General features: G+C 66.9%; 72 protein-coding genes and 5 pseudogenes. 41 read left to right on the top strand and 36 right to left on the bottom strand.

Features of this window, described 5'->3' with window-relative positions:
- A partial coding sequence (locus AC6A67_RS02695) for a hypothetical protein (protein WP_498035002.1) occupies nucleotides 1-209 on the top strand: 209 nt, incomplete at its 5' end.
- A 512-nt stretch (nucleotides 210-721) separates the two neighbouring features.
- Nucleotides 722-2,812, top strand: a complete 2,091-nt coding sequence (locus AC6A67_RS02690) for a peptidoglycan DD-metalloendopeptidase family protein (protein ID WP_498035001.1) — start codon at nucleotides 722-724, stop codon at nucleotides 2,810-2,812.
- An 84-nt stretch (nucleotides 2,813-2,896) separates the two neighbouring features.
- On the opposite strand, the gene gluQRS is transcribed toward AC6A67_RS02690, so the two are convergent.
- Nucleotides 2,897-3,799 (bottom strand): tRNA glutamyl-Q(34) synthetase GluQRS, encoded by a 903-nt coding sequence (gluQRS, locus tag AC6A67_RS02685; RefSeq protein WP_498035000.1) that lies wholly within the window; start codon nucleotides 3,797-3,799, stop codon nucleotides 2,897-2,899.
- Between the two features lie 267 nt (nucleotides 3,800-4,066).
- On the opposite strand from gluQRS, the pseudogene AC6A67_RS02680 reads away from it, so the two are divergent.
- Together AC6A67_RS02680 and AC6A67_RS02675 are read left to right on the top strand one after the other, a co-directional pair.
- A pseudogene (locus AC6A67_RS02680) lies at nucleotides 4,067-4,693 on the top strand (DNA-3-methyladenine glycosylase family protein); the annotation flags it as partial.
- Between the two features lie 978 nt (nucleotides 4,694-5,671).
- Entirely contained in the window at nucleotides 5,672-6,376 is a 705-nt protein-coding gene (locus AC6A67_RS02675; RefSeq protein ID WP_498034998.1) for an alpha/beta hydrolase, read from the top strand.
- Nucleotides 6,377-6,385: 9 nt separating this feature from the next.
- Here AC6A67_RS02675 and AC6A67_RS02670 read toward each other — a convergent pair whose 3' ends face one another.
- The 5 genes from AC6A67_RS02670 to AC6A67_RS02650 form a co-directional block, all read right to left on the bottom strand.
- The gene (locus tag AC6A67_RS02670; RefSeq protein WP_498034997.1) at nucleotides 6,386-7,225 is read right to left on the bottom strand and encodes an HpcH/HpaI aldolase family protein; all 840 of its coding nucleotides are present in this window, start codon (nucleotides 7,223-7,225) and stop codon (nucleotides 6,386-6,388) included.
- A gap of 175 nt (nucleotides 7,226-7,400) precedes the next feature.
- Nucleotides 7,401-8,027, bottom strand: a complete 627-nt coding sequence (locus AC6A67_RS02665) for an HAD-IA family hydrolase (RefSeq protein WP_498034996.1) — start codon at nucleotides 8,025-8,027, stop codon at nucleotides 7,401-7,403.
- Between the two features lie 272 nt (nucleotides 8,028-8,299).
- Complete coding sequence (locus AC6A67_RS02660; RefSeq protein ID WP_498034994.1) at nucleotides 8,300-8,539, bottom strand: hypothetical protein; 240 nt, start codon at nucleotides 8,537-8,539, stop codon at nucleotides 8,300-8,302.
- A 259-nt stretch (nucleotides 8,540-8,798) separates the two neighbouring features.
- Nucleotides 8,799-9,689 carry an acid phosphatase gene (locus AC6A67_RS02655; RefSeq protein WP_498034992.1) on the bottom strand — a complete coding sequence of 297 codons (891 nt, stop codon included), beginning with the start codon at nucleotides 9,687-9,689 and terminating at the stop codon, nucleotides 8,799-8,801.
- Nucleotides 9,690-9,747: 58 nt separating this feature from the next.
- Nucleotides 9,748-11,295, bottom strand: a complete 1,548-nt coding sequence (locus tag AC6A67_RS02650) for a YifB family Mg chelatase-like AAA ATPase (RefSeq protein ID WP_498034990.1) — start codon at nucleotides 11,293-11,295, stop codon at nucleotides 9,748-9,750.
- 1,073 nt (nucleotides 11,296-12,368) lie between these two features.
- Here AC6A67_RS02650 and AC6A67_RS02645 point away from each other — a divergent pair.
- Both AC6A67_RS02645 and AC6A67_RS02640 read left to right on the top strand, forming a co-directional pair.
- The gene (locus tag AC6A67_RS02645) at nucleotides 12,369-13,151 is read left to right on the top strand and encodes an SDR family NAD(P)-dependent oxidoreductase (protein WP_498034988.1); all 783 of its coding nucleotides are present in this window, start codon (nucleotides 12,369-12,371) and stop codon (nucleotides 13,149-13,151) included.
- A 207-nt stretch (nucleotides 13,152-13,358) separates the two neighbouring features.
- Complete coding sequence (locus AC6A67_RS02640) at nucleotides 13,359-14,084, top strand: type 1 glutamine amidotransferase (protein WP_498034987.1); 726 nt, start codon at nucleotides 13,359-13,361, stop codon at nucleotides 14,082-14,084.
- Nucleotides 14,085-14,282: 198 nt separating this feature from the next.
- Here AC6A67_RS02640 and AC6A67_RS02635 read toward each other — a convergent pair whose 3' ends face one another.
- The gene (locus AC6A67_RS02635) at nucleotides 14,283-15,212 is read right to left on the bottom strand and encodes an SMP-30/gluconolactonase/LRE family protein (protein WP_498034986.1); all 930 of its coding nucleotides are present in this window, start codon (nucleotides 15,210-15,212) and stop codon (nucleotides 14,283-14,285) included.
- A 445-nt stretch (nucleotides 15,213-15,657) separates the two neighbouring features.
- Between AC6A67_RS02635 and ahcY the strand changes: the two genes are divergently transcribed.
- The 7 genes from ahcY to trxA all read left to right on the top strand — a co-directional run bounded on the left by ahcY (nucleotide 15,658) and on the right by trxA (nucleotide 30,471).
- Nucleotides 15,658-17,067, top strand: a complete 1,410-nt coding sequence (ahcY, locus tag AC6A67_RS02630; protein WP_498034985.1) for an adenosylhomocysteinase — start codon at nucleotides 15,658-15,660, stop codon at nucleotides 17,065-17,067.
- Nucleotides 17,068-17,283: 216 nt separating this feature from the next.
- Nucleotides 17,284-19,878: a sensor histidine kinase gene (locus AC6A67_RS02625; RefSeq protein ID WP_498034983.1), complete on the top strand. Its 2,595-nt coding sequence runs from the start codon at nucleotides 17,284-17,286 to the stop codon at nucleotides 19,876-19,878.
- Between the two features lie 392 nt (nucleotides 19,879-20,270).
- Nucleotides 20,271-21,857 carry a tRNA (adenosine(37)-N6)-threonylcarbamoyltransferase complex ATPase subunit type 1 TsaE gene (gene tsaE / locus AC6A67_RS02620; RefSeq protein WP_498035004.1) on the top strand — a complete coding sequence of 529 codons (1,587 nt, stop codon included), beginning with the start codon at nucleotides 20,271-20,273 and terminating at the stop codon, nucleotides 21,855-21,857.
- A 237-nt stretch (nucleotides 21,858-22,094) separates the two neighbouring features.
- Nucleotides 22,095-22,844 carry a nucleotidyltransferase family protein gene (locus AC6A67_RS02615; RefSeq protein WP_498034982.1) on the top strand — a complete coding sequence of 250 codons (750 nt, stop codon included), beginning with the start codon at nucleotides 22,095-22,097 and terminating at the stop codon, nucleotides 22,842-22,844.
- 156 nt (nucleotides 22,845-23,000) lie between these two features.
- Nucleotides 23,001-26,333, top strand: coding sequence for a double-strand break repair protein AddB (gene addB, locus AC6A67_RS02610; RefSeq protein ID WP_498034980.1), 3,333 nt, complete (start codon nucleotides 23,001-23,003; stop codon nucleotides 26,331-26,333).
- Nucleotides 26,330-29,872: a double-strand break repair helicase AddA gene (addA, locus tag AC6A67_RS02605; RefSeq protein ID WP_498034979.1), complete on the top strand. Its 3,543-nt coding sequence runs from the start codon at nucleotides 26,330-26,332 to the stop codon at nucleotides 29,870-29,872. The genes addB and addA overlap by 4 nt, the downstream gene beginning before the upstream one ends.
- 275 nt (nucleotides 29,873-30,147) lie before the next feature.
- The gene (gene trxA, locus AC6A67_RS02600) at nucleotides 30,148-30,471 is read left to right on the top strand and encodes a thioredoxin (RefSeq protein ID WP_498034978.1); all 324 of its coding nucleotides are present in this window, start codon (nucleotides 30,148-30,150) and stop codon (nucleotides 30,469-30,471) included.
- A 265-nt stretch (nucleotides 30,472-30,736) separates the two neighbouring features.
- Here trxA and AC6A67_RS02595 read toward each other — a convergent pair whose 3' ends face one another.
- The 8 genes from AC6A67_RS02595 to fabA all read right to left on the bottom strand — a co-directional run bounded on the left by AC6A67_RS02595 (nucleotide 30,737) and on the right by fabA (nucleotide 40,332).
- A complete protein-coding gene (locus AC6A67_RS02595; protein ID WP_498034976.1) occupies nucleotides 30,737-32,089 on the bottom strand; it encodes a bifunctional folylpolyglutamate synthase/dihydrofolate synthase in 1,353 nt (450 codons plus the stop codon).
- A 9-nt stretch (nucleotides 32,090-32,098) separates the two neighbouring features.
- Nucleotides 32,099-33,007 (bottom strand): acetyl-CoA carboxylase, carboxyltransferase subunit beta, encoded by a 909-nt coding sequence (gene accD, locus AC6A67_RS02590; RefSeq protein WP_498034975.1) that lies wholly within the window; start codon nucleotides 33,005-33,007, stop codon nucleotides 32,099-32,101.
- Nucleotides 33,008-33,257: 250 nt separating this feature from the next.
- On the bottom strand, nucleotides 33,258-34,112 hold the full coding sequence (gene trpA, locus AC6A67_RS02585) for a tryptophan synthase subunit alpha (protein ID WP_498034974.1): 855 nt from the start codon (nucleotides 34,110-34,112) through the stop codon (nucleotides 33,258-33,260).
- Entirely contained in the window at nucleotides 34,109-35,422 is a 1,314-nt protein-coding gene (trpB, locus tag AC6A67_RS02580; RefSeq protein ID WP_498034973.1) for a tryptophan synthase subunit beta, read from the bottom strand. Before trpB ends, trpA begins: the two co-directional genes overlap by 4 nt.
- Before the next feature lie 19 nt (nucleotides 35,423-35,441).
- Entirely contained in the window at nucleotides 35,442-36,158 is a 717-nt protein-coding gene (locus AC6A67_RS02575) for a phosphoribosylanthranilate isomerase (protein ID WP_498034972.1), read from the bottom strand.
- Between the two features lie 1,091 nt (nucleotides 36,159-37,249).
- Nucleotides 37,250-38,071, bottom strand: a complete 822-nt coding sequence (gene fabI, locus AC6A67_RS02570) for an enoyl-ACP reductase FabI (protein ID WP_498034971.1) — start codon at nucleotides 38,069-38,071, stop codon at nucleotides 37,250-37,252.
- A gap of 223 nt (nucleotides 38,072-38,294) precedes the next feature.
- A complete protein-coding gene (fabB, locus tag AC6A67_RS02565) occupies nucleotides 38,295-39,518 on the bottom strand; it encodes a beta-ketoacyl-ACP synthase I (RefSeq protein ID WP_498034970.1) in 1,224 nt (407 codons plus the stop codon).
- Between the two features lie 289 nt (nucleotides 39,519-39,807).
- The gene (gene fabA, locus AC6A67_RS02560; RefSeq protein ID WP_498034968.1) at nucleotides 39,808-40,332 is read right to left on the bottom strand and encodes a 3-hydroxyacyl-[acyl-carrier-protein] dehydratase FabA; all 525 of its coding nucleotides are present in this window, start codon (nucleotides 40,330-40,332) and stop codon (nucleotides 39,808-39,810) included.
- A gap of 579 nt (nucleotides 40,333-40,911) precedes the next feature.
- Between fabA and irrA the strand changes: the two genes are divergently transcribed.
- Nucleotides 40,912-41,394 (top strand): iron response transcriptional regulator IrrA, encoded by a 483-nt coding sequence (gene irrA / locus AC6A67_RS02555; protein ID WP_498034967.1) that lies wholly within the window; start codon nucleotides 40,912-40,914, stop codon nucleotides 41,392-41,394.
- A gap of 203 nt (nucleotides 41,395-41,597) precedes the next feature.
- Here the strand turns inward: irrA and AC6A67_RS02550 are convergent, their stop codons facing one another.
- Entirely contained in the window at nucleotides 41,598-42,143 is a 546-nt protein-coding gene (locus AC6A67_RS02550; RefSeq protein WP_498034965.1) for an SH3 domain-containing protein, read from the bottom strand.
- Between the two features lie 267 nt (nucleotides 42,144-42,410).
- Here AC6A67_RS02550 and AC6A67_RS02545 point away from each other — a divergent pair, with 267 nt between their 5' ends.
- The 3 genes from AC6A67_RS02545 (at nucleotide 42,411) to AC6A67_RS02535 (ending at nucleotide 45,741) form a co-directional block, all read left to right on the top strand.
- Nucleotides 42,411-43,406, top strand: coding sequence for a 2-hydroxyacid dehydrogenase (locus AC6A67_RS02545; protein WP_498034964.1), 996 nt, complete (start codon nucleotides 42,411-42,413; stop codon nucleotides 43,404-43,406).
- A gap of 314 nt (nucleotides 43,407-43,720) precedes the next feature.
- Complete coding sequence (locus AC6A67_RS02540) at nucleotides 43,721-44,593, top strand: YiiX/YebB-like N1pC/P60 family cysteine hydrolase (RefSeq protein WP_498034963.1); 873 nt, start codon at nucleotides 43,721-43,723, stop codon at nucleotides 44,591-44,593.
- A 401-nt stretch (nucleotides 44,594-44,994) separates the two neighbouring features.
- Nucleotides 44,995-45,741: a sulfate transporter family protein gene (locus AC6A67_RS02535; protein ID WP_498034962.1), complete on the top strand. Its 747-nt coding sequence runs from the start codon at nucleotides 44,995-44,997 to the stop codon at nucleotides 45,739-45,741.
- Nucleotides 45,742-45,827: 86 nt separating this feature from the next.
- Here the strand turns inward: AC6A67_RS02535 and AC6A67_RS02530 are convergent, their stop codons facing one another.
- Nucleotides 45,828-46,862, bottom strand: a complete 1,035-nt coding sequence (locus tag AC6A67_RS02530) for a complex I NDUFA9 subunit family protein (RefSeq protein WP_498034961.1) — start codon at nucleotides 46,860-46,862, stop codon at nucleotides 45,828-45,830.
- A gap of 395 nt (nucleotides 46,863-47,257) precedes the next feature.
- Here AC6A67_RS02530 and proB point away from each other — a divergent pair, with 395 nt between their 5' ends.
- A complete protein-coding gene (gene proB, locus AC6A67_RS02525; RefSeq protein ID WP_498034960.1) occupies nucleotides 47,258-48,403 on the top strand; it encodes a glutamate 5-kinase in 1,146 nt (381 codons plus the stop codon).
- A 303-nt stretch (nucleotides 48,404-48,706) separates the two neighbouring features.
- Entirely contained in the window at nucleotides 48,707-49,948 is a 1,242-nt protein-coding gene (locus tag AC6A67_RS02520) for a glutamate-5-semialdehyde dehydrogenase (protein ID WP_498035003.1), read from the top strand.
- Between the two features lie 78 nt (nucleotides 49,949-50,026).
- Here the strand turns inward: AC6A67_RS02520 and AC6A67_RS02515 are convergent, their stop codons facing one another.
- On the bottom strand, nucleotides 50,027-50,314 hold the full coding sequence (locus AC6A67_RS02515; RefSeq protein WP_498034959.1) for a hypothetical protein: 288 nt from the start codon (nucleotides 50,312-50,314) through the stop codon (nucleotides 50,027-50,029).
- Nucleotides 50,315-50,395: 81 nt separating this feature from the next.
- Between AC6A67_RS02515 and AC6A67_RS02510 the strand changes: the two genes are divergently transcribed.
- The 6 genes from AC6A67_RS02510 to AC6A67_RS02485 all read left to right on the top strand — a co-directional run bounded on the left by AC6A67_RS02510 (nucleotide 50,396) and on the right by AC6A67_RS02485 (nucleotide 56,304).
- Entirely contained in the window at nucleotides 50,396-51,052 is a 657-nt protein-coding gene (locus AC6A67_RS02510; RefSeq protein WP_498034958.1) for a nicotinate-nucleotide adenylyltransferase, read from the top strand.
- A gap of 118 nt (nucleotides 51,053-51,170) precedes the next feature.
- Entirely contained in the window at nucleotides 51,171-51,608 is a 438-nt protein-coding gene (gene rsfS, locus AC6A67_RS02505; RefSeq protein ID WP_498034957.1) for a ribosome silencing factor, read from the top strand.
- 114 nt (nucleotides 51,609-51,722) lie between these two features.
- Nucleotides 51,723-52,202, top strand: coding sequence for a 23S rRNA (pseudouridine(1915)-N(3))-methyltransferase RlmH (gene rlmH / locus AC6A67_RS02500; RefSeq protein WP_498034956.1), 480 nt, complete (start codon nucleotides 51,723-51,725; stop codon nucleotides 52,200-52,202).
- Between the two features lie 350 nt (nucleotides 52,203-52,552).
- Nucleotides 52,553-53,854, top strand: a complete 1,302-nt coding sequence (locus AC6A67_RS02495) for a murein hydrolase activator EnvC family protein (protein WP_498034955.1) — start codon at nucleotides 52,553-52,555, stop codon at nucleotides 53,852-53,854.
- Nucleotides 53,854-55,431 (top strand): S41 family peptidase, encoded by a 1,578-nt coding sequence (locus AC6A67_RS02490; protein WP_498034954.1) that lies wholly within the window; start codon nucleotides 53,854-53,856, stop codon nucleotides 55,429-55,431. The genes AC6A67_RS02495 and AC6A67_RS02490 overlap by 1 nt, the downstream gene beginning before the upstream one ends.
- A gap of 351 nt (nucleotides 55,432-55,782) precedes the next feature.
- Nucleotides 55,783-56,304 (top strand): RNA pyrophosphohydrolase, encoded by a 522-nt coding sequence (locus AC6A67_RS02485; protein ID WP_498034953.1) that lies wholly within the window; start codon nucleotides 55,783-55,785, stop codon nucleotides 56,302-56,304.
- A gap of 186 nt (nucleotides 56,305-56,490) precedes the next feature.
- Here AC6A67_RS02485 and AC6A67_RS02480 read toward each other — a convergent pair whose 3' ends face one another.
- The 12 genes from AC6A67_RS02480 to AC6A67_RS02425 form a co-directional block, all read right to left on the bottom strand.
- Complete coding sequence (locus AC6A67_RS02480; protein WP_498034952.1) at nucleotides 56,491-57,438, bottom strand: DMT family transporter; 948 nt, start codon at nucleotides 57,436-57,438, stop codon at nucleotides 56,491-56,493.
- 292 nt (nucleotides 57,439-57,730) lie between these two features.
- Nucleotides 57,731-59,602, bottom strand: a complete 1,872-nt coding sequence (locus AC6A67_RS02475) for a glycosyltransferase (protein WP_498034950.1) — start codon at nucleotides 59,600-59,602, stop codon at nucleotides 57,731-57,733.
- 159 nt (nucleotides 59,603-59,761) lie between these two features.
- Nucleotides 59,762-60,739, bottom strand: coding sequence for an alpha/beta fold hydrolase (locus tag AC6A67_RS02470; protein ID WP_498034949.1), 978 nt, complete (start codon nucleotides 60,737-60,739; stop codon nucleotides 59,762-59,764).
- A gap of 190 nt (nucleotides 60,740-60,929) precedes the next feature.
- A complete protein-coding gene (locus tag AC6A67_RS02465) occupies nucleotides 60,930-62,312 on the bottom strand; it encodes a serine hydrolase domain-containing protein (protein ID WP_498034948.1) in 1,383 nt (460 codons plus the stop codon).
- A gap of 190 nt (nucleotides 62,313-62,502) precedes the next feature.
- Nucleotides 62,503-63,165, bottom strand: coding sequence for a GNAT family N-acetyltransferase (locus AC6A67_RS02460; RefSeq protein WP_498034947.1), 663 nt, complete (start codon nucleotides 63,163-63,165; stop codon nucleotides 62,503-62,505).
- Nucleotides 63,166-63,416: 251 nt separating this feature from the next.
- Entirely contained in the window at nucleotides 63,417-63,698 is a 282-nt protein-coding gene (locus AC6A67_RS02455; RefSeq protein WP_498034945.1) for a hypothetical protein, read from the bottom strand.
- 50 nt (nucleotides 63,699-63,748) lie between these two features.
- Nucleotides 63,749-64,771, bottom strand: coding sequence for a WD40 repeat domain-containing protein (locus AC6A67_RS02450; protein ID WP_498034943.1), 1,023 nt, complete (start codon nucleotides 64,769-64,771; stop codon nucleotides 63,749-63,751).
- 126 nt (nucleotides 64,772-64,897) lie between these two features.
- Entirely contained in the window at nucleotides 64,898-65,860 is a 963-nt protein-coding gene (locus AC6A67_RS02445; protein WP_498034942.1) for a CobW family GTP-binding protein, read from the bottom strand.
- 382 nt (nucleotides 65,861-66,242) lie between these two features.
- Complete coding sequence (locus AC6A67_RS02440; protein ID WP_498034941.1) at nucleotides 66,243-67,118, bottom strand: metal ABC transporter permease; 876 nt, start codon at nucleotides 67,116-67,118, stop codon at nucleotides 66,243-66,245.
- 168 nt (nucleotides 67,119-67,286) lie between these two features.
- Nucleotides 67,287-68,045, bottom strand: a complete 759-nt coding sequence (aztA, locus tag AC6A67_RS02435; RefSeq protein WP_498034940.1) for a zinc ABC transporter ATP-binding protein AztA — start codon at nucleotides 68,043-68,045, stop codon at nucleotides 67,287-67,289.
- 495 nt (nucleotides 68,046-68,540) lie between these two features.
- A complete protein-coding gene (locus AC6A67_RS02430) occupies nucleotides 68,541-70,136 on the bottom strand; it encodes an OpgD/OpgG family glucan biosynthesis protein (RefSeq protein WP_498034939.1) in 1,596 nt (531 codons plus the stop codon).
- A gap of 374 nt (nucleotides 70,137-70,510) precedes the next feature.
- Entirely contained in the window at nucleotides 70,511-71,518 is a 1,008-nt protein-coding gene (locus AC6A67_RS02425) for a tellurite resistance TerB family protein (protein ID WP_498034937.1), read from the bottom strand.
- A 256-nt stretch (nucleotides 71,519-71,774) separates the two neighbouring features.
- Between AC6A67_RS02425 and AC6A67_RS02420 the strand changes: the two genes are divergently transcribed.
- Together AC6A67_RS02420 and AC6A67_RS02415 are read left to right on the top strand one after the other, a co-directional pair.
- Entirely contained in the window at nucleotides 71,775-72,269 is a 495-nt protein-coding gene (locus AC6A67_RS02420) for a hypothetical protein (protein WP_498034935.1), read from the top strand.
- A 377-nt stretch (nucleotides 72,270-72,646) separates the two neighbouring features.
- Nucleotides 72,647-73,882, top strand: coding sequence for an ABC transporter substrate-binding protein (locus AC6A67_RS02415; protein ID WP_498034934.1), 1,236 nt, complete (start codon nucleotides 72,647-72,649; stop codon nucleotides 73,880-73,882).
- A gap of 608 nt (nucleotides 73,883-74,490) precedes the next feature.
- On the opposite strand, the gene AC6A67_RS02410 is transcribed toward AC6A67_RS02415, so the two are convergent.
- Together AC6A67_RS02410 and AC6A67_RS02405 are read right to left on the bottom strand one after the other, a co-directional pair.
- The gene (locus tag AC6A67_RS02410; protein WP_498034933.1) at nucleotides 74,491-76,218 is read right to left on the bottom strand and encodes an AMP-binding protein; all 1,728 of its coding nucleotides are present in this window, start codon (nucleotides 76,216-76,218) and stop codon (nucleotides 74,491-74,493) included.
- A 271-nt stretch (nucleotides 76,219-76,489) separates the two neighbouring features.
- Nucleotides 76,490-79,876: an acetyl-CoA carboxylase family protein gene (locus tag AC6A67_RS02405; protein WP_498034931.1), complete on the bottom strand. Its 3,387-nt coding sequence runs from the start codon at nucleotides 79,874-79,876 to the stop codon at nucleotides 76,490-76,492.
- A gap of 263 nt (nucleotides 79,877-80,139) precedes the next feature.
- Here AC6A67_RS02405 and AC6A67_RS02400 point away from each other — a divergent pair, with 263 nt between their 5' ends.
- The 6 genes from AC6A67_RS02400 to AC6A67_RS02375 all read left to right on the top strand — a co-directional run bounded on the left by AC6A67_RS02400 (nucleotide 80,140) and on the right by AC6A67_RS02375 (nucleotide 89,053).
- On the top strand, nucleotides 80,140-80,655 hold the full coding sequence (locus tag AC6A67_RS02400; protein WP_498034930.1) for a MarR family winged helix-turn-helix transcriptional regulator: 516 nt from the start codon (nucleotides 80,140-80,142) through the stop codon (nucleotides 80,653-80,655).
- Between the two features lie 650 nt (nucleotides 80,656-81,305).
- Entirely contained in the window at nucleotides 81,306-82,931 is a 1,626-nt protein-coding gene (locus AC6A67_RS02395; RefSeq protein ID WP_498034929.1) for an AMP-binding protein, read from the top strand.
- A 145-nt stretch (nucleotides 82,932-83,076) separates the two neighbouring features.
- Nucleotides 83,077-84,525 (top strand): aminotransferase-like domain-containing protein, encoded by a 1,449-nt coding sequence (locus AC6A67_RS02390; protein ID WP_498034927.1) that lies wholly within the window; start codon nucleotides 83,077-83,079, stop codon nucleotides 84,523-84,525.
- Nucleotides 84,526-84,819: 294 nt separating this feature from the next.
- Entirely contained in the window at nucleotides 84,820-85,266 is a 447-nt protein-coding gene (locus AC6A67_RS02385) for a DUF983 domain-containing protein (RefSeq protein WP_498034926.1), read from the top strand.
- Nucleotides 85,267-85,772: 506 nt separating this feature from the next.
- Nucleotides 85,773-86,873: a glycosyltransferase family 4 protein gene (locus AC6A67_RS02380; RefSeq protein WP_498034925.1), complete on the top strand. Its 1,101-nt coding sequence runs from the start codon at nucleotides 85,773-85,775 to the stop codon at nucleotides 86,871-86,873.
- Nucleotides 86,861-89,053, top strand: coding sequence for an amylo-alpha-1,6-glucosidase (locus AC6A67_RS02375; RefSeq protein WP_498034924.1), 2,193 nt, complete (start codon nucleotides 86,861-86,863; stop codon nucleotides 89,051-89,053). Before AC6A67_RS02380 ends, AC6A67_RS02375 begins: the two co-directional genes overlap by 13 nt.
- A gap of 90 nt (nucleotides 89,054-89,143) precedes the next feature.
- Here the strand turns inward: AC6A67_RS02375 and AC6A67_RS02370 are convergent, their stop codons facing one another.
- Both AC6A67_RS02370 and AC6A67_RS02365 read right to left on the bottom strand, forming a co-directional pair.
- Nucleotides 89,144-90,625, bottom strand: a complete 1,482-nt coding sequence (locus tag AC6A67_RS02370; RefSeq protein WP_498034923.1) for an MFS transporter — start codon at nucleotides 90,623-90,625, stop codon at nucleotides 89,144-89,146.
- A gap of 332 nt (nucleotides 90,626-90,957) precedes the next feature.
- A complete protein-coding gene (locus AC6A67_RS02365; RefSeq protein ID WP_498034922.1) occupies nucleotides 90,958-92,430 on the bottom strand; it encodes a coniferyl aldehyde dehydrogenase in 1,473 nt (490 codons plus the stop codon).
- A 348-nt stretch (nucleotides 92,431-92,778) separates the two neighbouring features.
- Between AC6A67_RS02365 and AC6A67_RS02360 the strand changes: the two genes are divergently transcribed.
- From AC6A67_RS02360 to AC6A67_RS02345, 4 genes are all read left to right on the top strand, one after another.
- Nucleotides 92,779-93,036 carry a hypothetical protein gene (locus tag AC6A67_RS02360; RefSeq protein WP_498034921.1) on the top strand — a complete coding sequence of 86 codons (258 nt, stop codon included), beginning with the start codon at nucleotides 92,779-92,781 and terminating at the stop codon, nucleotides 93,034-93,036.
- Between the two features lie 221 nt (nucleotides 93,037-93,257).
- The gene (locus AC6A67_RS02355; protein ID WP_498034920.1) at nucleotides 93,258-93,800 is read left to right on the top strand and encodes a lipocalin family protein; all 543 of its coding nucleotides are present in this window, start codon (nucleotides 93,258-93,260) and stop codon (nucleotides 93,798-93,800) included.
- 493 nt (nucleotides 93,801-94,293) lie between these two features.
- Nucleotides 94,294-95,307: a sensor histidine kinase gene (locus AC6A67_RS02350; protein ID WP_498034919.1), complete on the top strand. Its 1,014-nt coding sequence runs from the start codon at nucleotides 94,294-94,296 to the stop codon at nucleotides 95,305-95,307.
- Between the two features lie 13 nt (nucleotides 95,308-95,320).
- Nucleotides 95,321-96,097: a LytR/AlgR family response regulator transcription factor gene (locus AC6A67_RS02345; protein ID WP_498034918.1), complete on the top strand. Its 777-nt coding sequence runs from the start codon at nucleotides 95,321-95,323 to the stop codon at nucleotides 96,095-96,097.
- Between the two features lie 32 nt (nucleotides 96,098-96,129).
- On the opposite strand, the gene AC6A67_RS02340 is transcribed toward AC6A67_RS02345, so the two are convergent.
- Nucleotides 96,130-97,164: a zinc-dependent alcohol dehydrogenase family protein gene (locus AC6A67_RS02340; protein WP_498034917.1), complete on the bottom strand. Its 1,035-nt coding sequence runs from the start codon at nucleotides 97,162-97,164 to the stop codon at nucleotides 96,130-96,132.
- 205 nt (nucleotides 97,165-97,369) lie between these two features.
- Between AC6A67_RS02340 and AC6A67_RS02335 the strand changes: the two are divergent.
- Nucleotides 97,370-97,759 (top strand): annotated as a pseudogene (locus tag AC6A67_RS02335) (DDE-type integrase/transposase/recombinase); the annotation flags it as partial.
- On the opposite strand, the pseudogene AC6A67_RS02330 reads toward AC6A67_RS02335, so the two are convergent.
- Nucleotides 97,716-97,892, bottom strand: a pseudogene (locus tag AC6A67_RS02330) (integrase core domain-containing protein). The pseudogenes AC6A67_RS02335 and AC6A67_RS02330 overlap by 44 nt on opposite strands.
- Here AC6A67_RS02330 and AC6A67_RS02325 point away from each other — a divergent pair.
- The 3 genes and pseudogenes from AC6A67_RS02325 to AC6A67_RS02315 form a co-directional block, all read left to right on the top strand.
- A complete protein-coding gene (locus AC6A67_RS02325; RefSeq protein WP_498035006.1) occupies nucleotides 97,821-98,006 on the top strand; it encodes a hypothetical protein in 186 nt (61 codons plus the stop codon). The pseudogene AC6A67_RS02330 and the gene AC6A67_RS02325 sit on opposite strands and share 72 nt — an antisense overlap.
- 13 nt (nucleotides 98,007-98,019) lie before the next feature.
- Nucleotides 98,020-98,292 (top strand): annotated as a pseudogene (locus AC6A67_RS02320) (integrase core domain-containing protein); the annotation flags it as partial.
- Nucleotides 98,293-98,332: 40 nt separating this feature from the next.
- A pseudogene (locus tag AC6A67_RS02315) lies at nucleotides 98,333-98,719 on the top strand (transposase); the annotation flags it as partial.

The raw sequence follows: 98,719 nt of genomic DNA, 5'->3' as shown, positions 1-98,719 counted from the left end.
TCCACATTCAAACAGCAAAACCAGATCACCCCGACAACCCGCCGGGTCAATCCGCCTGTCCTGCTGGAGATGGGCAGTGGGGCGAACCGTTCATGTCCGCCGCCGATGAGTGGCTTATAGGGGACAGGCCGTTCGGATGTCAACGCGGCCTGTCGCAAAAAGTTCAATTTGCGGACTTCCTGGCGCGCACTGCATCAATGTGCACGTGACATGTGCAGCGTCATCTCATTGTGATTCATGTTTTTATCGCAGTGGCGTGACGCAAGTCGGTCTGTGGACGGCGCTCTGCGCCATGCGCGCGTCTTCGATGCGCCGGCTTTGGCGCTTGCTTCCAGGCCGGTTCGCTCTATCGCTCGTTGGGGGTCTGGCGCTCGTGCCGTGGTCCCGCGATAAGACGGTCGTCGCCGCGCCTCACTGCAGCCACGTTCCTGCGGCCTATCCTGCTGCGCGCTTTGCGCCTTGCGACGCGGGTCGTCTGCAATCCCCAGGCCTCTCCCGGCCCTTCCTGCGGCGAGTTTCCCATGGGGTGTGGACGTAACCATTCGCAGTAGCTGCGGCTTCAGGTTGCGGCTAGACAGATGCGTTGGTCGATCGCCTGGGCGCAGGATTGGTTGTATGCGCATGCGCAGGCGGAGGGACATTCGCCTGTTTCGCGATGCGGCCGCAGTATATGATTGTGCGGCGCATCATCGTGCATTTGAGAAGGACGACTGACACAGGCATGGCGTGGGACAAATCTGACATACCGGTTTCTCACGCGCCTACCCGCCGTCGCTCCGACAGGGCGCCCGCCGCGCCAGACATTGGCAATGATCCGCCGCTCAATCCTGGCGGTCTGTCGGCGCCACGCGTCGACCGGCGCGCGGTGAGCCCGCGCTGGTTTTCGGGCGCCGTGTTGACCGGTGTATGTGGTGTGGCGCTGATTGGCTCCGCCATTTACGTCTCGCTGGAGAGCGACGCCTCTGTGTTGCGCGTGCCCGAAATGGTCAACGCCAGCCATCGCGCCTCGACTCACACAGGTGACGCGCCGATGGTATCGACCCATCGCGCTGATCGGCTGGTGCGCTTTGAGATTTCCCCCGGCGCCCGCCAAAGCTTCAAATCGCCGGTGACGCTGCGCGCGGGCGCCATGGAAGTGATCAAGGTCCGCAATTTCGTGCGTGTCGCCAGCCCGCTGTCCATGAGCGTCGGCCAGTATGCCAGCGACATCCCGGCGTTTAACCCATTGCAAATGTTTACTGATGGCGGCGCCGCCGAGCCTGAGCGCGAGGCACAGCCCGAGCTCGATGTCTCGGACGCCGAAGTGTCGCTGGTCAAAACGGCGCTTAACGGTGGCGAGGCCTTTGCCTCGGCGGGGCTGACGGAAGCCGAAGCCGCCGCCCAGGTGCAGCAGTTGCGCCAGAATGAGCGGTCGCGGCCCGCCGCTGGCGCCCCTGCCCTGCCGCTGCCGCCACAATTGCTGCTGTCACGCAGCCTCAAACAGATCGAGACGCCAGAAGGGGCGGATGGCGCAGGCTTTGGCCAGGCTGGCGACAGCGCATTTTCGCGGATCGAAGTCCACGTTATTCCGGAAAACCTGACGGTGCTCGCCAAGGCGACGCCTGAAGCGGCCCAGTCCTCGGAAGAGGAGCTGGTCACCCTCAAACGCGATGAGAACATCGAGGGGGTTTTGCGCGCCAAAGGCGCCGACGACGCCCAGATCCGCGCCATCATGCGGGCGCTGGCCGCCAAAATCCGGTTGGGGTCGATTACCCAGGGTGTGCGGCTGCGGATTCTGGTGGCTCCCGTGCCGGTCACCGCCCAGCAGCCAGGTGGCGGCCGCCGCCAGATTGTTCGGGTGATGGTCATCAACTCCGGCAAGGTCGAGGCCATTGCCGCCCTCGATGACCGGGGTGAGTTTGTCGCTATCGAGCCAGAGCAGGAGGCGACCCCGGCGTCCCGTGGCCGCGTCGCCCGCAATGACCCGGATGACGATGATGAGGACGACGGCGATAGCGGCGCGCCCCGCCTCTATAGCAGCCTGTACGAGACCGGGCTGAAGAACGGCCTGTCACGCGAGATGGTCGCCGAGCTGGTGCGGATCTTCGCCTATGACTTTGACCTGGCGCGACACATCAAGCCCACCGACCGGCTGGATGTGTTCATGTCCGAGGATGAGGAAGGCGGAGCGCCTGAGCTGCTGTATGCCTCACTCACCATTGATGGCGAAACGCGCACTGTCTATCGCTACCAGAGCCCGGATGGAACCATCGAGTTCTTCGATCGCGATGGCAAATCGCTGAAGAAATTCCTGCTCCGCAAGCCGATCACCGATGGCATCCTCCGTTCCGGCTTCGGTATGCGCAACCATCCGATCCTCGGCTATTCTAAGATGCACACGGGCGTGGACTGGGCCAATAAGGTGGGCACACCCATTCTGGCGGCTGGCGACGGCGTCGTCAGCAAGGCTGGCTGGCATTCCGGCTACGGGCGACACACCGAGTTGCAGCATACCAATGGTTATGTAACCACCTATTCGCACCAGTCGGCCTTCGCCAAGGGCATCAAGCCTGGGGCGCGGGTGCGGCAGGGCCAAGTCATCGGCTATCTCGGCAGTTCTGGCCTGTCGACGGGTCCGCATCTGCACTATGAGGTGCTGATCAATGGCCGGTTCGTGAATCCAATGCGCATCAAGGTGCCCCGCGGCGGCGAGCTGGAGGGCGTGGCGATGGCCGAGTTCCGCCGGAACCGTCAGCAGGTGGATGATTTGCTCGAAAAGGCTGATGGGCCGCGCGTCGCCACCGCAGGTGGCGGCGCAGTCCAGGCGCAGTAACGGGCGTCGCAGCAATTGGTGACGCAGCCCTGACGCCGCGAGCGCCCGGCGGCGCAGCGTTCAAGGGCGAACCGCAGGCCCCGATCAGGGACCTGCGAAACCGAGCATGGCGCGCATGGCTGCGGCGCTAACCCCTTCTTCCCGCCATTGCCGCAATGGTTTTGACCCAAGGCTTTTGGCCAGCTTGTCGCCTGCGGCATCCAGCAACAGCTGGTGATGCAGATAGGCTGGCGCCGGCAAGCCCCACAGGCTCTGCAGCAGCCGGTGCACGGCGGTCGCCGCCTCCAGATCACGACCCCGCACCACATGGGTGACGCCTTGCAACGCGTCATCGACGACCACGGAGACGTGATAGCTGGTCGGCGTTTCCTTGCGCGCCACCACCACATCGCCCCACTGCGCTGGCGCGACGCTGACCGTGTCGATCGTCAGCGCAGGCGACAGGCGACGCATGCTGAGCGGTTCCCCAATGCGGGCGAGCGCCGCCGCCATGTCGAGGCGCAAGGCATGCGCCTCACCCGCAGCCATGCGCGCCGCCACCTCCGCCTCTGGCAGTCGCCGGCAGGTTCCCGGATAGAGCACGGCGCCATCGGGGTCGCGCGCCCCGTCGCCCCGTAGCCTGGCGGCGGCGGCGATCTGCGCTCGCGAGCAAAAGCACGGGTAGGTCAGGCCATCCGCGGTGAGCCGCGCGATATGGCTGTGATAATCGTCGAAATGGGCGCTCTGGCGTCGCATGGCGCAGTCAAAGGCGACGCCGAGCCATGCCAGATCCTCCAGCGCCGCCGCTTCATACTCAGGCCGGCAGCGGGTGACGTCGATATCCTCCATGCGCAGCAGCAAGCGGCCATTGAGACGGCGGGCGCAGTCGGCGTTCAGCAAGGCGGAATAGGCATGACCGGCGTGCAAATAGCCGTTGGGGCTGGGCGCAAAACGCAGCGTTGCAATGGGCAATGTCTGGTCGCTCAACGCGCTGCTTTCGACGTTCATCGCCACTCCTGCGGCGGGAGATGATGGACCGGCCCTGGCTCACCACATGCGCGCCGGGGCGCGTTGCTGAGGCCTGCGCAATTTCCGCATAAACCTTGCGACGTCACGAGACCATAGCTCCCGGCGCTCCCTGATCGCAAAGGCGCCGACGCACGCATCACAAGCGCCGCGTGGCGCTTCTCCAGCTTGCGCCACCTTCGTGGGGCGGGCCACACTGCCGAAGCGGCGCCACGGCGCGACGGCGAAACCTGACCTGGGGAGCGCGGCATGTTGCTGATTGATTCTGAGGCAGCGCTTGAAGCCCATCTGCAGGAGTTGCTGCGGCTTGATCCCGTGTTGGCGGACATTCACGCCGCTGGGGTCAAGCCCCCGCTGCGCAAACGCGACGGGGGCTTCGCCGGCCTGGTTGGCATCATCATGGCCCAGCAATTGTCGGTGGCCAGCGCCGCCGCCATCAATCGCCGCCTGCACGCCGCGTTCGCCCCGCTGACGCCCGAGGCCATCCTCGCCGCCACGCCCGAAGCGCTTTCTGCGGCCGGCCTGTCGCAGCCGAAGATCCGCACAACGCGCGCCATCGCCGCCGCCTGCGCCAGCGGCGCGCTTGATCTGCACGGTCTTGGGCGCCTGAGCGGCGCTGACGCCCACGCCAGTCTCGCAGCCGTCAGCGGCGTCGGTCCGTGGACCGCCGACATCTATCTGCTGTTTTGCCTCGGCCACCCGGATGTGTTTCCTGCGGGCGATCTCGCCCTGCAGGAGGCGGCGCGGCAGGCCTTGGGGCTCGAACAGCGTCCCGATGCTGCGCTGATGCAGAGGCTCGCCGAACGCTGGCGGCCACACCGGGGCGTGGCGGCCCTGTTGCTGTGGGCGTTTTACGCAGCGTTTCGCCAACGAGAGGGCGTCATTGGCGCCCCTGGGCGCCGCCAAACCACGCCAGCTGCTGACTGGCGACCGCCCCGCCGCGCCAGCCTCGCCGCCTGTGAGCAAGGCGCTGACTCCACAAAGCAGCTGACGCTCCCCGATCTGATTGAAGGCGTGCATGCCTCCGACCCAATGATCCGCGCGGCGGCGCTCAGCGCAATGCGTGGGGCTGGGCCGCTGGACGCCGCAACCATGCGCCTGCTCGCTTTGCGGCTCGATATTGAAAGCGCCGACTCGCTGCGGCGCCAGGCTATCGCGGCGCTGGTCAGCCGGGCTGGCGATCTGGACGCAGCGCGAACGCTGATCAGGCCCTTGACGCGGCTGGCGGAGGCGCTGCAGGCGCCGACCGCGACGCGGATCGCGGCCATACGTGGCCTGCGGCGGCTGGCGCAAACCCACCCCGGCGTCGCGCCAGCGCTGCGGCGGCGTGTTGTCGCAGCTGATGTGCCCGCGCCGGCCCGGTTGGCCGCCGCATGGCAGGCGCTGAGTGTTGCCGTCAAAGCGGAGTGACCAGCGAGAATGAAGGACGCGCCGCCATTGCGGCGCTGGCGCGGGCCATTCAGATCGTCGCAGCAATGCGCCGTGAGACGGCGCTGGCGCGTCGCGCCGCGTCTTACCCACCTGCACTCGCCGTCATCGCAGCGCCGCAAGTCGGCGCAAATATTGCTTCCAGATTTGTGAAGGCCTGCGCACGGCGTCCAGTCCGGCACGTACAGCTCAGGCGCCCTGCGGGCGAAGCATCGCCTGTTTCCGCACGTCGGAGCCTGGCCATTCGCCGCCGCCATGCGTTGACCACCAGGCGCGCGGGCGGCGGCCCCGGTTGCCCGGTCAGCCCACGCGCATCCGGCCTTGCGTCGTCGGCATGAGCCAAAGGGCCCTCGGGAAGCAGTCGATGCATCCCGGCGGGATTTGGCTCAGCTGTCGGCGTCGCGAACAAAGACGAAGGAGGTCCTTATGCGGATTGACGACGTGCCAGCGAATTGCCTGCGCCTGATGCCGGAGAATGGCCACGCCGACCGGCTGGTGGTGCTGCTGCATGGCGTCGCCTCCGACGCCAGCCAGCTGTTCCGGCTGGCGCGTGACTGGCGCCGCCTGCTGCCAGATGTGGGCTTCATTGCCCCCAATGCGCCGCAGCCTTGCCCTGAACCATTGGGGTCGCGCCAGTGGTTTCCGCTGCCGTCGTTTGATCCTGTGGTGCGCCGCGATGGCGTCGCTGCGGCGGGGCCAGCGCTGGATGACTGGCTCGGTCAGCAGCTCGAAGCCCACCATCTGGCGGAACGTGACGTGGCCCTGGTCGGCTTCAGCCAGGGGGCGCTGATGGCGCTGGATGTCGGCCTGCGGCGACGGCGGCGCCTGGCAGCCATCGTCAGCTTCTCCGGCATCCTGGTCGACGCCGACCAGCCCGAGGCGGCGCGCCTGCCGCAGAGCATCGTCAGTCGCCCGCCGGTGCTGCTGGTGCATGGCGCCGATGATACGGTGATCCCGGCTGAGGCGCTGACACTGACCGCCAGGGTATTGTCGGCGGCGGGCGTGCCGCATCAGACCCAGGTGTTGCAGGGCGTCGGCCATACGCCGGGGGCCAGGGGGGTAGTCGCCGCAGGCCGCTTTCTGGCCCGCGCTTTCGGCCTGCCCGAGCGTCCGGTCCGGCGCTCGGCCTGAGCCGACGCCTCAGTAGCCGCCAGCGCCAGCGCAGGCGGTTACGCCGCGCGCCACGGCCACAGCATTGTCTGCGGCAGCGCGCAACAGGGCGCCGTCACCGGAAATCGCCACAAAGGCAAAGCCCATCCCGGCAAGTTCCCGCGCGCGCTCCGCCGTCACCGCATAGACGCAAGGCGTCTTGCCGACGGCGCGGCAGCGCGCCGCCACATGCGCCAGAGCCTCATTGACCTCAGCGGCCATCGGATCCATGCGGGCGCCGCCCGACAGGGCGATCGACAGATCGGCGGGGCCGACAAACACGCCGTCGACGCCATCGACAGCGAGGATATCATCGAGAATGGCCAGCGCCTCGCGCGTCTCGACCATGGCGAAGGCCGGCAGCAACCGGTTGGCATTGGCCAGATAGCCGGCGCTGTCGAGCAGGCTGGCATGGCGCGATTCGCCCGGCCCCCAGCTGCGGCCGCCGACAGGTGGAAATTTGCAGCATGCGGCGAGCTGGCGCGCGTCGTCGACCGAATTGATCATCGGCGCGATGATCGCCGCAAGGCCGGCGTCGAGCAGCCGCGAAGCGGTGGCGAACGCCCCAACCGGGATGCGCGCCACCGCCGGCTTGCCCGCCGCCATCACCAGCGGCGCCGCCTGAACCACTGCAGCGAAATCAATGGCGCCGTGCTGCATGTCAAAAGTTATGGCGTCGAAATCCGACCGGGCCAGTATGCTGGCGATCTGCGGCTCGCCCATGCCGACCCACGCTGACAGCACTGGCGCGTCGCCAGACAGCCGGGTGACGAACTGCTCGTAGATCGATGGCTGGGCGGGGGCTTGCTGCGGCGCTGTCGGCTGGGTCATGGGGTGCTCCCACGGCGGCGCCGGATGGCGCATGTCGCCCGAATGATTGAAGTTGTCGGGCGGCCCGCCAAACTGGCGCGCCGCCCGATGATGCAGACGCCTGACGGGCTTCGGCCAGAAGCCGTCAGCGCCCTTGTGCCTATGCGCCCTTGCGGCGCCGTTGTATCCGAGGCGCCTAGCGCAGCGGGAAGCCGACGGCGGCCTCGAGCTCGTCGAGGGCCACGGCGGGATCGATCACCTTGATGGTGGTCATGCCGAGGGCGCGGGCTGGCTTGAGATTGATGCCGAGGTCGTCGAGATAGACGCAGCGGGCCGGATCGACGCCAAGTTTGTCGGTCATCATGGTGTAAATGCGCGGGTCGGGCTTGCGCAGGCCGATGACGGCGCTCTCAATCACTTCATTGAACAGGGCCATCACCTCGGCCTTGTAGATCGACTTCGGATTGTCGACGGCGCTAACCACCAGATTGTTGGTGATGCAGCCAGTCTTCATTCGCGCCGAGATACGGCGCAGGGCCTCGACCATCTCGGGGCGCAGGTCGCCGCCGAGCAGCTCGAACATGTCGCGGCCCGGCACCTCATGCCCCAGGGCCTTGCTCTCGTCGGCGAACAGCCGGTCGAAGGCGTCATTGTCGATCTCGTTGCGCTCGACCTTGGCCCAGGCGTTATCGAGATGATTGGTGGCGTTGACCGTACGCAGGAAATCCTTGGGCAGGCCGCGCTCGGCCTCATAGCGGTTAAAGGCTTCAAACGGGCTCGACGAGATCACGCCGCCAAAATCCCAAATCACTGCTTCGATCACGCTCGTCTCCTCCAGGCCTTGCGCCAGCTTGCATTGCGCAGGGTTGTAAACGGCAAACTGGCCTGGCGAAAGTGCGCCGGAAGCATGGCGGCGGCGCCTGACGGCGATGGCCGGTCGCGCTTGCCAGCGCCAGCGGGACCGGCAAGGCGCCAAACGCCGACCAACGGCAGCGTTGCGCTATGCCCGGCCGACAACCGCGCCAGCCGGGTTGCGGCGAGAACACCACGTCGCCGTCCCGGCGACGCGTTGTGCATGGCGCCGCCGGCTGGTCGTCAGCTGATGGGCTGGGTGCGAATGTAGATCTGCCGCCGCTGGTCCGGGGTCGGATTCTTGTAGGCGACGCATTCGGCGAAATAGAAACTGTCCGGACGCAGGCTGGATGGGTCAGCGCAGATGCGGGCCAGCTCCTGCTGGCGGTTCTGCGTGGACTGGCAGGCGCCGAGCGCTGCGCAAACGGCGGTGAGCGCAGCGAGCCTGAGCACGGCTGGCCGAAGTGCGATCTTGGTCTTCATACGTCCCCCCGGCCTCTGTCGGCGCCTGGCGCGCCCTGGCCATGGGCGAAAAACTAGAGCCAGGCCACGATGGGCGCAACGCGAAATACGCAGCGTCCCGTGGCATCTGTCGCGACCCGGACCGGCGCCGGCGGCGGCGCGAGGCGCCAAAGGACCGCCCGCGCTTTCCTGTTCCGATCAGCGTTGGCGTTGAATTTGCTGGTGGCGGACAGAACCCGCCGCCAGATCAGCCGCGCTACTGGTCCAACCTGTCCCGGCCTCAGCCGCCGCTGGCCACGGCGTTGTCGAGCGTACAATCCGGCGCATCGGCGCCCTTGGCCCGCGCAGCGGCGATTTCCTTTTTCGCCTCCTGCAACTGCGCCATGAACACTGGATTGGCGTGCAGCTGGGCGACCACCGCCGCGCCGACCATCCGGCCGGCGTTGACGTCGCTCTGCCAGTGGTAGCCGCAGATCACCCGGCTCTGGCCATAGTCATAGCCCCGCCGGATGATGGCGTTGGCCTCCTGCGGCGCTGCTTCCGCGAGGATCAACGCCCAGGCCCAGCCGAAGGCTGCGTGGCCCGACGGATAGGAGCCATCCTTGCGCAGGGGCTCCTCATCATCCGCATAGCAGGTGCCCGTGTCATTTGCGGCGACATAGGGCCGTTGCCGCATATATTTGCTCTTGGCCTTATAGGTGGCGAGGCCCGCGTCGGTGAGCGTGCGACGTAGCAACATATTGAGATGCGGCGTCGTGCTCTGGCTGATCCTGACGCCGATGGCGCAAGAGAAGGCGTCGACCACGGCGGGGGTGCGATAAATGGCGTCGCGCGCCGCCACGCGGTAGCGCGCGGTGTCCTTCAGCTTCTGCGCCTCAGCGCGGATCGCTTCGTCGACCGTGGCGGTGGCCGAGCCTGGCTCTGGCGCCGGACCAAGCAGGGCGAGCGAATCCACCAGCTGCTCACGCGGCAGATAGCCGGGCAACACGCCGGGCCGCAGCTCTTTCAGCTCAGCCGGATTGGTGGTGGGCGCCGCCGCGCGGCCAGCCAATCCAGCCGGGATCGCCGCTCCTGCCGCAGGGGCGGAAGCCGCTTTGCCGGCCTCCTGCGCGCTCGCGCCCGCCGCCATCAGGCACAATGCGCCCGCCAGCCAGAAACCTGTCTTACCCATGGCGTCCTCCACGATATGCGCCAGCCTGTTGCGACCAGGCGTTTCGGTCACAGCACTATCAGGCAGCGCGAGACGCCCGATCAATAGCCATGCGAAACGCCAGGGCTTCCCCCACATGCGGGCGCCCCACCTGTGCCTCGCCTTCCAGGTCAGCGAGGGTGCGGGCGACACGCAGCACGCGATGCCAGGCGCGCGCCGACAATTGCATACTGTCCGCTGCGATACGCAACAGGCCGAGGCCCTCAGCGTCCGGCGTCGCCACCTCCGGCAACAGGTTCGCCGGACACGAAGCATTGAGCGCCTCAGCGACCCCAAGCGCGGCATAGCGCCGACGCTGCCGCGCCCTTGCGCTGGCGACACGCTTGCCGACCGTGGCGGAGCTCTCACCATCTGGCGCGCCAGCCATCGCCTGCATCAGATCAGAGGCTTTCACTGGCGGGGTCTCGATCACCAGATCAATGCGATCGAGCAAGGGGCCTGACAGCCGCGCCTGATATTGCGCCATGCAGCGCTCATTGGGCGCGCGCTTGCAGGCATAGCCGGGTTCGCTGCCCCGCCCGCACCGGCACGGGTTCATCGCCGCCACCAGCTGGAACCTGGCCGGATAGGTGACGCGGTGATTGGCGCGCGCCACCATCACCTCACCGCTTTCCAGCGGCTGACGGAGGCTGTCGAGCGCCTGCGGCGAGTACTCCGGCAACTCATCCAGAAACAGCACGCCATGATGCGCCAGGGAGATTTCGCCCGGGCGCGCTGTGACGCCGCCGCCGACCAGCGCCGCCATCGAGGCGGAATGGTGCGGCGCCCGAAACGGCCTGCGACTGCTCAGCGCCCCTGCCCCCAACAGCCCGGCCACTGAATGCACCATGGAAATCTCAAGCAGCTCTTTCGGCTGCAACGGCGGCAGCAGCGAAGGCAGGCGCTGCGCCAGCATGGACTTGCCAGCGCCTGGCGGGCCGCTCATCAGCAGATTGTGCCCGCCAGCCGCCGCCACTTCCAGCGCCCGCCGCCCCAGCTGCTGCCCCCGCACATCGCGCAGATCCGGCAAGGCGTCATCAGCCTGCCGCATGGCGGCGACGGGGCGACGCATCGGCTGCGCGCCCTGAAAATGGGTGACGATGCGCACCAGCGACTCCGGCGCGAGAATGTCGAGGTCCTCACCCGCCCACGCCGCCTCCCCCCCACAGGCGGCGGGACAGATCAGTCCATGGCCCCGCGCCGAAGCGGTGATCGCGGCCGGCAGCACCCCCGACACCCGCCGGATCGCCCCATCCAGCGCCAGCTCCCCCAACACCGTGAAACCGTCGATTGCATCCGATGGAATAGCGCCGATCGCCGCCATGACCGCCAGCGCAATCGGCAAATCGTAATGCGCCCCCTCCTTGGGCATGTCCGCCGGCGCCAAATTGACGACGATGCGCTTCGCCGGCAGCGCCAGCCCCACCGCCAGCAGCGCCGCCCGCACCCGCTCACGCGATTCCGTCACCGCCTTGTCACCCAGCCCGACCACGGCAAAGGCCACCATCCCACTCGACAGTTGCACCTGCACCTCGACCGGCCGCGCTTCGATCCCCGAAAAGGCGACCGTGGAAACCTGCGTGACCATGCACACACCTTTCAGTCGCGCCTGATCGTTATTCCATGCTGTTTGAAATGAAAAAGCAATACAATTGAATATTGATTTTGCCGATTACATATATTATTTTCTAGACAATGCTAGCCCATTACATTTCGCCGAATTATTTCGGCAATTTGTTATTACATTTTGCTTTCTATGACGGCTTTAAAGCGTTTGGCGACGCAAGACGAGGCATTTGCTTGACCTGAATCCTAGCCAGGACGAGACGCCGCCCTGCTATCCCACGTCGCACGCCCGCGTTGCACGGCCTCGAGGCTTCAGCGCGCTACCTGATCATCGACTCGCATGAGCAAGCGCAGCGCCGACGCGACACTTCACGTTTGACATGTCATGCGCAAAAGCATGGGCGCCGGGCGCGCTTTATGGCGTCGCCCGATGTGCATGACTCATGGCGCGCCGGCCGCGTCCGGGAAGCGCTTGTGCTGTGCAGGCCGCGGATCCGTCAGCATCTTCGCAGCCCTGGTATTGAAGCGTTCGGTTCAAACGGCATCGATTGATCGATCAGAGTTCCCTCCCTGCGTGGAGAGGGGGGCGTCCCGCAGACGCCGGAGGTGAAGACCTTATTCGCAATGCGGTTGTTATCCGGCCGCCAGCTGGGCGCCGCCTACGCCGTTTTCCCTCAGCGCCACGCCCGCCCTCGACACATCAGGCCTGCGACGTGTCGCCGCGCGCGCCGCGATCCCGATCACTGATCCAGCGCTATGGAACAATGATCTCACATGCCCCGCTGCGCCGCCGCGCCGCAGTCAGCAGTCCGTCGGGCAGCCACATCGAACTGCACACAAATCCCCGCCCATGAATCCCACCTGCCAAACGCTTGACCAACACGTGCGACGGGCAATATGGCTAGTGGCAAGTTTCGGTCCGGCGGAGTCGTCGTTGTGGTCGGAGTGGTCTGGCGCATGTCCGGACCGTTTCCAGCCTAGGGCGTGCGCGCCGCTCGCCAGAACATTCATCGGTCTTGCGGCCACGCCGTCGGGACCGGGCGTCATGCGTGGCCAGTCGTTCATGTGCTGGCCGCCGTTTGGGAGGTATTTGCCTTGAAGCTCGATTCATCCGTTTCCGCAGTTGTCACCGGCGGCGCTTCTGGTCTTGGCGCTGCAACCGCCCGCGCGCTTGCCGCGCAGGGCGTCAAGGTCGCCATCTTCGACTTCAACGAAGAGAAGGGCGAAGAGATCGCCAAGGAACTCGGCGGCGTGTTCTGCAAGGTCGACGTCACCAATGAAGAGATGGTCGACGCCGGCTTCGCCAAGGCCCGCGCCGCGCACGGCCAGGAGCGTATCCTGGTGAACTGCGCCGGCACCGGCAACGCCATCAAGACCGCTGGCCGCGACAAGAAGACCGGCGAAGCCACCCACTTCCCGCTCGACGCCTTCAACCGCATCATCCAGATCAACCTGGTCGGCACCTTCCGCTGCATCGCCAAGTCGGCGCAGGGCATGCTGTCGCTCGACCCGCTGGAGCACGGCGAGCGCGGCGCGATCGTCAACACCGCTTCGGTGGCGGCTGAAGACGGCCAGATGGGCCAGGTGGCTTACTCGGCCTCGAAGGCTGGCGTCGTCGGCATGACCCTGCCGATCGCCCGTGACCTGATGAGCGAAGGCATCCGTTGCAACACCATCCTGCCGGGCATCTTCAACACCCCGCTGCTGCAGGGCGCTCCTGAGAACGTCAAGGCCGCCCTGTCGGCTTCGGTGCCGTTCCCGAAGCGTCTCGGCAACCCGGAAGAGTACGCGCAGCTGGCCGTGACCATGATCACCAACGGCTACTTCAATGGCGAAGACGTCCGTCTGGACGGCGCCATCCGTATGGCTCCGCGCTGATAGACGCTGCATCATTGCAGTAAGGGAAGGCCGGCGCTCGCGCGCCGGCCTTTTCATTTGCATTGCGCAAATTGTCGCCATCGCCAGGCGGCTGTTGATCATCGCAGGCGCAATATGCCATGCCGCTGGCCTGTTTTTCGCCGCAGCGCCGCTTCAGTGCGCAGGCGCTTCTCGCGCCGCTCGCCGGCCAAGATGGATCAGACGGCCATGCGCCTGCATATACTCGAACTCGACGACCTTGGCCCGGACGCCGGGGAGCGCGGCGTGCGCTTCCGCGATCTGTTCATCGCCTGGCTCAAGCCGGCGCTGCCTGAGGCCGAATTCAGCGCCACGCTGGTCCCGGCCGGCGAGCCCCTGCCCGCCCCAACCGATTACGACGCGTTCATTCTCACCGGCTCCCGCGCCGGGGTGTATGAGGATCTGCCGTGGATGCCGCCCCTCGCCGCCTTCCTGCGTGAGGCGGCGCGCCTGCGCATTCCCGTCGGCGGCGTGTGTTTCGGCCACCAGATCATGGCCCACGCCCATGGCGGCGCCGTCGCCCAATATGCAGGCGGCTGGAACCTGGGCCGGGCCACCCACACGGTAGCCCCAGATGCGCGCGAGCTGTTTGCAGGACGCGCCGAGCTCAACGCCCTGTCGTTTCACCAGGACCAGGTGATGACGCCGCCGCCGTCGTCCGAGGTGATCATCGCCTGCCGACGCTCGCCGCATGGCGGGCTACGCTATGATTTCCCGCAAATGTCGGTGCAGTTCCACCCGGAGTTCCAGCCGGATACGGTTCGCGCCCTGCTCGAGCAGACGCGAGACAGCGCCATCGCCCCACAGCTCAAACTGGATGCTTGCGCGTCGCTGGCTGCGGGCGGCCTCGACAACGACATTGTCGCGCGCGCCTTCGCGCAATTCTATCGCGACGCTCTGGCCGCCAAAAGCTGACCTTCGCACAGGTTTGCAAAGGCGGCGACAGCGCGCAAGTCAGCATTGAGCGGCGCACCGCCGCCCGACCCGCTCCGCGAGGGTGCAAGCGCGGAGCGGCCCAATTGATGGGGGAGCAACGATGCTCAGGCCCCCCGGCATGGTCAGGCGCATTTATGGCTTGACCATCTCTCGCCGGGGGCTCGCAGCGCAGAAGCCTCAGGCGTTGTAATTCAGCTTCAGGCCCGGACGCGGCCAGCGGCATTTGTACAATTTGCCAGTGGCGGAGGCGGTGATCCAGGCGTCGCGCATGTCGGCGCCGCCGAAGCAGATATTGGTGGTGATGGTGTCTGGCACCGGCACATGCTCATGGCTGTTGTCGGCGGGGTTGAAGATGGTGACGCCGCCATTGGCGATAGTCGCCGCGCACACGCGGCCGTCGGCCTCCACCGCCAGCGAGTCGAGCAGCTGATAGCCAGGCAGCGGACCCATCACCGCCGGCTGGGCGGCGAAGCGGTCGGCGCCCCCCGCGATCTGGCCTGGTCCGGCGATCTGGAAATTCCAGACACGTGAGGTGCGGGTCTCGGCCACATGCACGATCGCGCCGTCTGGCGACAGGCCCACGCCATTCGGCGTCATCAGGCCGCTGCGCGCCTTGACGATCATCGAGCCGTCAGCCTTTGCATAATAAAGGTGGCCAATGTCGATGCGCTCATCATCGGCCTTGCCCAGATCGGTGAACCAGAAGCCGCCCTCAGCGTCGAACACCAGATCGTTGGGCCCGCGCAGACGGCGGCCGCCGCCCTCGGTGTAGAGCGTGCTCACCGCGCCCGTGTGAAGGTCGACCCGCTGGATGCAGCCGCCCTGATAATCCGCCGGATAGCCATGCGGCGCGAGGCTGCCATCGGCGCGCGCCACCCAGTTGAACCCGCCATTGTTGGTGACATACATGGCGCCGTCTGGCCCGATGGCGGCGCCATTGGGACCGCCGCCCAGTTCCGCGACCACGCTCACGCTGCCGTCAGGCGCGACACGGGTCAGCGTCTTGCGCCGAATTTCCACGAGAATGACCGAGCCATCGGCCATGGCCACCGGCCCCTCGGGAAACTCCAGACCTTCGGCGACGAGTTCTAGCTCCACCTTGCTCACAGGCATTTACTCCCAGAATGTCCGGACTGTTGGCGCCGGTTTCGCCAAGGTTGGCGCAAATCCGCGCCCGCGTCAGCACCCTATGACGCAAGGCAGCCATTCCGCAGGCAATCGGAGGCGCCGCGCGGGCCGCAGCCGCGTCGTAAATCGCCTAAGCCAGCCCGGCGGCGCTCCGCCCTCGACGGGCGAGCCGTCCTGAATATTCCGCCAGGGCGAGGCGCAGCGGCCGACGCCAAGCCGACATAAAGATTTCTTTATATCTTTATTGCGCTATGACGCTGGCGATGCTAGACAGCGCCGGTCATGCGGCGATATCCGTGCGCCGGCCCGACGCGGCCCCTGGGGCGCCGGAATGAATGGCTGTCACAGACGCCGCGCATCATCCAGCCCATCGCCCGTCAGGTCACCGGACCAGCCGCGCCACACATTCTGCAGCAGGAATCCCATGTCCCAGCCTACCCACGACTACATCGTCAAGGACATCACCCTGGCCGACTGGGGCCGCAAGGAAATCGCCATCGCCGAGAGCGAAATGCCAGGCCTGATGGCGACCCGTGAGGAATATGGCGCGTCGCAGCCGCTGAAGGGCGCGCGCATCGCCGGCTCGCTGCACATGACCATTCAGACCGCCGTGCTGATCGAGACGCTGAAGGCGCTCGGCGCTGACGTGCGCTGGGTGTCGTGCAACATCTATTCGACCCAGGATCACGCCGCCGCGGCCATCGCCGCCGCCGGCACGCCGGTGTTCGCCATCAAGGGCGAGTCGCTCACCGACTACTGGGACTACACCCTGAAGCTGTTCGAGTGGCACGACGGCGGCATGCCGAACATGATCCTCGACGACGGCGGCGACGCCACCCTGCTGATCCACCTCGGCGTGCGCGCTGAGGGCGGCGACGTCGCCTTCCTCGACCAGGCTGGTTCGGAAGAAGAGGAAATCCTCTTCGCCCTGATCAAGAAGATCCTCGCCACCAAGCCCAAGGGCTGGTTCGGCGAAGTGGCGAAGTCGATCAAGGGCGTTTCGGAAGAGACCACCACGGGCGTGCATCGCCTGTACCAGATGGAGAAGGACGGCAAGCTGCTGTTCCCGGCCATCAACGTCAATGACAGCGTCACCAAGTCGAAGTTCGACAACCTCTATGGTTGCCGCGAGTCGCTGGTCGACGGCATCCGTCGCGGCACCGACGTGATGATGTCGGGCAAGGTGGCGTTCGTCGCTGGCTTCGGCGACGTGGGCAAGGGCTCAGCCGCTTCGCTGCGCCAGGCTGGCGCCCGTGTCATCGTCTCGGAAGTCGATCCGATCTGCGCCCTGCAGGCGGCGATGGAAGGCTACGAGGTCACGACCATCGAAGACGCCCTGCCGCGCGCCGACATCTATGTCACCGCCACCGGCAACAAGGACATCATCACCGTTGATCACATGCGGCTGATGAAAGATCGGGCAATCGTCTGCAACATTGGCCACTTCGACAATGAGATCCAGATCGCTGGCCTGAAGAACCTGAAGTGGCACAACATCAAGCCGCAGGTTGACGAGATCGAGTTCCCTGACGGTCACCGCATCATCCTGCTGTCGGAAGGCCGCCTGGTGAATCTCGGCAACGCCACCGGCCACCCGTCCTTCGTCATGTCGGCGTCGTTCACCAATCAGACGCTGGCGCAGATCGAACTGTTCACCCGCGAGGGCCAGTACGACAGGAAGGTCTACACCCTGCCCAAGCATCTCGATGAGAAGGTGGCCCGTCTGCACCTCGCCAAGATCGGGGTGAAGCTGACCCAGCTCAGCCCCGAGCAGGCCGCGTACATCGGCGTCACCGTCGAGGGCCCCTACAAGGCCGACCACTACCGTTACTGAGACCACGCGGAACAGGGGGCGCGCTGCGGCCATCGCCCCTGTTTCCGGCCGCAGGCTCAACAAATACGCACATTCCGGCGGGATAACTCCCGCCGGTTTTTTATTGTCCGGCGCCGCAGGTACACTCGCGCTGATTCGGAGCGTGCGGCCTGCGGGTCGTTTCCGGCCTCGCGACCACACGACTGCGGCGGGCCCGCCGCCATGGAGACGGACGGGATGACCGGCCCGCGCCTGTTCAGGCACCTCAGCCACCTTCCTGGCTCCGCAATGCGCCGCGCCGGCCGCAGCGGCGCCTCCGTGCGCGCCATGCTGACCCGGCTGGCGCCGTCCTGGGCGCGCGCAGGTCTCACCAGCATCGCGGCGCTGGCCGGCGCCGCCACCCCCAGCTTTGCTGAGACCGCCGCCACGCCTGCCCTCGCCGATGCGCTGGGCGACCCCGCGCGGCTTGGCTTGATGGTTGTGGTGGTCGGCCTTGGCCTGTGCCTCGCCGCCACTGCCTGGCTACATCACGCCATGCGCGCCCGCTGGCGCAAGGACATGCGGGCCATGGAGCATGAGTTGCGCCATGCCCGGCTGCTGCACGCCCAGGCCGACGTGTTTCTGGCCAGCGAACCACAGGCGCTGATCACCTGGCCTGGCCCGGATGGCGCGCCGATCATCGACAGCGATGGTGCGTTCGCCGGCGTTGAGCAGCCCGAAAGGCTGCTGGCCTTCGGCGCCTGGCTGCGTCCCTCCGACGCCCAGGCCATGGACAAGGCGCTGGGCCGGCTGCGCGATGTCGGCGAGCCGCTGTCGCTGGTGGTGCGCACCCACAGCGAGCGCTTTATCGCCGCCGAAGGCCGCATTATCGCCGGGGCGCCGTCGCTGCGGCTGCGCGAGATCACCGGCGAGCGCGCCGGTAAGGCGCGGCTGGAGGACCAGCTGGCGGCGACCGGCGGCGAGCTCGGCGCCGTGCGCGACATGCTCGATGAAATCCCGCAGCCGGTGTGGGTGCGGGACCGCGATGAGCGCATCGTCTGGGCCAACGCCGCTTATGTGCGCGCCGTGGAGGCCGCTGACCTCGCCGCCGTGACGCGCGACGGGCTGGAACTGCTCGACCAGACCACCCTCGCCGACGCCCGTCGCCAGCGCGCCCTCGGCGCGCCGTGGCAGACCCGCGCCCCGGCGGTGATCGCCGGCGACCGCCGCATTATGGAGGTGGTCGAGACGCCTGGCGGCTTTGGCAGCGCTGGCATCGCCACCGACGTGTCAGAGCTGGCCCGGCTGCGCGATGACTTCACCCGGCAGATGGAGGCGCACGCCCGCACCCTCGACCAGCTTTCGACGGCGGTGGCCATCTTCGACGGCGCCCGCAAGCTGATCTTCCATAACGCCGCCTATCGTCTGCTGTGGACGCTGGACCAGGACTGGCTCGACACGGCGCCAGGCGACGGCGACATCCTCGAGCGGCTGCGCAGCTGGCGGCGCCTGCCGGAAGAGGCCGATTTCCGCCAGTGGAAGGCCAATGTGCTCTCCGGCTACACGGCGGTGGAGCCGCAGGAGCACTGGTGGCACCTGCCCGATGGCCGCATCATCCGCGTGGTGGTCAATCCTAATCCGCAGGGCGGCGTCACCTATCTGTATGACGATGTCACCGAGCGTTTCCAGCTCGAGTCCCGCTACAATGGCCTGCTGCGTGTTCAGGGCGAAACCCTCGACACCCTGCGCGAGGGCGTCGCCGTGTTCGGCCCCGATGGCCGCCTGCGCCTGTCGAACCCCGCCTTCGCCGAGCTGTGGGGCATCAGCGCCGAGGTGGTGGCCACCGAGCCGCATATTGACGAGGTGATGGCCCGGGCCAGCAAGATCGCCGGCGACGCCGACAACTGGACCATGCTGCGCGACGCCATTGTCGGCCTGCACGACGACCGCCGTGGCGGCGCCTGCCGGATGGAGAGCCAGGCTGGCGCGACCGCCGACGCCGGCGTGGTCATCGATTGCAATATGGCGCCGCTGCCCGATGGCTCAACCCTGCTGACCTTCACCAATGTCACGGATTCGGTCGGCATTGAGCGGGCGCTGACCGAACGCAATGAGGCGCTGCTCAAGGCCTCGCAATTGCGCGATGATTTCGTGCACCACGTCTCCTACGAGCTGCGTTCGCCGCTGACCAATATCATTGGCTTCGTTGAGATGCTGGCCGGCGGCATGGGCGGTCCGCTCAATGAGCGCCAGCGCGAATACGCCGACCACATCATGCAATCGTCGACGGCGCTCAACGCCATCATCGACGACATTCTCGACCTCGCCTCCATCGACAATGGCGAGCTGGAGCTGGCGCCCCAGCCGATCGACGTGGCGGCCACCATCGCCGCCGCCTCGCGCGGCGTCGAGGACCGGCTGGCCGAGGCCTCCATCGCCCTGCACGTCGACATCGCCCCGGATGTCAGCGCTCTGACCGCCGATCCCAAGCGGGTGCGCCAGGTGCTGTTCAACCTGCTGTCCAACGCCATCCGCTTCTCCAGCCGCAACACCAATGTCTGGCTGAAGGTGCGCGACAGCGACGGCCATGTGCGTTTCGACGTCATCGATGAAGGCCAGGGCATCCCCGCGGCGATCATCGACCGGGTGTTCGACCGTTTCGAGAGCCACGCGCCAGACGCCCGCCGTCGCGGCGTCGGCCTGGGGCTGGCGATGGTCCGCGCCTTCGTCGAATTGCACGGCGGCCGGGTGGAGATCGCCTCGACGCCAGGCGTCGGCACCCATGTCAGCTGCTTTTTCCCGGCGGCGCCTGGCGAGGCGCCAACGCAAGGCGACGACGCCAGGGCGGTGTGAAGCCGCGGTGTGCGGCCTGGCCGCGACCCATCGGGACGCGCGCAGAAAAAGATGCTGCGGCAATGGCTTGGCGTGCTATCTGTGGGCGGCGCGCGCCCCGGCTAGCTAAATTGGGCAGGCGCATTGGCCCAGACGCATGTCTGGCGCGATGTCGAACAGACCAATGTCGTCAGGCGCTGGCGCTGGCCTCGGGAAGGAAGTGGAAACCTTCGCCGCAGTAACTTGCCATTGTCGTCCTGCGCACGTGTCCCCGGCCATGCCGCGAGGGCCTGCCCCGTAACCTGTCAGAGAATCCCGGATTGTCCGTGTCGACCAGCCCAGTCCCGAACCCGGCGCAGGCCAACGTCTCCGCAGACGCCCCCGTCGCTGCCGCCGCGCCGCTCCAGTCGGTCATCCATTCGGCGCAGCCGCCGCAGCGCGGCGACCGGCGTCAGCGCGCCGCCCACGTCGCGGCGCCGCCCTATGTCATCACCTGGACCGTCGACCTGCCCGATGAACCCGCCACGGCGCATCTGGCGCTGATCCTGTCGGAGACCCTGAAACAGGGCGACATGATCACCCTGTCTGGCGATCTGGGGTCGGGCAAATCCACCCTCGCCCGCGCTTTGCTGCGCATCCTGGCCGGCGATCCCGACATGGAGGCGCCGAGCCCGACCTTCACTTTGGTGCAGCAATACGACACGCCGTTTGGCGAGGTGGCGCACGCGGACCTCTATCGCCTCGGCGGCCCGGATGATCTCATTGAGCTCGGCTGGGAGGAGATGACCCGCAACGCGCTGACCATCGTCGAATGGCCGGATCGCGGCGGCGAGTTGTTGCCGCCGGATCGCCTCGACGTGGAGTTGCAGCTCGATCCCGGCGGCGACATCAACCGCCGCGTCGCGGTGCTGACTGGCCATGGCAAATGGGCTGGCCGCCTCGCCATGACCCGGGCGATCCGCACGGTGTTCCGCAAGGCTGGCTGGGACAAAGCGCGGCGCAGCTTCCTGCAGGGCGACGCCTCCAGCCGTTCCTATGAGCGCCTGATCCGCCCCAATGGCCAGACGGCGATCCTGATGGTGTCGCCGCGCCAGCCCGATGGCCCGCCCATTCGCCGTGGCAAGCCCTACAGCGCCATCGCCCATCTGGCTGAATCGGTCCACGCCTTTGTGGCCATCGCCAATGGCCTGCGCTCCTTGTCGATCAGCGCACCAGCCATTCTCGGCCGCGACCTCGACGCCGGCGTACTGCTGGTCGAGGATCTCGGCGGCGAGGGCGTAGCCAATGCGCATGGCCCCATCCCTGAGCGCTATGAGGAAGCGGTGCGGCTGCTGGCGCGGCTGCACGCCGTGCAATTGCCGCACACCTTGCCGGTCAGCGATGGCGTCGATCACGTCATCCCGGCCTATGACATGGAGGCGCTGCAGATCGAGGTTGATCTGCTGCTCGACTGGTATGCCCCGGCCACGGTGCGCAACCTGCCGGCGCTGGCGCGGTCGCAGTTTACCAGCGCCTGGATCGACGTGCTGCGCCCGGTGATCGCCGGGCCGCAGACCTGGACCCTGCGCGATTACCATTCGCCCAATCTGCTGTGGCTGCCCGATCGCCAGGGCTTGCAGCGGGTCGGCGTCATCGATTTCCAGGACGCGGTGCTTGGCCACCCGGCCTATGACGTGGCCTCGCTGCTGCAGGATGCGCGCATCACCGTGCCGCCGCAGCTCGAGCTGCAATTGCTGCGCGCCTATGCCAGCGCTCGCGCGGGTGATCCCGGCTTCGACATGGCGGATTTCGCCGCAGCTTACGCCGTGCTCGGCGCCCAGCGCGCCACCAAGATCCTCGGCATTTTCACCCGCCTCGACCGCCGCGACGGCAAGCCGCAATATCTGGCGCACATGCCGCGCATCAAGCGCTATCTGCAGCGCAATCTGGCGCATCCCGCCCTCGCGCCGGTGAAAAAATGGTATGAGACCTATCTGATCCACGTGCTGGAGGGCGACTGAGCTCCCGGCGCGAGGATGCGGGCGTCGCGCGATCCAGAGACAGACGCGGAACAGGCCGCTGGCCCTGCGGCCGCCTGACATGGCGCGCGGCGGGCGGCTTCACATGGGCGTCGCACAGCCCTGTCAGCAGCTGTCTCTGACCCGGCCCCCCGGACGATCGCCCTGCGACGGTCTCCGCACCGTAACCGTCGGGCCAACAGCATTCAGCCAGGCATGGAACAGGCGCTGCGAGCACAGATGACCACGAACCCCACCTCCACCGACAAGGCCCCCATCACCCGCGCCATGGTGCTGGCGGCGGGCCTGGGCAAGCGCATGCGCCCCATCACCACCACCACGCCGAAGCCGCTGGTCAGCGTCGGCGGCGAGGCGATGATCGACCGCCTGCTCGACCGCTTCGCCGAAGCTGGCGTCACCGACGCGGTGGTCAATGTTCATTATCTGGCCGACCTGATCGAGACGCATCTGGAGCGCCGCCGTTGTGGTCCGCGCATCGCCATTTCCGATGAGCGCGGCAAGTTGCTGGAGACCGGCGGCGGCGTGGTCAAGGCGCTGCCCCTGCTCGGCGACGCCCCGTTCCTGCTCGGCAATTCCGACAGCATGTGGATCGAGGGTCCCGCCTCCAACATCCGTCGCCTGACCCAATTCTGGGACCCGGCGCGCATGGATGTGCTGTTGCTGCTGGCGGCGAGCGCCTCCAGCACCGGCTATGAGGGCCAGGGCGACTTCAGCATGGACAAGCAGGGCCGCCTGGCCCGCCGCAGGGAGCGCGAGGTCGTGCCCTTCGTCTACGCCGGCGTCGCCATCCTCAAGCCAGAGCTGTTCGCTGGCAGCCCGGACGGTTCGTTCTCGCTCAATGCGATTTTCGATGCGGCGCTCGCCAATGAGCGCCTGTTCGGCTGGCGGCTCGACGGCCATTGGCTGCATGTCGGCACGCCCGAAGGCCTGCGCGAGGCCGAAGAGGTCATCGCCCGCAGCCATCGCTGAGCTGGCGGACCCGCCTGCGCCCCATCGCACGCTACGTCGGCGTAATCGCCACAGGCAAAGCGCAGCGCCGCCCGGACCTGCCCATAAGCCGATGCCCCACGCGCGTCGGCTTATGCTATCACATGATTGTATCTGGCGTTTCAGGGGGAGACGGCCTTGGCGAATGGCGCGGTTGGCGATCTGTTCACGCGTGTCGCGCAGCCGCGCGTCTGCACTATCGCGCCGGGCGCGCCATTTCTCTCCACTTTGGCCGATAGCCTGCTGTCGGGTGAGCTGATCCCTGGCTTCGCCCCACGCAATGAACCGCTCGGCCTCGCCACGGCGACGATTTTCCTGCCGACCCGCCGCGCAGCCCGCGCCTTGCAGGACATTCTGATGAAGCGCTCCGGCGTCGGCGCGCTGCTGTTGCCACGCATCGTGCCGCTTGGCGATGTCGACGACGATTTCGACGCCTCCCCCGAGGATGAGGTGATCGCAGGTGAGCCTGGCGCCGATCCTGACCTCGACCCCGCCAGCCTGCCGCCGCCGATCCCGCTGATCGAGCGCCGGCTGATCCTCACCCGCCTGGTGCTGGGCTGGGCGCGCCAGGTCGACAAGGCGCTGATGCGCCTGTCCGAGAACGAGCCCTTGCTCGCACCCGCCTCCCCGGCAGATGCGCTGGCGCTGGCCGGGGACCTCGAAAAGCTGATGGACCAGCTGGCGACCCAGGGCGTCGACTGGGACGAGCTGGCCAATGTGGTGGCGGCGCGTCACAGCGCCTGGTTCGGCGTCACCCTCGAGTTTCTGCGCATTGTTCGCGACGCCTGGCCGGCGATCCTCGCCGAGCGCGGCGCCTCAGACCCGGTGATGCGTCGCTACGCCATGCTGCTGGCCGAGGCGGAGCGGCTCAACCGCCAGCCGCCGCAGGGCCCGATGATCGTCGCCGGCTCCACCGGCTCGACCCCGACCACGGCGCGGCTGATCTCGGCGATCTGCCGCCTGCCGCGCGGCGTCGCGGTGCTGCCGGGGCTCGACCTCGACCTCGACGACGCCAGCTTCGATCTGGTCAGCGGTGTGGCGCCGGAGGGGCTGTCGCCCGCCGCCGCCCGCGAGATCGAGAACGCTTACACCCACCCGCAGGCGATGATGGCGCGGCTGCTGCAGGTGATCGGCGTCACCCGCCAGGATTTGATCCCGCTCGGCGCGCCGCCAGTAACGTCGCGCGCCCGCAACCGGCTGCTCACCGAGGCGCTGCGCCCGGCCAGCACCACGGAGCTGTGGGCTGAGCCAGATCGCCGCCCGAGCCCCGCGACCGTAGCGGACGCCCTTGCCGGTCTCGCCATTGTCGAGGCTGGCGACGAGCGCGAGGAGGCGCTGGCCGCCGCCATCGCCATCCGTGAGATGCTCGAGGTGCCCGAGGCCACCGTGGCGCTGATCACCCCGGACCGCGACCTCGCCGAGCGGGTCTGCGCCGACCTCAAGCGCTGGGGCATTGAGGCCGACGATTCCGCCGGCAGCCCGCTGGCCCGCGCCAGCGCCGGGCGCTTCGCCCGCCTGGCCGCGGAGGCGGCGGCGTCGCGCTGCGGCCCGCGCCAGCTGGTGGCGCTGCTCGCCCATCCCCTGCTCACCCTCGGATGGTCGCGGCCCATGGCCCGGCGCGTGGCGGCGGCGCTGGAGATCGGCCTGCTGCGCGGCCCTGAGCCGCCGCCTGGCTTGGGCGGCCTGCGCGATATCCTGGAGGCCCGCCGCGATGAAGCCCGCGCGAAATACGCGCCGCGTCCCCTGCGGCGGCTGCGCGAGCGCGACTGGGAGCGCATCGCCGACATGCTCGACCGGCTCGAGCTGGCGCTGGCCCCGCTCAACGCCGCGTCGATCACCGGCGATCTGGTGGCCATGGCCGTGGCGCATCGCGAGACCGTGCTGCGCCTCGCCGAGCCGGAGCGCGATCCGGTGGGCGGGCTCGACGACGCCGCGACGCAAGCCGCCGCAGCGACCACAGCCGCGCGCGATGGTCTCGCCGCCTGCGCCGATGGCGCGGCGCTGCTGCAATTGTTCGATGACATTGCGGCGGCGGAAGCGTGCACGCTGCCCGGCCAGCTGGAGGATTATCCGGCCCTGTTCAGCGGCCTCGCCAGCGGCCGCATGGTGCGCAGCGAGGGCGACGGTCGTGGGCGCGGCGCCCATCGGCGGGTGCGCATCTTCGGTCTGCTTGAGGCGCGCCTGATCGAATCGGACCGGGTGGTGCTCGGTGGCCTCGATGAGGCGGTGTGGCCGCCGGCCACCCGCACCGACGCATTCCTCAACCGTCCGATGGCGGCGGCGCTCGGCCTGCAACCGCCGGAGCGGCGCATCGGCCAGACGGCGCACGATTTTGTGTCGGCCATGGGCGCCCATGATGTCGTCATCACCCGCGCCGCCAAGCGCGGCGGCGCCCCCACCGTGCCATCGCGCTTCCTGCAGCGCATCAAGGCTTTGGCGACCACGCCGGAGCAGCGCGCCGGCGTCGTCGCCAGCGAGGGGGATGACGACAATCCCTGGGCCGCAGCTCTGGCGCGCGGTCAGCGCTTCCTCGATCTGGCGGCGCATCTGGAGGCGCCGCCGCGCGTCGCGCCGATCGGTCGCCCGGCCCCGGTGGCGCCGCTGGAGCTGGTTCCGACCTCGCTGTCGGTCACCGAGGTCGAGACCCTCGTGCGTGATCCTTACGCGGTCTACGCCAAACATGTGCTGGGGCTTGATGCGCTTGATGAGCTGGCCGTGCCGCCAGGCGCCTCCGATCGTGGCTCGATCATCCATGAGGCGATTGGCAATTTCGCCCAGCAATATCCCGAGGCGTTGCCCGCCGATCCGCAAGCCGAAGTGCTGGATCTTGGCGTCGTGGCCTTCGCCAGCCTCGCCGCTTATCCGGATGTCCGCGCCCAATGGTGGCCGCGCTTCACCCGCATCGCGGCGGAGTACGCCGCCTGGGAGCGCCAGCGCCGCCCGGCCATCGCGCGGGTGCTGGCGGAAGTCGGCGGCAGGCTGGAGATTCCGCTGGGCAATGGCGAACGCTTCGTGTTGCGTGGCCGCGCCGACCGCATCGAGCTTGGCCGCGACGGGGCGATGACCATTGTCGATTTCAAGACCGGCCAGCCGCCGTCGGCCAAAGAAGTGTTCGCCGGCTTTGCGCCGCAGCTCACCCTTGAGGCGCATATGCTGCGCCAGGGCGCGTTTGGCGACGTCGCCGCCAATCCCTTCGCGCCGGTCAGCCTGAGCTATGTGCAACTGACCGGCGGCGAACCGGCGCTGGCGGACAAGCCTGTGAAGCCAGGCAAGGACGAGACCCGCACGGTGGACGACATCATTCGCAGCCACGCCGAGGGCTTTGTGAAACTGATCGGCCGTTATCGCGCCGGCGGCGCCGCCTGGCCGGCCCGCCCTTACGCCAAATATGCCCGGCGCTACAATGATTACGACCATCTCGCCCGGGTGCGCGAGTGGACCCGCGTCGGCGGCGGGGAGGACGAGGCATGAGCGACGCCAATCTGCCGCCCGCGCCGCCTGACGCCGCGCCCGATCCGGCCAGTCGCGCCACCGAGGCGCAGCGCCTCGCCGCCGATCCATATCTGTCGGCCTTCGTCTCGGCCAACGCCGGCTCGGGCAAGACCAAGGTGCTGGTCGACCGGGTGTTGCGGCTGCTGCTGGAGGGCGCAGCGCCAGGCCGCATCCTGTGCCTGACCTATACCAAGGCCGCCGCCGCCCATATGGCGGTGAAGGTGTTCGACCGCCTCGCCAGCTGGGTCGGTCTGGACGATCAGGCTCTGGCCGCAGAGCTGGTGAAGCTCGATGGCCAGCGCCCAACCCGCCCAAGGCTCGACGCGGCGCGCCGACTGTTCGCCCGCGCCGTCGAGACCCCTGGCGGGCTCAAGATCGAGACCATTCACGCCTTTTGCGAGCGGGTGCTGCATCTGGCGCCGTTCGAGGCCAATGTGCCGGCGCGCTTCGAGGTGCTGGACGAAGCGGCCAGCGAAGAGATCTACACCCACGCCCGCCGACATGTGCTGACGGCGGCGGCGCGGGGCGATGACCCACGGCTCGCCGATGCGCTGACCGTCGTCAGCCTTGCGGCGGCGGGCGATGCCTTCGATGCGGCGCTGCGGGCCGCCATGCGCCACGCCAAGAGCTTCCGCGATGAGGTGGAGGCGGCGGGCGGCCATGCCAGCGTCATGCAGGCGCTGGCCCGCGCTCTGGGCCTGCAGCCTGGCGATACCCCTGACAGCATCACCCACGCCATGCTGCATGGCGGCTTCGGCCCGGAGACATGGCCGGACCTGATCACCGCTTTGTCTGCAGGCTCGAAGAATGACATCAAGCTGGCCGACAGCCTGCGCGCCGCCAGCGCCGCCAGCGCCGCCAGTGACGATGCGGAAAGGTTGGGGCATTACCTCAGCGTGTTCTTCGTCGGCTCCGGGGCGCCGCGGGCGGACAAGGGCTTTCCCACCGCGAAAATCGATCCAGCGCTGGGCGAGCAGCTGCGCGACGAGCGCGACCGCCTCGCCGCCCTCGCCGACAGGCGGCGCGCGGTGCGGGTGCTGGAGCGGACCGACGCCCTGCTGACGCTGGCCGAAGCCATCGGCGCCCGCGTCGACGTCATCAAGAACGCGCGCGGCGCGCTGGATTTTGACGATCTGATCGGCAAGACCCGCGCCCTGCTGCTGCGCTCCGACGCCGCCAGCTGGATCCTGCACAAGCTCGACGCCGGCATTGACCATGTGCTGGTCGACGAGGCGCAGGACACCAATCCGGCGCAATGGGACATCCTGCGCGCCCTCACCAGCGAGTTTAGCGCCGGCGACGACGGCGGCGCCCGTCTGCGCCGCACGGTGTTCGCCGTCGGCGACCCCAAACAGTCGATCTATGGCTTTCAGGGCGCCGAGCCGCGCGCCTTCGCCGACAGCGAGCGCTATTATCGTCGGGCGCTGGCCGACGCCGGCGCCCGCTTCGAAAGCGTGCCGCTCAACGTGTCGTTCCGCTCGGCCCCGGCGGTGCTGGCCGCCGTCGACCTGGTGTTTGGCGTGCCGGAGAATTTCGCCGGCCTGTCGTTTGACGATGACGGGGCCCGCGCCGGCACCGTGCATGAGACCAGCCGCATCGGCCAGTTGGGACGCGTCGAGACCTGGGAGCCGGTGATCGCCGATGATGAGGCGGAGCCGGAGGCGTGGGACGCGCCCGTTGACGCCCCCGACCCCACCTCGCCCGCCGTGGCGCTCGCCGCCCGCATCGCAGACGCCATCGCAAGATTGACGCGCGAGGGCGACGAATATGGCCGCCGCACCCCGCCAGGCGAGGTGCTGGTGCTGGTGCGCAAGCGAGGAGCGCTGTTTGACGCCATCATCCGGGCGCTCAAGGCCCACAACCTCAAGGTGGCTGGCGCCGACCGCCTGACCCTCGGCGACCACATCGCCGTGCAGGATTTGCTGGCCGCCGGGCGCTCGGCCCTGTTGCCGGAAGATGACCTGACGCTGGCGGCGTTTCTGAAATCGCCGCTCGTCGGGCTCGACGACGATGATTTGCTGGCCATCGCGGCGGCGCGCGGCGAGACGCCGCTGCATGTGGCTTTGGCCGGGCTGGCCGACAGCAATGCGGCGGCGGCCCGGGGGCTGGCGCGGCTGCGCGCCGTCCGCGATCTCGCCGCCCGGCATGGCGCCTTCGGCTTCTACGCCGCGCTGCTCGGGGCGATGGGGGGCCGCACCGCGCTCGTGGCGCGGCTGAGCGCCGAAGCCGGCGACGCCATCGACGAATTTCTGGCGCTGGCGCTCGCCCATGAGCGTCAGGCGACGCCGTCGCTGGCTGGCTTTATCGCCCGCTTTGGCGATGCGTCGCACGATGTGAAGCGCGACATGGACGCCGCAAGAGGCGAAATCCGCGTCATGACCGTGCATGGGGCCAAGGGGCTGGAGGCGGACGTGGTGTTCCTCGCCGACAGCTGCCGGTTTGTGCCCAAGGCGCCGCTGGTGTTGCCGCTGCGGGTTGTCGCCAACGGCCGGCTGATCGCCGTGCCGGTATGGCTCCCCGCCGCCGGCGGCCGGCCCGCCGTGCTGCAGGAGGCGGCGGCCGAAGAGGCCCGGCGCGAGCGCCAAGAACACAATCGCCTGCTCTATGTGGCGCTGACCCGGGCGCGGGAGCGGCTGGTCATCGCCCCTTATTATGCCCGCAACCAGCGCAATCTGCCGCCGGAATGCTGGTATGGCATGGTCGATGCGGCGTTTGGAGCCGCAAGCGCGGTCGAAACCCATGTCGACGCCGCCAGCGGCGGCGCCACACGGGTGCTGGCTGCCGGCAGGCCCGGCGCCCATGTCGCGGCGCCCGAGCCGCAGCGAGACCTCGCCCCGGCGCCTGGCTGGCTATGGGCCGACGCGGCGCGCGAGGCCGCGCCGCTGGCGCCGATCACCCCGTCGAGGGCCGGCCCAGACGCCACGCCAACAAGCGAGACCGCGGCGGGCATGGCGACCGCCGCCCGCCGCGAGGCGGCGCGCTTCGCTGGCGCGCTGATGCATACGTTGCTGGAGCATCTGCCCGGCGTTGCCGCCGCCGACCGCCAGCGGCTCGCCATGCGTTATGTCGAGCGCAAGGCCGGGGCGGTGGCGCCGACCGATGCATGCTTCCTCGACGAGGCCCAGCGGCGGCGACTTGTCGATGGCGCCATCAATTTGGTCAACGCGCCGCAACTGGCCCCGCTATTCGCGCCTGGCGCCGTGGCCGAGGCGCCGGTGTCGGGCCAGCTTGAACTGCCCGGCCGCGGCCTTACGCCGGTGCTTGGTCAGATCGACCGGTTGGCGCTCACCGACGACACCGTGTGGCTGGCTGACTTTAAGCTGGCGACGCTGGCCGAGACGGACGCCCCGCCTGTGGCCTATGTCACCCAGCTGGCGCTCTATGGCGCGGTGTTGCAGAAGATCTGGCCAGGGCGGCGGGTGCGACCTTTGCTGGCCTATGCCGATGGCCCGCGCATTCTTGAGCTGTCGCCGGAGCAATGTGCGGCGGCGCTCGCCGCGCTGGCGCTGGCGCGCTGAGCGTGGCTTATACCAGGATGCGAAGATGCTGACGCATCCGCATCCTGAAATGCTCAGGCGCCGCACGGGCTTATCCAGAACCCGATGAGTCACGCTCATCGAGTTCTGGTATTAGGCCCGCCAGCGCCTGCAAGATCATGTGCGCCAGATGGATGGCGGCCATGCGCGCGCGGCGGCGGCCCTTGACCCTCGGGGGGCGCCTACCTAGCTTCCCTGTCAAAGACGCTTTCAGAGACACTGGCGAGTCGGTGACCCCGCTCGCGGAAAGGCATGCCATGGCGACCGCAAAAGTAACTGACGCAAGCTTCGAGACCGACGTGCTGAAGTCGACCGTGCCGGTCGTCGTTGATTTCTGGGCGGAATGGTGCGGCCCGTGCCGGATGATCGCCCCGGCGCTGGAAGAGATTTCCAACGAGCTCGGCGACTCCGTCCGCGTGGTCAAGGTCAATATCGACGAGAACCCCGGCATCGCCGCCCAGCTCGGCATCCGCTCAATCCCGACCCTGATGGTGTTCAAGGACGGCAAGCTGGCCTCGCAGAAGGTCGGCGCCGCCCCCAAGGGCGACCTGTCGCGCTGGATCCAGGGCTCCGTCGCCTGATCTTGCCCGCATTGGGCACAATGCAAAAAGCCGCCCCGGTTTGGGCGGCTTTCTTGTGGAATGATGTGCCCAACGGCGTCGCCAGCCAACAGACGCAAATCTGCGCAAGCTTCTGAACAATAACGCACATACCAGACAAGGCCACGCAGGCGCAGCCACCTTGGCACGGGGCGGCTCCACCGGCGCTTCATGCAAGACATGACCGCCGCGCCGCAGGTTAAAGCACTCTGTCAGCTGGCTGCGTCAGTGAATTGATATAACAAATTTATTCTGGCGGCGTGCCATTGGCGGCCAGCACTTCACCGGCGAGATAGAGCGAGCCTGCGATCAGGATGCGCGGCGGACGCGCCCATGGCCGGCGATTGATCAGGGCGAGCGCGGCTTCGACGCTGCTGGCGGTCTCCGCCCGCATGCCGACAGCCAGCGCCAGCTGCGCCACTTCAGCCGGCGGGCGCGCCGCGGCCTGGCCGGGGATCGGCACGGCGATGACGTCGCGGGTCAGGCCAGCGAAGGGGGCCAGGAACCCAGCGCTGTCCTTGGTCCGCAACATGCCGACGATCAGCACCAGCGGGGCCGGGCTTCGCTCTTCCAGATCGGCGAGCATGGCGGCGACCGCTTTGCCGCCGTCGGGGTTATGGCCGCCGTCGAGCCACAGCTCCGCCCCCTGCGGCGCCAGCTGGACCAGCACGCCCTCGCGCAGCCGCTGCATCCGCGCCGGCCATTGGGCGCTGAGCAGGCCGCGTTCGATCGCCGCCTCGCTCAACCCCTGCAGGCCGGCGGCGCGCAGGGCGGCGATGGCCGTGCCGGCGTTGACGTGCTGGTGGCGGCCGCCGAGGCGCGGCAGCGGCAGATCGAGCAGACCGTCAACGTCTTCATAGATCAGCCGGCCGTTTTCCTCGCGCGCCTGAAAATCCTGGCCGCCGACAAAAGGCCGCGCGCCAACCCGCAGCGCCTCATCCTCCAGCTGGCGGCTGGTGTCGCGCGATTGCGGCGCGATCACCGCCGCGCAGCCACGCTTGAACACGCCGGCCTTCTCACGGGCGATGGCCAGCACGTCGTTGCCGAGGAACTCCGCGTGGTCCTGCGACACCGGCGTGACCACGGCGGCGACCGGCGCGTCGATCACATTGGTGGCGTCGAAGCGGCCGCCCAGGCCGACTTCCAGCAGCAGCACATCCGCCGGATGATCGGCGAACAGCTTCAGCGCCGTAGCGGTGGTGATCTCAAACACGGTGATCGGCGCGCCGGCGTTGGCGACTTCGCAGGCGCGCAGCGCCTCCACCAGATCAGCTTCGGCGACGAACTGTCCGGGCGCGCCCTTGCGCCCCAGCCGGATGCGTTCGTGGAAACGCACCAGATGCGGCGAAGTGTAGACGTGAACCGACAGGCCCGCCGCCTCCAGGATCGCCCGCATGAAGGCGATGGTCGAGCCCTTGCCATTGGTGCCCGCCACGTGGATCACCGGCGGCAACCTCTTCTGTGGCGATCCGAGCCTGACGAGCAGTTGGTCGATGCGGTCCAGCGACAGATCGATGGCTTTGGGATGCAGGCCGAGAAAGCGCGCAATCAGCACGTCCGACGATTCTGACGGCGTCAGCCCTGGCCCAGCCTGCCCCATGGCCATGTCTTAACCGGCGACAGCTGCGTCAGGCGCGTCGGCGCGGGCGATGGCGTCGCCATTGTCGCGCGCCGGCTGCTTCATCAGCAGGCGGCACAGCCGGGCGATGGTGGCCTTCAGCTCATGGCGGTGCACCACCATATCGACCATGCCATGCTCCTTGAGATATTCGGCGCGCTGGAAGCCCGGCGGCAGTTTCTCACGGATGGTCTGCTCGATGACGCGCGGGCCGGCGAAGCCGATCAGCGCGCCGGGTTCGGCGATATGGATGTCGCCGAGCATGGCGTAAGAGGCGGTGACGCCGCCGGTGGTCGGGTTGGTCAGCACGACGATATAGGGCAGGCCGGCGTCACGCATGTGGCGCACCGCCACCGTGGTGCGCGGCATCTGCATCAGCGAGAACATGCCTTCCTGCATGCGCGCGCCGCCGGAAGCGGCGAACAGGATGCACGGGGTGTGACGCGCCACGGCGGTCTCCAGCGCGGTGACCACTGCCTCGCCGGCGGCCATGCCGAGCGAACCGCCCATGAAGTCGAAATCCTGTACGGCGATAACCGTCTCGGCGCCTTCCACGGCGCCGACGCCGACGCGCACCGCGTCGACGGCGCCGGTCTTTGCCTTGGCGTCGCGCAGGCGGTCGACGTATTTCTTCTCGTCGCGGAACTTCAGCGGGTCGAGCGGGACTTCGGCGAAGCTGATCTCTTCCCAGCTCTCATTGTCGAACATCGAGCGGAGACGGGCGGCGGCCGACATGCGCATATGGAAGTCGGAGCCGGGGATCACGAACTGATTGGCTTCCACTTCCTTGTGGAACACCATCTGCCCGGTCTCCGGGCACTTGATCCAGAGGTTCTCGGGAACCTCGCGCTTGAACAGCGTCTTGATCTTCGGCCGGACGACGTCGGAAATCCAGTTCATAAACCCATGACCCTTTGCGACGCGCCGCACAAAGGCCAAAGGCCCTGGGACGCTTCCATGCCCCCCGCGTGCGGGAGACCCTGATATAATGGCCCCAATAAGGGGAGCAATGGCGCCTTTTCAAGGCGAAGCCGGCGCCATGAGCTGAGATCGGGCGATCCACCATGATCGCCGTGGTCGGCGCCAGCCCGTTTCGCCGGGTTCGCTCCCCTTAGCGGCCCCAGCGCCTACAAGGCCAGCTCTGACCCGGTCAGCGCTTGCGGCGAACGCCCTCGGCCAGCTCGCGCACCAGCGAAAGCACCGCCTCATGCGTTGCGGCGGTGGCGCGGTCTTGCGCGTCCAGCGTGCCCTTGATCCGTTCGATCAGCGCGGTGCCCACCACCACCCCGTCTGCGCCGGTCGCAGCCACCGCAGCGGCGTGATCCGCGTTCTTGACGCCGAAGCCGACGGCGACGGGCAAAGTGGTGTGCTGCTTGATGCGATCGATCGCCGTCGCCACCTGGCCGAAGTCAGGCGTCGCCGTTCCGGTGATGCCGTTGATCGAGACGTAATAGACGAAGCCAGCGGTATTGGCGAGAACCACCGGCAGGCGGCGGTCATCGGTGGTCGGCGTCGCGAGGCGGATGAAGGCCAGGCCCGCCTGCAGCGCCGGCAGGCACAGCTCATCATCTTCCTCTGGCGGCAGATCGACGACGATCATGCCGTCGACGCCTGCGGCCCTGGCGTCAGCAAGGAAGCGGTCAACGCCATAAATATAGATCGGGTTGTAATAGCCCATCAGGATGATCGGCGTGGCCTGATCGCCCTCACGGAAGCGCCGCACCAGCTCCAGGGTGCGGACCAGGGTCTGGCCGGCCTTGAGGGCGCGCAGACCGGCGGCCTGGATGGCCGGGCCATCCGCCACCGGATCGGTGAACGGCATGCCGATCTCAATGACGTCGACGCCCGCCTGCGGCAAAGCGCAGATCACGCCCACCGAGGTTTCAAAGTCCGGATCGCCAGCGGTGAGGAAGGTCACCAGTGCGGCGCGGCCGTCGGCGCGGCACGCGGCGAAACGCGCGTCGATACGGGCGACGCCCTGCACAATGCTATCAGAGGCGCTCATGCCCTGGCTCCGCCCTTGCCGTCGAGATTGGGGCCAAGCATCTCGGCCACCTGGGGTACGTCCTTGTCGCCGCGCCCTGACAGGCTGACAACCATGATGTGATCCTGCGGCATCTGCGGCGCCAGCTCGATGACGCGCGCGATGGCGTGCGCCGGCTCCAGCGCCGGGATAATGCCCTCGAGCCGGGTCAGCAGCTGGAACGCGGCCAGCGCCTCATCGTCGGTGGCGCTGAGATAGGTGACGCGCCCAACATCGTGCAGCCAGGCGTGCTCCGGCCCGATGCCCGGATAGTCGAGGCCGGCCGAGATCGAATGCGCCTCGGTGATCTGGCCGTCGTCATCCATCAGCAGATAAGTGCGGTTGCCGTGCAGCACGCCCGGGCGGCCGCCCGCGATCGACGCGGCGTGCATGCCGGACGAGATGCCGTGCCCGGCCGCCTCAACGCCATAGATCGCCACCTCCGGATCGTCGAGGAAGGGGTGGAACAGGCCCATGGCGTTGGAGCCGCCGCCAATGCATGCAATGAGGCTGTCGGGCAGCCGGCCTTCCGCCGCCAGCACCTGCTGCTTCGCCTCCATGCCGATGATCGACTGGAAGTCACGCACCATGGCCGGATAGGGATGCATGCCGGCGACGGTGCCGATGCAGTAGAAGGTGGTGTCGACGTTGGTGACCCAGTCACGCATGGCGTCGTTCATCGCGTCCTTGAGCGTGCGCGAGCCCGACTGCACCGGCACGACCGTGGCGCCCAGCATGCGCATACGGAACACATTGGGCATCTGCCGCTCGACGTCGACCGCGCCCATATAGACGACGCATTCGAGGCCAAAGCGGGCGCACAGCGTGGCGGTGGCGACGCCGTGCTGGCCAGCGCCGGTCTCCGCGATGATGCGCTTCTTGCCCATGCGACGGGCCAGCATGATCTGGCCCAGCACATTGTTCACCTTGTGCGAGCCGGTGTGGTTCAGCTCTTCCCGCTTCAGGTAGATCTTGGCGCCGCCATCGCCGCCAGCCAGGCGCGATGCCTCGCGCAGATGGTCGGTGAGCCGCTCGGCGTAATACAGCGGGCTGGGACGACCGACATAGGTGGCCAGATGCTGCTGCATCTCGGCGTGGAAGGCCGGGTCGGCCTTGGCCGCCTCCCAGGCGGCTTCGAGCTCGTGCACCAGCGGCATCAGCGTTTCAGCCACAAACTGCCCGCCATGAATGCCGAACCGGCCGCGGGCGTCAGGGCCACTGCGGAAGGAATTGGGCCGCTGCGCCGCATCAGACGACGCGCCAGCCGAGGGGGTATTCAGGTGAGCGCTCACGAAACCAGTTCCTTCAAGCTCACGCGCGGCGGGCCGCGCGGACAAACGCCTCGACAAGCGCCGGATTCTTGACGCCTGGCGCACTCTCTACTCCCGAGGAGACGTCGACGCCAGCCAAAGACGTCTGGCCGGCAAGCCCGTCCAGCGCCAAAGCGACATTCTCCGCGTCCAGCCCGCCCGATAGCAGGAACGGCGGCAAGCGGCCATCGCGCGCCAGCCCCCAGTCGAAAGCCACGCCATTGCCGCCGGGGCGGGTGGCGTCTTTCGGCGGCCGCGCGTCGAGCAGCATCAGGTCGGCGGCGTCATAGGTCAGCGCCCGCTCGATGTCGTCTGGCCCGGAGACGCCAATCGCCTTGATCAGGCCAATGTCGAGCCTGTTCGCGATTGCGGCGACGCGCTCAGGTGTTTCCGAACCGTGCAACTGGATCCAGTCGGGCGCAACCTCCGACACAATGCGGTCGATGAGGGCGTCGTCGGCGTCAACCGTCAGCACCACGCTCTGGGTCTTTGGGGCGCCTGCCGCCTGTCGGGCGCGCACATGCGCCGCAAGCCGCGCCGCATCAGCAAGCGCGACATGGCGCGGGCTACGGGGAAAGTGCACGAAGCCGACCATAGCGGCGCCGGCGTCCAACGCCGCATCGAGGGTCGCAAGGTCACTCAGACCACAGATCTTGATCAGCACGACGCCGCGCTCCCCACGAAGGCTGGCGGGACGCTGCACAGGTCGCGCCAGCATGTGATGAATGTCCTGGGAGAACCGCAGTTCGCATGACCGGGCGGCAATGTCCACCGTTGGCGCACCGCCTGACGGCGGCGACGATGGATTGCCAGAAGTACGACAAACTGTCGCAGTCTGGCGTTGCGAACACGTCATCGCTTGACTGCGACCGTGGCGCCCGCCGGCCACAGGCAAATGATATAACAAATAGTTTCCAGAGGGTTACCGCCCCCCTCCCCAATTGGCGCCATACCGCAGTTGCTTCAAGCCCACGGCGCAGCCACGTGCCGCGCTCACAAACGCATCACCATTCGGCATTTTTTGTAAAAAATTTCGTTGCACGCGGCGCCAATCCGACGCTAGTCTCCGACCCACACAAGAAAAAAGGGCCGCGCAACAAAGCGCCGCCCTCAAGTCTAGGGAGGAAACGCCCACAGAGGGCATGCAGCAAGTGCTGCAAGTTCACTGATAGGGCGCGTCGCAAATTGACGCAAGATTTTCATGGCAGCCTGGCTGCCATTTTTTGTGCTGTGTGCGCCAAAACACACCACTTAACGCACGAACGTCCCCACGCGAGGGCGCCTCGATGTGGCTGATCTGGCGTCAAAAATCCTCCGCTGCCTCCCAAACTGCCGCAATGCCCCCACTCCCGTTCTGGGCCAAGCGTAAGCCTGGCCTCGCCAAGGCGGGGTGTTGACCCGCTCTGCAGGCTGCGACGCGCGGCCAGCATCAGAGCGCCAGCGCCTGTTTGGCGACGACAATCAGCCATGTCACGGCCAGGCTGAGCCTGCCCAAAAAACCGGCGCCCCCCCGTATGGCTCGCAAACGACATGCAAGTGCGGGCTAATGCCAGAATCCGATGGGCGTGACACATCGGGTTCTGGGTAAGCCCGTTTGGCGACTGAGCATTTCAGGATGCGGATGCGTCAGCATCTGCGCATCCCGGTATAAAAAGCGAAAAAGCAGCCCGGGGGCTGCTTTTCAGACTGGGATCGTCCTGGAGGTCGCCCGGTCGGCCCTGGGCGCTTGAACGGAGCGGCGCTTGCTTGCCGCTGTTGCTGCGGACTCTTACCAGGCGCTCGTTCCGGACCGGCGAGCCCGCCGCCAGATCAGGTGTCTTCGGCCTTGGCCTGTGCGTCTTCCTGGGCCTTCAGTTCGGCGGTGCGCGGCATGGCGATGATGTTATAGCCGCTGTCGACATAATGGATTTCGCCGGTGACGCCGGACGACCAGTCGGACAGCAGATAAAGCGCCGACTTGCCGATCTCCTCGATCGACACCGTGCGGCGCAGCGGCGCATGGGCCTTCTGATAATTGTACATGAGCCGCGCGTCATTGACGCCGGCGCCAGCCAGGGTGCGCACCGGGCCTGCCGAGATGGCGTTGACCCGCACCTGGTCGGAACCGAAGTCCGAGGCCAGATAACGCACGCTCTGCTCCAGCGCCGCCTTTGCCACGCCCATCACATTATAGTTGGGCATGACGCGATCAGCCATGAAGCTCAGCGTCAGCATGGCGCCGCCATTGGGCATCATCGCCGCCGCACGCTTCGCCACCTCGGTGAACGAGAAGCAGGAGATCACCATGGTGCGCGAAAAATTGGCGCGGGTGGTGTCCGCGTAACGGCCCTTCAGCTCGTTCTTGTCGGAGAAGGCGATGGCGTGGACGAGGAAATCGATCGTTCCCCACTTGTCCTTCAGCGCCGCGAACACGGCGTCGACGCTGTCAATATCCTCGACGTCGCACGGCAGCAGCACCTCCGCCCCCAGCGATTCCGCCAGCGGCGCCACACGCTTGCGCAGCGAATCGCCCTGATAGGTAAACGCGAGTTCGGCGCCTTCCGCTGCGAGCGCCTGGGCGATGCCCCATGCGATCGAGTGGTTATTGGCAACGCCCATGATGAGGCCGCGCTTGCCCGCCATCAACGCCATGTGTGGTCCTCTCCACGCCGCCGCCCGGGGCGGCGCGCTTCATCTTTGCCCGGCGCAGGCATGAGGCCGCGCGTGGCCGTTAAACTGGTGACCAGCTGACTGTGCGTCAGCCAGCGCTGGCGATCGCGCCCGGGCTCACGGCGCCGCAGCGGCGAATGCAGGGAGATGTGGCTGCATGCAGTGGGGGCGAGGCGCAGCAGCGCGGCCCCCGCCGCCCCGTCACTCAGGCGTCAATATGCTTCAGCACCAGCGTGGCGTTGGTGCCGCCGAAGCCGAAGGAATTGGTCAGCACCGTTTCCAGCTGGGCGTTGTCGATACGCTTGCGGACGATCGGCATGTCGGCGAACGCCGGGTCCAGCTCCTCGATATGGGCGCTCTCGCAGATGAAATTGTTCTGCATCATCAGGAGCGAATAAATCGTTTCCTGAACGCCGGTGGCGCCCAGCGAGTGGCCGGTGAGCGACTTGGTCGCCGAGATCGGCGGACATTTGTCGCCGGCGCCGAACACCTCCCGGATCGCCTCGATTTCCTTGTCGTCGCCGACCGGCGTCGAGGTGGCGTGCGGGTTGATGTAAGAGATCGGGTTCTTCACCGTCGACAGCGCCTGGCGCATGCAGCGAATGGCGCCCTCGCCCGACGGAGCGACCATGTCATAGCCATCCGACGTCGCGCCATAGCCGACGACTTCGGCATAGATTTTGGCGCCGCGCGCTTTGGCGTGCTCCAGCTCTTCCAGCACCAGCACGCCGGCGCCGCCAGCGATGACGAAGCCGTCGCGGTTCTTGTCATAGGCGCGCGAGGCGGTGGACGGCCGGTCGTTGTACTTGCTCGACATGGCGCCCATGGCGTCGAACAGCACCGACAGGCTCCAGTCCAGCTCTTCGCAACCACCGGCGAAAATCACGTCCTGCTTGCCCCAGGCGATCTGCTCATAGGCGTTGCCGGTGCAATGCACCGAGGTGGCGCAGGCCGAGGAGATCGAATAATTGACGCCGCGAATCTTGAACCAGGTCGCCAGCGTCGCCGAGGCGGTGGACGACATGGCCTTCGGCACGGCGAACGGGCCGACACGCTTCGGACCCTTGGTCCGGGTGATGTCGGCGGCCTCAACGATGGTGCGGGCAGATGGACCGCCAGAGCCCATGATGATGCCGACGCGTTCGTTGGAGATCTCTTCAGGGCTGAAGCCGGCGTCGGCGATAGCCTCTTCCATGGCGACGTGGTTCCACGCCGCGCCTTCACCGAGGAAGCGCATGGCGCGACGGTCAACCAGGGTCTCCGGCGCCAGGGTCGGACGACCGTAAACCTGGCTGCGGAAGCCGAGCTTCGCGTGTTCCTCGGCAAATGAGATGCCGGAGCGGGCCTCGAGAAGTGACTGCGTCACCTCCGGGATATTGTTGCCAATGGACGAGACAATGCCCATCCCGGTCACAACGACTCGCCTCATCAGCGACTGTTCCTCTATTACGGACCGCAGCATCGGTGGCGCGCCGCCACGTCAGCTGGCCTGCATCAAAACCCCGGAAACACAGGGCGGATCAAACATTCCGCCCTGCACGAACGCCTGTGAGGAGGCGTGACGTCCAGAACGTCGCCGCCGCAAGCGACGACAACCTGCGCAGCATATCGTGCTTTTCCAGGACGGACGCAATGGCGGGCGCATTGTTCAGCGCGGGCGCAACGCCCACCGCAAGGCGCTGACGCCGCTGCGCCGGGCCTGGAAAGCCGGCAGGGGATCAGGCGGTCGACAGGCCGACGCGCAGATCCTTCGCCTCATAAATCTTCTCGCCATCGGCCTTCAGCCAGCCGTCGGCGGTGCCGAGCACCAGCCGACCGCGCATCACCCGCTTGAAGTCGATGCCATATTCGAGAAGCTTGACGCCCGGACGCACCATGCCCTTGAACTTCACCTCGCCGGTCGACAAGGCCATGCCGCGCCCTGGCTCGCCGAGCCAGCCAAGGAAAAAGCCGGTGATCTGCCACATGCCGTCGAGACCGAGGCAGCCAGGCATGATCGGGTTGCCCTGGAAATGGCACGGGAAATACCAGTCGTCCGGGCTGACGTCATAGGCCGCCCGCACATAACCCTTGCCGTATTCGCCGCCCGTCTCGGAAATGTCGGTAATACGATGAACCATCAGCATCGGCGGCAGCGGCAGCTGGGCGTTGCCCGGCCCAAACAGTTCACCGCGTGCGCATGCGAGCAGTTCTTCGTAATTGTAGCTGGATTGACGCGTGGCGCCGTGAGCAGTGTCGGTCATCGTCCAAACAAATCGCGGGTGGACCCTTACGGATCGCACATCGTGGGTGCGCGACAAGCGCGCAGGAACTGGACCGCGACCGGAGCGCCTGTCGCCCCCCGCCATCCGCTTCGGCTTGTAACACGATTGCCATGCGCGCCGAAAGCCTGGCCGCCGCGCCGCCGTCATGGCGCGATTTGCCCTGGGCGGCGCCCCCAGAAGGCGCGCCTTTTACCTGCTCCAGAGTGCTTACCGATCCAACGAGATCGTCTGATCGACGAGAATGCGCTCCCTGCATGAAAATGGGGGCATGAGCCGATCCGGCGTGATCGGCGCATGCTCCAGGGCCAGATCCTCAGGGCGGCCAGCCTGCACAGGGCGCGCGACCATCCGATGACAAAGGCGGGGTTACGCCGAAAAGACCGCCATGCGGCTCGCTTGACCGCTCTTGCCGCCGCTTTGCCGCCGCCCTTGCCGCTAATCTTGCCGCCGATGTCGCACCTAGTTGCGAACGTTTCGCAAAGGGTTGCAGCCAGCGGCGCCATTGCCTATGCTAAGGGAAGGTTTCGTGGGAAGACGGGTTCTGGGAAGACGGGTTCAATGACTGATGGCGACGCCCTTCGCGGCGGTGAACTGGCGGCTGCGGGTGAGACGGACGGCCTGAAGGGCTGCCCGGTGCACGCGCTCCGTTCCGAGCTGCGGCGTGCTGGCCTGCGCCCCACCCGCCAGCGCGTGTCGCTGGGCTGGCTGTTGTTCGCCAAGGGCGACCGGCACGTCACGGCGGAAATGCTGTATGACGAGGCGAGCAAGGCGCGCGTGCCGGTGTCGCTGGCCACCGTCTACAACACCCTGCACCAGTTCACCGAGGCCGGCCTGCTGCGCGAAGTCGCGGTCGACGGTTCGCGCACCTATTTCGACACCAATGTCGGCGACCACCACCACTTCTTCGTCGAGGGCGAAGAGCGGCTGCTGGATATCCCGGGGTCGTCGATCAACATCTCCAACCTGCCGGATGCGCCAGAGGGCATGGAGATCGCCCGCGTCGACGTTGTGGTCCGCTTGCGGCCGCGCCGCGCCTCATAAGCGCTGCGCTCCTATGGAACCCTGCGAGGCCGCCTCTTTTGGGCGGCCTTTTGTTTGCCCGACGTGTCCCGAGAATGGTTTGCCAGAACGCGCCAGGCGCAGCTGGGACGTCGCTGTCCTGATGCTGCGCGAACCTTGCGCTTGGCTGATCTCGCAGCTGATCCAGCCGTTCGGCTTCCCGCCTGTTTCACGGCCCGCGGGCGTCAGTCGACGACCTCGCCAGGATAGACCCCCCACAGCCGCTCCTGACGCACAAATCCCTTGCGTTTCGCCACTTCGACCTCGCACCAGACCTTGTCGCATTTCTCGACGCGCAGCACGACGTGCGGCTCAAGCTGCGCCGCCAGCGCTGCCGTCTCCGCGGCCTCACGATACATCGGCACCAGCACGCCGCTCTTCTCCCAGGGGGCGACCAGCGCCGTGCGCTTGCCGGACAGCAGCGAGTGCAGCACCCAGCCCTCGACCCCTTCGGAATCACGCACGCGCCGCCAGGTCTCGAATTCAGCGGTGATCTCCACCGGCAGGCCGACGCGGTGATAGACCCAGACCGTCGCCTGATCCTTGTTGGGCCCCCGGCGCAGATTGACGCGGTCGGTCTTCAGCGAAACGTAGCGTGGCAATGGCAGCCCGGTGACCGTGCCTTTGGGGCCGGCTTCGGCCACGGCTGGCGCCGGCAGCGCGACGGCCGCGAAACTCGCCGCCAGCAACAGCGCCGAAACGCCCCAGCGCCGTGCCAGCCCCGTCGCCATCACGGCGACGCCGCAACGGTCCCGCCTGGTTGCACGCGGCGCGCGCAGCACAGCCCCTGCCATCACTCAAGCCCCTTTATCGTCGGCGCGCCGCCGGTCGGCGATGCTCCTGTCCACGCCTCACGGCGGCTGGCGCTGGCCGCGTCAGACATTTGGATGCGTTGTCTTTCTGCCTCCGTCTGTTACAGAGTCGGGAGGCGCAGACCCTGTTCTGTGTCGCCTGATCCTGCTTAACGCTGGGTGAAAAAGCTCCCGTCTGGACGCGTCATGACCAAAAAGAAGCCACTCGTCGTCGTCACCCGCCGTCTGCCCGACGCCATCGAAACCCGCATGGCGGAGCTGTTCGACGTGCGGCTGAACCACGACGACACGCCCATGCGGCCAGCCGAGCTGATCGAGGCGGTGAAAACCGCCGATGTGCTGGTGCCGACCATCACGGACGTCATCGATTCCGCCATCCTTGCCCAGGCAGGCCCACAGCTGAAGCTGATCGCCAATTACGGCGCTGGCGTCGACCACATCGACGTCCAGCAGGCGCTGGCGCGCGGCGTCACCGTGACCAACACGCCGGGCGTGCTGACCGAAGACACCGCCGACATGACCATGGCGCTGATCCTCGCCGTGGCCCGCCGCATCGCCGAAGGCGCCAAGGTGGTGCCAGACGATGAGTGGGAAGGCTGGTCGCCGACGTGGATGCTGGGTCGCCGCATCACCGGCAAGCGCCTTGGCATCGTCGGCATGGGCCGCATCGGCCAGGCGCTGGCCCGCCGCGCCCGCGCCTTCGGCCTGTCGATCCATTATCACAACCGCCGACGTGTGGCCGAGGCGACCGAGAATGCGCTGGAGGCGACCTATTGGGAGTCGCTCGACCAGATGCTGGCCCGCATGGACATCATCTCGGTCAATTGCCCGCACACGCCCGCGACCTATCATCTGTTGTCGGCCCGCCGCCTCAAGCTGATCCGCCCCTCCGCCATCATCGTCAACACGGCGCGCGGCGAAATCATCGACGAGACCGCCCTCGCCCGCATGCTGGAGGCCAATGAGCTGTCCGGCGCCGGCCTCGACGTGTTCGAATCGGAGCCCTCGGTGAACCCGCGCCTGCTCAAGCTGGCCCGGGCCAACAAGGTGGTGCTGCTGCCGCACCTCGGCTCGGCGACCATCGAGGGCCGCCATGACATGGGCGAGAAGGTGATTCTCAACATCCGCGTGTTCATGGATGGCCACCGCCCGCCGGACCGTATCCTGCCCAGCATGCTGTGACGCAACCGGCCCGCTGATTGAGGCCCACACGACCGTCAGTCGGCGCCGACGCCGCGCTGCGGCGATGGGCCGGCTGCGCCTGCCTGCGACCACAGCATGCAACGGCTTGCACGGGCGGCGCCCTTGGCCGGTCGGTTGCGCTCCTGCCGTTCTCTTGCCGGTCGCCTGCGAGGCGCGCCGCCGTCTTGAGGCGTGACGCCGCTTGCCGCCTGAAGCGATTGGCGTAGACTCCCCCAGGGCTGAGAGTGATGGGAGGACGCACCGTTTTCCGGCTCCGTTTCATCGATCGCTTACTGACCTGGCTCGGCGGGCGCATGGCTGATTTTCTGATGCAGCCCGTACGCGGCTACCAGCCTTCAGCTCCGCCTGACCCGGATGCGCTGGCGCGCACCCTGCAGCCTGGCGACGTGCTGCTGGTCGAAGGCGCGACTCGCATCGCCTCGATCATCAAATATCTGACCCAGTCGAGCTGGTCCCACGCCGCGCTCTATGTCGGTCCATTGCCGGTCGCGGGTTGCAGCCCGTCGTTTCTGTCAGCTGATGCGCCCGACGACGCTGGCGCGACGCGCCGTTCGGGTCAGAGCGACGCCCAGGCGGCCTTGGCCAACGATGTGCATGTGCTGGTCGAGGCCGATGTGAAGCGCGGCGTCGCCACGGCGCCGCTGTCCAAATATGCCGGCGCCAGCGTGCGCATCTGCCGGCCGGTGGCGTTGACCCCGGATGATCGCGACGCGCTGCTCGCCTACGCCTGTTCGCGCATCGGCCACCGATATGACATGCGCAATGTGATTGATCTCGGCCGCTATCTACTCCCCTTGCCGGCCCCGGCGCGGTTCCGCCGCCGAATGATCGCGCTGGGGTCAGGCGAGCCGACCCGCGCCATCTGCTCGACCTTGATCGCCCAGGCCTTCGAGCTGGTGCGCTATCCGGTTTTGCCGCGGCTGGAGGTGGCGACGCGCAAGTCCATGTCGCGCTTCAGCCGGGCCGAGATCCTGCACATCCGCCACCACAGCCTGTACGCGCCGCGCGACTTCGACATCTCGCCCTATTTCGCCATCATCAAGCCGACCATCGAAAGCAGCTTTGACTACAAGCAGCTGGTGTGGAGCCAGCCCGCGGCGCAGGATGACGATGGCGAACATAGGGCGCAGGCCAGCGAGGGGACGAGCGCCGGCTTGTTGAACTAGCGCGCCCCGCCCACTCCGGGCCACGACCAGCGAGGGTCGCTGCGGGACCCCAGGGGGCGTGAACCCGAGGCCTGGGCCGGAGGCCTCCACGCGGTCGTTCGCAAGCTCCACTGTCGCCGGTCGAAACGCAGCACGCCCGTCGCGCCAGTCTGCGCGACGCCCTTAACGCTTTATGCGGGTTAGATGTGCGAGTGAGGGCATCCGCCATCATGCGGCGCCAGCATTTTGCATTTTTGCCCCTGGCGCGGCAGCGCGCGCAAGCAATCTGTCCGTCGCGCCATGACATTGCCGCGCGACGCCCCATATACCGCATACGCCGCCCGCGACGCCCATCAAGGCGACGCGGGCGCCCGTTGTTTGCGACGTCGCCTCAACTGGCGCTGCGCCTCCATGGACCCCGTATGAACCGACCCCACTCCATCGGCCCGCTCCATCTGATCGACGCCGCCGTGCGCGCCTTTCGCCAGGTGCTGTCGGCGCCGTTTCGCAGCATGCTGCTGCGTTCGGTCGGCCTGACCATCCTGGTGCTCGGCCTGATCTGGTTCGGGCTGACGCGGCTGCTGAACTATTACCTTGAAGGCCACAGCCTCAGCGCCTCCTGGCCCATTCTCGACAGCCTGGCCTTCTTCGTCGTCGGCGCCGGCCTGTTGATTGGCCTCGCCTTTCTGATCCCGCCGGTGTCGGCGCTGGTCTCCGGTTATTTCCTCGACGATGCGGCCGAGCTGGTCGAGATGACCAATTACCCGTCCGATCCGCCGGGAACGCCGCTGTCATTCGCCCGTTCGATCGTCTACGGCCTGCGCTTCGCCGGACTGTCGCTGGTGGTCAATCTGTTCGCGCTGTTGCTGTTTTTTATTCCCGGCGTGAATCTGGCTGCGTTTTTCATCGCCAATGGCTATCTGCTCGGCCGCGAATATTTCGAGATGGCGGCGGGGCGCTTCCGGACCATGCCCGAGGCCGGCGCCATGCGGCTGCGCAACCGCGCAACCGTGTTCGGCGCCGGGCTGATCACCGCCTGCCTCGTGGCGGTTCCGGTGCTCAACCTGCTGACGCCGCTGTTCGGCATCGCCCTGATGGTGCACGTTCACAAACGCGTGGAGCGCGCCGAACGCGCCCGGCTCGGAGCCGACGCCGGCAATCCCGCCTGAGCGTTCAGCGACAAAAAAGCCGCCCGATGCAGGCGGCTTTTTTCATTGCGATGTTCTGATGCCCGAGGTTCTGAAGCGAAGCGCCGTCAGGCCTCGACGCTCTTTGCACCCGAGCCCACCTGCGGCGGAACTTCAAACTGGCCTTTCTTGCGGAAGCGCCACAGATAGGTCGGCACGATGGCGTCATAGCCCGACGGCGTCACGCCAAGACCTGCAAGCGTGCGGCCCTCGGCCTCGGCTTCAGGTGAGATGATGCTGTCATGGCGCAGCAGCTCCACCTGGTCACGGGTCAGGCGCAGGCTGGCAGGCAGCAGACCCAGCGACAGGGTGTGGGCGATCTCGAGGCCCAGCGCCTGCAAACGGGCGAGGCCGAACGGCAACCCGACCACCACACGGCGACGCTTGATCACCGACAGGGTGTAATCCACCGCCTCGCGCATGCTTAGCGCCTCGGGGCCCGCCAACTCATAGGTCACGCCAGCCGCGCCCGCGCCGCCCACGGCGCTCGCCACCGCATCGGCGACATCGCCGACGAACACCGGTTGCACCCTGGTGTCGGCGCCGACGATCGGCAGCACCGGCAGGAAGGTGGCCAATTGCGCGAAACGGTTGAAGAACTGATCTTCCGGCCCGAACACCACGGACGGGCGCAGGATCACCGCGCCAGGGAAGGCGTCGCGCACCGCGATCTCGGCATTGGCCTTGGAGCGGGCGTAAGCGCTCTCCGAATCAGCCGACACGCCGAGCGCCGAGATGTGCACCAGCCGCTCAACGCCAGCAGCCGCCGCGGCTTCCGCAACAGCGCGCGCCCCGAAGCCATGCACGGCGTCGAAGCGCTGGCGGCCGCTCTGGTGCATGACGCCGACCAGATTGACCACCACATCAGCGCCGGCAATGGCGCGGGCAATGGACGGGCGGTTGCGCAGATTGGCCTGAACGGCGTGAATCTGGCCGACGCCGCCCAAAGGCTGCAGGTGAAAAGCCAGATCCGGGCGGCGCACGGCGACGCGGATGCGATAGCCCTCGCGCGCCAGCGCCCGCACCACGTGACGGCCAATGAAACCGGAGCCGCCGAAAACGGTGACGAGCACGTCGGATGGCTGACGCATGCTGCTGGACATAAACCTCTCCCGCCGAAACTTGCTGCTGCCCGACGGACCGCGACCGGACGTCTGACAGGACATCTGTTCCTGCCTCCTTCAGCGTCGCGCCGCAAGCCCCCGCCGCCTCTGTCAAGGCAAACTGATCGCTGACGTGGCGATATGTTGCGCCCGTTATCCGCCAGCCAGCGCATCCCGACAAGGGCGCCATGACCGCTCAGAGCCATCGCTGGCGTCGCTGGCCATCGTCCCTCACCACGTAGCGCCGCGTGGAATTCATTCCAGACATGCCGGATTATGCTGTATAGAGCCGCCTGCCCGCGCCCGCAGACGCTGGCGCCGCCATTTACCGCATCAGGGCCCCGGCCCTGGCGCTGTCACTTCATCGCGCGCTGCGGCGCCAGGCTCGCCCATCCATGACCGAGACACCTGCCCTCGACCAGTTCCGACGCATCGTTGTGAAGGTCGGCTCATCGCTATTGGTAGACCGCGAACGCAGCGCCGTGCGCCAGCAATGGCTGTCGGCGCTGGCCGACGATCTGGCCGCCCTGCACAGGGCGGGCAAGGACGTGCTGGTGGTGTCCTCCGGTTCGATCTCGCTCGGCCGGGCTGTGCTCAACCTGCCGCTCGGGCCGCTGCGGCTGGAGGAGAGCCAGGCCGCCGCGTCGGTCGGGCAGATCGCTCTGGCCCGCACCTGGTCCGAGGCGCTGGGCGCGCGCGGCGTCACCGCCGGCCAGGTGCTGGTGACCCTGTGGGACACCGAAGAGCGGCGCCGTTATCTCAACGCCCGCGCCACCGTCGGCAAGCTGCTGGAATGGCGCGCCATCCCGGTGATCAATGAGAATGACACCGTGGCGACGAGCGAGATTCGCTATGGCGACAATGATCGCCTCGCCGCCCGCGTCGCCACCATGGCGGACGCCGATCTGCTGATCCTGTTGTCAGACATCGACGGGCTGTACACCGCCCCGCCTGGCTCTGACCCGGACGCGAAGCACATTCCTGTGGTGCCGCGCATCACCGCCGAGATCGAGGCGATGGCCGGCGGCGCCGCCAGCCAGTTCTCGCGCGGCGGCATGCGCACCAAGATCGAGGCCGGCAAGATCGCCACTGCCGGCGGCGCCCATATGATCATCGCCTCGGGCCTCGTCGACCACCCGATCCGCCGCATCATCGAGGGCGGCCCGGCGACCTGGTTCCTGTCGCGCTCGACCCCGGCGCGGGCCCGCAAGAAGTGGATCAGCGGCCTGCTGGAGACCAGCGGCGCGGTGATCATCGACGATGGCGCGGTGGCGGCGCTGCGCCGTGGCAAAAGCCTGCTGCCGGCTGGCGTTACGGGGGTTGAAGGCGACTTCCTGCGCGGCGATCCGGTGCAGGTGCGTACCGCCGATGGCGTGGTGGTGGCGCGTGGGCTGGTCAATTTCGACGCCGACGACGCCCGCGCCGTGGCCGGCCACGCCAGCAGCGAGGTGGTGGAGCTGGTGGGCTATGCCGGTCGCGCCGAGATGATCCATCGCGACGTCATGGTGGTGGTCAGCGCCCCTAAGGACGAGACGGGCTGAGCGCCACCCGGCCTCGCCCCTCGTCCTGGCTACCCTCGACCTGGCTGCCCTCGTCCTGGCTCCCCTTGTCCTGGCTACCCTCGTCCTGGCGCCCCTTGCGCTAACGCAGCCCCTGCGGCTAATAATGATGGCCGTAATTAAAAGCTCCCTGGCGAAAGCCGCCAAATGTCTGGGCCGATGTGGCCCAGGCCTCATATGCAGGAAAGCAGTGTCATGACGACCGCAGCAGACATCGACCGGACCATCCGCGCAGCCGAGGCTGTCCGTGGCCCTGCGACGCCAGCTGCCGATCTGCCGCAATTGATGGCCGACATGGGCGTGCGCGCTGTCGCCGCCCGGCGCGCCCTGGCGCTGGCCAGCGCCGAAACCCGCGCCGCGGCGCTGCACGCCGCCGCCGCCGCCATTCGCGAGGCTGCCCCCGCCATTCTCGCAGCCAATGTCGAGGACATCGCCGAGGCGCGCGCCAATGGCCAGACCGAAGCCTATATCGACCGGCTGGCGCTCGATGAGGCGCGGGTCAACGCCATCGCCAGCGGCGTCGACGCGATCGCCGCGCTGCCCGATCCGGTCGGCAAGGTGCTGGCGACGTTTGAGCGGCCCAACGGTCTGGTGATCGAGCGCGTGTCGACGCCGCTTGGCGTCATCGGCATCATTTTTGAGAGCCGGCCCAATGTCACCGCCGACGCCGCCGCCTTGAGCCTCAAGGCCGGCAACGCCGTGATCCTGCGCTCGGGCTCAGACAGTTTCCGCTCGGCCAGCGCCATTGCCAGCGCCATGTCAAAGGGTCTCGCCAGCGCCGGCGTACCTGCCGATGCGGTGCAGCTGGTGCCGACCCGTGATCGCGCCGCCGTCGGCGAGATGCTGCGCGGCCTCGGCGGCGCCATTGACGTGATCGTGCCGCGCGGCGGCAAAAGCCTCGTTGAGCGGGTGCAAAACGAGGCCCGCGTGCCGGTGTTCGCTCACCTCGAAGGCCTGGTGCATGTCTATGTCGACGGCGAGGCGGCGCTGGAGACGGCGCGCACCGTGCTGCTCAACTCCAAAATGCGCCGCACCTCGATCTGTGGCGCGGCGGAGACCCTGCTGGTTGACCGCGCCGCCGCCGACCGGCTGCTGCAACCGCTGGTGAGCATGCTGCTCGACGCCGGTTGCGAAGTGCGCGGCGACGCCGACATCAAGGCGGTCGACCCCCGCGTCACCGACGTCAGCGACGCCGACTGGAGCACGGAATATCTCGAGGCGATCATTTCGGCGCGGCTGGTGGATGGGCTCGATGGCGCGCTGGCGCATATCAACGCTTTCTCCTCCCAGCACACCGACTGCATCATCACGGAGAACAAGGCGCGGGCCGAGCGCTTCCTCAATGAGGTCGATTCGGCCATCGTGCTGCACAATGCCTCGACCCAGTTCGCTGATGGCGGCGAGTTTGGCTTCGGCGGCGAGATCGGCATCGCCACCGGCCGCATGCACGCGCGCGGCCCTGTCGGGGCCGAGCAGCTGACCTCGTTCAAATACAAGGTGCGTGGCGCCGGCCAAACCCGCCCCTGACCAGACCCGCCCCTGACCAGACCTTGCAGTAGCCGTGTCGTTAGCCTGTCTGGCCAGCGACACGGCGCGGCCACAGCGTCAGTGCGCTGGCCGTGCGGTCTCCACCGGGCCGGGTTCGAAGGCGCCGGCCCCCGTTTCTGCCGACGCCACAGGACCGCCGTTCGCATTCGCCGCCGAGCCTGCGTTGATCAGCCCAAGAATGTCCTCTGGCGTCTCGCGGGCCCGCAACATGTCGGGATGATGGGTCGCGCCTGTCGTCAAATAAATGGTTGAGCCGCCCTGGGCCGAAGGGCGCAGCATCAGGATGCATGACGCATTCAGCACAATACGGCTATGATCGGCCGGATCTGTCAGATGGATGAACATGACCACCTCCCTGCATTGGCCTTCTTCCCACAAGAATAACATGCAAAGCGCGGATTTTGTTCAATATTTCAGGGCGACGCCATGATCGCGCGCTGGCGCTTGCCGCCGCTCGCCGACGGCGCCCGTATCGGCCTGTATGGCGGCTCGTTCAATCCGCCCCACGCCGCCCATCGCCTGGTGGCGTTGCAGGCGCTGAAGCGGCTCGGGCTTGATCAGGTCTGGTGGCTGGTGACGCCGGGAAATCCACTTAAGTCCCGCGATGGCCTGCCCGATGTTGCCAAACGGCTGGCGCTGACCCGCGCCATGGCGCGGCATCCGCGTTTTCATGTCACCGGCTTTGAGGCTGATATTGGCGCCCGATACAGTCAGCAGACCATCGCGTATCTGCAGAAACGCTTCCCGCGCGTGCATTTCGTCTGGATCATCGGCGGCGACAGCCTCACCAGTCTGCACCGCTGGCGCAACTGGCGCCAATTGATGCGACATGTGCCGGTGGCGGTGATCGACCGGCCCGGCGACACGCTCAGGGCCACGGCCGCGCCAGCCGCGCGGCGTTTCGCAGCCGCCAGGGTCCCCGAGGCGCAGGCCCACAGCCTCGCCTCACGCCGCGCCCCGGCATGGACCTTACTGCACGGGCCCCGCTCGACACTGTCATCAACCGCATTGCGCAAGGCCGGGACCGACAAGGCGGCGGACGGCGAGGCAGCGGAAGGCAAGGCGCCCTCGCCTACGACCTGAGCGGGCGCTTTGGCGCAAACGCGACGCCGCCGCGCGTTGAATGGCGGGGTGGATGCGACTATGTTGCCGAAAGGCGATGGACCCATCGCGTTTACCAGAAGGCGCCCCGCGCACACATATGCCCAATCGTACACCGGACACCGAACAGCAGATTCCTGGCGCCGTCGCCGAAGACGTCGCCCCAGATATGGCGGCGGATTTGGCCGCCGATGTCTCGCTCGCCAATCTTGTCGCCGTGGCCATGCAGTCGCTGGATGAGATGAAGGCCGAGGACATCGTCGAGCTGGATTTGCGCGGCAAGACCTCACTTGCGGACGCCATGATCATCGCCTCGGGTCGGTCGAATCGCCATGTCGGCTCCATCGCCGAGAAGCTGATTGAGAACCTGCACGCCGCTGGCGTGCGTGGAATCAAGGATGAGGGCTTCCCCACCTGCGACTGGGTGCTGGTCGACGCTGGCGATCTGATCATCCACGTGTTCCGCCCCGAAGTGCGTTCCTTCTACAATCTGGAGAAGATGTGGAGCGCGGCCCCTGGCGCCGACAAGGCGGGCTAAAGCCGGGTTCGCCATCGCCGGGCTGGGCCTTGCTCCAGCTTTCCATGGGCTGGGCGCATCGAGAACCATCAGGCGCATGTGTCTGATGGCGATGCGCGTGTCGCGGACCCGAGCGTGAAACTCACCCTGATCGCCATTGGCAAGATGAAGGCTGGCCCCGAGCGGGAACTGGCCGATCGCTATTTGCAGCGCGCCATCGCCCAGGGGCGCGGCCTTGGCGTCACCCAAATGCAGGTGGTGGAGCTGGCCGAAAGCCGCGCCAGCGACGCCAGCCGCCGCAAGGCCGAGGAAGCCCAGGCGATTCTGTCGCGCGCGGCGGGCGCGGCGCTGTTCGTCTTCGATGAACGCGGACCGGCGTTGAACAGCGAAGCGGTGGCGGCGCGCTTTGACGCCCTGCGCGAGAGCGGCGCCGAGCATCTGTGCCTGGTGATCGGCGGCGCCGATGGCCTCGACCAGAGCGTGCGCGACCAGGCGAAACTGGTGCTGTCGTTCGGGGCCATGACGCTGCCGCATCAATTGGTGCGGGTGATCGCGCTTGAGCAGATCTACCGCATCATGACCATTATTGACGGCCACCCCTATCACCGCAGCTGATCTGGGCCGCAAAGGCGGAGCGTCTCAGGCGATTTTGCCCTTGCGCGCAAAATAAACCGCATAACGCGCGCTCTGCCCCAGCCTCGCCCGATTACGGGCGCATGACAATGGCTGGTGCGGCGGATGATTGGCGTGGGCAGCGTGGATAAGCTTCGTTTTGCAAAGGCGGCGTTTACCGCCCTCCCCTATAGTGACAGCCTGATTGTCCCCGCCCGACAGAGCTGATCCGCTATATGCTCCGCCCCATGGTCATGGCCCAACCTGTTGCTCGCCGACGCGCCCATTGGCGTGGTCTTTGGCGCGCCGGGGTATGCGTGGGCGTGCTGGGCGCCCTGCTGGGCATGAGCGCCATGGCGCCGTTACAGGCCCAGCCGGCGCCGTCGGCGGCGCAGCGGGAGAAGGATGCCCGCGAGGCCGAGCTAAAGGCTATCGAATCGCGCCTGCATTCCAATGAAGAATCCCGTATCCGGCTTGAAGCGGAGATCGCCGCCATCAAGCTCGACCGCGCCCGGCTGAATGGCGCCCTGCTGAACACCACCAGCAAGGTGCAGGCGACGGAAGAACGCATCGCCGGGCTCGAAGCACGCCTCGCCACGCTCAATGACAGCGCTGACGCCATCCGCCGCTCGTTCCAGAGCCGCCAGGATGTCATCGTCGAAGTGATGGCGGCGCTGCAGCGCATCGGTCGGCGCCCGCCGCCCGCCGTGCTCGCCAGTCCCGACGATCTGCTGGCCGCCGTGCGCACGTCTATTTTGCTCGGCGCCGTGGTGCCGGAATTGCGGGCGGAAACCCGCGCGCTCGCCACTGACCTCGCCGAACTTGTGCGGCTTGGCGACGCCATTAAGGCCGACAAGCAGCGCCTGTTCGCCGAAATGGAGGCGATCGTTGAAGAGCGCCGCAGGCTGACGGCGCTGATCGAGGCGCGCCAGGCGCGACTGGCCGGCGCCGAACAGGAGACCACCGACCAGGCCGAACAGGCGGCGGGGCTGGCGAAGCAGGCCACCGATCTGAAAAGCCTGATCGCCAGGCTGGAGGCGGAGCTTGGAGCGGCGCAGCGCAATAGCGAGGCGGCGCGCAAGGCCGAGGCCGAGCTGAAGAACGCCAAGGAGCAACTGGCGGCCCTCGCCTTCAAGGACCCGGCGCGGCTGGAGCCGAAGATCGCCTTCGTCGACGCGCGCGGCCAGCTGCCGATGCCTGTCGGCGGCCGTGAACTGGTCAGCTTTGGCGCGACGGATGCAGCGGGGGCGAAATCCCAGGGCATAACCATCGCCAGCCAGCCGGGCGCCGTGGTTTCGGCGCCTTCCGATGGTTGGGTGTCTTTTGCTGGGCCGTTCCGTTCCTTTGGGCAACTCTTGATCATAAATGCCGGCGGTGGGTACTATGTGCTGCTTGCAGGCATGGAACGTATCAACGTCAGTCTTGGGCAGTTTGTTCTCGCTGGTGAGCCCGTGGCCGTCATGGGCAAGGGGTCAGACCGGGGCGTCGGCAAGCCTGAACAGGCTGCTGGCGACAGCGCCGCCGCCGGGCGTCCGGATGCGGCGTCGGGTCCGGCCCTTTATGTGGAATTCCGAAAGGATGGCGGGGCGATTGACCCCACGCCCTGGTGGGCAAAATCCCCCGGCGCGTCTCAAGGCGAAAAGGTTCGCGGATAATGCGGAAGATTTCGATTCTGGTGTGTGGCGTGGCATTGGGCGTCGGCATGTCGCTGGCGGCGACGCAGACCCGGCTGATGTCCACCACCAGCGCCACCGCCGCCTCGCCGGACATCTATCGGCAGCTCAATCTGTTCGGCGATGTGTTTGAAAAAGTCCGCAGCGACTACGTTGAAAAGCCTGCCGAAGGTAAAATGATCGAGGCGGCGATCAACGGCATGCTGACATCGCTTGATCCGCACTCCAGCTATATGGACGCCAAGGCGTTCAAGGACATGCAGGTGGAGACGCGCGGCCAGTTCGGCGGCCTCGGCATCGAGGTGACGCAGGAGGACGGCCAGATCAAGGTGGTGACGCCGATCGACGACACCCCGGCCGCCCGCGCCGGCATCCTCACCAATGATCTGATCACCAAGATTGATGGTGAGGCGGTTCAGGGCATGGCCCTCAACCAGGCCGTGGACAAGATGCGCGGTCCGGTCAACACCAAGGTGACGCTGACCATCCAGCGCCCGGGCCGCAAGGAGCCGCTGCAGGTCACGCTGACCCGCGAGATGATTTCGATTCGCTCGGTGCGCTCCCGTGTCGAGGGCGACATCGCCTACATCCGCCTGACCCAGTTCATCGAGCACTCGTTTGATGACGTGAAGGCGGCGATCGAGAAGACCGCCAAGGAAATCGGCGCCGACAAGATCAAGGGCTATGTGCTCGATCTGCGCAATAATCGCGGCGGCCTGCTCGACCAGGCGGTCTATGTCTCCGACGCCTTCCTCAACCGTGGGGAGATCGTCTCGACCCGTGGCCGTAACGCCGACGAGACCCAGCGCTTCACCGCCCGTTCCGGCGATCTGACCAATGGCAAGCCCATAGTGGTGCTGATCAATGGCGGCTCGGCCTCGGCGGCTGAGATCGTCGCTGGCGCGCTGCAGGATCACAAGCGCGCGACGCTGATCGGCACCCGCTCGTTCGGCAAGGGCTCGGTGCAGACCATTATCCCGCTTGGGGCCAATGGCGCGCTGCGTCTGACCACGGCGCGCTATTACACGCCATCGGGCCGCTCCATCCAGGCCAAGGGCATCGACCCCGACATGGTGGTGCTGCAGGACATCCCGGACGAGCTCAAGGGCAAGGACGAGACCAAGGGAGAGGCCGGCCTGCGCGGCCACCTGACCGGCGAACGCCGCGACCGCACCCAGCCCGACGTCAGCAAGGCTGTGGACAAGGATCAGGAAAAGCCCGCGACCGACAAGGGCGCCGACAAGGGCGCGGCCGATACGGGCGCGACGGACAAATCGGCTTCGGAGAAGACGCCTGCTGACAAGGCGACCAGGAACCAGCCGACAAAGGACCAGGCGGGCAAGGACCAGGCGGGCAAGGACATGGCCGGCAAGGACAAGGCTGGCGCTGACAAGGCGGCCAAGGACAAGCCGGCAGAAGAGCAGTCGGGCTCGTCGGCCTACATCCCGCCGGACCCGGCCAAGGACAAGCAGCTTCAGGCGGCGTTTGAGCTGCTGCGCACTGGCAAGGTCACCGCCAGCGCCCCGGCGCCGGCTGAGGCGGCCAAGGCGAAAAACTGAACCGCGTCACCTAAGGCGCCTGTGAAGCCTGACGCCGTCACCCCATGACGCGTCAGGCTTTGCTTGTTCAGCGTCCACGCCCCTGAAGCCGCCCGCCGTAACGTGGCTTTGCCCCTGGCGGCATTGGCGACCCCGGCGCCCTGTCTCAAGGTCCAGCCGGTTCCGCGCAGCTGACGGCCACGCGGCGCCGCGATCCAGTAGCTCTGGCGCGGATGCTGCGGCTTGTGCCCCCGCGGCGATCGCCATTCACCTGTCGCGCCTATACCGGCCATTGCCAGATCGCCGTCCGCTCCTGCATAACAACAGTGTGGGGAAACCCCGAACTGGCGAAGTTTCCTGCAGAGCGGACAGATGCGCGACGACCACAAGCGATTCCTCGACCTTCCTTACCGGCTGTGTGTCGGCGTGATGCTGCTCAACGACAGGAACGAGGTGTTTGTCGGCAAGCGCCGCGCCGAGTCGGGGCCCGAGCATGTCAATGGCGGCTACGCCTGGCAGATGCCCCAGGGCGGCATCGACGCCGGAGAGGATCCCTACCCCGCCGCGCTGCGCGAGCTCTATGAGGAAACCAGCGTCAGCTCCGTGACATTGGTGGCGGAAGCCCCGGACTGGTACAGCTACGACCTCCCCCAGGAGATTCTCAAGCGCTCGTGGCGCGGTCGCTATCGTGGTCAGAAGCAGAAATGGTTCGCCCTGCGCTTCACCGGCGACGAGGCCGAGATCAATGTCCGGCGCCCGGCGGGCGGTCACAAGGCCGAGTTCAGCGACTGGCGCTGGGCGCCGATGGCCAGCCTGCCCGAGCTGATCATTCCCTTCAAGCGCCCGGTCTATGAGCAGGTGGTCGCGGCCTTCGCCGATCTGCCGCAGAACTGAGGTTGGCTGGCTGAGACGCCGGGCGCTGCCAGGCGCGAAGCTGCCGATGCATCTGCGACCTCAACTGATCAGTCGCCACAAGTGCTTGACCAGCCCGCACTGAGCCAGGCACGTCGGGTCGTGGAATGAGACCGCGCGCAGCAAACAGGCAATGATCGCTTCTACCTTGGCGCGACGATCGCCGGCTCAGGCGCCGCCTGATCCGGCGCGCCAGCGGCGCAGCATGGCGAACAGCCGCCCGTCGATGATCGCCAGCCCGAAAGCCACCAGCGCCATGCCGGCAAAGGCTGTCGGCGGCAGCCGTTCGCCGAGCACGATCGCCCCCAGCGCCACGGCCCAGCCGGGAATCAACAGATTGACCAGCATCAGATTGGTGGCCCCGGCCTCCGCCAACAATCGGTAGAACAGAATATAGGGCAGCGCCGTGCCGATGACGCCGAGCGCCAGCACGGCGCCAAAGGCGCTCAGCTGCGGCATTGGCAGGCTCCAGGGCTGATCGACGACCAGCGCCACCGGAATGATCACGCAGGCCACCATCAATTGCTGGCCGAACGCCGCGGCGATTGGCGCGACGTTCATGGAGCCGAACACCCGGCCATAGACGCCGGACGCCGCATAGCTCAGCGTCGCCGAGGCGCAGATCAGCTGGGCCATGGCGGTCTTGTCCATGCCGCCGAGCACGCCTGGGCCGACCACGAGGGCGACGCCCAGAATGCCCGCGATGACGCCAGTGAACTTCTGCCGCGTCAGTTTCTCATCGGCGGTCAGAAAATGCGCCAGCACAGCCGTGATCAGCGGCGTCGGCGCGTTGAGGATGGCGGCAAGCGCTGACGGGATCTGGGTCTGCGCCCAGGCCACCATCATCCAGGGCACGAGGTTATTCAGCGCCCCCATGATGAAAAACGCGCGCCACACCGTGAACGAACGCGGCAGCCGCGTGCGCGTGGCGTAAAGTATCGCGCCCAGCGCCAGCGCGCCGACGCCGACCCGGCAGGCGACGATGGAGAAGGGCGCGATGCCGCCGCGCAGGGCGATCTTGATGAACATGAAGCCGCCGCCCCATAACATCGACAGCACGAGCAGCATCAGCCAGTGACGGCCGGTCATCCGGGTATTGATGGCGGGTGCGGTCATGTGTGGGGAAGCCTGGCCTCAGCGAAACGGCGGCGGGCAAATCACGGGGCGCCGCCTCGCCCGCGCGCCGCCGGACTATAGAGGGCTTCCCGTGAGGTTCCCACATCCCGAACGCTGCAATTCAGCTCTCACAGCACATTATCGTCTGTCACCTGCTGCGGTAGATAGGGCGCACTTCGTGGCGGCACATGAGCCGCGCCGCCTGTCCGGGAACCTGGCTCACGCAATAACGGGCGCCAAACCAATTATGCACGCGGCTCACCAGCACGTGGTCGACCACCGCCCGGTGCACTCATGGCAATGCGAAATGGACGCCGTGCTGACTGAGGTTCGGATTGTAGAATGGATCGCGCCCCCGAAACTGCGGGTTTCCCGCGTAGAGCGTCTCCCGATCAGCGTTCAGGCGCGCCAGTTTGACAGGATCATCCAGATCATCGCCCCGAGTGATGGATTCATAGTGGAGTAGCCGGACGGCTGGTGTGACAACGTTAAAGTATCCCGCCCTGGACAGCCGCATACAGAGATCGACATCATTGTAAGCCACAGGCATGTGCTCGTTGAAACCCGAAATTTCGTCGAATTTGTTTCGCGAAATCATCAGGCAGGCGCCAGTCACGGCAAGCCAATTGTATTCGAGCACATTGCGCAGAAAATAGCCTGGGTTGGCGGGATTGGCATATTGGAATGCGTGCACCGGACCATTGCCAATATTGATCACCCCCACATGCTGTACAAGCCCATTGCCTGGATAAAGCAGCTTGGCGCCAACGGCGCCCACATGCGCCAGCTGGGCGAAGCCGGCCATGCGTTCCAGCCAGTCCGGCGTCACCACCTCGGTGTCGTCATTGAGGAACAGCAGCAATTCGCCTTGCGCCGCCCGCACGCCGATATTGTTGATCTCAGAGTAGTTGAACGGCGCATCATGACGGATCACCGTCGCCCCGAGCGCCTGTTGGTCAGCGAAAATAGCGAGCGTCGCGGCGTCGTCTGAGCCATTGTCGATCAGCACCAGCTCATAATGCGCCCATGTGCTCCTGGCGCGGATGCTGGCGAGGCAATTGCTCAGTACCGCGCCATTATTTTTGCTGGGAATTATGATCGAGATGAGCGGCGCGCCCTGCACATGCGGGCGCACCCGGAAGTATCCTTTGGCTTCGTCGATCGGCTCCAGTTCGCCGCTGACGCCGCGCCTCGCGAGCGCGTCGATGCGGGCGCGACGCCCGGCGTCGATGGCGTAGGGTTTGGCTGCGGCGTCGCCCGCAGCAGAGCCAGGGTTAATCCGCCAATGGTAGAGCACGCGCGGAATATGCACGATGCGCTCGGCCTTCTCGGCGATGCGCAACACCAGATCCCAATCCTGGCTGCCGTCATAATCCCGGCGCAGCAGGCCCGTCTGCGCCAGCAATGACCGGCGCACGCAACTGACGTGGCCCGTATACATGATGCTCATCAGCGCATCGGGCGACCAGTCCGGCTTGAAGAATGGTTCGACATACCGCCCCTCCGGCGACAGCTTGTCCTCATCACTGTACAGATAGTCGGCGCCCGTTTCGGCGATAGCCTTGGCCAGTTCATACAGGCAATCGACGCTAAGCGCGTCGTCGTGATCGAGGAACACGATATAGTCGCCGCGCGCCTCAACGATGGCCCGGTTGGTGGCCTCCGAGATGCCGCCATTTTCGGCCGTGCGCAACACCTTGACCCGTGGGTCGTCAATCGCATCGAGCGCCTTCTGCGTTTCCTCCGCCGTGCTGGCGTCATCGGCGAGGATCAGTTGCCAGCGCGGATACCATTGGTCCTGCACCGACCGCAGCATCGCCTGCAGCAGCTCCGGCGGCGTATTCCAGGTCGGGGTGACGATGGAGAAGCTGACGTCCATGCCCGGCTGGGCGAGACGCGCCTCAAGATCGGCGGGTCTGGCAGGCGGCGTATATCTGTAAGGTCGCCTCCAGCCGTCTATGCGCCGTGCGGCCCCGGAGGCGAGCAACGGCGCAAGGCGGCCACGCAGCCAGCGCCGGATCGCGGGCGGAAGCAGTCGCCTGAACAGTCTGCGCGACAGACGACGCTGAGCGGCGATCGTCAGGCCCTCATCCCCAGGGCCGACGCCCGCCTTGCCGTCCGCAGTACAGGCAGTGCAATGATGCTCGGCGGCGGCATTTTTCAATGGTTGGACCTGAAAGCTAAGACGCTAAAAGCTGTAATAGCTCTAATCCTAACATCGAATCGGCGCCGGAAACATGTGGCGCTTGTGGACAGGCGCCAAGGCGAGAGCCGACAGCCCCCTGAGCTGAAGCTGCCCCCGACAACTGCCTCCGCCCCGCCATCACCCCCGCAGACTGTCAAGGAATGGCAGCAGCGCTGCGTTCACCGCCTCGGGCTTCTCCTGCTGCACCCAATGCCCGGCGCCTTCGATCACCACATGGCCACGCAGATCGGGGACATAGGTCGCCAATTGCTTCTCTCCGGAGCCGGGGAAGGCGCGAACCGGGTCGTTTTCTCCGGTGATGAACAGGGCCGGAATGCGAATACCGGCGTCTAGCCACGGCGCGCTCTGCTCCCAATTGCGATCAATGTTGCGGTACCAGTGAATCGGCCGGCGGAAGCCGCCGCTGGCGAAGGCGTCGACGAAGGGCTGCAGTTCAGCCTCGGTCATCCAGGCCGGCAGTGGCCGCGGACTGTGCAATTGCAGCAGCCGCCCGTCAGCGTCAGCCCACATCAACCAGCGGTCGGCGACAAGGTCCTTGCCGGCGATGCCGCCAAGGAAGGCCAGCATGGAGCGGCGGACATCCTGCTCCAGTTCGGCTTCGGCCCGCCCCTCATCGGTAAACGCCACCCAATAGAAATCGCCCAAGCCCCGCGCGGCGCTGATGGCGCGGTAGACCTCGGTCGGTCGCTTGCCCGGGCGGCGCGGCTGGAACGGCACGCTCATGGCGCAGACGCCGCGGAACAGGTCGGGGCGGAACATCGCCGTGTGCCACACCACGCTGGCGCCCCAGTCGTGACCCACGAGGATTGCATCCTTCTCGCCCATCGCCTCGACGATACCCACCACGTCGCCGGTCAGATGGAAGATCGAATAGGCGTCCAGATCGTCAGGGCCGCCGGTGGCGCCATAACCGCGCATATCTGGCGCGACGACGCGAAAACCCGCAGCGGCGATGGCCGGAATCTGGTGGCGCCACGACCAGGCCAGCTCGGGGAAACCATGACACAGCACCACGAGCGGGCCGCTGTCGCCGGCGACCAGCGCCGAAAAGGCGAGGCCATTGGCCTCAATGATTGTGCGCTTGATCCCGGTCACGACACCCCTCCCCCCTGAACCGCCAGATCTCTGTCGCCTGGCTCATATGGCGCTGCAGCGACGCCCTGCGCCGCCGCGCTTCTGGTTTGTAGCGCCGCCGCCGCCCCGATCGCAATGCGCGGCGGGCCAACCCTGGCAAGGCGCGACGCCCGCAGGCGTCGCCCATCAGCAAGGCCCTGGGCCCAACCGACTATTTTTGCTGCTTGAGATGCTCCGCCATGGCCGCATAGGCCGGCAGGGTGATGGGGTCATTGAACACATTGCCCGCCACCGGGTGCGAGGCGAAGCGCACGATCACCATTTTCGCCGCCGGATCGACATAGATCGACTGGCCATGGATGCCGCGCGCCATGAACGCCTGATTGGCGTTGCCGGTGACCCACCACATGTCGCGATACGACCAGCCCGGCAGGGTCTTGTAACCCGCCGGCACGAAGGCCGCCTTGTCGCCGCCCTTGCGGATATCGGCCACCACGCTGGCCGGGATAATCTGCCGGTCGCCGAGCTTGCCGTCGTTGCGCATCAATTCACCGAAGCGGGCCATGTCGCGCAGCGTGGCGTTGAAGCCGCCGCCGCCGGATTCATCGCCCGCCGGATCGATGAGGAAATAGGCGTCGCTCTCGGCGCCCATCGGCCCCCAGATCTTCTCCTGCAGCAATTCCGACAAATTGCGGTCGCTGGCGCGGCGGACAATCCAGGTCAGCACCTCGGCGTTGGAGGTCTTGTAGGCGAAATCCGCCCCGTGCGGCCCCTGCTTCTTCAGGTTCTGCAGGAACTCGCTGAAATTGTCCGGTCCCGCATAGCCTGGCGGGCGCGGCGTCAGCCCGCCGGCCCGGACATAGTCCCAGATGCTGGATTTCGGATCCTGATAGTTCTCGGTGTAGTCGACGCCGATGCGCATATCCATCACGTCGCGCACGGTGGCGTCGCCATAGGCGGAATCCTTCAACTCCGGCACATATTTGGTGACCGGGGCCTGGGGATCGAGCTTGCCCTCGGCGGCAAGCATGGCGGCCAGCGTGCCGACGATCGATTTGGTCACCGACATCGACTGGTGCGGCCGACCCGGCGCCGCCGCGCCCATATATTGCTCATAGATCACCTTGCCGTCGTGCATCACCAGGATGCTGTCGGCATAGGTATTGGTCAGCATGTCCTTCCAGGACATCTCCTTGCCGTCCATGGCGCGGAACGGCAGGGCGTCCAGCGCCGCTGTCCTGAGGTCGACGGCCAGCGGCGACGGCTGCGCTGCGTGCGGCACATTGCGCGTCGGCAGCAATTCGCGCATGTGATTGAACGACCAGCGGATCTGCGGGAATTTGTGCATGGAGCCGTCGACCATGCGAATGATCTTGTCCTTGGGCGGCGGCGAGCCTTCCATCCAGCCCATCTTCACAGGATCGGTGGCGACAGGGTCGGGCAAGGCGGGGGCGGTCTTGGCGGACTGGGCGAACGCCGCGCCCGCCGTCAGACTGGCGGCAAGACAAACCGTTACGGCGATGGCGCTCACCGTGCCGGCAAGGCCGCGCGTCACGCGCCGGCTGCCCGCGCCATGCGATTCCCAAATGCCCATGCGCTGTCTCCTTCCCTGCGTCCGCTCACTGCGGCCTGCCCCATCTTTGCGATGGTCGCGCACGCATCCTGACCGCGCCCAGGGGTGAAGGCCAGCGCTTTCTGCGTGAGGCGACCGCCTCAACCACGCCGGCTGCAGCGAAACGACAGTGATAATCGGGATGACATCAGGGCCTAAAGGAACCCGCGCCTCAGCGCGCCAGCGGCGCCTTCTGGCCACCGGCGGCGTCGAAATTGTCAGGGGCCAGCCATGCCTCAAGGCAAGCGCGCCGCGCCGGCCAGTCGGCGTCCAGCATGGCGAACCAGGCGGTGTCGCGATTGCGGCCCTTGCGCACCATGTGCTGGCGGAACAGGCCCTCGGCGACAAAGCCGAAGCGCGCCGCGGCCTTGCGCGAGGCAATATTCTCAGCGTCACATTTCCATTCGACCCGGCGATAGCCCAGGTCGAACAGCAGCCTCAATAGCAGATAAACCGCCTCGGTGGCGGCGGGCGTGCGCTGCAGCAAGGGCGAAAACGCCACATAGCCAATTTCGGCGACCCCATCCGCCGGCCTGATGTTCATGATGGCGAGGAAGCCGGTGACCTGCTGGCGTGCCCGATCGCGCACCGCCCAACTCAGCGCATCCGGGCCAGCTGGCGCGCTGGAAAGCACGTCCCGCCATCCGGCGGCGTCACGCGGCGGTTCAGGCGGCAGATAGGTCCAGTTGGCTTCGGCGCCGGCGAAAGCGGCGGCGAGATCCGCGAGGTGACGCTGCGCGTCGAGCGGCTCAAGTTGCGCCCAGTGACCATCGATGCCGTCCCAGGCCGGCCGGGGTGGCGGGCGCCACGCGCCCATGGATTGCGCCATGTTCATCCGCCTCACCTCGTCTCCGACCGGCTGGCAGCTCCGGCGCCGCCGTCGGCTGCGGCGCGCCGCGCTCACGCAGCGCAAGGACCCTGCCTGCAAACCGGCGATACGATGCGAGCCGGGCCAGCGCCGGTCAAGGCGATGAAACAGCCGCTGGCGATCGATCCAGCATCTGTCAGGAGCGTAACGCTCTTTCGCGAGGCGCTGCGGCGACAAACGGCGCCATCAGGCTGTCGCACGCCATGTGGGGCTGGCGCTCAGGCCGGATCGGGCGCCGCCATTGCGGCGCGCACATCCTGCTCGGTGACCTCGGCCATGGCTTTGGCCAGTTTCACCGCCCGGGTGCGGGCGCTAGGCTGCATCACCAGAATGACCGTTTCGACGCCAGGGCAGCCTGGATCGCGGCAGATGATCTCATTCACCGAGAAATGCGCCTCGGGCAGGCCAGTCCGCCCGCCCGCCGCCAGGGCGCCAGACGCATTATCGCGCACGCCATCGCCAGCATGCGCGGCGGCCGCCCAGGCCCGGATGCGCTCCATAACGCCTCTGTCCGCAGCAGGTTTCCTGCCGAACCAGCCGCCCGCCATGGTTACAGCGGCAGGGTCAGCAGGCCGCCGACGCCTTCGCTCGTGCCGAAGGTCAGCAATTTGCCTTTGGCGTCCCAGGCCATGGCCGTCACCGGCCCGCCGTCGCCAGGCATGCGCGCCATCAGCTCGGAATTATCGGTCATCCGCACCAGCATCACGGCGCCATCGTCATAGCCAATGGCGAGGATAGGGGCGCGCGGATGGTAGCTCACCTGGCTCACCTTGGCCGGACGCACGCCACACTCACGCGGGGCCTTGCCCATTGGCCCATCCTTGGCCTCGAACGGCCAGATAATGGCGGCGTCGGCGCCCGAGGTGGCCATCCACAGGCCATCTGGCGACCAGGCCAGCGAGCGCGGCTTGGCCGGATAGCCGGACATGCGCATGTCCTTCTTGTCGGCCAGCCGCCAGCCATGCAGCATGTTCTCCTGCATCGAGGTGATGAAGAAACGGCCATCCGGCGAGAAGCAGGCGTCGAGGTGCGAGCCCTTCCAGAACAGGCTCTCCGGCGCCGCATCCGTATTGGGAAACCACAGGCTGGCGCCATTGTAATGGGCGAGGCCCAGCCGGTAGCCCTTGGGCGCAAAGGCGACGCCACGCACGCTGGACGGCGCCTCGATACGGCGGACATTGCCCTTGGCGTCGCGCGCCGCCACCTGCTTGCCGAAGCTCCAGGCGATGGCGCCATTGCTGCTCGCCACCGCGTCGATCCAGCGGCCGTTCTCACTGGCGATGTCCTGGGTGTCGCCATTGGCGAAGGTCGCCACCACCCGGCCATCGTCGCCGCCGGTGATCAGGCTGTCGCCAGCAGCGGCGGCGACCAGCGCCGCGCCGCCCGGATGCGCCGCCACGCGCCGCTCGGCCTCGCCTTCCACCAGCAGCACATCGCCGTCGCCCAGGGCCAGCGCCGCCGTCGCGCCCATAAAGCCGGCGCCGGTGACATGGGCGCCTGCCTCAAACAGGCGGGTATGCTGCAGGAGCGAGGTGACGGCCCCGGTCGGGGCGGCGGAAGAAGCGCTGGACATCTGGTTCACCGAAGCTGAATGGGCGGCGCGCCGCAACGCGACGCCGCAGCATGATCTGACAGGGCGGGATTGGGAAGCTGCGCGGACAATCTGCCCCGATGGTTCATACGCATCGGGGCATCGCCATCAGGCGGCGCAGGCGAGAAACGCCTTCTCGATCGCCGCACGGTCGAGGTCACGACCGATCATCACGATTTTCGAGGTGCGCTTCTCATCGGCGCGCCAGTCGCGCTGCAGATCGCCGTCGAGCATCATGTGCACGCCCTGGAAGACGAAGCGCTTCGGCTCGCCCGGAAATGCGAGGATGCCCTTGGAGCGCAGCAGATTGCCGCCCTCGCGCTGGGCGTAATCATTGAGCCAGGGCAGGAACTTGTCCGGATTGACCTCGCCATCGATGGTGAAGGACACCGACTGGATGTCATCATTGTGGTGATGGTGATGGCCTTCCTCGAGGAAGTCCGGCTCAAGATCGAGAATGCGGTCGAGGTCGAAGGCGTTGCGCCCCAAAACCTCATCGATGGCGACATTGGCGTTCTGGGTGCGGTGCAGCCTGGCGTAGCGGTTGATGGCGCGGATGCGCTTCTCCACCTCGGCCAGCTCGTCCTCTGTCACCAGATCGGTCTTGTTGAGGATCAGCACGTCGGCGAAGGCGATCTGGTTGTGCGCCTCCGGCGCATCCTGGAGGCGCTGGGTCAGCCATTTGGCGTCGACCACCGTCACGACCGCATCAAGCCGGGTGCGGTCCTGCACGTCCTGGTCCATGAAGAAGGTCTGGGCCACGGGGGCAGGATCGGCGAGGCCCGTGGTCTCGACGATGATGCCGTCAAAACCGCCCTTGCGCTTCATCAGGCCGTCGATGATGCGGATCAGGTCGCCGCGCACCGTGCAGCAGACGCAGCCATTGTTCATCTCGAACACTTCTTCGTCGGCGCCGATCACCAGCTCATTGTCGATGCCGACCTCGCCGAACTCATTGACCACCACGGCGAATTTCTTGCCGTGCTGCTCGCTGAGGATGCGGTTGAGCAAGGTGGTCTTGCCGGCGCCGAGATAGCCGGTGAGCACGGTGACGGGGATCTTGTCGGACATGTGGGGCTCCGAACGCTGGAGCATTCTCGCAAGAAGCAGGAAGGCTTCCGAAACGAAAATGCGTCATGACAGATGGTCGAAGCATCCGCAGCGAACCGACGTTCGCTGAAAATGCTCCGGAGCATGAGCGAGGCGACTGTGATCGCTCATGCTGAAGAAAACTGGCGCGCCGCCTGATACGCCCGCAGGGGCCTGACAGCTGGCAGCCGGTCGTTGTTGGCTGCAAGATATATTGGTCGAAATGGCCCGAGGGGAAGCCCCCGTAGCCGCTTCCAGTTATCAAACCAGGCCGCGAAGATGCTGACGCATCCGCGACCTGAAAGGCTCCGTCGCCGCACAGGCGTGCCCGGCGCCCGATGCGCCCTGAGCATCGGGCGCGGCGTCAGGCCTCGAGATGGCGGCCCGGAAGCGCGCGCCAGGCCACGCCGCCCACAGCGCCTAACAGCAGCGACAGCAGATAGATCACCCCGGCCACCAGAATGATCGCCGGGCCGGCTGGCAGGCCGTAATGATAGGACAGCGCAAGGCCGAGCCAGCCTGACAGCGCGGCGATCAGCGCCGCGCCCAGCGCCATGCCAGTGATCTGCCGCGCCCAGAAGCGCGCCGCCACCGCCGGCAGCACGACGATGCCCACGGCCAGCAAGGTGCCGAGCGCATGGAAACCGGCCACCAGATTGAGCACCAGCAGCACCAGAAACGCCAGATGCGTCGGTGCCCCGACCCGGCTGACCGAGCGCAGGAAGCCAGGATCGACACACTCCATCACCAGCGGCCGCCACAGCGCGGCCAGCGCCAGCAGCGTCACCGTGGCGACGCCGCCGAGCAGCAGCATGGTGGCGTCGTCGAGCGCCAGCACCGAGCCGAACAGCACATGCAGGAGATCGACATTGGAGCCGCGCAACGAGACGATGGTGACGCCCAGCGCCAGCGACAGCAGATAGAACGCCGCCATCGAGGCGTCCTCGCGCAATTGCGTCAGCCGCGCCACGAGGCCTGCCAGCAGCGCCACGACGAAACCGGCGGCGAGGCCGCCGATAGTCATCGCAGGCAATGACAGGCCGTAGAGCAGATAGCCGATGGCGGCGCCGGGCAAAATGGCGTGGGCCATGGCGTCGCCGGTCAGGCTCATGCGCCGCAGCATCAGGAATACGCCGATAGGCGCGCCCGACAGCGCCAAAGCCAGCGCGCCGACAAGCGCCCGCCGCAGGAAGTCAAACTCAACAAAGGGGGCGATCAGCCAGGCGTAAAGGGCTTGCATGGAGTGTCTTGGGTCCCGGAGCGAATGCCTGCAGCCACGGAGGCTGAGACATCATCATTCGCTCAAATCATCGAAGGTGAGGTCAGGTCGCGTCGGCGTTGCGGCTGATGTTTGCATTTGCGGCCCGTCGCAGCGCCGGGCCGGCCATTGCGCATCCAGGCAGGCGCCTCAGGCGGCGCGGCTGCAGGCGGCGGCGTGCGGATCGGCGGCTTCGACCATGCGCCGGCACAGCGCCAGATTGTCGGGGGTGAGCACCGTGGCGGTGGGGCCATGGCCGATCAGTTCGCGCGCCAGCAACAGCGTCTCCGGAAACGCCGCCCGCACCAGATCGAGATCGTGCAAGGCGGCGAGCACGGTGCGGCCTTCGTCGCGCCAGCGTTGCACCAGGGCGGTCAGATCGGCGATGGTGGCCGCGTCGAGCGCATTGAAAGGCTCGTCAAGCAGGATCAGCTGCGCATCCTGCAGCAGCAGGCGGGCGAACAGGGCGCGCTGCAATTGCCCGCCCGAGAGATAGCCGATCGGCCGGCGCTCGAAGCCGGTGAGGCCGACCGCCTCCAGGGCGGCGGCGATGCGGCTGGCGTAGCTTCGGCCAATCCGCCCGAACAGGCCGCAGCGCTCCCACAGCCCCATGGCCACCAGATCGTAGACGGTCAGCGGGAAGCTGCTGTCCAGCGCCGCCGCCTGGGGCAGATAGGCCACGTCGCGGGCAGGCGCGCCGCGATGGATCGCGCCCTCCAGCGGCCGGATCAGACCTGCGGCGGCCTTGAGCAAGGTCGATTTGCCTGCGCCATTGGGGCCGACGACGGCGGTCAGCGCGCCGCGCTTTACGGCCAGATGCAGATGATGCACCGCCGGGTGGCGATCATAGCCAAGCGTCACATTGGTGAAGGTCAGGATCGGATCCTGGGCGAGGCGCGTCGTGCTCATGCCCACAACACTCCGGCGATGGCGGCCCACAGCATGGCGATAATACCCGTGGCGATGGCCAGCCGCCCGCCCAGCGAGGCGCGCATTAGGGAGAAGCCCGGCGTCTGCGGCTGCAAGGTGGCACGCTCCGTAGGGCCTGCGTGGGTGTGAGCGTGGGTATGGGCATGCGCATGACTGTGGCCGTGATCGTCATGACCGTGCTGTTCATGTGCGTGGCCATGTCCCGCATGATCATGATGGGCGTGGCCAGCCTCTCCACGGCTATCGCGCGTCGTGGCCCCGTCCGCCTGCCTGTCGCCTGTCACCGCCGTCACGCCCGCACTCCGCGCCCTGCCAGCAACGCCGACTGGCGCAGCCTCATTGGCAGGCCGCAATATAGCGCCTTGAATGCAACGTTCCAATATTACATTTCAGGCGCCGGTCCCTCCATGGCGACAAAAAGGGCGGCGCCGGTGGCCCCGCCCTCCCCTCACCGCCAGCGCACTGACACGACGATCAGCCCTGCTGCGGGAAATATTGGTACAGCCAGGTTTCCGACAGCACCCTGTCGCCGAGGCGCAGGTAACAGCGCATCTCCACCGGCTCGGCGCCTTCGACCTTGAAATCGAACTGGGCGCGCCACTGGCCTGGCACGTCATTGGGCACGGCTTCAGCGAATACATACGAGAAGGCGCCACGCGAGGCGCTCAGCACCACCTCCGGCTTCTCGCCAAATTTCAGATCCTTGAGCGGGCCGCCGAGGAATTCGAGCATGAATTTGCGCACGCCCTGGGGTCGCGGCTGGCCCGGTACGCCACCCCTGCCGAGGCGGGTGGCGATGCAGCGCGCCAGATTGTCCGGGAAGAAGGGGTCGCCATTCACCCAGTGCAGCTTGTAGCGGATGTCATGCACCTGCCCCGGCGCCGTCGCCGCAGCGGGCGTCCACATGGCGACGATATTGTCGTGGATCTCGTCATCGGTGGGCAATTCGATCAGCTGAACCGTGCCCTTGCCCCACGCGCCGACGGGCTCGACCCAGGCGCTGGGGCGGCGCTCATAATGCACGCCGTCGAGATAATGATCGACGTCACGATCGCGCTGCATCAGGCCGAAGCCGCGCGGATTATCATCAGCGAAGGCGGAGGCGGTGATGAAGGGCGGATTATTGAGCGGCCGCCAGATGCGCTCGCCCGCCCCGGTCCACATGGCGAGGCCATCGGAATCATGCACCTCGGGACGCCAGTCGATCATGGTCGTCTTGGCCTTCTCCGAGAACCAGTACATCGAGGTCAGCGGCGCGAGGCCGAAGCGATACACCGCCTGGCGCACATGCACCTGCGCCGTGATGTCCATCATCACGTCCTCGGCGCCGCGCGTCATCTCGAAGCGATAGGCGCCGGTGACCGATGGGCCCTCAAGCAGCGCATAGACCACCACGGTCGGCCCGTCATTTGCAGGCGTCTCGAACCAGAACTCGGTGAAATCGGGGAATTCCTCGCCCTTGCCAGGGGCGGCGCTGTCGATGGCGAGGCCACGCGCTGACAGGCCATATTGGTACAGCCCGCCGATGGCGCGGAAATAGGAGGCTCCAAGGAAAGCCACCCAGTCATTGCTGCGCCACGGCTTCTTCTGCTGGTCGCCGAAGCGGCTCTCCTGGAAGCGGAAGCCGGCGAAGCCTGAATTTTCCTTCAGCTTGCGCGCAACGGAATCCGCCGGCATGTCGAAATAGCGCGGCTCATAAATGATCTCGCGCGCCTTGCCGTCGGCGACGACCCGCATGCGCACCGGGCGCTGGAAAAAGCGGCCAAGGTGGAAAAAGGTCACCGGATACGCGCCGGGGCCATCGGCGAACAACGCGTCATCGGCCCGGAATTTGATCTTGCCATGCGCGTCATAATCGATGGCGTCGAGCACCGCCGGATCTGGCGAGGCCGGCGCCTTGTATGGTTTGGCGGCAAGCGCTTTTGCCCGCGCCTTCAGCGCCTCAAACGAGAACGGCGCGGCGGGGCCGAGCTTGAGCCCGGCGTCGGCCAGCGCCTGCGATGAGAAACCCGCTGCGGCGAGACCGGCGGTGGCGGCGGAGGCGGTCAGAAATGAGCGGCGATCAAGCATGGGCGGGGCGTTGCTCCGGACAGCAAACTGACAATTGGCGACGTCGATCGGTTGACCGGCGCACGCATATGTTGGGGTGGACGGTCTTTGCGTCATCTTCGTGGCCGCAGGCGGCGTCGACAAGTGATAACCGACGCAAGTGCGCGCCTGGCCAACTGTTGAGCGCAGCGCAGGCGGAGCGCCCGGCGGCAGGCCTGTCCCGGCGACGACGGGAAACAGACCTGGCATGGGCCGGCAAGCGCGCCGCGCGCCGACAGATGAGCGTCGGCATGAGCTTGAGCGTCGGCATGAGCTGCAGCGCGCCTCCCCAGCCTAGGGAGGCGCGCCACCGCGATGGCGGCGCGCGGCGGAGATCGCCGTATGTCGAAGACGGGTCAGGCGCGGGCGCTAAGGGCGGCGGCGTCAAGATGAGCGACAAGACCGTCCTCGAGCCCGAGGCCCTGGCGCAGGTCGCGCAGAAACGCCTGTTCCGCCGGGGTGTCCGGATCAATGGCGATGCGGGCCGCTTCATAGATTTGCGCCGCATGCTCCGGACCGGTCGCCAGATCGGCGAGTTGGGCGGCGGTCAGCGGGTTGGCGAAAGCCGCATCGAGGAATTGCGCCTCCTCCTGGGGCAACACCGAGCCCAGCGCGCCGGTGATGCGCGTCCGCTCGGCGGCGTCGACCTGGCCGTCGGCGGCGGCGGCGGCGATCATCGCCTGCACCAGCGCCAGCGATTCTTCATTGGATTGCTGGTCGGCGGCGAATGCGCTGCCTCCAGGGGCCGGCGCCGGCACGCTCGCCTGGGTTTCAGCCGGGGCCGCGCCGCGCTGCCACTCCTGCATGGCCTTATAGGCGAGGCCGCCAACCAACGCGGCGCCGCCGAGTTTGGCGGCGCTGCCAGACACCCTGCTCCCGGTCTTGTTCAGCATCAGGCCGGCGAGGCCTGCAAGCACCGCCGCGCCCTGCGGCGTTTTGGCAAAATCCATCGCCTGCTTGAGCAGGCCGCCGGCCTGGGGACCGGCCATACGGGTGAGCGCGTCCTGCAAGGAATTGCCTGCGCCGCTTTCTGCGCCGCCCCTTGGCCCCACGCCCGCGCCGCCAGCCTCGCCAGGCGCTGGAGCGCCGCCACGCCCGCCGCCCAGGATGCCGCCAAGCAGATCTCCGAGACCGCCGCCCAAGCCGCCGCCACCAGATTGCCCAGCGCCAGACTGGCCTGCGCCGCCCTGCTGGCCGCCCCCGAGCACCTGGCCGAGCAGGTCTCCGAGCCCGCCGAAGCCGCCAGGCCCTGCTCCACCCCCTGTCGCGCTTCCTGCCCCAGCGCCCGGCTGACCGCCCTGGCTGCGTGGGTCAATGGCGGAAGCGCCGATCAGCGCGTCGAGAATTTTTTTGGCGTCAAACATGCACTGCGCTCCCTTGTCCGCGGCTCCGCCAAACACTGCGGCGGATGCGGTTTGGCGGCCAGATCTGAAAGGCCCCGGCCTCACGGCGGGAAGACAACGACAATAGGGGGCCAGCGGTTCCGCCAGCGCGCCAACCAGAGTGCGACAGCCTCGCGCCGCCACGGGCGCCAGCATCGCCCCAGCGCGGCGTTGAGCGGCGATTGTTGCGTCAGAAACCGCCATGGGGCAAGACATCCCGCCATGACATGGAGTAACCGTGAAGCCCATCGCAATTGACGGCACGCTCGACGAGGTGCAGATCACCCGGCCCGCCGCTGGACGCCGCCCGGCGCACTACGCCGCGCTCGACATCATCGACGCTGAGGGCGTCACCATTCCGCTGCGCAATCTGCGGGCAGAACCCGCGGTGGCGCAGCGGCTGAATTTTGGCGCCGCCGGCCGGTTCTATATCTACAGCGTCGCCGGCTTTCGTGGTGTGCACGGCTTCCGCCCGGTGCGCGGCGCGCCGGTGTTCGCCTTTCCGCGCCTGCCGGCTTACGCCTGCCTCGCCATCGCCCTGGTCAATCTGGCGGTGATCGTCTGGCGCACCCATAGCGGCGAGGCGCTGCCGCTGTTTGCGCTGCTGCCCTTCATGCTCGCCTGCATCCTTTACGCCTGGCTGCGCCGCACCGAAGCTGAGGCCCGCCTCGCCGTGGAAAACGACACAAAGCCGGTGATTATCCCAGGTCAACCCTCGCCAGAGCACGACTGACAGAGGCTGGAAAAACGGCAATTGCCCAGCGACGCCAGATGCATGGCAGATCTGGGCGCCATGCGTGCACTGCAGGTTACATCAATACGTTGACATTTTCCGTCCCCTCATGGAAACTGCGTGGTGTGGCGCATGCGTTAAGCTATGATCAATCGGTTGGGACGCCCGTGAGCGTCTGACAGATTGGCGGCGCGCCGTGCGTTAGAGCCGCATGCCGGACGACTGGCGGGGCGCCCTGACAGGCGCGGCGGCTGAGATCATGCACGGCGCCGGCTGCAGCGTCGGCCAGGGGCATCAGCGCGCGCAAGGCGTAGCGCCAGCACAGGACACTATCGGGCGACGCATGCAACAGTCATGCGCGCCGTGGGAGGGGCGACATGAAGACAGTCATCCGCGGCGCCGTTGCGGGCGCATTGGCGGCGACCGCGTTTACGGCGATGGCCGGCGCGGCCCAGGCCCAGCAGGGCCCAGTCAAGATCGGCGTGCTCAATGACCGCGCATCGGTCTATTCCACCATTACTGGCGAGGGCTCGGCCGTGGCCGCGCGCATGGCGGTTGAGGATTTCGGCGGCGAGCTGTTCGGCAAGCCGATCGAGGTCGTGGTCGCCGACCACATGCACAAGCCGGACATCGGCTCGTCGATCGCCCGTCGCTGGTTCGACGTCGACGGCGTCGGCGCCATCTTCGACATCTACTCGTCCGGCGTGGCGCTGGCGGTGCAGAAGCTCGCCGAAGAGAAGGACAAGATCCTTGTCGTCTCCATGGCCTCCAGCCGCGACATTTCCGGCAAGGCCTGCTCGCCGAATGGCATGCAATGGGCCAATGATGGCTACGCTGTCGCCAATCTGACCGTGAAGGGCAGCACGACGCCTGAGCGCAACACCTGGTATTCGCTCACCGTCGACTACGCCGCGGGCCATTCGATCGAGGCCGACGCCAAGAAGCTGATCGAGAAGAACGGCGGCAAGTTCCTCGGCGCCGTGCGCTTCCCGCTCAACTCGGCTGACTTCAGCTCGTTCCTGCTGCAGGCGCAGAATTCCAAGGCGAAGAACATCGCCCACATCGGCGGCGGCGCCGACCTGATCAATGGCATCAAGCAGGCCGACGAGTTTGGCATTGGCGCCGGCGGCCAGCAGTTCGTGCCGTTCTCGCTGACCACCGTCGACGTGCAGGGCCTCGGCAACAAGGCCACCGCCGGCATGCCGGCCGTGCTCAGCTATTATTGGGGCGAGAACGACGGCACGCAGAAATTCGCCGATCGCTTCAAGGCCAAGTTCGGCAAGCTGCCGACTGACCCGCAGGCCAATGTCTACAGCGCCGTCACCCATTATCTGAAGGCCGTCAAGGCCGCCGGCACGACGGAGACCAAGCCGGTGCTGGGCAAGATGAAGGACACGCCGGTCAACGACTTCTTCACCAAGGACGCAAAGATCCGCGCCGACGGCCGCCTGATGCGCGACATGTATTACGCGACCGTGAAGAAGCCGGAAGAGATGAAGAACCCCGACGATCTGCTGGCCCTGGTCAACAAATATCCGGCGGTCGAGGTGTTCATTCCGGCTGAGGAGAGCGAGTGCAAGCTGCTCAACCCGAAGGCTGGCGAAAAGAAATGAGGTGCTGGCGCGGTGGGTCAGGTCTCACCGCGCCGCGCTCCGGCTCACAGGGCGCCACAGCAAGCCGTCGGCCAGTCGGAGACGACCCGCCGGCGACGACTCGCATGGCGGCGTTCGATGGCGTGAGTTCGATGGCGTGAGTTTGATGGATTGCCGGGCCGCACTCCCCCCCCTCTTATGGGTGCAGTCCGGCAAACATGGAAAAGCCGTCCCTCGGGGCGGCTTTTCTTTTGCGCGCAAGCGTTGATGGCGCTGCCCCGAAATGCGCTGACCTTGAGGGCCTCGCCTGGCGCGCCGCGCACCCATGTACGCGTCCTGCTTGGGGAAGATTGCGTTGTGCGGCGCCGGGCCGCGGCGACCTACGGCGAGGCGCGCAGCCGCCATGGGAGGCTCGCCACGGCGCAACCACCCCATGGCGATCACTGCTCATCGGTGCAGAGAGGCGTTGCGTGATCCCTGGCCATGTGTAACCAGGGCTCGTGGAAAAAGCGCCGTGCGACAGGCTCATACCAGAACCGGATGAGTATGACTCATCGGGTTCTGGTTAAGCCCGTGCGGCGCCTGAGCATTTCAGGATGCGGATGCGTCAGCATCTTCGCATCCTGGTATCAGCAGAGGAAGGTCTGCGCCAGCTCTTCCTTCTTGACCTTACCGGTGGCGGTCATCGGCAGCGCCTCGACCACACGCAGTTCTGGCAATTTGTAGACGGCGAGGCGCTCGCGGCAGAAGGCCAGCAGGTCCTCGGCGGTGGTGGCGTCCTTCACCGTGACGAAGCCAATCGGCACCTGTCCCTTCACCGGATCTTCGCGGCCGATCACGCCGCTGCCCGTCACCGAGGGGTGCTGACCGAGCACCGCCTCGATCTCGGTCGGGAACACGCTCATGCCCTTGACCTTGAGCATCTCCTTGCGCCGGCCGAGGAACAGGATGAAGCCGTCCTCGGTGATCATGCCGATGTCGCCGGTGCGCAGCCAGCCATCTACCAGGCCTTCGGCGGTGGCGTCTGGCTTGTTCCAGTAGCTCTTGAGCAGCGACGGCGTGCGCACGCACAACTCGCCCTCCTGGCCCAATGGCATCAGCACGTTGGAGCCGAACTCCAGGATCTTGAAATCGGTCGCGCCCGTCGGCAGCCCACAGAACACCTGGCGCGAATTGAGGTCGAAATTCCCCTCCTGGAAGCCACGGGTGAAGCTGTCGAAGGAGTGGGTTTCGGTCATGCCCCACGCCGCCTCGCGCAGCGTCGTGCCGGTCAGCGCCCGCCAGCGATCGCGGAAGTCGACGTTGAGCTTCTTGACGAAAGACGCGACCAGCGCCTCCTTCAGCGACGACAGATCGTAATTGCTGGCGTCGGGCCGCTCCATGATCTCGACGGCGTTATCGACCACCATGGCGGTGACCGTCGCCTTGTAGCGCTCGGTCTGCGCCAGCCAGGCCTGGGCGTCCCAGCGCGCCATCAGCACGCAGGCCGCGCCCGCGATGATCGGCGCGACCAGCGCCATGTCCTCGCCGGCCATCCAGAAGATCGGCCAGAAATTGATGATGACATCGTCCGGACCAATCTCCGCCGTGATGCTGCAGATGCTGGCGCCGGTCATCACCATGTCGCGCTGGGTGTGGACGCAGCCCTTGGGCATGCCAGTGGTGCCGCCGGTGTAGTTCAGCGCGGCGATGTCATCGAGGCCAACCTCGACCTGCGGCGGCGTTACGGTCTCGGCGCGCACCGCGGTCATGAAGTCGCGCACACCCTCAGGCAGCGCCGGACGCGGCGCGTCGAGGCCCGCTGGCAGCGGGCCAAAGGGCTCCGCCGGCAGATATTCCGACAGTGAGGTGGCGAAGACGTGCTGCAACGAGGTCTGGGCTTGCGCCGCTGCGACCACGGGCAGCAATTCGTCCTGGGCGATCAGCACCCTGGCCGCCGTATCATTGAGCTCGTAAACCAGCTCCGCCTCGCGGAACATCGGGTTCACCGGCACATGGATGGCGCCGAGCTTGAGGATGGCGTGGAAGGCGATGACGAATTGCGGGCAATTGGGCAGGAACACGCCGACGGTGTCGCCCTTGCGCACGCCAAGGCCGTGCAGCATGGCGGCGCACTGGTCGCTGAGGCGGTCCAGCTCGGCCCAGGTGACGACGCCGTCATAATAATACAACGCCGGGCGCTCGGGCATACGGGTGGCCCAGGTGCGCAGATAATGGCTCAGCGTCTGCTCGCCCAGCGGATAGACCTGGGCGCGCGGCACGCCCTGCGGCCAGCGGGCGTCCCACAGCTTGCGCACATGCGCCAGATAGGCGTCTTCATTCTCCAGCCAGGCCGGCCTCGTCTCCTGCGCGTTCATCCCTTACTCCAGCATCTGTTCAGGCTGTCTGCCGCGACCATCTGCGGGTCGCTTCCACCACTACGGCGTGTGCATGTTAGAGCGTTTTACCATCTGACGAACACGTCTGATGTGCGTAATGCGCGACAACAGGCGAAACCGCCCCTGATCGCCCCGCGTCCAAGGCCGGCGCCCGGGCCACCGCGCGGCGCTCGCCTCATGGTGGCGAAGATCGCCCGCCGCAGATTGACGGCGAGCGCTAGCGGTTACGCTGTTCGTCCCTGGAACGGCATCACCAGACGTCGACGCTGGCCCGCTTTTTGCCCGCGCGCGGCGCGATCTTCGGCAGCGAGCGCAGGCCGCGCAACACCCAGCGTCGGGTGTCGACGGGGTCGATGACGTCATCGACCTCCAGGAAAGTCGCCCCAGACAGCGCCTTGTTCTTCTCGTACTCAGCCGCGACCATGCTGTCGAACCAGGCCTTGCGGGCGTCCGCATCCTCAATGGCCAGCAGTTCCTTGCGGTAGGCCAGCTTGACCCCGCCTTCGAGGCCCATGGCGCCGAATTCGCCGGTCGGCCACGCCAGCACGAAGAACGAGGCGTGCGAGCCGCCGCCTGCCATGGCGAGGGCGCCAAGGCCATAGCCCTTGCGCAGCACCACGGTGAAGATCGGCACGCTGGCATTGGCGGCGGCGATGAACATGCGCGAAACGTGGCGCACCTGGGCGGTTTTCTCCACCTCCGGCCCCACCATCATGCCAGGGGTGTCGCACAGCGAGACGATCGGAATATCGAAGGCGTCGCACAGCTGGATGAAGCGCGCCGCCTTGTCGGCGGCGTCGGCGTCGATGGCCCCGCCGAGCACCTGGGAGTTGTTGGCGATGACGCCGACCGGGCGACCCTCAAAGCGGGCGAAGGCGGTGATCATGGCGCGGCCAAAGCCGGCGCGCAGCTCCAGCACCGAGCCGGCATCGGCCAGGGTTTCGAGGACCTGGCGCACGTCATAGGCGCGCAGGCGGTTCTCCGGAATGGCGCCGCGCAGCAGGCGCTGGTCGGCGCAATCCCAGGCGCTGAGGCGGCCCTGGAAATAGGACAGATATTTTTTGGCGGCGGCGACGCCCTCCGCCTCGTCATTGACAACGATATCGATGACGCCATTCGGGGCCTGGACGCTGACCGGGCCGACCTCTTCAGGACGGAACACGCCGAGACCGCCGCCCTCGATCATCGCCGGTCCGCCCATGCCAATATTGGCGCCTTTGGTGGCGATGATCACGTCGCAGGCGCCGGCCACCGCCGCATTGCCGGCGAAGCAGCGGCCATCGACGATGCTCACTGTCGGCACCAGCCCGCTCAGCGCGCCGAAGCGGGTGAACGTGGTGGTGTCGAGGCCGGCCGGCGTCGGCCACTCATCGCCAGGACGACCGCCGCCGCCTTCGGCGAACGCCACCATCGGAAGCTTCCATTTGGCCGACAGCTCCAGCAGCCGGTCTTTCTTGCGGTGGTTGATGACGCCCTGGGTGCCAGCGAACACCGAATAGTCATAGCCCATGACGGCGCAGCGCGCGGCGTCCTCGTCGAACAGCGCGCCGTTGACCGCGCCGAGGCCGGTGACCATGCCGTCGGCCGGGCTCATCTTCAGCAATTCGTCGAAGCTGCGCCGCTGACGCTGGGCGGCGAGCGCCAGGCCGCCATATTCGACGAAGCTGCCCTCATCGACCAGATCGGCGATATTCTCGCGCACGGTGCGCTGGTTGGTCTTGCGACGGCGGGCCACGGCCTCGGGACGGCGCGCGTCATAGAGGATGGCGTGACGCTCCAGCACCTCGGCGAGGTCGGGGCGGATGTAATCGAGGTCAATCTCCTCCGCCGCTTCAGCTGCGCCGCCGCTGACTTGGCCCGGGGTCAGGAACAGCAGCGGATGGCCCTCAAACACCGTGTCGCCGGCGCCCACCAGCACTTGCGCCACCACGCCAGAGCATGCGGCCGAGACCACATGCTCCATCTTCATCGCCTCAAGCACCAGCAAGGGTTGGCCCTCGCGCACCTCATCGCCTGGCTTGACGTCGAGGCTGACGATGGTGCCCTGCAATGGCGAGGAGATAGCCTCCATGCCCTCGGGCGCAACGATGGCGTCGCCGGGCGCCAGTTCCTCATCGGCGACCTCGGGGGCTGCGCCGCCAAACACCGCCAGCGGATCATGCTCCTTCGACGAGCGGATCTTGCGCCCGCCGCCCGCGCGCGCCGGCGGGTGGAACAGATCGCCTGCCAGCGCCACGTCGGGACCGACCAGGCTGGCGATGTTCTGCTCGAGGAAACGGGTGCTGACCGCATTGGCGATGAACTGCGGATGCGCCAGCAGCGCCCGCAGGAACGGCATGTTGGTGGCGACGCCCTCAATGCGGAACTCGCGCAGGGCGCGCAGGGTGCGCCGCACGGCCTCGGCATAGTCGCTGGAGCGGCTGTGGACGATGAGCTTGGCCAGCAGCGAGTCATAGCGCGGGCTGGTGACGTAGCCGACATAGCCGAAGCCATCGACGCGCACGCCCGGACCCGACGGCGGGTCATAGGCCTCGAGCCGGCCGCCAGCGGGACGCGCCTCGCCCTCCGGCGTGATGGTCTCCATATTGATGCGCAGCTGGATGGCGTAGCCGCGCGGCTGCATGCCAGGGGCCAACCCGACCTCGGCGAGGCTGGCGCCGCCGGCGATGGCGATCTGCGCCTCGACCAGGTCAACGCCATAAACCTCTTCGGTGACGGTGTGCTCCACCTGGATGCGCGGGTTCACCTCCATGAAGGCGAAATCGGTGGAATCCGGCGCAGCATCTGCGGGCACGAGGAATTCGAAGGTGCCGAGGCCGAGATAGCCGACATGGGCCGCCAGCCGCTCCGCCGCCGCGCACACCGCCGCGCGCATGGCGGGCGACAGGGTCGGGCTGGGGGCGATCTCGACGATCTTCTGGTTGCGGCGCTGGATGGTGCACTCGCGCTCGCCGAGGTGGACGACCTCGCGGCCGTCGCCGACGATCTGCACCTCGATGTGACGCACGGCGTCCAGATAGCGCTCGACATAGACGCTGTCGTCGCCGAAGGCGCTCTTCGCCTCCGACTGGCAGCGACGGTAGGCCTCTTCCAGATCCTCAAATCGCGATACGGCGCGCATGCCGCGACCACCGCCGCCGGCGATGGCCTTGATCATCACCGCCGCGCCATCGCCATGCTCCGCCTGTTGGGCGCGGAAGAAGTCCTGCACCTCGGCGAGGCTGGCGGCGCCAGTGGTTCCGGCGAGCAGCGGCACGCCCGCCGCCAGCGCCAAAGCGCGAGCTTTCGCCTTGTCGCCAAACTGCTCCAGCAGTTCAGGGCGCGGACCGACGAAGATGATCCCCTCCTCGGCGGCGCGGCGGGCGAAAGCGGCGCTCTCCGCCAGGAAGCCATAGCCAGGATGGATGGCGTCAGCGCCAGCAGCCTTTGCGGCGGCGATCACACTTTCGATATTGAGATAAGCGGCGGCGCCGACGCCCTCGAGCGCCACCGCCTCATCGGCGGCGCGCACATGCAGCGACGCGGCGTCGTCCTGGGCATAGACCGCGATGGCGGCGACGCCGCAGCCGGCAGCCGCCCGGGCAATGCGAATGGCGATTTCACCACGGTTGGCGATGAGGAGCCGCTTGATGCTCATGGTCTTTCCTGTCTGGCGTCCCGGGGCCAGCAAGGCGCTGGCGGCGAGGCGACGGGGCTGCCTTGCTTTAGCCAGAAACTAGGTCGCGAGAGATTTTATGTCAATATATTGATAAAAATGCCCGACCTTGCTGTCGCAAGCCGCCACCCCCCCAATTGGGCCGTCCCCAGTTGCCCCCCCTCTACATGGAGGTGTCCCCGGGCGGTGACGTGACAAGACGCTGTCGTATCGGGCATAGTTTGGCCAGAAAGGATTCCCTGACCATGACCAAGCCGGTGATTGAGGTAGCGGGTGACACGCGCGCCCCTGGTGAGGCGCGCATGCAGCAGATCGCCCCCGACCACGACATCAATAACCGGCTGTTCTTCAGACTATGCCAGGCCGCCAACCAATATGAGCGCACCGCCCATCGCGAGCTCAATATCTCCGCCATCCAGGGCGTGGTGCTGGGGGCGTTGTCGCGCTACATGCCCGAAGGCATCGCTTTCTCCAGTTTCGTCGATTACATCGCCGTCAGCCGGCAAAACCTCGACGCGGTGCTGAAACGCCTGGAAAAGCTGGGTCTGGTGGAGCGCGTGGAGAACCCGCGCGACCGCCGCGTGCGCATGGTCCGCCTCACCCCCGCCGGCGTAAAGGCCTGGGAGACCCTCGGCGACCGCACGGTGGAGTTCTTCCGCCTCGCCGCCCAGGGCGCCTCGCCGGAAGAGAAGATCGCCTTTACCGGCACCCTGGTGAAGCTGACGCGCAATCTGCGCAATCTGCGCATGCCTGACGAATGAGGCGCAGGGCTCCTGTATGCGCCACGAGAGATGGCGCGGTCTGCGTGGTGAGGACGTAACGCCAGTCGCGGGTCACGCACATGGGCGCCAGGCGATCCTGCCAGACTCCCGCGCATCGCGGCGCACGCCGCCTGCGGAGGGGGCGCGGGCCAGGTCCACCGTCGTCACACCCTGCCACCTCCCCCCGCAATGTGGACGCCCATCAACTGCCCCACCCCCCGCAAACCACCCCAGCCGTCATGCCCGTGCTCGTCACGGGCATCCACGCGTTTACCGCCGCCCAATGCCTGGCCCCGGTCGCCGCATCTCGCCTTGGCCGCTGCAGCTTTACCCAACGGCATTTGCCCCACGCCTTCACCGTCATGACAGCAGCCGCGCCTCCTCCGGGCCGTGACCAGCATCGCTCCAGATTTTCCATCAATCTATTGACACAAATTACCTGCGCAGGCAGGTTCGCGGCTGGCTCCACTGCGGCTCCCCCGCGCATGCCCGTGCGCCGCCAAGGCGCATTTTGCTCTGGAGCCATGGTCGCGTCGGTGGTGAGATAGCGCCCCGGCCAGCGCCATGGCGCTGGCGGGCGCGACAACCGCCTCCATGAGCCGCCGAATGCTCGCCAGAAGGATCCGTCAAAACCGACGGAACGAAACGCCATGACCCGTCACGACACCCGCGTGCCTGCCCGCGACGAATGTGTGCTGCGCTACGTCCTCGACCGCCGCGCCAGCGAGCAGGGCGATTATCCGTTCCTGCGCCTCGGCGATGGCGCGGAGGTGAGTTACGCCGCGATGCGCGACGGCGTGCTGCAGGTGGCGGGCGGCCTGGCCAGGCTCGGCGTGCGCCAGGGCGACACCGTCACCGTCTGGCTGCCGAACAGCGTCGAAATGATCCGCGTCTGGTTCGCCATCAACTGGCTCGGCGCCACCTATGTGCCGATCAATGTCGCCTATCGCGGCAATTTGCTGGCGCATGTCATCGCCAACGCCGGCTCGAAGGTGATCATCGCCAGCCCGGATCTGGTGCACCGCCTGGCCGATATCGATCGCGCCGAGTTGACCACCTGCGTTACGGTCGGCGGCGACGTGGAGCCTGGCCTAGCCATCGCCGGGCTCGACATCCTGTCCGGGGCAAGCGCACTGGCTGGCGCGGCGACGGACATTCCCGAGCTGCAGCGGCCCATCGAGCCGTGGGACGTGCAGTCGATCATCTACACCTCGGGCACCACGGGTCCGTCGAAGGGCGTGGTCAGCACCTATGCGCATCTGTTCCACATGAGCGGTCGCCAGGCCTGGCACATGGTGGATGAGACGGACACCTTCCTGGTCTATGGCCCGCTGTTCCATGTCGGCGGCACCTGCCCGGTCACCGCCATGCTCAATCGCGGCGGCACGGTCGGCATGGCTGGCGATTTCGTCACCGACCGCTTCTGGGACCATGTGCGGGCGACCAAAGCCACATTCGTCATCCTGCTCGGCGTCATGACCACCTTCGTCTCCAAGGCGCCGCCATCACCGGACGACCGCAATCACACGCTGAAGAAAGCGGCGATGATCCCGCTCGACGACAATTGGCGCGCCTTCCGCGAGCGCTTCGGCACGGAAATCTGGACCATGTTTAACATGACCGAGATTAATGTGCCGATCAGCTCCGGCCCCTCGCCCGACAAGCCGGGAACCTGCGGCAAGCCCCGCGAGGGCGTCGAGGTGCGGATCGTCGATGACAATGACTGCGAGGTCGGCCCCGACACGGTGGGCGAACTGATCATCCGCACCGACGCGCCCTGGGCGCTGAACTCCGGCTATTTCAAGAACCCCGAGGCCACCGCCCAGGCATGGCGCAATGGCTGGTTCCACACCGGCGACGCCTTCCGCAAGGACGCCGACGGCGACTTCTTCTTTGTCGATCGCAAGAAGGACGCCATCCGCCGGCGCGGCGAGAACATCTCGTCGTTCGAGGTGGAGGTGGAGATTCTCGCCCACCCCCTGGTGCGCGAATGCGCCGTGGTGGCCGTGCCAAATGAAACCTCTGAGGATGATATGCTGGCCATCGTCGCGCCGACGCCAGGCGGGCGCATCGACCCGGTGGAGTTGCTCGAGTTCCTGCGGCCACGGCTCGCCCATTTCATGCTGCCACGCTACATCCGCGTGCTCGACGATCTGCCCAAGACCCCGACCCAGAAGGTGGAGAAACACGTGCTGCGCAGTGCTGGCGTCACCGCCGAAACCTGGGACCGCGAGAAAGCCGGCGTGAAGGTCGCCCGCGAGAAAATTCGCGGCTGAGCAAGGGTTGCGCCAGCCGTCCGGGCGGCTTGCGCCATCGCGCGTGCCCGAACCGGCGCCCTCGGCTGACCGTGGGTCGTCGCCACTTGCTATCTCCATACAATATCCATACATTGCAACACGAATTCCTCCGCTGGACGTGTTGATGAGCGCCCCCCTCCGCCCCCTGCACCACGCCAGCGCCCCCTGGGCGCCGGTGATCGACCGGAGCGCCGGACCGCTCTACCTGGCGATCGCCGACGCCATCGCCGCCGATATCGCTTCGGGGGTGCTGAAGCGCGGCGCACGCCTGCCGCCGCAGCGGGCGCTGGCTGAGGCGCTGGGGGTCGACTTCACCACGGTGAGCCGGGCCTATGCCGAAGCGCGCCGGCGCGGCCTCGTCGCTGGCAAGGTCGGCCAGGGCACCTGGATCACCAATGCGAAGGCTGAGACGACCCCAGCAGGCGACCTCCCGCCGTCGCAGCCTGAACGCAATGGCCTGATCGACATCAGCATGAACCTGCCGCCGCCGGTGATCACGGGCGATCTGGCGCAGCGGTTGTGGCGCAGCATCGCCACGACCGGCCTCGAAGGCGGGGCCGATCTGATGATGCGCTATCAGGAGCCCGGCGGAGCGCGGCGCGACCGCGAGGCCGGCGCCCAATGGCTGACCCCGCGTCTTGGCGCGATTGATCCGGGCAGGCTGCTGGCCTGCCCCGGCGCCCAGAGCGCCCTCCTGGCTGTCTGCGCCACGCTATGCGCGCCGGGCGACGCCATTTGCGCCAGCGCCCTCACTTATCCCGGCCTGATCGCGGTCGCCGCCATGTTGCGCCTCCGCGTCATTCCCATCGCCATGGATGACGAGGGCATGCTGCCGGAGGCGCTCGCGGAGGCGCTCGCCGCGCCCTGCGCCAATACGCGGCCGCGGCTGATCTATTGCAATCCCACCCTGTGCAACCCCACCACCCACACCATGTCGCTGGCCAGGCGCCAGGCCCTGCTCGCCGTCGCCAGCCGTCATGGCGTGATGATCGTCGAGGATGACGCCTACGGCCAGCTGGCGGTGAAGCCGCCGCCCGCGCTGGCGCAACTGGCGCCGGATCAGGTGTGCTATATCGCCGGCATGGCCAAATGCGTGGCGCCGGCCCTGCGCGTCGCCTGGTTGGCCGCGCCAGACATGCGGCTGGTGACCCGGCTCGCCGCAGCCCTTTCCGCCTCGGCGCTGATGGCGTCCCCGCTCACCGTGGCCCTTGCCGCGACCTGGATCCGCAACGGGCTGGCCGATGAGGCGAGCGCCGCCATCCGCAAAGAGACCAGGGCCAGAACCCAGCTGGCGCGCCAGATCCTTCCGTCCGGGCAATATGATTGCGACGACGCGGCGTTTCACCTGTGGCTTCGGGCGCCTGCGGCCTGGTCAGGCGTGGAGCTTGCAGCGCATTTGCGCGCCGCTGGCGTCGCCGCCGTCGCCGCCAAATCCTTCGCGGTCGGCCCCGCCCCGGAGGCGCTGCGGCTCGGCCTCGGCGTCGCCGCCAGCCGCGCCGAACTCGAGCTGCGGCTGCACATCGTCCAGGATCTGCTCGAGCGTGGCCCGGAGGCGCGCCCGGGGTTCTTCTAGAGCCAGCAGCTTGCGTTCTGGTAAGGCGGCGGCGCTGCCTTGGGCGGCGCGGCGCAAGCCAAAAGCAGCGTGACTTGCCCCGGTCAGATTATGCTGGCGCCGCCGCGACAAAGCGGCTCATGCGCGCCGCAACCAGCGCGCGTCGCATTGACAGATGATGCGATCAATATACATACAATTTACATGACCGCGCCCGCACGGGCCGTGGTCGCATGGCCTTGTGCGGTCGCCCCTGGGCGCCTGCAACGGCTATCCGGACGCCGCCCGCCCAGGACGGCGCAGCGAGGGTTCGCGATGTCCAACGACTACTGGCCGCCACTGTCTCCCAGCCGCACCGGCATGCATGGGCATTGCCCGCGTTGCGGCCAGGGCCGGCTGTTCTCGGGTTTCCTGAAGCTGGCCAAGCGCTGCGACGTCTGCGAACTCGACTATAGCTACGCCGACCCGGCCGATGGCCCGGCATTCTTCGCCATCTGCGTCGCCGGCGTTCTCGTCAGCGCCTTCGCTGTCTGGCTCGAAGTGGCCTACACCGCCCCCTATTGGGTCCATCTGGTCACAACCTTGCCGTTGATGATCCTGCTCTGCGTGCTGCCCTTGCGCCCGCTAAAAGGCTGGCTGGTGGCCAGCCAGTATTTCCACAAAGCCGAGGAAGGCCGCCTGCATGGCGCCTCCGGCCACTACCAGCTCAGCCCCGCCCAAGGCGGCAAATGGCGCGAGGGCGAGGAGAAGCGGGACGCCTGAGCGGCGCGTGTCATGCGCGTCATCTAAAGGAATGTGACAGCCTGCCGGCGTATCCTCAGCGCCCGACCAGTCTGCACGCCTGCCGGCCTGGTTCATGGCCTTGCCAACACATGGCGACAGTTGCGCCGTGAGGCGCCACGGTCAGCGGCCCATAATCCCCATGCACTGAGCCCGACCAGCCCGGCGCCAGCCCCTCTTGCGTATCGGCCGGGCGCCGCGACGCCTCTGACCCTGGACGGCGCCCCCCTTCCGGCAACGGACACTGGCGCCCCGCCCGCCCACGATGCATCATGATGCTCAGGCGTTGCGTGCGCAACGATACGCGCCAGTCGTTCCCAGTCGTCAACGCGCCGAACCCTCACCTTTCCCTAAAGTAATTCAAATATCGGAACGAAACGCCGCCTGTCCCGTTAACCATCTGGCGCCTGCCATTCGCCGCAGGATCACCGCGCGACGGGCGCCACGGGTTATCCTCGGCCCGACTGGGCCCAAACTGGTGGCGCCCCATGAAAATCGCACAGATTGCGCCGCTGGCGGAGCGTTGTCCGCCACGGCTGTATGGCGGAACCGAGCGCATCGTCTCCTGGCTCACTGAAGAGCTGGTGAGCCTGGGGCACGACGTCACGCTGTTCGCCAGCGGCGATTCCGTGACCCGCGCCCGCCTGGTCCCATGCAGCGAGGGCGCCCTGCGCCTCAACCCCACCGTGCAGGATCAGTGGCCCTGGACACTGGCGATGATTGACCAGGTGCGAGCTCGCGCCGACGCCTTCGACGTGCTGCATTTTCACGTCGATCTGGTGCAATTTCCGGTGTTCCGCGACATCGCCTACAAGACGCTCACAACGCTGCATGGCCGGCTCGACATCGCTGATCTGGCGCCATTTTACCGGCGCTTCGCCGATTTTCCGCTGGTTTCAATCTCCTGGGACCAGCGCCGGCCCATGCCGCCGGAGGTGCATTGGGCCGCCAATATTCCGCACGGACTGCCGCTCGATCTGCTGACCCCGCAGCCAGCACAGCCGGGGCCGCCAGCGGATTATCTTGCCTTTCTCGGGCGGATTTCGCCGGAGAAGCGGCCCGACCGCGCCATCGAGATCGCCCTGCGCGCCGGCGCGCCGTTGCACATCGCCGCCAAGATCGACAGGGTTGATGAGGACTACTGGCGCGAGGCCATCGCGCCCCTGGTCGAGGCCCATCCGTCGATCGATTTCGTCGGCGAGATCGGCGACGCCCAGAAAGCGGCGTTTCTCAGCGGGGCCCGCGCCCTGCTGTTTCCCATCGACTGGCCAGAACCGTTTGGGCTGGTGATGATTGAGGCCATGGCCTGCGGCACACCCGTAATCGCTTTCCGGCGCGGCTCGGCGCCTGAGGTCATCGAGGATGGCGTCACCGGCTTTCTGGTCGACAACATTGAGCAGGCGGTTGCGGCGGTGGGGCGTGTCGGCGCATTGCGACGGGCCGACGTGCGCGCCGCCTTCGAGCGACGTTTTTCCGCCACGCGCATGGCGCAGGATTATGTCCGCGTTTACGAGAGCCTCGCCATCGCCACGCCGCCGGCCGCGCAGCGGGGTCCGTTGTCACTGGAGGACGCCTCATGTCGCCTGTGAACGCCGCCGCGCAACGCGCCGTGGCGCAAACCGAGCCGGACGCCTGGTCCGTGCAAAGCGATGTCTCGTTGCAGGAACGCAGCCTGATGTCGCTGAAACAGGGCGACGCTTTCGCCGTGCTTGACCATCGCGGCGACGCCAATCCTGGCCCGCAAAGCCCCGAAGGCATCTATTTCCGCGACACCCGCCATCTGTCACAGCTGACGCTGTCGCTGTGCGGACGGCGACCGATGTTGCTGTCCTCGACGCTGCGCGATGACGCCGCCATCCTTGTCTGCGATCTTACCAATCCGGACGCGGCGGCGGGCGATGACGGCGCGCCGCTGGAGGGCGAACGCCTGCATGTGCGTCGCACCAGCTTTCTGTGGCAGGGCGCGAGCCACGAACGCATCCTTGTGCGCAATTTCGACCAGCAACCGCGGGTGGTGACGCTGTCGCTGCGCTTCGCCGCAGATTTCGCCGACCTGTTCGAAGTGCGCGGGGCCCGGCGGCCCCAGCGTGGGCGCATGCATCCGCCTGAAGTCGAGGCTGACGCCGTCACCCTCAGCTACACCGGCCTCGACCGGTTGCGCCGCAGCACGCGGCTGGCGTTTGAACCGGCGCCGGAACGTCTCGACGGCGACCGGGCGGAGTTTCGCTTTTACCTCGGCCCGCGCCAGTCGTGCGCGCTCTACGTCCAGGCGGATTTCACCGCACAGTCCGAGAGCGATGCGCCTACGCGGGGTTACTTCGTCGCCTTGCGCGACTCACGGCGGGCCCAGCGCCAGCGCAGCGCCAACGCAGCCTCGGTTGAAACCTCCAATGACGTGTTCAACGAGGCGCTGCGTCGCTGCGTCGCCGATCTGTACATGCTGACGACGCAGACCGAGGACGGGCCCTATCCTTACGCCGGCATCCCATGGTTCAGCACGGTGTTCGGGCGCGACGCCCTGCTCACCGCCCGCCAGACCCTGTGGCTCAACCCGGAGATCGCCAAAGGCGTATTGCTGCATCTGGCCCGTAATCAGGCCACCGAGGTCGATCCGCACGCCGACGCCGAACCGGGAAAAATCCTGCACGAGGTGCGCTATGGCGAAATGGCGGAACTGCGCGAGGTGCCGTTCCGCCGCTATTACGGCAGCGTCGATTCCACGCCGCTGTTCGTCGCTCTGTGCGGCGCCTATTTCCGGCGTACGGGCGACCTCGACACCGTGCGGCGACTGTGGCCGCACGTGCGGGCGGCGCTCGACTGGATCAGCAATTATGGTGATCGTGACGGCGATGGCTTCGTCGAATATGGCCGACAAAGCGAGGACGGTCTGGCCAACCAGGGCTGGAAAGACAGCTTCGACAGCGTGTTTCACGCCGATGGCGCCCTCGCCAGGGGGCCAATCGCGCTGTGTGAGGTGCAGGCCTATGTCTACTCGGCCTTGCGCTCGGCGGCGCACATGGCGGCGGCGGTGGGCGATGCGGCGCTCAGCGCCGATTGCGCCGCCCGCGCCACGGCGCTGCGCCAGGCCTTCGACACGGCGTTTTTCGATGCGGAGCTGGGCAGCTATGTGCTGGCGCTGGATGGCGACAAGCGCCCCTGTCGGGTGCGCGCCTCAAATGCCGGCCAGGCGTTGGCCTTTGGCATCGCTTACGCCGCCCGCGCGCCAGCGGTGATCAACACGCTGATGTCGCCCGCTTCATTCTGCGGCTGGGGGGTGCGCACGGTCGCAGAGACCGAGGCGCGCTACAATCCGATGAGCTATCACAATGGCTCGGTGTGGCCGCATGACAATGCGCTGATAGCCTATGGCATGCGCCGCTACGGTTATGCAGCCGAAGCTGCGCGCATATTCGAGGGCCTGTTCGCCGCCTCAACCTATATCGACCTGCGCCGGTTGCCCGAGCTGTTCTGCGGCTTCGCCCGACGCCGTCGCCAGGGGCCAACATTCTATCCCGTGGCCTGTTCTCCACAGGCCTGGGCGGCCACCGCGCCATTGTTCATGCTGGAGGCCAGCCTCGGCCTGTCGTTTGACCCCGAAGCCGGGGCTATCGCCTTTCATGAGCCGCTGTTGCCGCCGTTCCTTGAAGAAGTCACCATCCGCAATCTCGGCGTCGGCGAGGCCCGTTGCGATGTGGCGATCTCAGGCAGTCAGTCGATCGTGCATGTGCTGCGCCGCAGCGGTGAGCTCAAGGTGCAGGTCACCGCCTGACGCCACAGCGATGTCTGAACATCGCAGGGCGCGCATGCGTCAGCATCTTCGCGACATGCTACGCGGCGCAAAGCCTGACGCCCCTTCCGGTCAGGCGCGCCGCGCCTTGCGTGGAAACATCAGCGGCAGCGTCATGATGCAGGCGGTCATGGCGATCACCGGATAAAAGGTGGCGAGGCGGAACGCCGCCGAGGGCCCAGTCAGCGCGCCACCGTGCCTCGCCATGACGCCGAAATATAGCAAGCCGGCGATGGCCACGCCGAAGGCGCCGCCCACCTGTTGGGCCGTCGACACCGCGCCCGACGCCGTGCCGGCTTTCTCGGGCGGTACATGCGCCAGCACCACATTCAGCATCAGCGGCATGAACAGGCCCTGGCCGCAGTTCACCACCACAAGGCCGATGGCCAGCCAGGCTGCATTAACGCCAGGCGTCGCCCAGGCGATGAGGATGCACAGCAGATAGCCGACAATGGCGATCAACGCGCCCGTCAGCATCACCGGGCCGATGCCGAAGCGCGGCGCCAGCCGTTCGCAGGCCATGGAGGCGAGGATGAAGGCGACGCCGGCAGGCGCGATGATCAGCGCCGCCTGAAAGGCCGAATAATGCAGGCCCACCTGCAGAAACATGGCCTGGATAAACGGCATCGACACGATGGTGGAGTGCAACAGGAAGGCGACGATGACGCCGCCCGCCACCGGACCATTGGCGAACAGCCGCAGATCGAGCAGCGGATCGCGCCCCGAGGCGGCCCGCGCCAGCTGATAGCGCCCAAACAGCCAGAACAGCGGTATGGCGAGCAACGGCAGGCACAACAGCCAGATCGGCCAGCCCAGCGCCCGTCCCTCCACCAATGGGAACAGCACGAGGCCAAAGGCGGCGGCTGAGATCGCCACGCCGGCGAAGTCCAGCCCCGGCTTGCCTGGGGCGCGGCTTTCCGGAATGACGCGCGGCCCGAGCAGGCAGGCCAAAAGGCCGATCGGAATGCACAGCAGGAACACCCAGCGCCAGGCGAGGCCGTAGATATTGGCGCTGATCAGCAGGCCGCCCACCAATTGCGCCAGGGTGCCGGAGAGCCCCAGCGTCACGCCGAAGGCTGAGAGATTGCGCGCCCGGGCGGCGTCGCTCCCCGACGAGACGCGAATGATCGACAGCACCTGCGGAAACAGCAAGGCCGCCGACAGGCCGGCGGCGACGCGCGCCAGGATCACCATGGTCAGCGACGTCGCCAGCGCGCAGGCCAGCGAGGCCAGGGTGAAGCCGGCCATGCCGATGACGAAGATGCGACGCCGTCCGAACAGATCGCCCAGGCGGCCGCCGGTGATCAGCGCCAGCCCATAGGCGAGGCCGTAATAAGCGATGATGGAGGAGACCGCGGGGGTGGCGCCAAACTCCTGCTGGATGCTCGGGATGGCGATGGAGACAATGATGCCGCTCATCACCGATAAAAAGGCGCCCGACAGCAGCGTCACCAGCCCAAGGCCCTGCAAGACGCCAGATTGCCCGACTTGCTGCCCGACCTGCTGCCCACCGTGCGCCGGCGTCGCCGCACCCGCGATAGCTTTATTCGCCATGGTCCCCCCCAACTGGAGCCGCGCCCCGCGCCAATCGGGGCCGCCGCGCTCCAGCATCTGTTTTAGGCGGCGCTGATGCTTGCCGCGCATGTCTTTGCGGCCAGCATCAGCGCCGCCTCGCAACGATGCAAGGGGGGCCAGGCGCATGAGAGGCGGGCGTGAAATGCAGGGGCGGACGAGGAATACTGAAGCGGAATAACCGTGGCTTCATTACATGGCCGCGACGATGCTGACGCATCCGCGACCTGACATGCCCGGTCGCCGCACGGGGATGACCGGCGCCCGATCAGGCATGCTCTTCGGACGCCGGTATCAGTGCGACGTAGCCTGGCTCACTTCTTGCCAGAGCCCAGCGTGAATGCCAGAGCGGCGTCGGCGAGGCGTCCGAACGGGGCCCGTATCAGCGACGGCAGGTTCCAGCGTCCCTGCCAGAACACCCCTTTGGCGTGGCTCATGGCGCGAAAGCCCTCGACGCCGTGATAGGCGCCCATGCCGCTGGCCCCAATCCCGCCGAACGGCAGATCGTCCTGGGCGGCATGCAGCATGGTGTTGTTGACGCCGACATTGCCCGAGGTGGTGCGGGCGAGCAGCCGGGCGCAGTCGTCATCCTCAGGCCCAAAATAATACAGAGCGAGGGGCCGGGGTCCGGCGTTGATCCGCTCAATGGCCTCATTGATCCCGGCGCAGGCGCACACCGGCAGCACGGGCCCAAAAATCTCCTCCTGCATGACCGCCATGTCTGGCGTCGCGCCGAGCACCAGCGTCGGGGCGATGGTGTGCGGGCGCGTAGCCGCCCGCTCCGGCGCCGCGCCAACCGCCAGCACCTGGGCGCCCTTGGCGCGGGCGTCGTCGAGCAGCGTCTGCACCCGGGCGTGGTGGCGCTCGTTGACGATCGCCGTGTAATCGACGCTCGCCGGCCCATCCGGATAGAAGCGCGCCACAATGGCGCTGAAGCTGGCGACAAAGCCGTCGATGTCATCGGGATGCACCAGCGCGTAATCGGGCGCGATGCAGGTCTGGCCGGCGTTGGCCAGCTTGCCGAAGGCGATGGCGTCGACCGCGCGGGCGTCAGCGTGGCCTCTCGCGATGATCACGGGGCTCTTGCCGCCGAGCTCCAGCGTCAGCGGGGTCAGATGCTGGCTGGCGGCGCGCATGACATGGCGGCCGACATTGGTGCTGCCGGTGAACAGCAGATGATCGAATGGCAGGGCGCTGAAGGCCTCGCCCACCTCTGGCCCGCCGGTGATCACCGCCACCTCTTCTTCGGCGAAGCCTTGCGCCAGCATCGCGCGGATCAGTTCGGCGACGCGCGGCGTCAGCTCCGACGGCTTGATCATGGCGCGATTGCCGGCGGCCAGCGCCGTGGCCAGCGGGATCATGCACAGATAGAACGGGTAGTTCCACGGCGACATGACGCCGATCACCCCCTTGGGCTGATACAGCACCCGCGCCCGGCCGCTGCGATACATCAGCCGGACATGCCGCCGCTCGGGCTTCATGAATCGGCGCAGCTTGCTGATCTGGTAATCGATCGACTGGATGACGCCGACCATCTCCATCAGATCGGTTTCGTGGCGCGACCGGTGGCCAAAGTCGGCGCTCACCGCCGCGCCAAGCTGATCACGGTGCTGTAACACCAGCGCACGCAGCCGTTTCAGCTGCACCTTTCGCGTCTCGTAGTCCGGCGGGCCATCACGCAGGAATGCGGCGCGCTGCCGCTCAAGCACTCCCGCCATCTGCAGCTGCGCCGCGGCGGCCTCCCCGCTCGCCACTGCATCCGTCCCGATCGCCGCTTGCTGCGCCATGATCGCCGTCTCCCTGCCTGTCGCCATGGCGCCGTTCTCGGCGTCCCGCAGCGCGCCTGTGGCGTGGGCCGCGCCGCCTCACCATAACCGTTGGCGCGGCTGCGTACAGCCATGGCCCCAGGGGCGCGCGCAGAGGCCCATGGTTTCGGGAACCCCGAGACCAGAGCAGCGTTCTGAATAGTGGCGCTCATGCTTTGCAGGCGGCAGGCGGCCGCCGGCAGCCTCACCAGATCGGGATGTCGCAAGGGCCGCTTTTCCCGCACACGGGGCGGCGGCGCGCTGAAGCCGCTTGTGGGCGACGGACGGCCGCGACAGCGGCGCAGGTCTCCAGCCCCAGCAGAAAACCGCATGGTCAAGGCACATGGAATTGAGGAGTTGGCGATGTCGTTGGAGTGGAAGAGCTTCCTGCGCACGGATCGTCAGGGCAGGACGGTGCGCATTATCTGGGCTGACGCCGAGACGGATGTTTATGAAATCCACGTCTATCCAGGCGCGACGCCGACACTGTACCGCAACTCGCGAGAGATAACCCGCAGCCATGACATCCTAGCCCTGACACGCGACGCCGAGCGGCTGGCCGCGGCCGCCGTGGCGAGCGTGGCCTGAGCCCGTCGGGCCAGGCGTCGTGAGGGACAGGGCGCGGCCCGCATGCGGGCCGGCCGCGCCAGCCGTCACGGAACAAGCCATGGGTGCGCACGTTGCCATCGCAGAGATCTGCCAACGCCCGACTTACGTATCTGTGGTTGGACGATCAGTCGCCGCCGTCACCGGCGCCTGCGGAGCGACCCGCAGTCGGCGGTTCGCGACGTAAACATCAGGAGAGTCTCATGCTCACATCGCGCGCGCTGTTTCTTGGCCTCGCCTGCTCGCTGGCGCTGGCGGGTTGTGTGGCCGGCGGCGACAGGGGCCAGCAGCAGTCTGGCCTGCAGCCGGCCAAGCCGGTTGAACTGAACCGCTATCTCGGCCGCTGGTATGAGGTCGCCCGCTTCGAAGCAAGCTTCCAGAAGGATTGCGACGGCGTCACCGCCGACTACAGCCTGCGCAGCGATGGCAAGATCAATGTGGTGAACAGCTGTCGCCAGGGCGGCCCGCAGGGACCCGCGCGCTCCTCGACTGCGACGGCCCGGGTCGTTGACACGGCCAGCAACGCCAAACTGAAAGTCGCGTTCTTCCCGCCCTTCGAGGGCGACTATTGGGTGCTCGACCACGCTGACGATTACAGCTGGTCGATCGTCGGTGAGCCATCGCGCAAATATCTCTGGCTGTTGTCGCGCACCCCATGGCTGAGCGAGCGCCAGTATAACACGCTGGTGCAGCGCGCCGCCGCCATGGGCTACGACGTCAGCAAGCTGCGCCGCACCCGCCACTGACCATGAGGGCCGCCGCCAGCCAGTGAGCGCGCGGCGGCCCACAAAATGACGTTGCGTCCCGCACCGTGGCGCGGCGGCGCACAAACGTAAGCCGGTGATCACGGCCGTGTGCAACCAGCCGGATCCCCGCCACAGCGCTCCCCGGCGCACCCCATTTTTCACGTCCACATCCAGCTTTACCTGTGCGGTCGCCTCTAGCCTGGTTAGGATTGCGCGCGGTCGGCGCAATGCGCCGCAGCCGTGGACGCCTGACAACAATGAACGGCGCCTGACAGATTAAACGGGGGACGGCGATAACGCTGTCTGGGGGGGGGCGTAGGCTGTGGTTGCGTTGCGGGCCGGTGCAAAGGTTGCAGTTTCGGAAGCTGCAGATTCCGCTGCTGCAGGCGCAGGGCCAGCAGCGCGCTTTGACCTTGCCGACGCCACGCAGCGGGCCGGCCGCCAGCGCGCGCGTCATGCAGCCCATGTAGCGCCTTTCGCCTCATTCTGGCGCGTGCAAATCGCGGTCTGGCTGTTCTGGGCCTTATTCGCCTTCGTCAGCCGGCTGGTGTTCCTGCGTGACGCATGGCTGGCTTTCGCCCTGACAGCGATGGCCGAGCCGCTCTGCTTCCTGCTCACCTCACTCGCCCATCTGGCCTTCCGCAAGCGCCTGCATGGCCGCCAGCCCCTGACGCTGGTCGGCGTGGCGCTGGCGCTGTCTGGCGCTGGCGGCGTCGTGCTGATGCTCCTGGTCAATCTGCTCAAGCAGGCGCTGACCGGTGCGCCTGCCGTGAGCCCCGACGATCTGGCGACCGACGGCGGCCCGGTGCCGGCGGTGTATTACACGCTGATTTTCTTCGGCTGGTCGCTGGCCTATCTCTGGATCCGCTCCGACCATGAGCTGGCGGCGCAGCAGCTCCGCCATGGCGCGGCGACCCAGGCGGCGTTGCGCGCGGAACTCGACCGGCTGCGCCTGCAACTCGACGCGCATCTGCTGTTCAACGCCCTCAATACGGTGGCGATGGAAATCCCGGAGGCGCCGGGGACTGCGCTGGAGATGACCCATCGCATCGCCAGCTATTTGCGCTATTCGCTCGATCACCACGATCAGGGAACCTGCCGCCTCGCCGACGAGATCGAGGCGATGCAGACCTATGTGCGCATTCACGAATTACGCTTCGAGGACAGCCTGCATTGCGCGGTGAGCGTCACGCCAGAGGCGCAGGAGGTGCGCGTGCCGCATCTGGTGCTGCAGCCGCTGGTCGAGAACGCTGTCAAGCATGGCGCCATGGGGGGCTCTGCGCGGTTCGATATGTCGATCACCTGCTGGACGTCGGAGCGTGGGCTGCATGTGCGCATCGCCAATAGCGGGCGCCTCGCGCCCGCAGGGCGGACCGGCGTCGGCCTCGCCAATGTCCGTAACCGGCTGGCGCTGCACTATCCGCGCCGACACGAATTCGCGCTGTATCAGGAGGGCGCCCTGGTGGTGGCGGCGCTAACCCTGAGCGGCGCTGCCCGTGAATACTGAGGGGAGATCGCCCTTGCCAGAGCGCGCGCTGTCCGTGCTGATTGTCGATGACGAACCGCCAGCCCGACGTGGGCTGCGGCGCCTGCTGGGCGCGCTCGACGCCAATGTCGTCGTCAGCGGCGAGGCCGGGCGCCTCGCCGAGGCGATGGCCCTGGCGCGGGAGGCGCCGCCCGATGTGGTGTTTCTCGATGTTGAGCTTGGGGCGGAGCGTGGCTTTGACCTGATCGGCCAATTGTCGCCGGCCCCGGCCATTGTCTTCGTCAGCGCCCATGGCGCCTACGCCTTGCGGGCGTTTGAGGTCGACGCGGTTGATTATCTGCAGAAGCCGGTGAGCGCCGCGCGCCTCGCCGCCACGCTGGAGCGGCTACGACAGCGGCTGCGACAGCCTCAGGAGCCGCCGCCACCCCTCGCCGCGCCAGAGCAACGGCTCTATTTGCGCACCACCAACCAGACCATTGCGCTGCTGGCTTCCGATATCGCCATGCTGGCGGCGGAGGGCGATTTCACCCGCATCTACACAAATGATGGCCGGCGACATCTGGTCTGCCGCCTGCTCGGGCGTCTGGCCGAGGAATTGCCCAGCCCGCCGTTCAGCCGTCTCTCCCGTTCGCTCATCGTCAACCTCGACCGCGTCGAAAGCCTGCGCTCCCAGGGCAATGGCCGGTCGCTGCTGTCGCTCGGCCCCCAGCTCCCCCCAGCCCCCCTCGGCCGCGCCCCCACCAACCGCCTGCGCCAGCTCCTGCCCCTCCGCCCCGCCCGCATTGGTCTTGACGGGGTGGAGGAGACGTAGGGCTGACCAGCCGTCCGTAGCGGCGTTGGGGATCAGTCGAAGGTCAGCACGATCTTGCCGAAATGCGACCCCTGGGCCATGTCGGCCACGGCCTGGGCGGCCTCGGTCCATGGCGTGCGGCGGCCGATGATCGGGCGGATCTGGTGCAATTGCATGGCGCGGCACATGTCCTCAAACATCTCGCGTGAGCCGACCGAGACGCCCTGCACCCGGGCGGATGTACCGATCAGCGCGGAGGCTGACAGTTGCGCCGGAGGGGCGCTGGCGTCGGTGAGCACGCCGATCACCGCAATATGTCCGCCCATGCGCACCGATTTCAGGCTTTCCTGGAGTGTGCCGGCGCCGCCGACTTCCATGATGAAATCCGCCCCGCGCCCCTGGGTCGCCTCACGCACCGGGCGATGCCACTCCGGCTGCGTCCGGTAATTGATCAGGTGATCTGCGCCCAGCGCCCTGGCGCGTTCGAGCTTTTCATCAGACGATGACGTCACGATCGTCCGGTAACCGGCGGCATGGGCGAATTGCAGGCCGAAGATCGAAACGCCGCCAGTGCCTTGCAGCACCACCGTGTCGCCAGGCTGCAGCCTGGCGTCAACGAACAGCGCCCGCCAGGCGGTCAGCGCCGCGCAAGGCAGCGTCGCAACCTCGTCGTCGGTGAGGTAGTCCGGCACGCGCGAGACGGCGCTCTCGGGAAACAGCGCCAGGTCACGGCCAGCGCCAGGCGAGCCGGCCAGCCCCAGCGGACCCGCGGACTTCTCCGGCGCTGGCGGCCCCGATGCCCAGTTGGGGAAAAACAGCGTCGACACACGATCGCCCGCCGCGACCCGCGTCACGCCTTCACCCACCGCCTCGACGACGCCGCAGCCGTCCGAAAACGGCACAAGCGGCGGCGCTGTTTCGCCGCCACGGCCATAGCCGCCCCTGGCGATGATCAGCGTATCGCGAAAATTGAGCGAGGCCGCACGCATCCTGACCACCACCTGACCGGGCCCGGGCTGCGGATCAGGGTGGGTGACCAGCCGCAAATTTGCGGCGCCCCACGGATAGGACAGTTCGAGTGCACGCATTGATTTCCTCCCCGCAGGACGTGGCGGCCTGCTTTGCGGCGCCACTGTCTGCATAAAATTCGCCACATGCAACCGCCGTCCCGGCGCCTGACCACCACATGGTGCGCGCGACACTGCGCGCCAGTAACCGCAAGATTTTAGGCGGACACCTCATGCAACAGGCGACGAAACAACTGGACCATGGCGCAATATCGCGCCAAATTTCAAGGACTGCCCCTTGCTGGCCCCGGACAAGATCGGCACGGACGGGGCGAGCGTCTATCCTGCGGCGATCAAGGATGGCGTCGCGGGAGGCATCCTTGCCCCCGATGTCACCCATCGCGTCTCAAAGCACCTGCAGCAGGTGATCGAGAGTGCTTACTTCCGGCTCAAACAGATGATGCCGAAAGCGGGCTGACTGCGGAGTTTCACGACGGCGCGGCGTACGATCGCGGGTTTCGAGGCGCTGCTGTGGCTGCGCAAGGGCTTCGGCTTCGCCGGCGACTGGTCCGTCCGTCGCCAAGATGACCTGCTTGCACTCTGTTGTAATGACCCACCGGAATCTGCTCAGGTTAAGCCGCTAAGGCGAAAGCCTGTGCCGGCGTTTTCATTTTAAGCGCCTGATGCGGCCTTCGATGGTTGTAAAAGCCGATCCAGTCCCCGATTGCGCGTGTGGCATGCTAGATGCTGTCGAAGCGCTGGCGATGAACGCATTGCTCTTTCAGCGTTCGGATCACGCGCTCGACCATGCCATTCTGTTGCGGGCAGTGCGGAGTGATGAACTCCTGCTTGAGACCATAGCTGCGGACCAGAGCCGTGAACTTTTTGCTGGTAAAAACGAGCCCGTAGCACCTACGGAATGAATGGGCAGAGGCAGGCCCGGAATACATCAGCGGCAAGCTGTTGAACTGGGCTCAAAAAATGGAAATAGCCATTCAGCACATCCAGCCGGGACAGCCACAGCAGAACGCCTACATAGAGCGTTACAATCGTACCGTCCGGCATGAATGGCTCGACCAATACATCATCGAAAGCGTTGAGGAGGCGCAGGCTCACGCCACACAATGGCTCTGGAATTACAACAATGACCGCCCGAATATGGGCATCGGCGGCATCACGCCCGCACAGAAGCTGAAAATGGCCGCCTGAATTCTACGAACGTGCCCCATTAAAAATGGGGGATTATCATTGGCCCTACCTGTGGATCGACGCCACTTATTTGAAAGTGCGTCAGGGCGGCAGGATTGTCTCCGTCGCCGTCACCCTCGCGGTCGGCGTCAACACCGACGGCAGGCGTGAAGTGCTGGGAATGGCCATCGGCGCTTCAGAGGCAGAGCCCTTCTGGACTGAATTCCTCCGGGGTCTGGTCCGCCGCGGGCTCGGCGGCGTGAAACTGGTGATCAGCGATGCCCACGAAGGCATCAAGGCCGCTACAGCAAGAGTTCTGTCCACCACGTGGCAGCGATGTCGGGTTCACTTCCAGCGAAACGCCTTCGCGCATGCGGGCAAGAGCAGCCGCCGGGTGGTCTCGGCGTTCATAGCGACAGCCTTTGCCCAGCCAGACCATGCTGCGGCT

The organism is Camelimonas sp. FR25 (assembly GCF_059740505.1).
The sequence above is the reverse complement of the archived record's forward strand: the minus strand, read 5'-3'. Positions and strand labels throughout refer to the sequence as shown.

Bases quoted from the DNA above. Each gene is read 5' to 3' on its own strand.
- AC6A67_RS02370 (WP_498034923.1), bottom strand. From the start codon at position 90,625: ATGGCGAATAAAGCTATCGCGGGTGCGGCGACGCCGGCGCACGGTGGG.
- AC6A67_RS02495 (WP_498034955.1), top strand. From the start codon at position 52,553: ATGGCGCCGTTACAGGCCCAGCCGGCGCCGTCGGCGGCGCAGCGGGAG.
- AC6A67_RS02625 (WP_498034983.1), top strand. From the start codon at position 17,284: ATGACCGGCCCGCGCCTGTTCAGGCACCTCAGCCACCTTCCTGGCTCC.
- AC6A67_RS02535 (WP_498034962.1), top strand. From the start codon at position 44,995: ATGAACCGACCCCACTCCATCGGCCCGCTCCATCTGATCGACGCCGCC.
- AC6A67_RS02510 (WP_498034958.1), top strand. From the start codon at position 50,396: ATGATCGCGCGCTGGCGCTTGCCGCCGCTCGCCGACGGCGCCCGTATC.
- AC6A67_RS02650 (WP_498034990.1), bottom strand. From the start codon at position 11,295: ATGGTCACGCAGGTTTCCACGGTCGCCTTTTCGGGGATCGAAGCGCGG.
- AC6A67_RS02385 (WP_498034926.1), top strand. From the start codon at position 84,820: ATGTCCAACGACTACTGGCCGCCACTGTCTCCCAGCCGCACCGGCATG.
- AC6A67_RS02655 (WP_498034992.1), bottom strand. From the start codon at position 9,689: ATGGGTAAGACAGGTTTCTGGCTGGCGGGCGCATTGTGCCTGATGGCG.
- AC6A67_RS02405 (WP_498034931.1), bottom strand. From the start codon at position 79,876: ATGAGCATCAAGCGGCTCCTCATCGCCAACCGTGGTGAAATCGCCATT.
- AC6A67_RS02460 (WP_498034947.1), bottom strand. From the start codon at position 63,165: ATGAACATGGCGCAATCCATGGGCGCGTGGCGCCCGCCACCCCGGCCG.
- AC6A67_RS02395 (WP_498034929.1), top strand. From the start codon at position 81,306: ATGACCCGTCACGACACCCGCGTGCCTGCCCGCGACGAATGTGTGCTG.
- AC6A67_RS02530 (WP_498034961.1), bottom strand. From the start codon at position 46,862: ATGTCCAGCAGCATGCGTCAGCCATCCGACGTGCTCGTCACCGTTTTC.
- AC6A67_RS02365 (WP_498034922.1), bottom strand. From the start codon at position 92,430: ATGGCGCAGCAAGCGGCGATCGGGACGGATGCAGTGGCGAGCGGGGAG.
- fabB (WP_498034970.1), bottom strand. From the start codon at position 39,518: ATGAGGCGAGTCGTTGTGACCGGGATGGGCATTGTCTCGTCCATTGGC.
- AC6A67_RS02540 (WP_498034963.1), top strand. From the start codon at position 43,721: ATGGCTGATTTTCTGATGCAGCCCGTACGCGGCTACCAGCCTTCAGCT.
- AC6A67_RS02595 (WP_498034976.1), bottom strand. From the start codon at position 32,089: ATGGGGCAGGCTGGGCCAGGGCTGACGCCGTCAGAATCGTCGGACGTG.
- AC6A67_RS02390 (WP_498034927.1), top strand. From the start codon at position 83,077: ATGAGCGCCCCCCTCCGCCCCCTGCACCACGCCAGCGCCCCCTGGGCG.
- AC6A67_RS02400 (WP_498034930.1), top strand. From the start codon at position 80,140: ATGACCAAGCCGGTGATTGAGGTAGCGGGTGACACGCGCGCCCCTGGT.
- AC6A67_RS02615 (WP_498034982.1), top strand. From the start codon at position 22,095: ATGACCACGAACCCCACCTCCACCGACAAGGCCCCCATCACCCGCGCC.
- fabA (WP_498034968.1), bottom strand. From the start codon at position 40,332: ATGACCGACACTGCTCACGGCGCCACGCGTCAATCCAGCTACAATTAC.
- irrA (WP_498034967.1), top strand. From the start codon at position 40,912: ATGACTGATGGCGACGCCCTTCGCGGCGGTGAACTGGCGGCTGCGGGT.
- AC6A67_RS02340 (WP_498034917.1), bottom strand. From the start codon at position 97,164: ATGCGTGCACTCGAACTGTCCTATCCGTGGGGCGCCGCAAATTTGCGG.
- fabI (WP_498034971.1), bottom strand. From the start codon at position 38,071: ATGGCGTTGATGGCGGGCAAGCGCGGCCTCATCATGGGCGTTGCCAAT.
- AC6A67_RS02575 (WP_498034972.1), bottom strand. From the start codon at position 36,158: ATGCTGGCGCGACCTGTGCAGCGTCCCGCCAGCCTTCGTGGGGAGCGC.
- AC6A67_RS02430 (WP_498034939.1), bottom strand. From the start codon at position 70,136: ATGCTTGATCGCCGCTCATTTCTGACCGCCTCCGCCGCCACCGCCGGT.
- AC6A67_RS02455 (WP_498034945.1), bottom strand. From the start codon at position 63,698: ATGGAGCGCATCCGGGCCTGGGCGGCCGCCGCGCATGCTGGCGATGGC.
- AC6A67_RS02445 (WP_498034942.1), bottom strand. From the start codon at position 65,860: ATGTCCGACAAGATCCCCGTCACCGTGCTCACCGGCTATCTCGGCGCC.
- AC6A67_RS02415 (WP_498034934.1), top strand. From the start codon at position 72,647: ATGAAGACAGTCATCCGCGGCGCCGTTGCGGGCGCATTGGCGGCGACC.
- AC6A67_RS02450 (WP_498034943.1), bottom strand. From the start codon at position 64,771: ATGTCCAGCGCTTCTTCCGCCGCCCCGACCGGGGCCGTCACCTCGCTC.
- AC6A67_RS02355 (WP_498034920.1), top strand. From the start codon at position 93,258: ATGCTCACATCGCGCGCGCTGTTTCTTGGCCTCGCCTGCTCGCTGGCG.
- ahcY (WP_498034985.1), top strand. From the start codon at position 15,658: ATGTCCCAGCCTACCCACGACTACATCGTCAAGGACATCACCCTGGCC.
- rsfS (WP_498034957.1), top strand. From the start codon at position 51,171: ATGCCCAATCGTACACCGGACACCGAACAGCAGATTCCTGGCGCCGTC.
- AC6A67_RS02480 (WP_498034952.1), bottom strand. From the start codon at position 57,438: ATGACCGCACCCGCCATCAATACCCGGATGACCGGCCGTCACTGGCTG.
- AC6A67_RS02360 (WP_498034921.1), top strand. From the start codon at position 92,779: ATGGTCAAGGCACATGGAATTGAGGAGTTGGCGATGTCGTTGGAGTGG.
- AC6A67_RS02440 (WP_498034941.1), bottom strand. From the start codon at position 67,118: ATGCAAGCCCTTTACGCCTGGCTGATCGCCCCCTTTGTTGAGTTTGAC.
- AC6A67_RS02490 (WP_498034954.1), top strand. From the start codon at position 53,854: ATGCGGAAGATTTCGATTCTGGTGTGTGGCGTGGCATTGGGCGTCGGC.
- AC6A67_RS02670 (WP_498034997.1), bottom strand. From the start codon at position 7,225: ATGACCCAGCCGACAGCGCCGCAGCAAGCCCCCGCCCAGCCATCGATC.
- AC6A67_RS02660 (WP_498034994.1), bottom strand. From the start codon at position 8,539: ATGAAGACCAAGATCGCACTTCGGCCAGCCGTGCTCAGGCTCGCTGCG.
- trpA (WP_498034974.1), bottom strand. From the start codon at position 34,112: ATGAGCGCCTCTGATAGCATTGTGCAGGGCGTCGCCCGTATCGACGCG.
- accD (WP_498034975.1), bottom strand. From the start codon at position 33,007: ATGAACTGGATTTCCGACGTCGTCCGGCCGAAGATCAAGACGCTGTTC.
- aztA (WP_498034940.1), bottom strand. From the start codon at position 68,045: ATGAGCACGACGCGCCTCGCCCAGGATCCGATCCTGACCTTCACCAAT.
- AC6A67_RS02550 (WP_498034965.1), bottom strand. From the start codon at position 42,143: ATGGCGACGGGGCTGGCACGGCGCTGGGGCGTTTCGGCGCTGTTGCTG.
- AC6A67_RS02465 (WP_498034948.1), bottom strand. From the start codon at position 62,312: ATGGGCATTTGGGAATCGCATGGCGCGGGCAGCCGGCGCGTGACGCGC.
- AC6A67_RS02545 (WP_498034964.1), top strand. From the start codon at position 42,411: ATGACCAAAAAGAAGCCACTCGTCGTCGTCACCCGCCGTCTGCCCGAC.
- AC6A67_RS02380 (WP_498034925.1), top strand. From the start codon at position 85,773: ATGAAAATCGCACAGATTGCGCCGCTGGCGGAGCGTTGTCCGCCACGG.
- AC6A67_RS02410 (WP_498034933.1), bottom strand. From the start codon at position 76,218: ATGAACGCGCAGGAGACGAGGCCGGCCTGGCTGGAGAATGAAGACGCC.
- AC6A67_RS02520 (WP_498035003.1), top strand. From the start codon at position 48,707: ATGGCCGACATGGGCGTGCGCGCTGTCGCCGCCCGGCGCGCCCTGGCG.
- AC6A67_RS02325 (WP_498035006.1), top strand. From the start codon at position 97,821: ATGCTAGATGCTGTCGAAGCGCTGGCGATGAACGCATTGCTCTTTCAG.
- gluQRS (WP_498035000.1), bottom strand. From the start codon at position 3,799: ATGAACGTCGAAAGCAGCGCGTTGAGCGACCAGACATTGCCCATTGCA.
- AC6A67_RS02375 (WP_498034924.1), top strand. From the start codon at position 86,861: ATGTCGCCTGTGAACGCCGCCGCGCAACGCGCCGTGGCGCAAACCGAG.
- AC6A67_RS02485 (WP_498034953.1), top strand. From the start codon at position 55,783: ATGCGCGACGACCACAAGCGATTCCTCGACCTTCCTTACCGGCTGTGT.
- proB (WP_498034960.1), top strand. From the start codon at position 47,258: ATGACCGAGACACCTGCCCTCGACCAGTTCCGACGCATCGTTGTGAAG.
- AC6A67_RS02425 (WP_498034937.1), bottom strand. From the start codon at position 71,518: ATGTTTGACGCCAAAAAAATTCTCGACGCGCTGATCGGCGCTTCCGCC.
- AC6A67_RS02690 (WP_498035001.1), top strand. From the start codon at position 722: ATGGCGTGGGACAAATCTGACATACCGGTTTCTCACGCGCCTACCCGC.
- trxA (WP_498034978.1), top strand. From the start codon at position 30,148: ATGGCGACCGCAAAAGTAACTGACGCAAGCTTCGAGACCGACGTGCTG.
- AC6A67_RS02675 (WP_498034998.1), top strand. From the start codon at position 5,672: ATGCGGATTGACGACGTGCCAGCGAATTGCCTGCGCCTGATGCCGGAG.
- AC6A67_RS02515 (WP_498034959.1), bottom strand. From the start codon at position 50,314: ATGTTCATCCATCTGACAGATCCGGCCGATCATAGCCGTATTGTGCTG.
- addA (WP_498034979.1), top strand. From the start codon at position 26,330: ATGAGCGACGCCAATCTGCCGCCCGCGCCGCCTGACGCCGCGCCCGAT.
- AC6A67_RS02640 (WP_498034987.1), top strand. From the start codon at position 13,359: ATGCGCCTGCATATACTCGAACTCGACGACCTTGGCCCGGACGCCGGG.